Source organism: Pseudovibrio sp. Ad13 (genome assembly GCF_001623225.1).
Lineage (GTDB): Bacteria > Pseudomonadota > Alphaproteobacteria > Rhizobiales > Stappiaceae > Pseudovibrio.
Genome location: NZ_LMCC01000013.1, coordinates 461374 through 576716, shown reverse-complemented (window position 1 = coordinate 576716; position 115343 = coordinate 461374). Strand labels below are relative to the sequence as shown.

The 115343-nt window shown below is 50.9% G+C and carries 104 protein-coding genes, 2 tRNA genes and 1 pseudogene (2 of these 107 only partly in view); 25 read left to right on the top strand and 82 right to left on the bottom strand.

Going from position 1 to position 115343, the window contains the following annotated elements; all coding sequences use genetic code 11:
- Both PsAD13_RS16365 and PsAD13_RS16360 read right to left on the bottom strand, forming a co-directional pair.
- On the bottom strand, positions 1 to 632 hold the 5' portion of the coding sequence (locus PsAD13_RS16365) for a MaoC family dehydratase (RefSeq protein ID WP_063318843.1). It extends 412 nt beyond the left edge of the window; only the first 632 of its 1044 coding nucleotides appear in the window; its start codon is at positions 630 to 632; the stop codon falls past the left edge of the window.
- 81 nt (positions 633 to 713) lie between these two features.
- On the bottom strand, positions 714 to 1913 hold the full coding sequence (locus tag PsAD13_RS16360) for an acetyl-CoA hydrolase/transferase C-terminal domain-containing protein (protein ID WP_208986684.1): 1200 nt from the start codon (positions 1911 to 1913) through the stop codon (positions 714 to 716).
- Between the two features lie 72 nt (positions 1914 to 1985).
- Between PsAD13_RS16360 and PsAD13_RS16355 the strand changes: the two genes are divergently transcribed.
- Both PsAD13_RS16355 and PsAD13_RS16350 read left to right on the top strand, forming a co-directional pair.
- Positions 1986 to 2831, top strand: coding sequence for a CoA ester lyase (locus PsAD13_RS16355; RefSeq protein ID WP_208986682.1), 846 nt, complete (start codon positions 1986 to 1988; stop codon positions 2829 to 2831).
- 534 nt (positions 2832 to 3365) lie between these two features.
- Positions 3366 to 4382 (top strand): zinc-dependent alcohol dehydrogenase, encoded by a 1017-nt coding sequence (locus tag PsAD13_RS16350; RefSeq protein WP_057461165.1) that lies wholly within the window; start codon positions 3366 to 3368, stop codon positions 4380 to 4382.
- 93 nt (positions 4383 to 4475) lie between these two features.
- On the opposite strand, the gene PsAD13_RS16345 is transcribed toward PsAD13_RS16350, so the two are convergent.
- Complete coding sequence (locus PsAD13_RS16345) at positions 4476 to 4940, bottom strand: MarR family transcriptional regulator (protein WP_057461164.1); 465 nt, start codon at positions 4938 to 4940, stop codon at positions 4476 to 4478.
- 163 nt (positions 4941 to 5103) lie between these two features.
- Here PsAD13_RS16345 and PsAD13_RS16340 point away from each other — a divergent pair, with 163 nt between their 5' ends.
- Entirely contained in the window at positions 5104 to 5943 is an 840-nt protein-coding gene (locus PsAD13_RS16340) for an SDR family NAD(P)-dependent oxidoreductase (RefSeq protein ID WP_084404737.1), read from the top strand.
- A gap of 170 nt (positions 5944 to 6113) precedes the next feature.
- On the opposite strand, the gene wecB is transcribed toward PsAD13_RS16340, so the two are convergent.
- From wecB to PsAD13_RS16210, 26 genes are all read right to left on the bottom strand, one after another.
- On the bottom strand, positions 6114 to 7259 hold the full coding sequence (gene wecB / locus PsAD13_RS16335) for a UDP-N-acetylglucosamine 2-epimerase (non-hydrolyzing) (RefSeq protein ID WP_063292295.1): 1146 nt from the start codon (positions 7257 to 7259) through the stop codon (positions 6114 to 6116).
- A 23-nt stretch (positions 7260 to 7282) separates the two neighbouring features.
- Complete coding sequence (locus PsAD13_RS16330; RefSeq protein ID WP_208986680.1) at positions 7283 to 8368, bottom strand: DUF4434 domain-containing protein; 1086 nt, start codon at positions 8366 to 8368, stop codon at positions 7283 to 7285.
- Positions 8319 to 12011: a tetratricopeptide repeat protein gene (locus PsAD13_RS16325; protein WP_084404735.1), complete on the bottom strand. Its 3693-nt coding sequence runs from the start codon at positions 12009 to 12011 to the stop codon at positions 8319 to 8321. Before PsAD13_RS16325 ends, PsAD13_RS16330 begins: the two co-directional genes overlap by 50 nt.
- Complete coding sequence (locus PsAD13_RS16320) at positions 12008 to 13477, bottom strand: glycosyltransferase (protein ID WP_063318840.1); 1470 nt, start codon at positions 13475 to 13477, stop codon at positions 12008 to 12010. The genes PsAD13_RS16325 and PsAD13_RS16320 overlap by 4 nt, the downstream gene beginning before the upstream one ends.
- Before the next feature lie 174 nt (positions 13478 to 13651).
- Positions 13652 to 14791 carry a CaiB/BaiF CoA-transferase family protein gene (locus PsAD13_RS16315; protein ID WP_063318932.1) on the bottom strand — a complete coding sequence of 380 codons (1140 nt, stop codon included), beginning with the start codon at positions 14789 to 14791 and terminating at the stop codon, positions 13652 to 13654.
- A 425-nt stretch (positions 14792 to 15216) separates the two neighbouring features.
- The gene (locus PsAD13_RS16310; RefSeq protein WP_063318839.1) at positions 15217 to 16029 is read right to left on the bottom strand and encodes an alpha/beta hydrolase; all 813 of its coding nucleotides are present in this window, start codon (positions 16027 to 16029) and stop codon (positions 15217 to 15219) included.
- Position 16030: 1 nt separating this feature from the next.
- Positions 16031 to 16450 carry a RidA family protein gene (locus PsAD13_RS16305; protein ID WP_063318838.1) on the bottom strand — a complete coding sequence of 140 codons (420 nt, stop codon included), beginning with the start codon at positions 16448 to 16450 and terminating at the stop codon, positions 16031 to 16033.
- Positions 16447 to 16869 (bottom strand): thioesterase family protein, encoded by a 423-nt coding sequence (locus PsAD13_RS16300; protein ID WP_082827146.1) that lies wholly within the window; start codon positions 16867 to 16869, stop codon positions 16447 to 16449. Before PsAD13_RS16300 ends, PsAD13_RS16305 begins: the two co-directional genes overlap by 4 nt.
- Positions 16859 to 17542 carry an ABC transporter ATP-binding protein gene (locus PsAD13_RS16295; RefSeq protein ID WP_063318837.1) on the bottom strand — a complete coding sequence of 228 codons (684 nt, stop codon included), beginning with the start codon at positions 17540 to 17542 and terminating at the stop codon, positions 16859 to 16861. The genes PsAD13_RS16300 and PsAD13_RS16295 overlap by 11 nt, the downstream gene beginning before the upstream one ends.
- A complete protein-coding gene (locus PsAD13_RS16290; RefSeq protein WP_063318836.1) occupies positions 17542 to 18291 on the bottom strand; it encodes an ATP-binding cassette domain-containing protein in 750 nt (249 codons plus the stop codon). The genes PsAD13_RS16295 and PsAD13_RS16290 overlap by 1 nt, the downstream gene beginning before the upstream one ends.
- Positions 18284 to 19309 (bottom strand): branched-chain amino acid ABC transporter permease, encoded by a 1026-nt coding sequence (locus PsAD13_RS16285; RefSeq protein ID WP_063318835.1) that lies wholly within the window; start codon positions 19307 to 19309, stop codon positions 18284 to 18286. The genes PsAD13_RS16290 and PsAD13_RS16285 overlap by 8 nt, the downstream gene beginning before the upstream one ends.
- The gene (locus PsAD13_RS16280; protein ID WP_057463887.1) at positions 19296 to 20216 is read right to left on the bottom strand and encodes a branched-chain amino acid ABC transporter permease; all 921 of its coding nucleotides are present in this window, start codon (positions 20214 to 20216) and stop codon (positions 19296 to 19298) included. The genes PsAD13_RS16285 and PsAD13_RS16280 overlap by 14 nt, the downstream gene beginning before the upstream one ends.
- A 107-nt stretch (positions 20217 to 20323) precedes the next feature.
- Complete coding sequence (locus PsAD13_RS16275) at positions 20324 to 21463, bottom strand: ABC transporter substrate-binding protein (protein WP_063318834.1); 1140 nt, start codon at positions 21461 to 21463, stop codon at positions 20324 to 20326.
- Complete coding sequence (locus PsAD13_RS16270; RefSeq protein WP_193757806.1) at positions 21460 to 23106, bottom strand: AMP-binding protein; 1647 nt, start codon at positions 23104 to 23106, stop codon at positions 21460 to 21462. The genes PsAD13_RS16275 and PsAD13_RS16270 overlap by 4 nt, the downstream gene beginning before the upstream one ends.
- Positions 23048 to 24259 carry an acyl-CoA dehydrogenase family protein gene (locus tag PsAD13_RS16265; protein ID WP_063318833.1) on the bottom strand — a complete coding sequence of 404 codons (1212 nt, stop codon included), beginning with the start codon at positions 24257 to 24259 and terminating at the stop codon, positions 23048 to 23050. Before PsAD13_RS16265 ends, PsAD13_RS16270 begins: the two co-directional genes overlap by 59 nt.
- Positions 24260 to 25081, bottom strand: coding sequence for an enoyl-CoA hydratase family protein (locus PsAD13_RS16260; RefSeq protein ID WP_084404734.1), 822 nt, complete (start codon positions 25079 to 25081; stop codon positions 24260 to 24262).
- Positions 25081 to 25563, bottom strand: coding sequence for a MarR family transcriptional regulator (locus PsAD13_RS16255; protein ID WP_063318832.1), 483 nt, complete (start codon positions 25561 to 25563; stop codon positions 25081 to 25083). The genes PsAD13_RS16260 and PsAD13_RS16255 overlap by 1 nt, the downstream gene beginning before the upstream one ends.
- A complete protein-coding gene (locus PsAD13_RS16250) occupies positions 25560 to 26312 on the bottom strand; it encodes an SDR family NAD(P)-dependent oxidoreductase (protein WP_063318930.1) in 753 nt (250 codons plus the stop codon). Before PsAD13_RS16250 ends, PsAD13_RS16255 begins: the two co-directional genes overlap by 4 nt.
- A gap of 11 nt (positions 26313 to 26323) precedes the next feature.
- On the bottom strand, positions 26324 to 28621 hold the full coding sequence (locus tag PsAD13_RS16245) for a bifunctional salicylyl-CoA 5-hydroxylase/oxidoreductase (RefSeq protein WP_063318831.1): 2298 nt from the start codon (positions 28619 to 28621) through the stop codon (positions 26324 to 26326).
- A 294-nt stretch (positions 28622 to 28915) separates the two neighbouring features.
- Positions 28916 to 29734: an MBL fold metallo-hydrolase gene (locus tag PsAD13_RS16240; protein WP_063318830.1), complete on the bottom strand. Its 819-nt coding sequence runs from the start codon at positions 29732 to 29734 to the stop codon at positions 28916 to 28918.
- Positions 29735 to 29783: 49 nt separating this feature from the next.
- Complete coding sequence (locus tag PsAD13_RS16235; protein WP_063303957.1) at positions 29784 to 30566, bottom strand: TatD family hydrolase; 783 nt, start codon at positions 30564 to 30566, stop codon at positions 29784 to 29786.
- 147 nt (positions 30567 to 30713) lie between these two features.
- Positions 30714 to 32267 (bottom strand): methionine--tRNA ligase, encoded by a 1554-nt coding sequence (gene metG / locus PsAD13_RS16230; RefSeq protein WP_063292283.1) that lies wholly within the window; start codon positions 32265 to 32267, stop codon positions 30714 to 30716.
- A gap of 74 nt (positions 32268 to 32341) precedes the next feature.
- A complete protein-coding gene (locus PsAD13_RS16225; RefSeq protein ID WP_063318829.1) occupies positions 32342 to 33403 on the bottom strand; it encodes a DNA polymerase III subunit delta' in 1062 nt (353 codons plus the stop codon).
- Positions 33404 to 33423: 20 nt separating this feature from the next.
- Complete coding sequence (gene tmk / locus PsAD13_RS16220) at positions 33424 to 34089, bottom strand: dTMP kinase (protein ID WP_063302037.1); 666 nt, start codon at positions 34087 to 34089, stop codon at positions 33424 to 33426.
- A gap of 52 nt (positions 34090 to 34141) precedes the next feature.
- The gene (locus PsAD13_RS16215; protein WP_063297040.1) at positions 34142 to 35260 is read right to left on the bottom strand and encodes a D-alanyl-D-alanine carboxypeptidase family protein; all 1119 of its coding nucleotides are present in this window, start codon (positions 35258 to 35260) and stop codon (positions 34142 to 34144) included.
- 208 nt (positions 35261 to 35468) lie between these two features.
- The gene (locus tag PsAD13_RS16210) at positions 35469 to 36614 is read right to left on the bottom strand and encodes a septal ring lytic transglycosylase RlpA family protein (RefSeq protein ID WP_063318828.1); all 1146 of its coding nucleotides are present in this window, start codon (positions 36612 to 36614) and stop codon (positions 35469 to 35471) included.
- A 306-nt stretch (positions 36615 to 36920) separates the two neighbouring features.
- On the opposite strand from PsAD13_RS16210, the gene PsAD13_RS16205 reads away from it, so the two are divergent.
- Both PsAD13_RS16205 and PsAD13_RS16200 read left to right on the top strand, forming a co-directional pair.
- Positions 36921 to 37010: transfer RNA gene (locus PsAD13_RS16205), tRNA-Ser, on the top strand.
- 247 nt (positions 37011 to 37257) lie between these two features.
- On the top strand, positions 37258 to 37587 hold the full coding sequence (locus PsAD13_RS16200; RefSeq protein WP_063318827.1) for a hypothetical protein: 330 nt from the start codon (positions 37258 to 37260) through the stop codon (positions 37585 to 37587).
- A gap of 86 nt (positions 37588 to 37673) precedes the next feature.
- Here PsAD13_RS16200 and speB read toward each other — a convergent pair whose 3' ends face one another.
- The 4 genes from speB to speA are packed head-to-tail and all read right to left on the bottom strand — an operon-like array spanning position 37674 to position 42846.
- A complete protein-coding gene (gene speB / locus PsAD13_RS16195; protein WP_063318826.1) occupies positions 37674 to 38534 on the bottom strand; it encodes an agmatinase in 861 nt (286 codons plus the stop codon).
- A 9-nt stretch (positions 38535 to 38543) separates the two neighbouring features.
- Positions 38544 to 39752 (bottom strand): carboxynorspermidine decarboxylase, encoded by a 1209-nt coding sequence (nspC, locus tag PsAD13_RS16190; protein ID WP_208986674.1) that lies wholly within the window; start codon positions 39750 to 39752, stop codon positions 38544 to 38546.
- Positions 39724 to 40935: a saccharopine dehydrogenase family protein gene (locus PsAD13_RS16185; RefSeq protein ID WP_063318824.1), complete on the bottom strand. Its 1212-nt coding sequence runs from the start codon at positions 40933 to 40935 to the stop codon at positions 39724 to 39726. Before PsAD13_RS16185 ends, nspC begins: the two co-directional genes overlap by 29 nt.
- A 21-nt stretch (positions 40936 to 40956) precedes the next feature.
- Positions 40957 to 42846: a biosynthetic arginine decarboxylase gene (gene speA / locus PsAD13_RS16180; protein WP_082831109.1), complete on the bottom strand. Its 1890-nt coding sequence runs from the start codon at positions 42844 to 42846 to the stop codon at positions 40957 to 40959.
- A gap of 340 nt (positions 42847 to 43186) precedes the next feature.
- Here speA and PsAD13_RS16175 point away from each other — a divergent pair, with 340 nt between their 5' ends.
- Positions 43187 to 43606: a helix-turn-helix transcriptional regulator gene (locus PsAD13_RS16175; RefSeq protein ID WP_063303951.1), complete on the top strand. Its 420-nt coding sequence runs from the start codon at positions 43187 to 43189 to the stop codon at positions 43604 to 43606.
- A gap of 676 nt (positions 43607 to 44282) precedes the next feature.
- A complete protein-coding gene (locus PsAD13_RS16170) occupies positions 44283 to 44579 on the top strand; it encodes a hypothetical protein (protein WP_153040001.1) in 297 nt (98 codons plus the stop codon).
- 89 nt (positions 44580 to 44668) lie between these two features.
- On the opposite strand, the gene PsAD13_RS16165 is transcribed toward PsAD13_RS16170, so the two are convergent.
- The 6 genes from PsAD13_RS16165 to PsAD13_RS16140 are packed head-to-tail and all read right to left on the bottom strand — an operon-like array spanning position 44669 to position 52382.
- On the bottom strand, positions 44669 to 45196 hold the full coding sequence (locus PsAD13_RS16165; RefSeq protein ID WP_063318823.1) for a nitrous oxide reductase accessory protein NosL: 528 nt from the start codon (positions 45194 to 45196) through the stop codon (positions 44669 to 44671).
- Positions 45193 to 46023 (bottom strand): ABC transporter permease subunit, encoded by an 831-nt coding sequence (locus tag PsAD13_RS16160; RefSeq protein ID WP_063318822.1) that lies wholly within the window; start codon positions 46021 to 46023, stop codon positions 45193 to 45195. The genes PsAD13_RS16165 and PsAD13_RS16160 overlap by 4 nt, the downstream gene beginning before the upstream one ends.
- A 3-nt stretch (positions 46024 to 46026) precedes the next feature.
- Complete coding sequence (locus tag PsAD13_RS16155) at positions 46027 to 46947, bottom strand: ABC transporter ATP-binding protein (RefSeq protein ID WP_063318821.1); 921 nt, start codon at positions 46945 to 46947, stop codon at positions 46027 to 46029.
- The gene (locus PsAD13_RS16150; RefSeq protein ID WP_063318820.1) at positions 46944 to 48218 is read right to left on the bottom strand and encodes a nitrous oxide reductase family maturation protein NosD; all 1275 of its coding nucleotides are present in this window, start codon (positions 48216 to 48218) and stop codon (positions 46944 to 46946) included. Before PsAD13_RS16150 ends, PsAD13_RS16155 begins: the two co-directional genes overlap by 4 nt.
- A 13-nt stretch (positions 48219 to 48231) precedes the next feature.
- Complete coding sequence (gene nosZ / locus PsAD13_RS16145; RefSeq protein ID WP_063297017.1) at positions 48232 to 50139, bottom strand: TAT-dependent nitrous-oxide reductase; 1908 nt, start codon at positions 50137 to 50139, stop codon at positions 48232 to 48234.
- Between the two features lie 35 nt (positions 50140 to 50174).
- Positions 50175 to 52382 carry a NosR/NirI family protein gene (locus tag PsAD13_RS16140; RefSeq protein ID WP_063318819.1) on the bottom strand — a complete coding sequence of 736 codons (2208 nt, stop codon included), beginning with the start codon at positions 52380 to 52382 and terminating at the stop codon, positions 50175 to 50177.
- 575 nt (positions 52383 to 52957) lie between these two features.
- On the opposite strand from PsAD13_RS16140, the gene PsAD13_RS16135 reads away from it, so the two are divergent.
- Positions 52958 to 53033: transfer RNA gene (locus PsAD13_RS16135), tRNA-Lys, on the top strand.
- Between the two features lie 382 nt (positions 53034 to 53415).
- Here the strand turns inward: PsAD13_RS16135 and PsAD13_RS16130 are convergent.
- Entirely contained in the window at positions 53416 to 53679 is a 264-nt protein-coding gene (locus PsAD13_RS16130; protein WP_063318929.1) for a hypothetical protein, read from the bottom strand.
- A gap of 693 nt (positions 53680 to 54372) precedes the next feature.
- Between PsAD13_RS16130 and PsAD13_RS28375 the strand changes: the two are divergent.
- Positions 54373 to 55383: pseudogene (locus tag PsAD13_RS28375) on the top strand (IS3 family transposase); the annotation flags it as partial.
- A gap of 944 nt (positions 55384 to 56327) precedes the next feature.
- On the opposite strand, the gene PsAD13_RS16120 reads toward PsAD13_RS28375, so the two are convergent.
- The 8 genes from PsAD13_RS16120 to PsAD13_RS16085 all read right to left on the bottom strand — a co-directional run bounded on the left by PsAD13_RS16120 (position 56328) and on the right by PsAD13_RS16085 (position 65208).
- The gene (locus PsAD13_RS16120; protein WP_063318818.1) at positions 56328 to 57101 is read right to left on the bottom strand and encodes a hypothetical protein; all 774 of its coding nucleotides are present in this window, start codon (positions 57099 to 57101) and stop codon (positions 56328 to 56330) included.
- A 122-nt stretch (positions 57102 to 57223) separates the two neighbouring features.
- Positions 57224 to 58144, bottom strand: a complete 921-nt coding sequence (locus PsAD13_RS16115) for an RDD family protein (protein ID WP_063318817.1) — start codon at positions 58142 to 58144, stop codon at positions 57224 to 57226.
- The gene (locus PsAD13_RS16110; RefSeq protein ID WP_063318816.1) at positions 58141 to 59139 is read right to left on the bottom strand and encodes a stage II sporulation protein M; all 999 of its coding nucleotides are present in this window, start codon (positions 59137 to 59139) and stop codon (positions 58141 to 58143) included. Before PsAD13_RS16110 ends, PsAD13_RS16115 begins: the two co-directional genes overlap by 4 nt.
- Positions 59139 to 60380: a DUF58 domain-containing protein gene (locus tag PsAD13_RS16105; RefSeq protein WP_193777061.1), complete on the bottom strand. Its 1242-nt coding sequence runs from the start codon at positions 60378 to 60380 to the stop codon at positions 59139 to 59141. The genes PsAD13_RS16110 and PsAD13_RS16105 overlap by 1 nt, the downstream gene beginning before the upstream one ends.
- Positions 60381 to 60433: 53 nt before the next feature.
- Positions 60434 to 61390 (bottom strand): MoxR family ATPase, encoded by a 957-nt coding sequence (locus PsAD13_RS16100; RefSeq protein ID WP_063318814.1) that lies wholly within the window; start codon positions 61388 to 61390, stop codon positions 60434 to 60436.
- Positions 61380 to 62705, bottom strand: a complete 1326-nt coding sequence (locus PsAD13_RS16095; protein ID WP_063318813.1) for a hypothetical protein — start codon at positions 62703 to 62705, stop codon at positions 61380 to 61382. The genes PsAD13_RS16100 and PsAD13_RS16095 overlap by 11 nt, the downstream gene beginning before the upstream one ends.
- Positions 62702 to 63340 carry a DUF4129 domain-containing protein gene (locus PsAD13_RS16090; protein ID WP_208986673.1) on the bottom strand — a complete coding sequence of 213 codons (639 nt, stop codon included), beginning with the start codon at positions 63338 to 63340 and terminating at the stop codon, positions 62702 to 62704. Before PsAD13_RS16090 ends, PsAD13_RS16095 begins: the two co-directional genes overlap by 4 nt.
- 1133 nt (positions 63341 to 64473) lie before the next feature.
- A complete protein-coding gene (locus PsAD13_RS16085) occupies positions 64474 to 65208 on the bottom strand; it encodes a LysR family transcriptional regulator (RefSeq protein WP_208986671.1) in 735 nt (244 codons plus the stop codon).
- Positions 65209 to 65312: 104 nt separating this feature from the next.
- Between PsAD13_RS16085 and PsAD13_RS16080 the strand changes: the two genes are divergently transcribed.
- From PsAD13_RS16080 to PsAD13_RS16055, 7 genes are all read left to right on the top strand, one after another.
- The gene (locus PsAD13_RS16080) at positions 65313 to 66146 is read left to right on the top strand and encodes a haloalkane dehalogenase (RefSeq protein WP_063318812.1); all 834 of its coding nucleotides are present in this window, start codon (positions 65313 to 65315) and stop codon (positions 66144 to 66146) included.
- 61 nt (positions 66147 to 66207) lie between these two features.
- On the top strand, positions 66208 to 66537 hold the full coding sequence (locus PsAD13_RS16075) for a hypothetical protein (RefSeq protein WP_153040906.1): 330 nt from the start codon (positions 66208 to 66210) through the stop codon (positions 66535 to 66537).
- A 42-nt stretch (positions 66538 to 66579) separates the two neighbouring features.
- A complete protein-coding gene (locus PsAD13_RS16070; RefSeq protein ID WP_153040905.1) occupies positions 66580 to 66933 on the top strand; it encodes a hypothetical protein in 354 nt (117 codons plus the stop codon).
- 26 nt (positions 66934 to 66959) lie between these two features.
- A complete protein-coding gene (locus tag PsAD13_RS16065; protein WP_063318809.1) occupies positions 66960 to 67424 on the top strand; it encodes an SDR family oxidoreductase in 465 nt (154 codons plus the stop codon).
- The gene (locus PsAD13_RS27630; protein ID WP_153040904.1) at positions 67385 to 67597 is read left to right on the top strand and encodes a hypothetical protein; all 213 of its coding nucleotides are present in this window, start codon (positions 67385 to 67387) and stop codon (positions 67595 to 67597) included. The genes PsAD13_RS16065 and PsAD13_RS27630 overlap by 40 nt, the downstream gene beginning before the upstream one ends.
- Positions 67594 to 68073, top strand: a complete 480-nt coding sequence (locus PsAD13_RS16060; protein WP_063318808.1) for an alpha/beta fold hydrolase — start codon at positions 67594 to 67596, stop codon at positions 68071 to 68073. Before PsAD13_RS27630 ends, PsAD13_RS16060 begins: the two co-directional genes overlap by 4 nt.
- Complete coding sequence (locus PsAD13_RS16055) at positions 68070 to 68612, top strand: hypothetical protein (protein WP_063318807.1); 543 nt, start codon at positions 68070 to 68072, stop codon at positions 68610 to 68612. Before PsAD13_RS16060 ends, PsAD13_RS16055 begins: the two co-directional genes overlap by 4 nt.
- A 607-nt stretch (positions 68613 to 69219) precedes the next feature.
- Here PsAD13_RS16055 and PsAD13_RS16050 read toward each other — a convergent pair.
- Both PsAD13_RS16050 and PsAD13_RS16045 read right to left on the bottom strand, forming a co-directional pair.
- Positions 69220 to 71985 carry an autotransporter domain-containing protein gene (locus PsAD13_RS16050; RefSeq protein ID WP_153040903.1) on the bottom strand — a complete coding sequence of 922 codons (2766 nt, stop codon included), beginning with the start codon at positions 71983 to 71985 and terminating at the stop codon, positions 69220 to 69222.
- A gap of 140 nt (positions 71986 to 72125) precedes the next feature.
- The gene (locus PsAD13_RS16045; protein WP_063318805.1) at positions 72126 to 72605 is read right to left on the bottom strand and encodes a hypothetical protein; all 480 of its coding nucleotides are present in this window, start codon (positions 72603 to 72605) and stop codon (positions 72126 to 72128) included.
- A 593-nt stretch (positions 72606 to 73198) separates the two neighbouring features.
- Here PsAD13_RS16045 and PsAD13_RS27625 point away from each other — a divergent pair.
- The 3 genes from PsAD13_RS27625 to PsAD13_RS27945 all read left to right on the top strand — a co-directional run bounded on the left by PsAD13_RS27625 (position 73199) and on the right by PsAD13_RS27945 (position 75350).
- A complete protein-coding gene (locus PsAD13_RS27625) occupies positions 73199 to 73555 on the top strand; it encodes a hypothetical protein (protein ID WP_153040902.1) in 357 nt (118 codons plus the stop codon).
- 146 nt (positions 73556 to 73701) lie between these two features.
- On the top strand, positions 73702 to 74478 hold the full coding sequence (locus PsAD13_RS27950; protein WP_063318804.1) for a GMC family oxidoreductase: 777 nt from the start codon (positions 73702 to 73704) through the stop codon (positions 74476 to 74478).
- 14 nt (positions 74479 to 74492) lie between these two features.
- Positions 74493 to 75350: a GMC oxidoreductase gene (locus PsAD13_RS27945; RefSeq protein WP_206599775.1), complete on the top strand. Its 858-nt coding sequence runs from the start codon at positions 74493 to 74495 to the stop codon at positions 75348 to 75350.
- Between the two features lie 336 nt (positions 75351 to 75686).
- Here PsAD13_RS27945 and PsAD13_RS16030 read toward each other — a convergent pair whose 3' ends face one another.
- From PsAD13_RS16030 to PsAD13_RS15975, 12 genes are all read right to left on the bottom strand, one after another.
- A complete protein-coding gene (locus PsAD13_RS16030; RefSeq protein ID WP_063318802.1) occupies positions 75687 to 76985 on the bottom strand; it encodes a hypothetical protein in 1299 nt (432 codons plus the stop codon).
- A 1-nt stretch (position 76986) separates the two neighbouring features.
- Complete coding sequence (locus tag PsAD13_RS16025; protein WP_063292492.1) at positions 76987 to 77544, bottom strand: hypothetical protein; 558 nt, start codon at positions 77542 to 77544, stop codon at positions 76987 to 76989.
- A 10-nt stretch (positions 77545 to 77554) separates the two neighbouring features.
- Complete coding sequence (locus PsAD13_RS16020; protein WP_063307588.1) at positions 77555 to 78946, bottom strand: FAD-dependent oxidoreductase; 1392 nt, start codon at positions 78944 to 78946, stop codon at positions 77555 to 77557.
- Positions 78930 to 79748 (bottom strand): FTR1 family protein, encoded by an 819-nt coding sequence (locus tag PsAD13_RS16015; protein ID WP_063292490.1) that lies wholly within the window; start codon positions 79746 to 79748, stop codon positions 78930 to 78932. The genes PsAD13_RS16020 and PsAD13_RS16015 overlap by 17 nt, the downstream gene beginning before the upstream one ends.
- Positions 79748 to 83158 carry a multiheme c-type cytochrome gene (locus PsAD13_RS16010; protein ID WP_084404732.1) on the bottom strand — a complete coding sequence of 1137 codons (3411 nt, stop codon included), beginning with the start codon at positions 83156 to 83158 and terminating at the stop codon, positions 79748 to 79750. The genes PsAD13_RS16015 and PsAD13_RS16010 overlap by 1 nt, the downstream gene beginning before the upstream one ends.
- Positions 83159 to 83300: 142 nt before the next feature.
- Positions 83301 to 85334, bottom strand: coding sequence for a hypothetical protein (locus PsAD13_RS16005; protein WP_063318801.1), 2034 nt, complete (start codon positions 85332 to 85334; stop codon positions 83301 to 83303).
- Between the two features lie 316 nt (positions 85335 to 85650).
- Positions 85651 to 86409 carry an ATP-binding cassette domain-containing protein gene (locus tag PsAD13_RS16000; RefSeq protein WP_063318800.1) on the bottom strand — a complete coding sequence of 253 codons (759 nt, stop codon included), beginning with the start codon at positions 86407 to 86409 and terminating at the stop codon, positions 85651 to 85653.
- A complete protein-coding gene (locus tag PsAD13_RS15995; protein ID WP_063318799.1) occupies positions 86406 to 87365 on the bottom strand; it encodes an iron chelate uptake ABC transporter family permease subunit in 960 nt (319 codons plus the stop codon). The genes PsAD13_RS16000 and PsAD13_RS15995 overlap by 4 nt, the downstream gene beginning before the upstream one ends.
- A complete protein-coding gene (locus PsAD13_RS15990; protein WP_063318798.1) occupies positions 87340 to 88293 on the bottom strand; it encodes an iron chelate uptake ABC transporter family permease subunit in 954 nt (317 codons plus the stop codon). The genes PsAD13_RS15995 and PsAD13_RS15990 overlap by 26 nt, the downstream gene beginning before the upstream one ends.
- A gap of 59 nt (positions 88294 to 88352) precedes the next feature.
- Positions 88353 to 89261, bottom strand: a complete 909-nt coding sequence (locus tag PsAD13_RS15985; protein WP_063318797.1) for a siderophore ABC transporter substrate-binding protein — start codon at positions 89259 to 89261, stop codon at positions 88353 to 88355.
- 156 nt (positions 89262 to 89417) lie between these two features.
- Positions 89418 to 90974, bottom strand: coding sequence for an alpha/beta hydrolase-fold protein (locus tag PsAD13_RS15980; protein ID WP_208986669.1), 1557 nt, complete (start codon positions 90972 to 90974; stop codon positions 89418 to 89420).
- Between the two features lie 108 nt (positions 90975 to 91082).
- Positions 91083 to 93119: a TonB-dependent receptor gene (locus tag PsAD13_RS15975; protein WP_063318795.1), complete on the bottom strand. Its 2037-nt coding sequence runs from the start codon at positions 93117 to 93119 to the stop codon at positions 91083 to 91085.
- A gap of 263 nt (positions 93120 to 93382) precedes the next feature.
- On the opposite strand from PsAD13_RS15975, the gene PsAD13_RS15970 reads away from it, so the two are divergent.
- From PsAD13_RS15970 to PsAD13_RS15960, 3 genes are all read left to right on the top strand, one after another.
- A complete protein-coding gene (locus PsAD13_RS15970) occupies positions 93383 to 94243 on the top strand; it encodes an AraC family transcriptional regulator (RefSeq protein WP_208986667.1) in 861 nt (286 codons plus the stop codon).
- A gap of 145 nt (positions 94244 to 94388) precedes the next feature.
- Positions 94389 to 94883: a ferritin gene (locus PsAD13_RS15965; protein ID WP_057465144.1), complete on the top strand. Its 495-nt coding sequence runs from the start codon at positions 94389 to 94391 to the stop codon at positions 94881 to 94883.
- 308 nt (positions 94884 to 95191) lie between these two features.
- Positions 95192 to 97132: a TonB-dependent receptor gene (locus tag PsAD13_RS15960; RefSeq protein WP_063318794.1), complete on the top strand. Its 1941-nt coding sequence runs from the start codon at positions 95192 to 95194 to the stop codon at positions 97130 to 97132.
- A 33-nt stretch (positions 97133 to 97165) separates the two neighbouring features.
- Here the strand turns inward: PsAD13_RS15960 and PsAD13_RS15955 are convergent, their stop codons facing one another.
- From PsAD13_RS15955 to PsAD13_RS15945, 3 genes are all read right to left on the bottom strand, one after another.
- On the bottom strand, positions 97166 to 97624 hold the full coding sequence (locus tag PsAD13_RS15955; protein ID WP_063318793.1) for a MarR family transcriptional regulator: 459 nt from the start codon (positions 97622 to 97624) through the stop codon (positions 97166 to 97168).
- A gap of 108 nt (positions 97625 to 97732) precedes the next feature.
- Positions 97733 to 98494 carry a hypothetical protein gene (locus PsAD13_RS15950; RefSeq protein ID WP_063318792.1) on the bottom strand — a complete coding sequence of 254 codons (762 nt, stop codon included), beginning with the start codon at positions 98492 to 98494 and terminating at the stop codon, positions 97733 to 97735.
- Complete coding sequence (locus PsAD13_RS15945; RefSeq protein ID WP_244275174.1) at positions 98491 to 99087, bottom strand: RNA polymerase sigma factor; 597 nt, start codon at positions 99085 to 99087, stop codon at positions 98491 to 98493. The genes PsAD13_RS15950 and PsAD13_RS15945 overlap by 4 nt, the downstream gene beginning before the upstream one ends.
- A gap of 25 nt (positions 99088 to 99112) precedes the next feature.
- Between PsAD13_RS15945 and PsAD13_RS15940 the strand changes: the two genes are divergently transcribed.
- Positions 99113 to 100054 carry a cytochrome c family protein gene (locus tag PsAD13_RS15940; protein WP_063318791.1) on the top strand — a complete coding sequence of 314 codons (942 nt, stop codon included), beginning with the start codon at positions 99113 to 99115 and terminating at the stop codon, positions 100052 to 100054.
- A 56-nt stretch (positions 100055 to 100110) separates the two neighbouring features.
- Here the strand turns inward: PsAD13_RS15940 and PsAD13_RS15935 are convergent, their stop codons facing one another.
- From PsAD13_RS15935 to bioB, 5 genes are read right to left on the bottom strand one after another with little or no spacing between them, the layout of a single operon-like run.
- Positions 100111 to 101103, bottom strand: coding sequence for a beta-ketoacyl-ACP synthase III (locus tag PsAD13_RS15935; RefSeq protein WP_063318790.1), 993 nt, complete (start codon positions 101101 to 101103; stop codon positions 100111 to 100113).
- Positions 101090 to 102349 carry an adenosylmethionine--8-amino-7-oxononanoate transaminase gene (locus tag PsAD13_RS15930; RefSeq protein WP_063318789.1) on the bottom strand — a complete coding sequence of 420 codons (1260 nt, stop codon included), beginning with the start codon at positions 102347 to 102349 and terminating at the stop codon, positions 101090 to 101092. The genes PsAD13_RS15935 and PsAD13_RS15930 overlap by 14 nt, the downstream gene beginning before the upstream one ends.
- Positions 102349 to 102987 (bottom strand): dethiobiotin synthase, encoded by a 639-nt coding sequence (bioD, locus tag PsAD13_RS15925; protein ID WP_063318788.1) that lies wholly within the window; start codon positions 102985 to 102987, stop codon positions 102349 to 102351. The genes PsAD13_RS15930 and bioD overlap by 1 nt, the downstream gene beginning before the upstream one ends.
- Positions 102984 to 104123, bottom strand: coding sequence for an 8-amino-7-oxononanoate synthase (locus PsAD13_RS15920; RefSeq protein WP_063318787.1), 1140 nt, complete (start codon positions 104121 to 104123; stop codon positions 102984 to 102986). The genes bioD and PsAD13_RS15920 overlap by 4 nt, the downstream gene beginning before the upstream one ends.
- Positions 104107 to 105099: a biotin synthase BioB gene (bioB, locus tag PsAD13_RS15915; protein WP_063318925.1), complete on the bottom strand. Its 993-nt coding sequence runs from the start codon at positions 105097 to 105099 to the stop codon at positions 104107 to 104109. Before bioB ends, PsAD13_RS15920 begins: the two co-directional genes overlap by 17 nt.
- A gap of 975 nt (positions 105100 to 106074) precedes the next feature.
- On the opposite strand from bioB, the gene PsAD13_RS27830 reads away from it, so the two are divergent.
- Complete coding sequence (locus tag PsAD13_RS27830) at positions 106075 to 106233, top strand: hypothetical protein (protein ID WP_193777059.1); 159 nt, start codon at positions 106075 to 106077, stop codon at positions 106231 to 106233.
- 40 nt (positions 106234 to 106273) lie between these two features.
- Here the strand turns inward: PsAD13_RS27830 and PsAD13_RS15910 are convergent, their stop codons facing one another.
- From PsAD13_RS15910 to PsAD13_RS15880, 7 genes are all read right to left on the bottom strand, one after another.
- Complete coding sequence (locus PsAD13_RS15910; protein ID WP_063318786.1) at positions 106274 to 106510, bottom strand: hypothetical protein; 237 nt, start codon at positions 106508 to 106510, stop codon at positions 106274 to 106276.
- A gap of 195 nt (positions 106511 to 106705) precedes the next feature.
- Positions 106706 to 107140: a hypothetical protein gene (locus tag PsAD13_RS15905; protein WP_063318785.1), complete on the bottom strand. Its 435-nt coding sequence runs from the start codon at positions 107138 to 107140 to the stop codon at positions 106706 to 106708.
- The gene (locus PsAD13_RS15900; protein WP_063307397.1) at positions 107137 to 107607 is read right to left on the bottom strand and encodes a lysozyme; all 471 of its coding nucleotides are present in this window, start codon (positions 107605 to 107607) and stop codon (positions 107137 to 107139) included. Before PsAD13_RS15900 ends, PsAD13_RS15905 begins: the two co-directional genes overlap by 4 nt.
- Before the next feature lie 48 nt (positions 107608 to 107655).
- Positions 107656 to 108759 carry a hypothetical protein gene (locus PsAD13_RS15895; RefSeq protein WP_063318784.1) on the bottom strand — a complete coding sequence of 368 codons (1104 nt, stop codon included), beginning with the start codon at positions 108757 to 108759 and terminating at the stop codon, positions 107656 to 107658.
- A gap of 3 nt (positions 108760 to 108762) precedes the next feature.
- Positions 108763 to 108987: a tail protein X gene (locus PsAD13_RS15890; protein WP_063318783.1), complete on the bottom strand. Its 225-nt coding sequence runs from the start codon at positions 108985 to 108987 to the stop codon at positions 108763 to 108765.
- Positions 108988 to 108996: 9 nt separating this feature from the next.
- Positions 108997 to 109404, bottom strand: a complete 408-nt coding sequence (locus tag PsAD13_RS15885; RefSeq protein WP_193777058.1) for a phage tail protein — start codon at positions 109402 to 109404, stop codon at positions 108997 to 108999.
- Positions 109405 to 109430: 26 nt separating this feature from the next.
- On the bottom strand, positions 109431 to 111710 hold the full coding sequence (locus PsAD13_RS15880) for a phage tail tape measure protein (RefSeq protein WP_063318782.1): 2280 nt from the start codon (positions 111708 to 111710) through the stop codon (positions 109431 to 109433).
- Between PsAD13_RS15880 and PsAD13_RS27825 the strand changes: the two genes are divergently transcribed.
- Positions 111709 to 111867 (top strand): hypothetical protein, encoded by a 159-nt coding sequence (locus PsAD13_RS27825; RefSeq protein WP_193777057.1) that lies wholly within the window; start codon positions 111709 to 111711, stop codon positions 111865 to 111867. The two genes, PsAD13_RS15880 and PsAD13_RS27825, sit on opposite strands and share 2 nt — an antisense overlap.
- 7 nt (positions 111868 to 111874) lie before the next feature.
- Here the strand turns inward: PsAD13_RS27825 and PsAD13_RS15875 are convergent, their stop codons facing one another.
- The 5 genes from PsAD13_RS15875 to PsAD13_RS15855 all read right to left on the bottom strand — a co-directional run.
- The gene (locus PsAD13_RS15875) at positions 111875 to 112186 is read right to left on the bottom strand and encodes a phage tail assembly protein (protein ID WP_063318781.1); all 312 of its coding nucleotides are present in this window, start codon (positions 112184 to 112186) and stop codon (positions 111875 to 111877) included.
- Positions 112187 to 112261: 75 nt separating this feature from the next.
- Complete coding sequence (locus PsAD13_RS15870; protein WP_063292092.1) at positions 112262 to 112771, bottom strand: phage major tail tube protein; 510 nt, start codon at positions 112769 to 112771, stop codon at positions 112262 to 112264.
- A gap of 23 nt (positions 112772 to 112794) precedes the next feature.
- Positions 112795 to 114027 (bottom strand): hypothetical protein, encoded by a 1233-nt coding sequence (locus tag PsAD13_RS15865; RefSeq protein WP_063318780.1) that lies wholly within the window; start codon positions 114025 to 114027, stop codon positions 112795 to 112797.
- Between the two features lie 77 nt (positions 114028 to 114104).
- Positions 114105 to 114602, bottom strand: a complete 498-nt coding sequence (locus PsAD13_RS15860; protein WP_063318779.1) for a hypothetical protein — start codon at positions 114600 to 114602, stop codon at positions 114105 to 114107.
- A 1-nt stretch (position 114603) separates the two neighbouring features.
- Positions 114604 to 115343 carry the 3' end of a hypothetical protein gene (locus PsAD13_RS15855; protein ID WP_153040901.1) on the bottom strand. It continues 955 nt past the right edge of the window, so the window shows 740 of its 1695 coding nt (coding positions 956-1695); its start codon lies off the right edge, out of view — the gene reads right to left on this strand; its stop codon occupies positions 114604 to 114606.

Genomic DNA, 115343 nt, shown 5'->3' with positions numbered 1-115343 from the left:
ATGTCCGGGCTGTGCTCGAAGACCTGACCTGTTGCGAACCCCTCAAAGTAGATGCCTGTTGTTTCCTGTAGGGACCCATCCTCACGTTGATAATAGGCCAAAAACCAAGGATTACTGCTGGAGTTGGGAAGGTTGCCCCAAACCGGATGCTTGCCTTTTTTGAAGATGCTGACGGTGTATGTGAGGTTGGCGACCTCAACGCCTTCCTGATTGGTGCAGGAGGTTTTTACAGTGACGTGGCCGGTTTTGTCTTCAGCCTCTGCTACTGCGATGATTTGGCTACAGCAGTAGAGCGTGTCGCCGCCGAAGATGGGCGCAGTCATGGAGATGTTCTTAAACGCTGTGATGCGGTCTTTTCTGGCAAAGGTCTTCCAGCTCATGCCGAAGATCTTTTGCAGTGTCAGCGTGGAGACGACGAGAGGTTTCCTGAACTCTGTCTGCGCTGCGTAATGGGCATCATAATGCAGCATTGCGGCATTGAAGGTGTCCAACGCTTCCTCTGCATTTTCCTGCTGAGAAACCGTCATGCCGGGACGATGGTGAAAGATCTGGCCCACGGAGAACTCTTCGAAGTTGAGGCCGTAAATCTCCAGAAAGCGATTTTCTGAGATTTGAGCGTAGGCTGAATACATGATGGGCTCCTTTCAGCCTAGTAGATGGTCAGGTTTTTGGCTTCTTCGCGCAGCTCATCGCGAAATTGCGGGGCGGCGAGCTCAATGAGGGCGTGGGCGCGCTCTGAGGTGGACATGCCAAACAGGTTGGTGCAGCCATACTCCGTGGCCACATAGCTGCCCACCGCTGCCTGAAATCTGACGCCAGTTGATGGATTCTGAGGCGACTTGGCCGAACAGGTCAATCTCCACGAAGGAGTTTACGGAGACCACCCGGTCATTTTGGGCGATGATGTGCGGATTGTTGACGTAGTGCGCTGGATGACAGGCCATGGTGGGGTTGTTGTCGAGATAGGCGTAATAGTCGGGATTGGAGAACAGAGCGATGTTAAAAACGGTGTGCCCGACATTGAGCTGTTTATACCGGTTGGATACGTTACCGGCTTGTATCAACTCGAACAGCGTATCACCCAGCATTTCTGTGTGAATGCCAAGATCAGATTTTGTCTTCAGGCGTTTGCCAACTTCATTCGGGACGCCGCCAATGCCGAGCTGAATGCAAGCGTGATCTGGCACAAGTTCAGCAACAAACTCACCAATCTTATGGTCCTCAGGACTTGTCGGTTTCTTTGACAGGACCATAAGGTCGCTGTTGTGCTCAATAAGGGCTGAGACCTGAGAGATATGTATGAGCCCAGACCCAAAGGTGCGCGGCATGTTTTGATTGACTTCAACGATAATCTGCCCAGCCTCAAACGCGAGGGGGATGGACATGCTACCATCTACACCAAAGCTGAAATAGCCGTGCTCGTCCATGGGAGAGACCTGAAACAAGTGCACATTGGGCTTGCCATGACGGGAGAAAACACCTTGGGCATACAGGCTAAAATGCTCTGGGAGATAATGCGGAATGATCAGATCCGGATGGGTCTGCCTTAACTCCTTGGCGTGATCAGCAAGTTGACGAAAACTTCCTCCTAAAAAAGGGCAGAGCAGCTTGATCTGTTTGAGGACATCGACATTTGAAAACTGATCGACAATCTCTTTGCGTGAGCGGAGCAGGTAAACATCTGGTGTGCTGCTGAAGTATCCGGCAGCAGCAGCCTCGCAAAAGGCTTGGGTTAGGCGAGGAGGGGTTCCGCAATAACACCCGAAGGTGATCAGCTTTGTGTCTCTTGCAAGCGTTTTTATCGCCTCATCTGCGCTTATCAGTTTTTGTTGATACAGCTGATCAAAGTGGTCTGCAGGCATGCGGTTATGTCCGGGGTCCATCGTCAAAGAGGTCAGCTTGATCCTATCCATTTTCAGGAAATTAATTGTTACTGATCTACATTCTGCCTCTACGGCATCAATGGATTAAGTTGGAGTTCCGGTGTGAAGAGCCTGTTATTCTTACCTGCAGATAAAGCCCATCTTTTCCCGAAGGCGACAGCATCGGGAGCAGGGTGTGTGGTGCTTGACCTTGAAGACGGTGTTTCTGAAAAGCAAAAGCCAGCAGCTAGAGATCTGCTGCGCGGCCTTCAAGATGAGATCCGCGAGCATGAGGCCTGTGAAATTGGCATTCGCATCTCATCTTTGAGCACGCCAAGCGGGTTGGAGGATGTGCTGTGCCTGCTGGAACTGGCGCATTTGCCAGACTGGATTTTTCTACCCAAATGTGAAAGCCCGCGAGACCTGGAGCAACTGGATCATCTCCTTCACGCACATCCTGGCAAAGAGATGGTACGGATTTGCGCATTGTTGGAAACGCCAGCCGGACTGTCTAACGCAGAAGCGATTGCCTCAACTCATGCACCGCTTCATGCCCTGGCTTTTGGGTATGCGGACTATACGGCAGAGACAGGCGGCACTATGGGCTGGAACAGTCTTGTATGGCCACGTGGACAGCTTCTGAATGCAGCCGTTCAGAACCATCTTTGGGCGATTGATGGCGTGTATTTAGACTTCAATGACCCTGAAGGGCTTGAAGATGAAGCCCGCAATGCGCGAGATATGGGGTATAACGGCAAGTTCGCCATTCATCCTTCTCAAGTCAGCGTTGTCAATTCGTGCTTTGAACCCAGTGATGAGGAAGTTCAGTGGGCCTTGAATGTGCTTGAAAAGCAAAAGGATACAGCAGGACAAGGCGCGTTTGTTGTTGATGGCAAGATGGTCGATGCGCCTGTGATTTTGCGTGCAAGGCGTTTGCTTGGCCTGAGTGATGGTGATGATCATCCATAGTATGAACTGGCTGTTAGATGATTAAGTATTTGAATGATACAATACTTATAGTTGCTATATTTAGATCGAATAATAGCAAGTAATTCCATAATCTACCTTATGCATACATTTGATTTATACTTGGTATTGTTGGGTGGAGGCAAGTGTTTTGTGGTGTTGCATGGAGTAGGGGGAGAGTGTCTGGTCTCCGCTCGACTCATGACGATGAAATGATCTCAGGTGAACTCGCCTAAAAGCTACGTAGTTAGCCTAAGTTGATGAATTTGTTTCACTTTACGGAAATGTATGTCCTTGAATACACCTGATTGTCGTCCGCGGGTTTTGTATTAAAGAACAAGCCTTTTTAACTTTGAGTGACTGGCGAGAAACGTTGTTAACCGCGCTTGCATCCTTGAAATATCATCTCTTTTATACTTGGCAGGAGGTTTGTTAGGCTCGGGTTGAATGCTGGTGCTGCATACCTGCATTTGCAAAATTTAGCTTTCCCTGTATGCATCTGGGCCGCTGCGGCCCGAACAGGTCAAGGAGCCCGTCATGTCTATGATGAGAGCGGCCGTTGTGCGCGAGTTTGGTGCACCGTTGGACGTGTGTGAAGTTGAAAAGCCTACAGTAAATGATGACAGTGTTCTGGTGAAAATTGAGGCCACTGGCGTGTGCCACACTGACCTTCACGCTGTTGAAGGTGACTGGCCAGTCAAGCCGACACCAGCCTTTATTCCGGGCCATGAAGGCGTGGGAATTGTGGTTGAGAAAGGCCGGAATGTCACTTCGGTGAAAGAGGGGGATCGCGTTGGAATTCCTTGGCTTCACACTGCTTGCCGCTGCTGTCGTCACTGTGTTGATGGCTGGGAAACTTTATGTGAAAGCCAGCAAAACACGGGTTACAGCGTCAATGGCAGCTTTGCAGAATATGCTTTGGCAGACCCGAATTTCGTCGCTCATTTGCCGAAGGAACTTGAATTTGCACCAGCAGCACCAATCCTGTGCGCAGGTGTAACCGTTTACAAGGGGCTGAAGGAAACGGAGACAAAACCGGGACAAACGGTTGTGATTTCCGGTATTGGCGGTTTGGGGCATCTGGCTGTTCAGTACGCCAAGGCCATGGGCTTGCATGTGATTGCGGTTGATATTGCAGAGGACAAACTGGAGCTTGCAAGATCACTTGGCGCGGATATGACGCTGAATGCCTTCAAGTGCGATCCGGTGGCTGAAGTGCAAGCTGGCGGTGGTGCTGAGGGCGTGTTGGTCACAGCAGTGGCTGGCAAGAGCTTCCAGCAAGGTGTTGGCATGTTGGCTCGCGGCGGCACTATGAGCCTTGTTGGTTTACCTCCTGAGGACTTTCCACTCAACATCTTTGATATGGTGCTCAATCGCAAAACATTACGTGGTTCCATTGTGGGCACGCGAAATGATCTGCGGGAGTCATTAGAGTTTGCTGGTGAAGGCCAGGTGGCGGCGCATTACACTACAGAGCCGCTCGACAACGTCAATGACATCTTCGATCGTATGCGTAACGGCAAGATTGACGGCCGTATTGTGATGGACTTTTAAGGCCTGAGAAGACGAATGAATGCCGCAGAATCTTTTTCGTATCTGCGGCATTTGCTTGTCTAAGCGGACCTGATAAGGCCGTTAGCACCTCGCTCATAACAGGTCGGGATGCGCACCAAGCTTCTCCAGTAGGCGGCTCATCTGGGCACATTCTTCTTCAGAATACACTTTGCTCAAAAGCGGATAGGCGACGTTCGCCATGGCACTGAGAGCGGTTGCGAGTTTGCTTTCACCTTCCTCTGTGATGTTGATCAGGATAACCCGTTTATCCTCTTGCGAGCGATGCCGCGTGACGAGGCCTTGCTTCTCCAGCCGGCCGATGATCTTTGTTGCGCCACCTTCGGTGAACATCAGAGCACTGGAAATATCACTCATCCGCACTTCGCCTCCTGATTGCTGGACGCGTCCAAGAAGCTCTTTTTCTGACAAGGTCAGATCACACGCCTCAGTCACTGCCGTTTGTAGCTTCTGTCGAAGGCGAGCGGCTTGCTGCAACAGCAGATGTGCTGTCTGAATGGTTGCCTTTTGGGATTCTGGGGCGAAATCAAACTGAGTCATCACGTATCCGAGGTGTTACAGATAATACTTGACTGGATTAATATTCTAGTCAAATATTATGGTCAATCAATCTTGACCGACTGTAAACAAGGATAAAAAAGTGTCCATAGACCTCACCCCATATAGACCCTCCAAAACCAGTGTTTTCCGCCTTTTACGGTGTATGTTTCGTCAGGGGGCGAGAACGCGTATGTGTCCTCCCGGACCAAGACTTGACGGGAAAACTGCCTTGATAACAGGTGGATCAGCGGGTGTGGGCGAGTATGTTTCCCGCGGATTGATTGCGCGGGGCGCCAAGGTTGTGTCTCTGTCCCGCGGCATCTCTCAGGGTAAGAGAAGGGGCTCAGACCTCCAGCAAGTTAAGTGTGATCTATCATGCTTGCAGTCTGTGGCGGATGCAGTTGGTAAGGTGGGGAACCAGAAAATTGATATATTGATCTGCAACTCGGGTGTTATATTGCATGATCACAAAATGGCCTCGGACGATATTGAAATGACCTTTGCAGTCAATGTCTTAGGTCATCATTTGCTGTATCGACTCCTGATGGAGCAAGGCAAGTTTGCGGAGGATGCACGTATTGTGATGACATCGGGAGACGCCTATATCATGGCTCAAACCTGTGATGTGAACCCGCTAAACTACTCAAGCAACAGGGTTTATGGTGGTAGCAAACTGGGTAATTTATGGCAGATGCGGGAGCTCACGAAACGCTATCCGGCTCTCAAGAGCTATGCTGTTCATCCCGGGGTTATTTTGAGTGGTTTTGGTGGGTTTGCTGAGCAAGGCGGGCTTAGAAGCTGGTTGGCCAAAAGACTGCTGATATCGGAAGAACTTGGGGCACAGGCTGCTCTTATTGCAGCTACGCAAGACGTTCCCAGCGGAACTTATTGGCACAACGTCTGGGGCCTTATGGATTTGCCTGATGGAGATGTCAGTATGGATTATCAAAAATCAGCGGCTCTTTGGGATCAACTCGAACAGCTCACTGAAGCTTACTTTTGATTGCCTAAAGTTCGTGTGCCATGCCTGAGAACTGCATCATGACAATATCGCAGACCTGGAGAGCGGACATTTTAGAGGTGCGAAGGATAAAGATACCTTCGCACGGGCCGTATATATAAAATACGCATAAGGTAGATTATGGAACTTTAATGACAAAGACCAGAATGAAGCTAGTCTGCTGAGTTTATGTGGCTTTCTACGGCCGTCGCGATGCGTTGTGATGCATGGCCATCGCCGAACGGGTTTTGGCGGTCGATCTTTGTGTGTTTGCATTTCAAGATACGAGCGGCTTCATCCGTGATGGTTTGCTCGCATGTGCCGACGAGTTTTGCAAGACCGCTGGTCAATGCTTCCGGTCGCTCTGTGGTCTTGCGCAGGATCAGCAGCGGTGTTCCGAACTCCGGTGCTTCTTCCTGTATGCCGCCGCTGTCGGTCAGGATCAGGTCGGCGTCACGTTCCAGTGCGATGAGCGCTTCATAAGACAATGGCGTGACCAGATGGATGCGCTGTGTATTTTTGAGCTCGGACTCGATCATGTCTTTGACGACCGGATTTGGGTGGACTGGCAAAATGACTTGCAGATCCTCATGGGCTTTTGTGATGCGTTTAATGGCCTGGCAGATGCGGCGCATGGGATCGCCCCAATTTTCGCGTCTATGTGTGGTCACCAGCACCAATCGCTTTTGCGGCCCCAGAACATCTTTCAGTTCGTCGAGCTCGCGTGCCGGTTTGATCTTCTGTGCCAGATGTCGAACGGCGTCGACCACCGTGTTTCCTGTGGTGAGGATTTTCTCGTTGCTCAGGCCTTCACGCAGCAAGTTGTCTTTGGCGATGGATGTTGGTGCGAACAGCCTATGGCACAGTTGGTCTGCCAATCGTCGGTTGGCTTCTTCGGGAAATGGATCCCGCAGCTCACCACTGCGCAGTCCGGCTTCCACGTGGCCGACTGGAATGGCGCTGTAAAAACTGGCCAGTGCGCCGACGAAGCCTGTTGTGGTGTCGCCGTGGACCAATGCGTATTTGGGATGATGCACGGCAATGTATGCGTTTATGCCTTTGAGCAGTTCGCCGGCCTGATCGGCCAGTCTGTGACTGGTGCTGGATACGTCGAGCCAGTTGATCTGGTGAATGTCGAAGGATTCAAGTGCGTTAGATGCGATTTCGCGGTGCTGGCCTGTCATCAGTACATGGGCGTGTAGACCTGGGCAGTTTGCGATTGCAGAGATGACCGGCGCCATTTTGATGGCTTCGGGACGAGTGCCGATGATGCACAGCACTTTGTCCGGGCCTCCTCCGATGATCTCTGGTTCTTTCATCTTATGCGCTACGGTCCTTGTGATTATTCGGCAGCTTCTGCATTCGCCAATGTGCTTGCGCCGCAGACATGAGCGTTCTGTGTAAGGAACTCTTTGATCTCGCGACTGTGTTTGTTGTCGAATTTCAGAATATGGCTGGACAATGAGAACAAGGCCAACGGCTGTGCGGGCGAAAATCTTGCGTTCTTCAGACGGCTTTTCATGGTGCCGAGCGTGGTTGGAATTGTGCTGAAATCTGCTGTTCTCGGATCGATCTCGAAGATTTCCACCACCGGAATAACCGTATGATCTTGTGTGCTGAAGGCGGCGCTGATGGCGCGTTGCAGGTTGCGGCTGGAATAAGGTTCCATAAGCTTGGCCCCTAGCCCGTCCTGCAACAACAAAATGTCCATGGACGATTTTGCCATGAGCTTGTTCCATTGTGTGGCCAGTTTTCGCGGAATGGTCTTCAAATCGGTATATCCAGAGATGGCAACAGGCCCCGGGAGGATGCGGTTCAAGATTGCGCGGGTTTGTTTGGTGTATCCGGTGACGAGTTGTTTGAGCTTGCTATCCAACAGCAGATTGCCATCAATTTCATCTGGTATATACCAGCCTGCAAAAACCTCAGTGGGATGAGTGGTGTAGCTGATCTGCGCCCTTATCGCGGTGGCGAGTTTTTCGGTTTCCGCTAAGCGATTGTCCAGATAGGCTTGGCCATCTTTTTGCAGCTTCTCCATGAATGTTGGATCATACCGCAGGCCGAACCAGAGTTTGGCTCCGGCCTCATCTGCGCCCATGATTGCAGCTTCGAGCCAGAGTGGTAGCTTGATTTCATCCTGAAGATCGCTGCCCCACATGGTCCACTGCAGGATGACCTCTTCAATGCCAAGTCTTTGATGTGCAAGGAGTTCGCTGCGCCATAATCTAGGATTAGGAAAATATTCATCACCCCATGGCTGGATGAAGCTCATGCGTATAGGAATACATTCCTTAGCTCCGGAATCCTGCCGCGCATAGGCTTTAAAGATCATCATGAATGTGATGAGAGCGAGGCAGAACACCCCAAGAACGAAGAGTTTAGAAGTTTGCTTGAAGCCCGAGAAGCACTCGGCTGGTCTCACTGTCATCTGTGTTTAATACTTCGTGTCCTACACGCCCGAACACTTCCAGCTGAAGCAGGTCACCATAGGCTTCGGTGTACCACCCTCTCCACTTCAAAGATGCTCCCAGCCCTGCCTCAATCGCCACAGCGCTGGTTTGGGAGTTCCAGTTTCCGCTCCCTATGGAATACGCAAAGGGCGACAAAATCAGGTTAGGATCGAGCCTAAAAGTGTAACCAAGTCGGCCATCTCCATAGAATAGAATGGTTTTTTCCTTTTCGAAGAAACGACCACCTTCCAGATACAGGCTGATGTAGGGTTCTTTGTCGATAGGCTCACCGGAGTAAAAATCGTAGAGCGGGAGGAAGTCGTTTCCGCGGGTGAAGGACCAAAGCACCCTCCCCAACCAGTTGTCTTCTGTGATGCTGCCGCCTTTGAAGAACCGCTCCAGACCGATTTTCAGGTTTTGCGTCATGAAAGGCTTAAAGCGCAGGCCGACGATGGTCTGGTAGGTGTCAGGGTCCGGGCGGAAGCTGTAGCGTTGGTTGAGCCACTGGGCGCGGGCGATGATCTCAAACACGCGGCCATTCTGGTAGCCGATGACCGGAGGTCGCCATGCCACTTCCAGTGAGCCGAACGGGCTGCTGGATGGGATGCCAAGGATGGCGCCTGCAAACTCCTCCTCATCCTGCCGTGACGGGCTGGCTCCATCGAAGAACAGGAAGCTGATTGGGATTTCCAGAATGCGGAGCTGGCGCTGGAAGCGCTCCAGCTTGTCCTGTTCATAAATGTCGCGCTGATGCTGGTGCAGCACATCAATCCGCTTGCGAAACAGTTCAGCGGCCTTCTTGTTTTTAAAGGCTGCCAGATAGGTATAGGCCAGATCTTCCTGCAGGTTCGCCTGATCTGGTTTTTCCTCCAGTGAGGTTTCAAAGCGGGTGACTGCCAGATCATTGTCGCCCTGAGCACGGGCAAGGTATCCTCCCAAAGCGAGTGTTGCCGGGTTTTTAAGGTCGGCTGGCGGCAGGTTTTCGTATTCAGCCTCTGCTTCCTCTAGTTGACCCAACTGGAACAGAACCTGAACTACGGAAAAGCGAATGTCCGGTGTTGAGGCGATGGACCGTGCCTTGCGCAGGTCCACCAGAGCGCTTGCCAGTGCTTCAGGTGATTGATTGCCCTGATGGAGCGTGAGTTGGGCCCGGGCGGCGTAGTAGCCGGCCATTTGTTCTTGAGAGAGCTTTGAGACATCCAGTTTGGCAAGGAGGTGTGCTGCCTCATCATAGTCCATCTGGCGCAGGTTGAGGTAGAGCAGCGCCATACCAGCGCTCTGATCGTCATGTTCTTCAAAAGATTCCAGAAACCAGTCTTCCGCAACCTCATACTCTCCCAGCTCCTGATAGAGGAAGCCAAGCTGGCTTGCTGTGGCGAGGTTTGGGCTGAGTTCATACGCTTGCTGTAGTTCCTCTCTGGCTTTCTCTTTGTCTCCCAGCCGCAGGTAGAGGCTGGCAAGTGTCAGATGCTTGTCGGCGTTCATGGGCTGGGCCTGAAGCTCCTGTTGCGCGCATGTCAGGGCCTCAAGATTGCGATCAAGCACGCGGTAGGCCTCGCACCGGATCGCCATGATTGCGTCTGTGTTTTGGGTCTGGTCCAGTTGTTGCAACAACATGAGAGCTCTTTTGGGGTGATTGAGCTCCAGTGCAAGATAAGCGGCTTCCAAACGGGTTTCAGCGGTTGGGGCCAGTCGCAGTGACTGGCGGTACATTTTCACGGCTTCCTGAAGTTGCCCCTCTGTTTTCAGGAGGCGCGCCAGTGCAAGGAAAGCCATGGCAAACCTGTTTTTGTTTTCGTCTGACAGGTGTGCTGTGTTGGTGTAGCTGAAAACGTAGTTCAGCCACATGCGTGTCGTGATGCCTTCTGCGGTGCTTTCCTTGAGCATGAGATATGCTGGCAGAACGAGTGTCGGGTCCGGTTGCAGCTTCCAGTCCGCGATCAGATACTCAAGCGTGCTGGTCCAGTCTTCATTGGTTGCAGAAACAGCTGCCAGATCAAACAGAAGACGTGCAAAGGCTTTCTTGTCGTTTTCGTTAAAGGCACCGTCTGCACGGGCTCTTTGAGCGCGTGCAAGAGCATCCTGAAGAACAGCAGAAGCGATGCGGTGCTTGTTGGAGAGCAGGGCGACCTGTCCTCTTTTTGCTGTGATGCGCCAGTTGGGCATCAACGTTTCAGCTTCTTTGAGAACCTGATTGGCGAGATCCAGATCCCCTGCCCGCCGCGCCAGATCTGAAAGGGTTTGCAACAGCTCTACCCAGGCTTCCGGAGATTTCTGCTGGTCTGTGAACTGGGTGATGGCGCGCAGTTCCACCAGCGCGTTGATGGCTTGTGTTTCCCAGCCGTTGTTAAGAGCGAGCATACTGAGTTGCAGGCCGTATTCCGGGCTGCGGGTGAGTTTGATCAGCAGTCGGCCTGCGGTGACCGCTCTGGCATCATCTCCTGCGCGAATGGCGATGTCTGCCAGTGCCAGATAGTAGTTGGCGGCTTCTTCCGGGCCAGAGGCTTTGGTGTCGAGGATCCTGCCATCCGCTGTCAGGAGCGCCATTTCAGCCTCAGCACTGGAGCCTTTTTTCACCAGAGCGTAAGCCAGCTGAACGCGCGTGGACAGTCCCAGTTGATCAATGCGTCCGGGGTTGAGGAAGGTCAGTAACTCATCAAGGTGACCAGAGTTCAGAGCACTGGCGGCCAGAGCTCTGGCGAATGTGCGTTGTTCCAAAGCGGAGGATTGGCGGCCAGTAAACAGTCCATTCATTTCGCCGCGCAGCAGCAAGCGGTAGGCTTCTTCGTCTTTGCCTTGCTCAAGAAGCAGGAAGGCGTCATTCAGGATGGCTGTGCGTTGGGTTCTTGGGGCGTTGTCCAGTTTGGAAAGTTCGTCCCACTCGCTGCGGGCTTCTTCCAGTTGATTGAAGTTGCGCAGAAGGTCGGCCCGTATGAGCCTTTGCCTTGGGGTGGCAGCGCCCAGCTCTCGCAGAATGTTCAGTGCCTGGAGAGCTTCTTTTGTTTTGCCGAGTTTGATGGCTGCTTCTGCGGCGCCTGCAAGAGCTTCTTCCCGGTTGCTCGGCAGTAATTTGCCAGTCTCTATCGCCAGCCGGAAATCATCAAAGGCTTCCGCATACTCGCCCGTGAGCATTTGCAGGTGGCCAAGCGAAAGATAGCCGCGGCTGAAGGCGGGGGCTTGAGATTGGAGGATTTCTAATTGGTCAATTGCTGCGATTGGGCGATTGAGGCCGATGAGCAGCTGGATTTTTTGCCAACGGGCCACAAGATGATTGGGGTCTTGCTTGAGCAGCTCATCCAGCTCTTTCAGGGCAGCTTCGTTCCGTCCTTTTGCCAGCAAACGGTATGCCAGATCCAGCAAGGGATAGGAGCGATAATCGCGCCACGTGCTTTGCAGGAGGGATTGGCTGTCCTGCCGGTCCTTCAGCAAGCTGATGTAGTACTCGTCTTTTTGCTGGAGGGTGTAAGGCGCAGGGCTGACTGGCTCTGAAGGCGGCACTGGATTTTGTGATTGTGTTGGGATGGATAAGCCAAGCGCAAACATGATGACCCACAGCAGATAGAATGCCGAGTTTCGGTTGGCATTCCCGCGTGTATTGTGGGGCGTTTGGGGCCGAGTCATGATTGCGCTTCCTGCTCTACAGGAATTGCCAGTTCCAGACTTTCTTCATCTGGATAATCATGGGCGGTCTTGTCCCAACCGATAACTTCGCCAGTGCCCAGATGCCGGATCCATGTTTTGATGGCTCGCATCATGGCGATGTAATTGATGATGATGGATACGAAGTAGCGCAGGGTTACAGGTGCCAATGCGCGCAGGCCATAATGGTAGCCTGTCCAGATATGGCGCTGGATAAGGCGGTGGGCGAGCAGCAGCACGTTGAACCAGATCACATACCAGAATGGGCTGTCTTCTGGCAGAAGCGGTGGCAAATGGTAGGCATCTGGTGCCAGCTTCTCATAGAGGCGAAGGCCCCAGTAGAAGAAAAGCGAGATGTACCCAATGATGATGGCATGGCTGAAGAACACCATCTTCCTGTCGCGCCAATAAAAATATTTATCAGCGAGCCCTCCTTTCCACCCCAGTTGTGCCCAGCCCTGAAACGCGATGCCGATGGTCCAGCGGGTTTTCTGGCGTACGCTTTGCCAGAAGCCGGAGGGAAACAACTCCTGCGTGACTGCAAAGTCCGTGTGCTCGCTCTTCCTTGCCGGGTGGATCCAGAGCAGGCGGTGGGTGAGCCCCTTCCCTGTGAGCCGCATGGCGAGGTCATAGTCTTCCGTCAAGGAGCTGATGTTGAAGATTTCCGGTATGCCGTTCTCATCTGTGCCAGAAATGGATTTGGCTGTCTCGATGGTTTTCTTGGAATAGCAGGTACCAACGCCAGCACCCGGAACTGTTCCGGTCAGGAAGCCCCTGACGAGAACTTCCTTGGAATGGAACTCGGCGAATTCGTCCATGTAGTGGCCTGCTGTCAGGTCCCGGCGTCTACGGGGTAACGAGAGCACAGGCAACTGCACCACATCGGCAAGTTCAAGACTGGCGTTGAAGATGTGCAGAGCGTTTGGGTTGAGGATGTCTTCTGCGTCCTGCATGACGATGCCGGCAAAGGAGATGTTCTGCTCTTGTTCGAATGTCTCTATTTCGGCAAGGATGGTGTTGACGCAGTCGGCTTTGCAGGTTGGGCCATCATTGTTGGTGATGACGACGCGCAGGTTGTCATGTTCGGCTGCCAGACGGTTTGCAGCCTTCTGTGTGGCGTCATCATTGGGGTAGACGCCAATGAAGATCCAATAGGACGGATAGTCCAGCCTGCGCATGATGCCTGTGACGGCGGGATAGAGGATTGCGGCTTCATCCCACGCGGGCAACATGATGGCCAGCGGTCTGGGTGGGACGTGCCCTGTTTCTTCAAACAGGCGTTCTTCGGTTCTGCCCACCAATGGGCCGCGATACCAGGCGATAAAGGTGTAATAGAGGGTGTCAACGAACAGGTCATCTGCGCCAGATACAGCAAAGACGTATGAGGCGACGAGAAAGAGGCCCTGCGTAACAAGAAACAATAATACAAATGCATCTGTTACCAGCATACTCTGGTGCACTCCTTCGCAGTAACCTGATTAAAGTTACCCTAGGAGATTCGAGAGGATGTCCTCAGTCATGGGATGTGCTCAGAGGATTGGGCTGAGGCAGTTATGACGTGGGAGGGAGTGCTGAGGCCCCCTCCGTTTACAGTTTGTTTCGCATCGTTAATTGTCGCAGATTCAGGCCAAAGTTTTGCTCTTTTGCATATCAACGATATCAGCTTCAGAGAAACCAAGCTGCTGTAAAACCTGTGCAGTATCGTCTCCGGTTCTTCCTGCTGGTTCAGGTGTTTGCGGAACTGTGCGGCTAAAGCGCGGTGCGGGTGCTGCCTGGGTGACGCCGTTGAGCCGGATGCGGTTGCTGCGTTCGGTGTTGAGAGAGGCTGCGTTTGCCTCCTCAATGGAGAGCACAGGGGCAACGCAAGCGTCGGTTCCTGCAAAGACGCCGGTCCAGTGGTCCAGCGTATTCGCCTCGATGGCAGTGCCGATTTGCTCTTCCAGCTGAGGCCACTCTTTCATGTTCATCTGGATCTTGGAAAGCTCTTGCGGGAGGTCCAGCCCTTTCAGCAGCAGAGCGAAGAACTGAGGCTCCAGAGAACCGACGGACAGATAGCGGCCATCTGAGGTTTCATAGCAGCGATAGAACGGAGCGCCACCGTCCAGCAGGTTCGTTTGGCGTTTGTCCTGCCAAAGCCCGCGACCCAGCAAGGAGTAGATCAGGCCCATCATGGCTGGCACGCCATCGACCATGGCCGCATCGATTACCTGCCCTTTGCCGCTTCTGGTGCGCTCAAACAGTGCTGACAAGACACCCAGCAGCAGGAACATGGACCCACCGCCGTAGTCTGCCGCCATGTTGAGTGGTGGGACTGGTGGGCGGCCTTCTTCACCAATGGCATGGAGCATGCCGGTCATGGCGAGGTAATTGAGGTCATGCCCGGCGGCATGGGCCAGTGGCCCGTCCTGCCCCCAGCCTGTCATACGGCCATAGATCAGGCCCGGGTTCTTGGCGAGGCATTCGTCCGGCCCAAGGCCAAGGCGCTCCATTACGCCGGGGCGGAAGCCTTCGATCAGGATGTCGGCTTTTTCAACGAGGGAGAAGAAGACTTTGACTGCCTCTTCGCTCTTCATGTTGAGTGCGATGGACTTCTTGCCTCTGCGGTTGACGTCCTTGTCGATCCGCTCGCCGGTGCGGCGATCAACGACGATGACATCGGCTCCCAGATCTGCAAGCAATTGTCCGGCCATGGGCGCTGGGCCAAGGCCTGCCATCTCCACTACCTGAAGTCCTGAAAGTGGTCCCGCTTTTGCTGCTGTCACATATGCCTCCCCAGTCAGCCAAGTCCTGCGCATGCGGACATTTTAGAAAGTGCCCGTTTCCAGAGTTGATGCCTTGCAGAGCTGGCTCGTCAGATTAGATTACCTGAAAGCCGCGCTGGGCGGATAACTCCGGTCTGCGTTGTTGGGTCAACCTTAGAGCGGCTGATGGTGGTTCCACAACTCTCCATTTGGTGAATAGCCTATCCAATAGGTTAAGATGGATGGAGAGTGCGAGGAGATTTTCAATCTGATGCGCTGGGCTGTGTCGTTTGCTGTGATAGGTGCTTTCTGATGAAATGAATTCATCAACGCAGTTACATAGCAACTTAAAGTAACGCATGAATCACTTAAACCACGCAAAATTACACATAAGAACGCAAAGTCGCGCGGTTTATATAATATCTATATATTTCAGCAGGTTGTGATTATGTATTCAACATAGTTGTGAGGAGTAAGCTGTCTGGCTGTTCCAGCGCCTCTACCACGGTAAAATGGTTTTTGCCGGGGTCCTCATAGGCAGTGACCTGAGTTTCAAAACCACCCCACATTGCGCAGTGGGCTGCATTTTGCCGCCGAAACTCTGCCAGCTCCTCAGCTCCAACCCAGCCTGTAAAGCGTAGATTATCAAGAGGTTCGTGCAGCACCGGACTTTCTGCCAGCGCCTCCGCTTCGTCGATATGCAGAGTGTCGTTCATTGCTGTCCTGCGGATTGGCCGCAGATCATAGACCCCACTGATGCCGAGGATGTGCTTGATCCGACCAGTGATACTATCTGGTATCATCCGGTTTTTGCAGCCCAACCTCGCTACCAAGTGTCCACCAGCAGAATGACCGGTCAGGTGAATCGATCCTTCAACTCGTTCAGCTACAACTTCAAGAGCTTGCTGCATCTGATTGGTAATGCTAGCTATTTTCGCATCCGGGCAGAGGTCGTAAGAAGGCACGGCAACGGTGTACCCCATCTCGACGGCCCCCTTCGCCAAGTGGCTGAAGGCGGATTTATCGAAGGCCTTCCAGTACCCGCCATGAACGATCATGACGAGCCCTTTGGACGCCTCAGCGCCTTGCGGGAAGAACAGGTCGAGCTTCTCTCTCTCCCCGCTTCCGTAGGCTACGTCCAGTTGGTTTTTTGAGGTCTCGCGAAACGCTTTGGAACGCTCAACCCATTGATTAAACAGCTCTTGTGCGTTTGATACTGCACCGGAGTTATGATAGGCCGCGTCCCAATCCCGCATCATGTTATCCCGCTCTTGGCAGTACTGCCGTTGCTTCAATTTCCACTTTGGCCTGATCTTCTACCAGATCAGCCACCTGGATCATGGTCATGGATGGAAAATGACGGCCAAACACAGAGCGATACGCCTCGCCAACTTCGCGCAGGCGAGCGGTGTAGTCTTTCTTGTCGACCACATACCACGTCAGGCGCACCACATGCTCTGGCTTCGCGCCAGCTGTGGCTAGAATATCGCTAATGTTCTCAAGCGTTTGCTTGATCTGATCAATGAGATCATCGCTCTCGAAGACCTGCTGGCCGTTCCAGCCGATTTGACCTCCCAGAAAGATGGGTGTGCCTTCTGCCATAATGCCATTGGCGTATCCAGAAGCAGGCTTCCAACCTTCCGGCTGGAGAAATTTGAACAGTGCTTGTTGTGTTGTCATGAAGGTCCCTCTTCCTTCAGGAAAAATTCCATTTGTTTCTTAATGGCTTGCGGCCAACTCGCTGGCTTCTTGTCCTCGCCTTTGACGTAGACAATGACCGAGCGGCTTGTGAGACGAAGCTCGTCCTCGCATGTCACCGTAAACTCCAGATGGACGCTGGAGCGTCCCAGCTTTGTGACCTGAAGCGTGAATAAGAGTTCGTCACCAAGCTTGCTCGGCTTTTTGAACTCTGTTTCGATCTTGGCTGTGGGGACTGCATCCCCTTGATTTATATGAATTTCTACGAACGACGTGCCGAGCGATTGCTCGAACCACTCTTCGGTGACCTGATTGATCATCTCGAAATAGCGGGGATAAAAGACAATTCCAGCGGGGTCGCAGTGCTGGAAAATCACTTTGATCGTGCGTTCAAAGACCAAGGTATCTGTCCTTCATTTCCTCGGTGAGTGTATCCGGGCGCCCTGCCCAGACTGACTCGCCTTTTTCCAGAATGACGGCCTGATCAGCCAACGGAAGGAGCTCCTTCAGCGTCTTGTCGACGATGAGAATGGACAATCCTTCCTTCTTCAACCTGGCGATCGCCTGCCAGATCTCCCCGCGCACCACAGGTGCCAGACCTTCCGTTGCTTCATCAAGGATCAGCAATTTCGGGTTTGTCATCAAGGCTCTGGAGATGGCGAGCATTTGCTGCTCTCCGCCAGACAGCGTGTTTGCACTCTGGCTTTTCCTCTCCTGAAGGCGTGGAAACAAGTCATAGACGCGGTTCAGCGTCCACTCGCCTTTGCGTGCAGCTGCGGTCAGGTTTTCCAGAACCGACAGGTTCGGGAAGCAGCGGCGACCTTCCGGGACCAGTCCCAGACCAAGGCGTGCGGCTTTGTGGCTGGACAGGCGGTTCAGGCTTTGATCGCGAAACTCAATGGTACCTTTGGTTGGCGTAACCATCTGACAAATAGAGCTGATTGTGGTTGATTTGCCCATGCCATTGCGGCCAAGCATCGCGACCATTTCGCCTTCATTGACGGAGAGGTTCACACCGAAAAGCGCTTGTGCAGCGCCGTAATGGGCTTCCAAGCCTTTGACTTCTAACAGCATCAGGCTTCCTCTCCAAGATAAGCTTCTCTGACAAGCGCACTGGCGCGGATATCATCGACCGAGCCTGACAGAATGGCTGCACCGCCCACCAGAACCGTGATGCGATCTGCCAGACGGAACACAGCGTCCATGTCGTGCTCAATGAGCAGGATCGGGATTTCCGGGCGAATTTCTTCAAGGAATTCAGTGAGCTGAATAGATCCCGTCGGGCCGAGACCAGCCATGGGTCCATCAAGCAAAAGAGCTTTGGGTGCGAGCGCCAAAGCGCAGGCGACTTCCACCTGACGGCGCTCACCGTGAGAGAGTTCCGAGACCGCGATATCTTCGCGGCCACCGAGACCGACTTTTCTGAGCCAGTTTCCGGCTGTTTCACGCAGTTCTTCGTCGGACTTGGTTTGCTTCCAGAAGCGGAAGCTGGAGCCCTGACTGGCTTGTACGGAGAGCATGACATTGCGACGGGCGCTGACGTCCATGGCCAGCGAAGAGACCTGGAAACTGCGGCCCAGTCCTTTGCGAGACCGGCTGGCGACTGTCTCTGAAGTTACGTCTTCACTATCCAGAATGATGCTGCCGCTGTCAGGTGTGATCCAGCCTGCAATCTGACCGATGAGCGTTGATTTACCAGCCCCGTTTGGTCCGATAAGCGCATGAATCTCATTAGGTTTCAGGTCCAAAGATACGTTTTTTGTCGCTTGCAGAGCCCCAAAGGATTTGTGCAGGCCTTTGACTTCAAGAACCGGTTTAGTCATGGCGTGCTCTCCCTGCAATCATGCCCATGACGCCACCTCGGGCGAACAGAACGACCCCGAGCAAGGCCAGACCAAGCAGCAGTTGCCAGTGCTCTGTCCATTCGCCGATATAGGTTTCGAGCAGTACGAACAGGGCTGCGCCGATAACAGGGCCGTAGAGACGCCCGACGCCGCCAAGGATGACGAACACCATAATCTCTCCGGAACGGTGCCAGGAGAGCATTGAAGGGCCTACAAAGCCGTTCAGCTCGGCAAACAACGCTCCAGCCAAACCGGTGATCATCGCGGAGATGACAAAGCCTGTGAGCTTGATCGGGAATGGATCAATGCCAGAGGTTGCCAGCCGTGTCTCATTCATACGGGCGGTGCCAAGAGCTGCACCGAAACGGGAGCCAGACAAGCGTGCTGAGACGAAGATGGAACCGAGCAGCAGGACAAAACAGACAAGGAAGAACGTCAAAGCGCTCTCTGCATCTACCATTGGAAGTTCGTTGCGCAGGTAAATTGAAAGGCCATCTTCACCGCCGTATGTCGGCCAGGAAATGGCGAAGTAGTAGATCATCTGGGCAAATGCCAGTGTGATCATGATGAAGTAGACGCCTTCGGTTCTCAACGAGATTGCGCCAATTGCTAAGGCTGCGATGCCGCAAATGACCATTGCGACAATCCAGATGATAAGCATCTGGTTGGTGCCGGAGATTGCAAAAGGCATGGCCATGAAGAGGGTTTCTTCAAAGCTGTGAAAGGCTGCAATGCCAGTGGTGTAGCCGCCAATACCGAAGAAGGCTGCATGGCCGAAACTGACCATTCCGCCCTGTCCGATGGCAAAGTTGAGGCCAACACCAGCAATAGCGAAGATGGTGATCAGGCTTGCCAGATTGACGTAGTAGTCTTCTCCGATAGAAGACGCCCAGAGCGGCAGAGCCAGCAGGATTGCCATAACTGCGATGTTGACGACGGTCTCGCGGTTCAGCTTTGGCATATTGATGGATTTTGGAGCTGTATCAGTTCGTTGCATTGAAAAGCCCCTTTGGTTTGACTGCCAGAATGCCTGCCATCATCAGATAGATAAGCATGGATGACAGAGCTGCCCCGATGCTGTTTGCACTGGCATTTTCCATGAAGAACTTCAGGATGACGGGCAGGAAAATACGTCCCAGAGTATCCACGAGGCCAATCAGGATGGAGCCGATGAGAGCGCCTTTGATTGAGCCAATGCCGCCAATCACAATGACCACGAAGGCCAGAATGAGCACAGGTTCTCCCATGCCGACCTGTACGGAGCGCAATGCGCCGACCAGAGCACCCGACAGACCTGCGATCGCGGCGCCCAATGCGAAAACGATGGTGTAAAGCGTTTTGATATCAACACCTAAGGCAGCGATCATCTCGCGGTCACTTTCACCGGCGCGGATCCGCATGCCAAGGCGCGTTTTGGAAATAAGCAGGTAGAGAAGCAGGGCAACAGCCAGTGCTGCCAGTATGATAAACAGGCGATAGACCGGATAAGCTTCTACGCCGGGCAACGCCATGGTGCCCCCCAGAGCTGCTGGGATGTTGAGGTAAAGTGGCATGGAGCCGAAGACCATGCGGGTACCTTCAGAAAAGATTAGAATGAGAGCAAAGGTTGCCAGTACCTGATCGAGGTGATCGCGGTCATAAAGCCTGCGAATGACAAGCATTTCGATGAGTGCACCAGCTGCCGCCGCTCCAAGGACACCACCACCAAGACCAAGCCAGAAAGAGCCGGTCTGCTGAGTGATCCAAGCGCAACAAAAGGCACCGACCATGTAAAGCGAGCCATGAGCGAGGTTGATCAGACCCATAACGCCGAAGACCAGCGTGAGGCCAGCTGCCATCAGAAACAAAGTGAGACCGAATTGCAGCCCGTTCAATACCTGCTCAAAAATCAAAGCTGCCGTCATTTATGATATTCCCGAGGCTTCTTTTTCATTGTCACATCAGTATAGGGGATCAGCGGAGAAGGGTTAGGGTTTCCCCGCTGATTAACTTTTTACTTCAACGCGTTGGCTTATTTCATCCGGCATTTGGATGCGTATGCATCCTGATGGCCTTTGATTGCGACACCGACAATTTTGTTGGTGATCTGGCCGTCTTCTTTCACCACTTCGCGAACATAAATGTCCTGAATTGGGTGGTTGTTGTTGCCGAATTTGAAGTCGCCGCGCACAGAAGCAAAATCAGCTTCTTTCAGCGCTGCACGGAAGTCATCCTTGTCGCTGACATCTGCCTTCTCCATTGCGGAGAGGATCAGATTTGCAGCGTCATAGCCCTGAGATGCGTACAGGGAAGGCAGGCGGCCATAAGCTTCTTTGAAGCCTTTGACGAACTTTGCGTTCACCTCGCTCTCAATGTCCTTACCCCACTGGGAAGAGTTTGCCACGCCGAGTGCAGCGTCACCAATCGCAGGCAGAATGTCCTGTGAGAAAGAGAAAGCCGGCCCCATGACAGGCACATCAACGCCGGACTGCGCGTACTGCTTCATGAACGCAATGCCCATGCCACCTGGCAGGAAGAAGAACACGCTGTCAGCGCCAGACGCACGGATTTGTGCGATTTCTGCAGCGTAGTCATCCTGACCGAGCTTGGTGAAGAGTTCACCTGTCAGCTCGCCTTGGTACATCCGCTTGAAGCCTTTCAGAGCGTCGGTACCAGCTGGGTAGTTTGGCGCCAGAATGAAGGTCTTCTTGTAGCCTGCTTTGTTGGCGTGAGATCCCATTGCCTCATGCAGGTTGTCGTTCTGCCAGGCCACGTTGAAGTAGTTCTCGTGGCAAGCTTTACCAGCCAGCGCAGATGGGCCTGCATTTGGGCTGATGTAGAGCGTGCCTTTGCGGGTTGCCGCAGGAACCACAGCCATTGCCAGGTTGGACCAGATGATACCTGTGAGGATATCAACCTTGTCTTTTTGAATGAATTTGTCTGCCAGTTTTTTGGCGACGTCCGGCTTGCGGGCGTCGTCTTCTACCAGCAGCTTTACATCGGATGCGCCTGCCTGTTTGAGTGCGAGCTCAAAACCATCGCGGACGTCGATACCGAGGGTGGAACCACCACCTGACAAGGTGGTGATCATGCCAATTTTAACTTCGGCTTGCGCCACGCCGGCTGTACAACACAGAAGGGCGGCTACTCCGGCTGAAACGAGTTTTTTCATATAAGTTCCCCTGATTTATCCTCGACCAGCTGTTCCTTCAGGCGGAATCTTTGAATTTTACCGGTCGCGGTTTTTGGTAGAGAATCTACCAGTTTAAGTGAACGAGGGTATTTATAAGGCGCTATAGTAGATTTTACATAGTCCTGAAGACGTTTGATTACATCTGCATCTTGTGGGTGGTCCTCCACCAGCACCACATGAGCTTCAACAATCTGTCCCCGGTCCTCATCTGGCACGCCTATAACCGCACACTCAGACACTTCCGGGCTGCTTAGCAGAGCAGCCTCAACTTCAGGCCCGGCGACGTTGTAACCGGACGTGATGATCATATCGTCTGCGCGGGCTGCGAAGTGGAAATACCCTTTTTCATCCTGATAAAAGGCATCACCTGTCAAATTCCAGCCGTCACGAACATATTTCTGCTGGCGGTCATCTTGCATATACCGACAACCGGTTGGTCCTCTTACGGCAAGTTTGCCAACTGTGCCGCGTGGAACCTCCTGCATGTTTTCATCAACCACTTTTGCGGAATATCCTTTGATCTCCCGGCCAGTGGTTGCTGGCATGGCATCTTCCAAATGGTTGGAAATAAAGATGTGCAACATTTCTGTTGCGCCAATCCCATCCAGCATCGGAATCCCGGTTTTTGCTTTCCATTGCTCAAACACTGGTGCTGGCAATGTTTCTCCCGCTGAGACTGCGATGCGCAGTGAGGACAGGTCTGCCCCCTCTTCCATTGCCGCCATCATGGCGCGGTAAGCCGTTGGTGCTGTGAACGAGATCGTTGCCTTGTAAGTCTCAATGATCTCAATAAGCTGTTTGGGTCCCGCCGTTTCCAGCAGAGTAGCGGTTGCGCCGAACCGAAGCGGGAAAATTGCCAAGCCGCCGAGGCCAAATGTAAAGGCCAGTGGCGGACTACCAACAAACACGTCCGATGGCTGGATGTTCAGCACTTCCTTTGCGTAGGCATCTGCGATGATCAGCAGATCGCGGTGGAAGTGCATGGTTGCCTTCGGCTGTCCGGTGGTGCCAGATGTGAAACCCAGCAGGCAGACGTCGTCTCTGCCCGTTTGAACGGCCTCAAACTGGACGGGCTTTGACAGTGCGACCTTATCCATCTCACCGGCAAAGTTGGCCGTGCCATCGAAGCTCACGATTTTGCTCAGATGGTCGTTCTGCTCAAGGCAACGCTCCATCTCTTCCATAAGGCGAAGATCACACATGGCCAGTTTGATTTCGGCCTTGTCGACGATCTGGCTTAACTCGCCAGCCCGCAGCATTGGCATGGTGTTGACCACCACAGCGCCTGCTTTTGTGGCAGCCAGCCAACAGGCGACCATAGCCGGGTTGTTTGCTGAGCGGATAAGAATGCGGTCGCCCGGTTCTACTCCGTAATCCTCCTGCAGAGCTCGAGCGATGCGGTTCGTCCAGTCCGCAAGCTCCTTGTAAGTACGTTTTCTGCCATTGCCGATGAGAGCAATGTTGTCACCAAAGCCGCGTTCAACCATCTTGTCGGTCAACTCTACTGCGGCGTTGATGTAGTCTGGGTACTCAAACCCCTCCAGCTGGAAAACTGGCTGCTGATCAATTGGTGGCAGCCTGTCCCTTGTGAAGGTGTCCTTGTGCGCGCTTGGTCCCAGCATTTCTCCCCTCCTGAGAAAGCAATTGCCTTGCTACTATTATTTTCTGAACATCGGATGCGCCTTCGTAAATGCGAAGAGCTCTGATTTCACGGTAAAGTTTTTCGACAGTATTGCCTGAACGGACGCCCTCGCCCCCGTGGATTTGTACCGCCTTATCAATGATTTGTTGGGCCTGATCGGTTGCGAATTGCTTTGCCATGGCAGCCTCGCGAGATACTCGTGCTGCCCCCATGTCTTTCGTCCATGCAGCGCGGTAGATCAGGAGTGCAGAGGCATCAATGTCGATTGCCATTTCCGCCAGATGGCCCTGCACCATCTGCATATCGGCTAGTACGCCATCTCCCAGTTTGCGGGTTGTTGCGCGTGCTACGGCTTCTTCCAATGCACGGCGGGCAAAGCCCAGTGCGGCAGCGCCGACGGTGCAGCGGAAGACATCCAGAACCGACATTGAGATCTTAAAGCCTTCTCCGGCTCCCCCAATGCGGTTTGCTGCTGGAATGCGCAGTTGTTTGAAGCCCAACCGTGCCAGAGGATGAGGTGCCATCACATCCAGCCGTTCTTCAACGGTTAAGCCCGGTGTATCCGCCGGTACTATGAAGGCGCTGATGCCTTTGGCCGTCGGTGCTTCGCCCGTCCTTGCGAAGACAACGTAAAGGCCTGCAATGCCGCCGTTGGAGATCCAGGTCTTTTCGCCATTGAGCACATAGTCATCGCCGTCGCGGATGGCGGAAAGTTCAATGTTTGCAACGTCTGAACCGGAGTCTGGTTCTGTTAGTGCAAACGCAGAGAGTGTCTGGCCTGCTCTGGTTTTGTTGAGCCACAGCTGTTGTTCTGGCGTGCCAAACAGGCTGATGGCGCCTGTTCCCAGACCCTGCATGGCGAAGGCGAAGTCCCCCAGACCGTCGTGACGGGCCAGTGTTTCGCGCATGATGCACAGGCTACGGACATCCAGCGGTTTGGGATCTGCCGGATCAACAGCAGTGAGCTTCAGGAAACCAGCAGAACCAAGATCATTAACGAGCTTGATACAGGCAGCATCCGTGTCAGAGTGGTCAGCTGGAAGGTTTTCGCAGCACCAGTTTTCTATGGCTTCGGCCAGCTCTCGGTGTTTTTCTTCAAAGAACGGCCATGTGAGGAAGGTGGTGTCAGCCATTTATGCCCCCTCAAAGACCGGTTTTTCTTTTGCAACAAAAGCTTTGTAGGCGGTTTCGAAGTCTTTGGTCTGCATACAGATGGCCTGCGCCTGTGCTTCAGCTTCAATCGCCTGATCCAGACCCATGTTCCATTCCTGATTGAGCTGGGTCTTGGTGATGCCGTGAGCGAAATTTGGCCCTGCCGTGATGCGCTGCGCCATGCGAATAGCATCGGCCTCTAGTGCTTCTGTGGTGGACATGGAGTTGAAGTAGCCCCAAGTGTAGCCCTCTTCAGCGCTCATGGACCGACCTGTGTAGAGCAGCTCTGCAGCACGTCCCTGACCGATAATGCGCGGAAGAATGGCACACGCGCCCATGTCACAGCCTGCAAGACCGACGCGGGTGAACAGGAACGCTGTTTTGGCGTCTGGTGTGCCAATGCGCAGGTCTGATGCCATGGCCATGATTGCCCCAGCACCAACGCTGATGCCGTCTACAGCTGAAATGATTGGCTTGGTACAGTTGATCATGGCTTTGACCAGATCGCCCGTCATACGCGTGAACTTCAGCAGGTCTTTCATGTCCATTGTGACAAGCGGACCGATGATGTCGTGGACGTCTCCACCTGAGCAGTAGTTGCCTTCGTTTGAGGCGATCACAACGGCATTAACGTCATCTGCATAGACGAGATCGCGGAATGTATCGCGCAGCTCGGCATAGCTTTCAAAGGTCAGCGGGTTTTTACGGTCCGGGCGGTCCAGTTGGATGACTGCGACATCACCTTCCATGCGCCAAATGAAGTGCTTTGGCTGCAAATTCGCCATTTTGTAGGTTGTCAGCATTATCGGTCCTCCCCCTCCCAATCGCTTGCAAATACCTTCAGTGTTTCAGCAAGGGTTTCTGCTTCATCGGGAGAAAAGTGAGAGAGCAGCTCATTGATCCACTCGCGGTGGCTTGCTGCCATCTGCTCAAAATTCTCGCGGCCTTCTTTGGTAAGCAGAACCACAGATGTTCTCCGGTCTCCGTCTCTCAAGGTGCGCTGAACCAGTCCGTCCGTGGTCAGGCGATCTATGAGGCCGGTGACGTTGCCGTTGGATACCATCAGGTATTTGGAGAGCTGGGACATGAGCATGCCCTCTGGCTCCCGGTAAAGTGCTGCCATCACGTCAAAGCGTGGCAGGGTCACATTGTAGGTTGTCCGCAGCCGCTCTCTCAGTTCGCCTTCAATCGCACGGGAGGCGCGGAGCAGTCTCAACCAGAGGCGAACGCGGGACTTGTCGTCGGTTGCTCGGTCAGCATTGAGCATTTCCTGTGAGGCAGTCATTGGGTTTCGCCTCCTGATACTGAAATAGCTTGCCCTGTCACAGAGCGGGCGCCATCTCCGATGAGCCATGCCACTGTGGCGGCGACTTCGTCCGGTTGGATGAAGCGTTGCTGTGGGTTGTCCTTGTAAAGAGCAGCCCGTGCCTGCTCTTCGTTCATTCCGGTTTTTTGCATGATGTTTTCGATCGAGCGTTGCAGCATTGGGGTCTCTGTGAAGCCTGGACACACAGCATTGACCGTAAATGACTTGCTGGCAAGTTCGAGTGCCAGTGATCTGACCATACCGACGACACCATGTTTGGCTGCGGCGTAGTGAGAGACATAGGAATACCCGCGCAAACCTGCTGTAGATGCAATTGCGATCAAACGCCCATACTCTTGCCCTTTCAGGCAATCCAGTCCTTTTTGGAAGGTCAGGAATGTACCTGTCAGGTTGATGTCGAGCATGCGCTGAAAGTCTTCCCGTTCGATCTTTCCAAAAGGTGCAGATTCTGCAGCACCCGCATTGGCAATCACGATGTTGACTGGTCCGCTTGCTTCAGCTGCCTTTTCAAACATCTGCCCAACGGACACTTCATCGGTAACGTCTGCTGTAACAGCGCTGATGCGGCTGTTGGCACTTGCGACCAGATCAAGCGGCTCGCGTCTGCGCCCAGCAATGGTGACGTTGATGCCAGCCCCCGCGAGGTGGCGGGCTATTTCAGCCCCAACGCCTGTCCCGCCACCTGTTATGAGTGCATGCTTTTCCAAACCGTTCTTCCTCACACGCGAACTTTCATGGTCTCGGCGCGCTCTGCCAGACGGTACAGCTGGTCACGGCCAGCATGGTATGGTTCTGGCCAGTACACACCTTTGTCGCCCAGTTCAGCAGCTGCGTGCAGTGTCCAGTACGGATCGGACAGATGCGGACGAGCAAGACATACAAGATCTGCGCGACCAGCCATCAGGATTGAGTTCACATGATCTGGCTCATAGATGTTGCCGACAGCCATGGTTTTCATACCGGCGTCGTTGCGGATATGGTCTGAGAACGGCACCTGGAACATACGGCCATAAACTGGTTGTGCGCGAGTGCTGGTCTGACCTGCGGAGACATCGCAGATATCAACGTCAGCTGCGTCCAACATGCGGGCGATCTCAACGGCTTCTTCTGGTGTGAGGCCCTCGTCTTCCACCCAGTCCGTTGCAGAGATACGTACGGACATTGGTTTGTCCTGAGGCCATGCTTCGCGTACTGCTTCGATGACCTCCTGCGGGTATCTCATGCGGTTTTCAAGCGATCCACCATACTCGTCTTCACGCTTGTTGGTGAGTGGAGAGATGAAGGAGGACAGAAGATAACCGTGGGCGCAGTGGACTTCGACCATGTCAAAACCAGATGCGTCTGCCATCTTGGCTGCATTCACGAACTCTGCCTTGACGCAGTCCATGTCTGCCCGGTCCATTTGCTTTGGCATCTGGTTGCGTTCAGACCAAGCGATTGGAGAGGCAGCAAGAAGCGGCCAATTGCCGTCGTTCAGCGGCGCGTCCATCTCTTCCCAACCAACTTGCGTTGAACCTTTTGGTCCGGCATGACCAAGCTGACAGCAGATCTTTGCGTTGCTGTGTTCATGCACAAAATTGGTGATGCGCTTCCATGCAGTTTGATGCTCTGGTGCGTAAAGGCCCGGGCAACCTGGTGTGATGCGGCCATCAGCGCTGACACAGGTCATCTCAACAACAACCATCCCTGCTCCACCTTTGGCGCGTTCTCCATAGTGGGCCAGATGCCAGTCGGAGACTGTTCCATCTTCTGCTTTGTACTGGGCCATAGGAGAGACAACCACGCGGTTGTTCAGCTCCATCTCGCGAAGTTTGAACGGTGCGAACATTGGTGGGCGTGGAGCATTGTCGGTGTCTGACACTCCGGCTTGATTTTGGAACCAGCCTTCTGCAGTTCCCAGCCACTCAGCATCGCGCTCACGCAGGTTCTCATGGGAGATGCGCTGGGAGCGTGTCAGGAGTGAATAATTGAACTGAACTGGATCGAGAAGCAGGTAGCGTTCGACGTTTTCAAACCATTCCAGTGAGTTACGGGCAGCGGACTGGAGCTTCAGAACTTCCAAGCGGCGCTCGTCCTCATATTTTTGGAAGGCGCTTTGAATGGAGTTTTCGCTGTGCAGGTAATCTGCCAGTGCAATGGCGCTTTCCATAGCAAGCTTGGAGCCTGATCCGATAGAAAAGTGTGCAGTTGCAGAGGCATCGCCCATGAGAACGAGGTTTTCATGGGACCATTTCTCACACAGCACGCGTGGGAAGTTGATCCATGCAGAACCACGGACGTGGTTTGCGTTGGTCATCAGCTCATTGCCGCCAAGATGCTTTTCGAAGATCTTCTCACAAGTCCGGCAAGATTCAGCCTGGCTCATGTCGGCAAAGCCAAATGCTTCGTATGTCTCTTCCGTACATTCCACGATGAACGTCGCGGTGTCATCATCGAACTGATAGGCGTGTGCCCAGATCCAGCCATGCTCTGTTTCTTCGAAAATGAAGGTGAAGGCGTCATCGAATTTCTGGTGGGTGCCGAGCCAGACGAACTTGCATTTGCGGGTGTCGATGTCTGGCTTGAAATACTCGGCAAACTCGGTGCGGCTGGTGGAGTTCAGACCATCTGCAGCAACAACGAGGTCGTAATCACCCATGAACTCTTTAGCGCTGGTGTAATTGCGCTCAAATTCCATGTTTACGCCAAGCTCTTTTGCCCGGTCTTGTAGCAGCAGAAGCAACTGCTTGCGGCCAATGCCGCAGAAGCCGTGACCGCTGGAGACGTGGCAGGTATCTCGGTAGTGGACTGCGATGTCATCCCAGTAAGCAAAATGTGCGCGGATGGCCTCAGCGCTTTTTTCGTCGTTGACCTTGAAGTTGTCCAGTGTCTCATCTGAAAGAACAACACCCCAACCGAAGGTGTCGTCAAACTTATTTCGCTCGATGACTGTGACCTCATGCTGAGGATCTCGCAGCTTCATGCTGATTGCGAAATAAAGACCTGCCGGGCCGCCTCCAAGACATGCGACTTTCATTGCTCTCTCCCCCTTAGGCTGCAAGTGCCTAATTCCAACTTGAGATAAGCGTGACAGGTTTTTTAAATTATTTCAAACGTAAAATATCTAAGTATAAAATATACAAAAAGCGTCCTATTATCAGTCTAACATGCTGTATTTTATATGTTTATTTTTGGTTTGTAGCGAGCTGCCTTATATCGGCAGGGAAATATATTTATCTCGCACGCGTCACTGATATATCTATATCAGCATGAAATGTGGAGGTCTGGCAAGCATTGATTCTGTGTAGGTATCATAAAAAATGCGACGGCTTCAGACCGTCGCATGTGCTGGAAATTTGATTTCCTGACCATCAAAGGCAGGTGAAACACCCTCTGGAAGGTCTGTCCGCAAGTGCTGATAATCCAGATCGCAATGCAAATTGGTGAGGATGCTCTTGGCAGGTTTCATCCTCTCAATCCACTCCAATGCATCATTTACGCAGAAGTGGCTTTGATGTGGCTTCTGACGCAGTGCGTCCACAATCCATGTATCCAGTCCCTTCAATGCATGAAAGCTGCTTTCCGGGATGTCGTTGACATCAGGGGTGTATGCCAGATCCTGAAAGCGAAAGCCCAGTGCATCAATGTCGCCATGATGGACAAGAAATGGTAGCGCAGTGATCGGCCCCCCTGCACCATCGATGGTGACCGGAGTGCCATTCGTCAGGCGGTTTTCGCTCAGGATTGGCGGATAGCCGGAACCTGGCGGCGTAACAAAGCAGTAGTCGAAGGCAGACCGGACGCGCTTTGAGGTGAACTCATCCATGAAAACGGGCACTTTGGCACGCTGCATGAGTGCGAAGAAGCGCAAGTCGTCTATGCCATGCAAGTGATCTGCGTGGGCATGGGTATAAAGTACTGCGTCCACATGTGTGACACCGGCTGCCAACATCTGCTCACGCAAGTCCGGGCCGGTATCCACAATTATGGTCGTCGTGCCATTTTCAGAGAACCGCTGAACCAGCAGAGCACATCTACGGCGGCGGTTTTTAGGTTCATTGGGATCACATTCGCCCCAATCTCCGCCAATCCTTGGTACGCCGGTAGATGAGCCGCAGCCCAGAATAGTGACCTTAAAATTGCTGGTCATCGGTCCTCTCAAAATACAATGGCAACACGATCCGCGTCAGTTTAGTCAATCAAGCAGGCTGTGGCACCTTGGAAAACAAGCGCAGAAAATTCTGTGTGGTGGCCTTGGCCATTACATCTTCTGAGACGCCCAGTGCTTCAGCTAGAACTTTGTTGGTGTGCGCTACATAGGCAGGCTCGTTGCGCTTGCCTCGCCATGGCTGCGGCGCAAGATACGGGGCATCTGTTTCAACAAGAAGGCGATCCATTGGAAGTTCTGCTGCGATCTCGCGCAGTTCGGTGGAGCGTTTAAAGGTCAAAATGCCGGAGAAGGAGATATAAAGGCCGAGTTCCAAACCCTTCATTGCCAACTCTTTGCCAGAGGAAAAGCAATGAAGAAGTGCTGGGAAGCAGCCAGCCTTCATCTCTTCTTCCAAAATGCGCATCATGTCTTCATCGGCATCGCGGCTATGTATCACCAGCGGCAGCTGGGTTTCGCGCGCTGCTGCAATATGCGTGCGCAGGACTTTTTCCTGATCTTCTGGAGATGCATTGTCGTAAAAATAATCTAGTCCTGCTTCTCCGATTGCCACCACTTTGGGATGCTTAGCAATCTCCACCAGTTCTTCCGTGGTGACGTCGGTTTCCTCACCCGCTTGGTGCGGATGGGTTCCGACGGAGCAATATACGCTGTCATAGGCCTCAGCGATTTCTTTAATCTGCTCGAACTTGCGGACGCGAGTACAGATGGTGACCATCAGCTTGACGCCAGACTCGTGGGCGCGCTCGATGATCTGGTCGCGTTCTTCTGCGAAATCCGGAAAATCCAGATGACAATGACTATCAACTAACATGGTCACAGCAAAAGCGCCTCCAGCGCGATTCTGTCAATAGGTCCGGTAGACCTCTTGTTTTATCTCAGCAGAAAATGCGAGTGCATTTCCCTCATAAAAAAGGGAGGCATACGCGCCTCCCCTTTAAGCTACATAATCTCTTGCGCTTTATTCTGCAGTTTCCGGCTCAACATAGCGTGGGAACACGCCTTGTGGCTTCGGCAGATCACGACCACCTTGCAAGCGACCAGCTTCACCTAGCAGTGCGAAGGAGCGCTCGTCTTCATTCAGCACCAGTAGGTCCAGTAGTTTAGATGCAGAGCCTGGCATCACTGGTTGTGCGAGAATGCCAACCTGACGGATGATCTCTGCGGTGGTATAAAGAACTGTGCTCATGCGCTCGGGGTCTGTCTTCTTCAACGCCCAAGGCTCCTGAGAGGCAAAGTAGCGGTTTGCTTCACCAACGGTTGACCAGATGCACGCCAGTGCATGGTGGATTTCCTGCTTTGCCATGAAGCCGCGGCATTTTTCCAGCATCTCATCAGCTTGTTGCAAGATCGCCTTGTCGTCAGCAGAGAATTCGCCTGGAACCGGCAGTTTGCCTTCGCAGTTCTTGAAGATCATGGAGAGCGAGCGCTGAGCCAGGTTGCCGATGTCATTGGCGAGGTCAGCGTTGATGCGGTTTACCATTGCTTCGTGGTTGTAGTTGCCATCCTGACCGAATGGCACTTCACGCAGGAAGAAGTAGCGAATTTGGTCGAGGCCGTAGGTTTCTACCAGATCACGCGGTGCGATGACGTTGCCCAGAGACTTGGACATCTTCTCACCGGAGTTGAACAGGAAACCATGGGCAAATACGCGCTCTGGCAGTGGAACACCAGCGGACATGAGGAATGCAGGCCAGTACACCGCGTGGAAGCGGATGATGTCTTTGCCGATGATATGTGCGTTGGCAGGCCAGAACTTGGCCATGTCGCCGTCCATATCAGGATAACCAAGCGCAGTGATGTAGTTGGTCAGAGCGTCGACCCAAACGTACATAACGTGCTTTTCATCGCCCGGGACCGGGATGCCCCAGTCAAAGGTGGTGCGGGAGATGGACAGGTCTTTCAGGCCACCTTTTACGAAGCTCATGACTTCGTTACGGCGTGCATTTGGACCAATAAAGTCAGGGTTCTTCTCATACAGCTCGATCAGCTTGTCTTCATAAGCTGAGAGACGGAAGAAGTAGCTTTCTTCTTCGACCCACTCGACAGGCGTGCCTTGAGGACCATAACGAACACCGTCTTCGCGAACTTCGGTCTCGCCTTCCTGATAGTAGGCTTCGTCGCGTACAGAGTACCAACCGGCGTAGCTGTCTTTGTAGATATCGCCAGCATCTGCCATTTTCTGCCAGATTGCCTGACAGGATTTATAGTGACGCTCTTCGTTGGTCTGAATGAAATCGTCATTAGAGCAGCCCAGCATCTCCACCATTTCGCGGAAAAGCTTGGAGTTCTTATCTGCAAGATCTGAAGGTGACATGCCTTCCTTGACGGCGGTCTGAAGCATCTTCTGACCGTGTACGTCGGTACCCGTCAGGAAGTGTACTTCTCGGCCATCCAGTTTCTGGAAGCGGGCCAGCACGTCAGTTGCAATTGCCTCGTAGGCATGGCCGATATGCGGCTCACCATTTGGGTAGGAAATTGCTGTTGTAATATAGAAAGGCGATTTTTCTGTCATATCCTAAAGCGATCTTTTGATCCGGGATCTAAATCTGGAAAGTTCTTTGGGTTTGTGGCCCAAAAAGACGTAGGTCAGCTCGTGCTTGCTTTCCGCAGGTCAACGAGGAAAGACAACACAACTTGCTTGCGATCAAGGTTTAAAGCTTCTGCTGTTGAGGCAGCGCGGCCCACCTTTTCCCACAAGTCAGCCCACCTGACAAGCGCATCCGGCTTTGTGCTTGCATCTTTACGCAGTTGATTGCTCAAGAACGTGCGGGTCAGCTCCAAAAATGTGTTCCACGCGTCTTCTGCACCACGTCCCGAAACTTTATCTGCAAAGCTGTGCGCACGGATCATATCCAGATTGGCGATTGTCTCAACCAAGCCGGTAAACTCCTGCGCGATTTGCAACGCTCCGCCGTTTGCTGTCAATGCGGCCTGACGCAGGCTGCCATCAGCGAGTGTGTGCAGAGCCTGTGTGTTGCCGGATGGAGCGCAGCCCATGTCAGTCAGCGCTTGCTCAATCGTCTGCTCTTCCAGTTTGCGCATGGACAGTTTGCGGCATCTGGAGCGAATTGTTGGCAAAAGACGTCCGGGATTGTGTGAAAGCAGGATAAAGAGCGACTGCTTTGGTGGTTCTTCAAGAATCTTAAGCAGAGCGTTGGCTGCGGACTGGTTCATGTCGTCAGCAGAATCAACAAGGCATATGCGCCAGTTTCCGCCTGCGGCCGTTGATCCAAAGAAGCCTGTGGTCTTACGAACTTCATCAACAGGAAGGTCCCGCTTGAAACGCTTTCCTTTCAAGTCCCATGGGCGCCGCAGATGCAGGAGGTCTGCATGAGAACCTGCGGCAATCATTTGAGAGCTATGGCTTTCTGGTGGAACGTATAGGCTGTTTGCAGCCATCACCGGCGTAGAAAAGCGGTCCGGGTGCTCCAGTATGAAGCGTGCGAAACGAAATGCCAGTGTGGCTTTGCCGATGCCTTTCGGACCGCCAAGGATCCATGCATGATGAAACCGCTGCGATCTGTAGGCATCAAGCAGTTCGGTTTCTGCAAGTTCGTGGCCGTATAGGTTGGATTGCTCGCGTGGAAGCGGAAGGCCTTCGACCTCGTCGAACTCAGGGACTTCTTCGATTATGGAAGCTTTCGCCATACTCACTTTTCCCTGATTGCTTACGGACGGGCCGTATCTTGTTTGATCTGCTCTTCAAAACGGCTTTGGACAGCTTGCCAGATATCTTCAGTCACTTTGTCCTGAGACTGGTCACCATCAATCACAGTGATGCGGTCCGGCTCTTTTCGGGCCATCTCCAGAAACATTTCTTGTCTGCGACGGTGCGTTTCCAAGGTATCTGTTTCAAAGCGATCCGGGCCATCAAATTCGACAGGAGCGGTACGCTTTGAGACGCGGGCCAAGCCGACTTCAGGCGTCACGTTGATCAGCAAGGTCATGTCTGGATTATGACCTGCGATTGCGACCTGTTGCAAGGCTTCTACGGTTTGCGGAGGAACACCGGATTCGCCCTGATAGACGCGTGAGGAATCGGCAAACCGGTCGCACAGGACCCATTTATCGTCATCTAATGCCGGTTTGATCAGTGTGTCGATATGGTCTGCTCGGGCAGCTGCAAAAAGAACTGCCTCAGCCGTTACACCATAATCTTTTGCAGCGCCGGACAGCAGGACTTCGCGAACGAGTTCAGCGCCTTGAGAGCCGCCCGGTTCACGTGTGGTGATTGCTTCAATGCCTCTGGCCGCGAGTTTGTCGCGTAAGCGCTGAATTTGAGTAGACTTACCGGCGCCTTCGCCGCCCTCAAAACTGATAAAAATACCCGACAACGTCGAACAGGCCTCCAAGACCTACGGAGTTCAATAGTTCTGAAATCCGGTGCTAGAACAACTGGTAGAAGAACTCGCCTAGCGCGTCCCAAGCACGGCCTTGCAGGTCTCCCATGGCTACATCCTCTCCTGTAACCAGTGTTGCCCGATAAATCACGTCATTTTTGGAAAGAACCTGCAGTTCTCCAACTTCCATTCCCTCTTTAATCGGTGCGGGTATGGGGCCATTGTAAACAACGCGCAGTTGGTATTTGTCTTTTTCGTTGGGATTGATAAGCGTTGCGACGGCATCATTTGTCTTCAGGGAGACTGTTGTTCTTTTGCCGCCATACACTTGTGCATCGCTGACAAGATCGCCTTTGCGGTAAAACTGTTCGAGCTTAAGGCCGGAAAAAGATGGCAGCAATAGAGTTTTCATGTCCTGAACACGGTCTTGCATTGTCGGTGAGGCTGCAATAGCGGCTACATAGCGACGACCGTTGCTGTCGAGTGTTCCAAGTGCTGCAAAACCTTCTCTCTCAGAGAAGCCAGCTCCGAACCCGTCCAGTCCTTCAATATCCCGAATGAGGGGGTTTTTATTGCGCTGTGTGATCTTGTTCCACGTAAAGCGGTCCATGGAAAACACAGAATGTAGTTCAGGCTCATGTTCCAAGACATACGCCGCTAAGATTGTCAGGTCTTCCAGTGTCGTTTTGTGGCTCTCCTCAGGGAAGCCGGTCGGATTGGTGAAATTAGAATTTTCCATTCCAATGGACTTGGCGAGCTTGTTCATCTCCCGCGCAAAGTTGGCTTCACTGCCGGCCAGGCCTTCTGCCAGAATGATTGCGGCATCGTTCGCGCTTTGAACGATGAGGCCATACATTAGATCATTCACGGGGACAGAGGAGTTCAGGCGTGCAAACATGGTGGTAACGCGTGCGGGTGCTCCGCCTGTCCGCCATGCATGTTCACTGACCTTGAATGTGGTTTGCGGTGTGATGTCACCGGCATGCAGTGCCTGCTGCACTGTTACGGCGGTCATGAGCTTGGTCAGGTTAGCTGGCGCAAGCAGAACCTGAGAGTTTTTAGAGAAGATCAATGACTTGTTGGAGAAGTCGTAAAGCGTCGCAGCTTTGGCTTTTATCTCAACAGCATGAGCTGTTGGAGATGCGACTAGAGCGCAGAGCACCATTGCCGCTATCGCTGAAAATCTCCAGCAATCAGGAGATAGCCAGCGCTTAAAGTTGCTTCGAGATTTATGCTGTTTGCACTTCTGCCACCCAACCTGCACGCCTGCGTCTCCCTGAATGTTTTTAGAGAGGCTATGCTACGCCCCATCCCCTAAAACAAACACTAACGCAGGTCAGCAGACTGGGTAAAGCCGTTTAAAACTAAATGACTTAGTGTTTTTGGCCAGTACGAGATTGCAGTAAGTTCTTCAAACCAGTTCCACCTGAAAATGATTTAAATGCCTCATGCGCATTGTTGAGCCTTTGCTGTGACGTATAGGAGGAAACTGCATTTCCGCTCTGAAACGTTGGTGCACTGCCACTTGTTGGTGTTTTGTAAACACCTGAACTTGGTGGTGGAAGGAGTGAGCTGCCAAAGGATGTAGAAACTGGCTGTGCTGCAATCGCAGGTTTGGGCGCATTCGGGTTTGCGTTTGTCGCAAGGGCGCTGTTGATGCGGTTCTTGAAACTGGATATGGATGCGACTTGTGTCGTGCTCAAGTTACGTTCGTAGACCACTGCAGGATCGAGCTGGTTGGAATTGAACGCCAACACATTTAGCGCCGCATAAATTGGAGTGTCGTATGGCCTGCTTTTTGGCATTGGAGCCGGGCCGGAAATGCGTTTCACAGGATTTGCAAAGGCAAACATGGTCTGAGGTGCAGAGTTACCGCCGTTCCAGTTTCCGCCATTGCCAGAATAAGATGCCAGTAGCTTCTTCTCATCCTGTCCGTGAAGAGGTGCGCGGCTAACGTATTCAACACGAACCTTTGCAACGCCGCTGGATTTGGTGCCCAACATTCCTGCAACGCGCTCAGACAGATCAATCACGCGATTATCGTGGAATGGTCCACGGTCATTCACACGCACAATCATGGAGCGGCCATTTTGCAGATTTGTCACCTTAGCATAACTTGGCAGAGGCATTGTTGGATGTGCCGCTGTCAGCGCATTGCGATCAAAGATTTCGCCGTTTGCTGTTTTGCGGCCATGGAAGGTTGGACCATACCATGATGCCTTACCGGTTTTCTTGTAGTTATCGTCCCTTTTGGGATAATACCACTTGCCAGCCACTTTATACGGTTTGCCGACAACAGCGCGCCCGCCTCCTTTGGGAACTGGCTTAGTGCCTTTCACCACACGAGGACTTGCAGCCACGCCGTACTTCTTTTCACTGAACTTCACTTTGTCTGTGCCGCCGCCACAGGCTGCAATACCTGCGCACAAGGCAACTACAGATATGCTAGTCGCTACACGTTTGATCGTTTCGGGAGCTGGTGCTTTCACCGAATAGCCCCAATTCAGTAAAGAAGTCATACCGTTGTTACTCACTACATGTTCGGCACTGACGGATTTCAGTCTGGTTGAGCAAAAACACCCGAGCTCACTACAAACTGAACCAATATTAAAAAGATAGCCGATAAACCTTAACTGAATCCGATCAAAATGTCTCCACAAGAAAGAGAGATTCTTACCAAGGCTAACTTCCTTAGGGGAAATAGCGGTTTTGGTGGGACTGTTTGATTCCGCTGTGAAAAAAGTAAATTCAGGCTGTGGAACAAGTTTTTCGCCGGCTTGACTTTGGAGGCCGCATGAACCAAATAGAGCCCACACCACACAGCCGGAGAGGTGGCAGAGTGGTTGAATGCACTGGTCTTGAAAACCAGCGGGCGTGGAAGCGTCTCGTGGGTTCGAATCCCACCCTCTCCGCCATCTATCTTTATGATAGATAAGCAAAAAGAGCCCACCTTTATGGTGGGTTTTTTGTTGTCCAGAATCTGAGAATTGGCTTCTGGATCAGACTATTTCCCATGGAACCTGCCCGATTTCACTCTCCATACGGCTTGTTACAGGCCGTGCTTACGCTCTGAGTGACTAAAGAACACATCTGCGAGATCTGCTGAATGGACAGCTGAATACAGCGACGCCAGACTGTTATTTTCTCTATGGGGATTTTTACATGAAGCGATTGATTCTAGCTGGTGCCTTCACCTGCTTGTTTGTGTTGCCTGCTGCTGCGCAGACGGCTGAGGAGAGGATCAAAGAAATTTTTCTCGTTGATACTATGGATAATTTTTGTGATATCGGCATCAATCACCAGCGGACACTGGATTACATTCGAGACAATAAGCTCAAAGCGACACCGCATTATATTGTGCTGGTTCAGGAAAGTATTCGACTTGCTGGAGAAGTGCAGCACACTCTGGAAGATGCAGAGGAAGATGCGAACGGGGTTGTGTGTATCCAACTGAGTGAGCGGGCAAAAGAACTGGGCCTGGTGGCCAAGTGATCTGGAACTCCCATGTATAATTTCATAGAAAAAGAGCTGTAATTTTGTAATCGCAGATCTTTGTGTATTTTGAGTAAGTTGTATTTTTAGCCCTGGCGGATCATTGCTGCAGCCATCAGGCGATAGGTGATCTGAGCTGCTGTGAAGTCCCATGCAGCATTTCCATCTGGTGCCAGTTCAACCACGTCAAGACCAACGCATTTGCGGCCCTTTAGTGCATGCTCTACCAGATGCAGGGATTGGTAATATCCAAGACCTCCAGGCACAGGCGTGCCGGTTGCTGGCATTTGAGAGGGATCGAGGCCATCTACATCATAGGAGATGTAGATGTGTTCCGGGAAATCCTTAGGCAGATCGACAGCATGCAATCCTTTGGTGACCAACTCTTCTGCATCGATAAAGAAAACTTTGTTGTCTTTCCGGCTGTCTATTTCCTGCTGGCAGAGTGCGCGTACGCCGAATTGTGCGAGGGAATTCCCCTCTTCTACCAGGAGGTTCATGACAGAAGCGTGGGAGTGCTTTTCGCCTTGATAGGCGATGCGTAGATCTGCGTGAGCATCAACCTGTACAATGCCAACCGGTTTGCCGAGCGCACGGGCAACGCCTGAGACCGCGCCGTAAGACAGTGAGTGTTCGCCGCCCAGTGTGACTGGAATTTTACCGGCTTTAACGGCTTCTTCCGTACGCTGAGCAAGGCGCTCCATGACGTCTGGCAGAGGGCCATCACAGTCGATTGGTGCTTGCGTTGCAATGCCGGAAGCGCATGGCTCAACGCCATTGCAGCCACGTTCCAGTTCATTGCTTGCCTCAATGATAGCTTCGGGGCCTTTGATGGTACCCGAGCCATAAGAGACGGTGCGTTCCAGTGGGACCGGGATAATTGTGAAGAGAGCGTCTTCTGCTTTGCGTTCTGCTTCAGTCAGCTCACTGTCAAGAAAAACAGACATTTCGTACCTTTAGGAAAGACGGGTCAGGAAGTCGTTGTAGTAGAACTCACGGATGATCTTGAGTTCGTCACTTTCAGAGTTCCAGAGCGCGATTGCTGGCAGGGGAACACCGTTGAAGGTGTTGGTTTTCACCATGGAGTAATGGGCCTGATCGAGGAATGCAAAGCGATCACCAACATTCAGTGGTTCTGCCCGTGTGTAATCGCCGATCACGTCACCTGCGAGGCAGGATGGGCCACCGAGGCGGTATGTGTGCCCCTCCTCCACTTCATCCAGCATGGCCGGGCGATATGGAGCTTCAATCACATCCGGCATATGGCAGGTTGCGGAAATGTCGACAATTGCTAGATTCATGGTGTTTTGGGGTAGATCCAGCACTTCACCTACCAGAATGCCCGCATCCAGAGCAACTGCTTCGCCGGGTTCCAGATAAACTTCCAGCCCTGTTGTTGCGCGCACATCCTTGACGAAGGCAATCAGTGCTTCACGGTCGTAATCTTCACGCGTGATGTGGTGACCACCGCCGAAGTTGATCCATTTCAGCTGACTGAAATACGGCGCAAGCTTATCTTTTACTGCTTCCCATGTGCGCTGGAGTGGTTCAAATTCCTGCTCACACAACGTGTGCATATGGATGCCATCGACGCCGTCCAATATCTCTGCATTTAACTGCGAGATTGGAAAGCCCAAGCGCGAGCATGGGGCGCATGGGTCGTATTTCGCAACCTCGCCTTCAGAGTGCTCAGGATTGATGCGCAGGCCCACATCGACTTTGTGTCTGGCAGCGCGCACGTTTGGCAGAAAGCGATCTTTTTGAGCAGGTGAGTTGAAGATCATATGGTCGGTGTAGCCAATAATCTCATCAATCTCGCTTGCTTTATAACCAGCGCAGAACGTTGCAACTTCTCCGCCGTATTGTTCGCGGGCAAGGCGTGCTTCATAAAGGCCTGAGGCGCAGGTGCCTTCCAGATATTCGCGTACCACAGGGGCCAGTGCGAACATGGAAAAGGCTTTCAGCGCGGAAAGAACGTGCGCGCCAGAGCGATCAGCCACGTCCTTAAGCACAGAGAGGTTGCGGCGGACCGCAACCTCATCAACGACGAAACAGGGGCTTGGGACCCGGGAGAGATCAAATGTTCTGAACGCTCCCGCATCGCCAGCCTGCGTCTGCATCATGTCAGCCATCAGCTTAGAACTGAACCGGGCCGTCGAGCTCATGCACCTGCCAGGGCAGGCCGTGCTCGTTCAGCATATCCATGAAGTTATCCGGGTCCAGCTGCTCCATGTTCCAAACACCCGGCTCGTTCCAGTTCCCTTTCAGGATCTGTGCCGCACCAATCATTGCAGGTACGCCAGTGGTGTAGGAAACAGCTTGCGAGCCAACCTCTGCATAACACTCTTCGTGGTCACAGATGTTGTAGATGTAATAGGTTTTCTCGCCGGAGCCGTCTTTCGCCTGACCGGTTGCAATGTCACCAATGCAGGTCTTGCCTTTGGTCAGCTCGCCCAGATCACTTGGGTCCGGCAGAACGGACTTCAGGAATTGCAGCGGGATGATTTCTGTGCCCTCATGCATGACTGGCTCAATTGAGGTCATGCCAATACCTTCAAGCACGCGGACGTGGTTGATGTAAGCATCGCCGAACGTCATCCAGAAACGCGCACGTTCAATCTCGGAAAAGTGCGTTTTCATGCTCTCCAGTTCCTCATGATACATGAGGTACATGTTTTTCTCGCCAACGCCTGGGAAGTCGAAAGCAACTTTGTGGGTCATCGCAGGTGAACTGACCCAGTCGCCTTGTTCCCAATGGCGTGCATCTGCTGTTACTTCACGGATGTTGATTTCTGGGTTGAAGTTGGTTGCAAATGCCTTGCCGTTGTCGCCGCCGTTACAATCAAGAACGTCAATCTGGCGGATGGTGTCAAGCTTGTGCTTTTTCAGCCATGTTGCAAAAACGGAAGTAACCCCCGGATCGAAACCAGAGCCGAGGATCGCAGTTAGGCCAGCCTCTTTGAAGCGCTCCAGATAGGCCCACTGCCAGTGGTATTCGAACTTTGCTTCGTCTTCCGGCTCGTAGTTTGCGGTGTCCAGATAGTTGATGCCAGCTTCCAGACAGGCATCCATCAGCTTCAGGTCCTGATACGGCAGTGCCAGGTTCACCAGCAGCTCTGCGCCGCTCTCTTTGATGAGGGCAACAACTGCTGCAACGTCCATCGCGTCAACTTCAGCTGTCTTGATCGTAACGCCGGTCTTTGCCTTCACGCTTGTTGCAATGTCATCGCATTTAAACTTGCGACGAGATGCCAGCGTGACCTCAGAAAAGATATCCGAATTCATTGCCATTTTGTGTACGGCTGCGGAGGAAACACCGCCTGCGCCGATTACCAGAGTCTTACTCATGCCTATTCCCCGGTCCTTGGATTATTCGTAGTAAGTGTAGCCGTTGATGCTGTCGCGGTAAGCGGCAACCAACGTGCGTCGATCAGCGTTCTTCAGTGTGCCAGCGGAGACCGCCTCATCGATAAGCTTGCGGAAAGCGTCTACGCAATCGCGTGGATCATATTCCACATAGGAAAGAACCTGCGAGATTGTATCACCTTCAACTTCCTGAAGCAGATCAAATCCGCCATCAGCGCGCAGGTCAATGGTTGCCACATTGGTATCGCCAAACAGGTTGTGCAGATCACCCAGCGTTTCCTGATAGGCACCAACAAAGAAAACGCCAAGATAGTATGGCTTGCCTTCTTCGAGCGTATGGACCGGCAAAGATGGTGAGATGCCGTCCGCCAAAATGAACTTGTCTACTTTACCATCACTGTCACAGGTGATGTCAGAAAGAACAGCACGGCGATCCGGTGCTTCATTCAGGCGTTGTAGTGGCACAATCGGATGAAGCTGATCGATGGCCCAAACGTCTGGCAGGGACTGGAACAAAGAGAAGTTGCAGTGGTAGATATCCGCCACCTTCTCAAGCTGCTCGTCGATCTCGGGAGCAACGCCTGTCGGCGGCGCCAGCTCTTTAATCTTGGACATCAAATGCAGGTAAATGCGCTCGGAACGACCCATCTGGCGCAGGTCGATATACCCCCGGCGGAAGAGCGCACGCAGCTCATTGCGGTAGAATGAGGCGTCGTTCAAACATTCCTGAAGCCGTTCTGCGCTAAGATACCCCTCAACAGCTGCAAGATCAGCAACCATGTGGTGATCGTCTTTTTTAGGCTCAGGTGCAGTAGGCGCATCAAACAGCGTTGCTTCAAGGACATTGAAGAGCAGCATTGAAGAGGTCGCGACAACGGCACGACCACTTTCAGTGATCAATGTGGGGTGCGTGAGTTCTGCCTCATCCATTGCATAAGCAACGGTCTCCACCACATTGGCGCAGTATTCCTCAACCGAGTAGTTGGTCGAGTTTTCAATCGCCTTCTTCTCACCGGTGTAATCAACCCCAAGGCCACCACCGAGATCAAGATGGGTGAGCTCGGCCCCTTCCCTTGTCAGCTCGACAAAGTAACGACAGGCTTCACCAACTGCACGGCGTACGTCATTAACATCAGGAACCTGCGAGCCAAGATGAGAGTGCTGCAACTTCAGGCAGTGCAAGAGTTTCGCATCGCGCAGTTTGTCAATCACTGAGACCAGCTGATCAGTGTTCATGCCAAATGTGGAGCGATCGCCAGAGCTTTCTTCCCACTTGCCGCCAATCTGGTTCGTCAGTTTAACGCGCACACCGAGCAAAGGCTCCTCACCCAGCTCCTCAACCACACTGATAACGGTATCGAGTTCTTTCGGGCTTTCCAGCACGATGATAGTGTTGAAACCCAGTTTGCGGGAAAGAATTGCAAGACGAATGAACTCTTCGTCTTTAACACCGTTACAAACAATGAGAGCTTCTTTAGGCAAGCGGTGCGCAAGCGCAATAACAAGCTCAGGCTTGGAGCCTGCTTCAAGACCGTAGGAGTATGGACGGCCAAATTCAACGATACGATCGATAACCTGCGCCTGCTGGTTGACCTTGATCGGGAAAACACCGCGATATTTGCCTTTATAGCCGACGCGATTGATTGCATCTGCCATGGAATTGTTGATGTGAGCGATTTCGTTTTGCAGGAACGAACTTACGCGCAGCAAAAGTGGAGAATGGATACCACGTTGTTCAAGGTCGTGAACGATCTCCGGCAGACTCACCTTGGGAGCGTCCGGCATCAAAGGATTACTAAGTGCTATATCGCCGTTTGGCAGCACAGAGAGAAGATCTTTACCCCAGCGTCCCATACCATAGACGGCATGGGCAGTACCTTGATTATTTGGCAACCATTTATCCCCTTCCAGAATTAATTTCGCCCCATTTACTCATGGTCTACCCATCTGACAAGCCCAATATTGGTGTTCTAAACATCAGAGGTGGGAGAACAGGTGCACAAGTCACTTTTTGCTGAAACTAAAACTACAATCTAAAATTTTGGTGGGAGTGCTGTTTCAGCAATTTTAAAGAGGAGGAAGATTGGCTAAAGACAATGCAGTAGGCAGCTCCCCTAATTTCTTGCGGATATCTCATTTGCTTATTTATTTGCGACCAATCTAGTCATAGATTAATTGCACTAACTGGAATACTTCTCCACGGGACTATGTTTTTAGCGACTGCAGAGCAACCATGACTTGGCAACAGCGGCTTCAAAAACTAAGAAAACAGAATGATCTGACGGTCAAAGATTTAGCTCGACGTGCAAACGTTGGTTATGACAATCTTTATAAGATCGAAAAAGGTTTAATAGATAATCCGCGTGGTGATACTCTGGGGAAATTGGCACTAGCACTCGGTGTCAACGAACAGTTTCTTCGTTTCGGAATTCACGGTGTTAATGATGTCGACTTTATAGAAGACACTGAGATTCTAAGTGAGATGGAAGGGCATGTGAAGCAGACTGATCTGGATTTAATCGATCAGGCGTGGACCCAGGCATTAGAAATCGAAGCACAGGTGTATGGCTCGGGTAGCAAAGGACCTATGAATTTCGTTTCCATGATGTTTGCTCGTATTTATCACGAGATGCTGAAACGAAATGAGCAATAAGACGCATTTACTTGCGGCCTTGCCGACACTTTGGCGCTGTTGTTAGAAGTTCAAAGTCTTTTTCCAAACAACTTGTTATATCACGCTCTAAATTGAATATCGTGTCAATCTCTTTTCGACAATGTCGTTTCGAGTTCACTTCCTTCAGTTTAATCTTCTCAGTGAATGTGAGTGCTTCACAGTTATTGTTGGGGGAATTTACCTAATTTCTATCTGCCGACATGAAGTTATTCTATCCAATTTTTGACCTAGTGAATTTGACTTAATAATTGTGCATACGTCATGAATGTGTCTTTTCGATCTCATGTATTATTTAATTAAAGTGTTGTATCTTAAAGGTTAAATTGCTTTTTTTTCGTACCTCTGTTTTTCGTCTTTTTAATGTGCATTGCTCAGGTTATTTAAAACTTGAGTTTATTTACCTTTCCAGCTGTTGAAATCTACGATATGGATTTATTATCCAATTCAACTCTAATTTGTGCTCCTTTCCTGATTATGTGAAAGGCGCATAAGGATTGGACATAATCAGATGTTTGTCTGAACTGGTATTTTTACATTTGCTTTTAGTTCTCTAGTTGAAAGAACTCTTATGCCCATCGACTTAAATCGCGCTGAACATTCAAACGAAGTAGATAGTCAACATTCGACTGCGCGGCATGATATTTTTGAGGATCTCTTGAAAACGGCGAGTAAGCATGCTGCAGATGGGAATCCTGAAGTTGATTTTTTGAACTTGCTGACTGCGGATATGTCTTTTGGGGAGCCTGAACTTGGTTCAATCGTTAAGCATAGAAGCACTGAAGAAGTTGGGTTTATTTGCGGTGAAACCACACTCATTTGCGGGCATCGTGCACTCAAATTCAGACCTTTTGACAGCTCCCCAACGGAAAGTGTGACGTGTGATCCTGATGAGCTGATTGTGGTTGGAGATCCGGATCTGAGGGTTGGCTATCCGCAACGTTGCAAGTACTGAAACAACTTGCCATTCAGTGAAACTGGTTTCGACGCAAAAAAACGCTCCATTTCTGGAGCGTTTTGTATTTTTAGATTTTATAGTCTGGGCTAATTGCTTGACACATCACTGAGTTCGAATTCAACTGGTTTGAGCACGTATTCATCAGGAATTTCTGTCAGCTTCACAACCTTACCGCCGTTTTCAGAAGAAAACTTTTCAGCACCTACTTGTGTGCCAAATGGAATTGCCTCAGGTGCCCCCATGCCACCGTTCTGCGTGCTTTCGATAACGAAGTATGCTGCATCGGCATCAACCCAGTTGTTATTGCCTGGCTGCTCCCAGCTCTCTGCATTGTCCATATCGTTCACGTAGATTGCGACGTAGTCTTTGGACTCTTCAGGTAGACGTGTGAAAGCAACAGCATCGCGCACTTGTGAGAACCAGAGCGGGAATGGGCTTCCTGCCAGATGAATCTGCGCTTTGGGGCCTTCATGGTCGAGAACCGTCATCTGGCAGTAGAAGCCAGCAGCTTCGACGTTAAGTTCCATGGCTACTGGTTTGATGACTTCTTCTTTCTCCTGACACGCTGCCAGAAGCAATGTGACGCCTGCGACTGCAAATAGTTTCTTCATCATGGGGAAACCCTCTTAAGCAGTAGGATTGCACCAGACATCGCAGCACCCGCAAACACAAAGATGGATGCAAGAGCAGCGATTGGTGGGAATGGAAGGCTTTCAGCAACACCCGCCATACCGCCAACCATGGCGTTGGCATCGAGCGCTGAAAGGTTGAACAGGCGGAAGGCATCTGCGGGGTTTGCCAGTAAAGCGAATGGGAAAACGCTGGAGGCAAAAAAGCCTTCGCTATCCGCAACCAGAGCGCCGAGCAGGGCCAGATCGTAAAGAACGATCAACACCAGCCAAATTCCGATTGCCATTGCAGCTGCTGTTGTTACCTGGCGCACAAGTGAGCTGACGATGTATCCAAGAGACAAGAATGCAAGGCCGAGGATAGCTGAGGTTGCGATCAATCGTGCAAAGTCTATAAAACCACTGGTGTCACCGCCGCCAGTGGCTGCCAACATCATTGCGGTTGATCCGTAGCCAAGTGTGAGGGCTAGCAACAAAACGCAGATATGACCGACAGCCTTGCCAATGAGGAACTCGCTTCGTGTCATTGGTGAGGAGAATATCAGTAACAAGGTGCCGCGTTCGATTTCACCTGCAACAGCATCAAAGGCGAGCAGCAGTGCAATCAGTGGAACCAGATAGACAGACAGGCTGGATAGAGAGGCCACAGTGATTGTCATACGGCTTACATCGAGCGTGCCTGCAGGAGCTGAGCCGAGTAAGGCCAGTGCCATTGAGAATGCACTCAGGATCACAACAGAAAGCAGGATCCAGCGGTTTCGTAAGCCGATCCGGAACTCCTGTTGAGCTACAGTGAGGATACGTTGAAACATATCTTAGGCCTCCCCTGCATTATCTTCTAGATCTGCTTTTTCAGAGAAGTGCTTATACACATCATCCAATGTTGGTAGATGGACATCAATGTCTTCGATCATCGCGCCAAGGCTGGTGACCGCAGCAATTCTTGCGATCTTGTCTTCGTGTGCGCACATGATCTCTACCGAGCGGCAATTAACCGGAGTACCACCCAAGCGGTTTGCCAGTTGCTCTGCTGGTTCTTCTTTCGACTTCACCTTGAGGCGGATCGGCAATCTTGCTGCGGTCCGCAAATGGTCGAGCGTATCGTTCGCCACCAATTTGCCTTTGGACATGATCAAGATGCGATCAGTACGTGCTTCCATTTCCGTTAAGGCATGAGACGACAGCAATACTGTTGCTCCATTTCCTGAGATCTCAGTCACCAGATCATAGAAATTCTGCCGAGAAATAGGGTCCAGGCCACTTGTTGGCTCATCAAGTAGGACAAGTTTCGGTGTTCCGATCAATGCTTGTGCCAGGCCCAAGCGTTGACGCATGCCTTTTGAGTATGTCCCAACGCGGCGGCGTCCTGCTTCTGCAAGTCCAACGCGTTCGAGCAAACCAATGGCTTTCTTTGCATTTTCGCCTTTTAGTCGTGCGTAGTATTTGAGAACTTCGACACCTGTCAATGTTCTTTGAAAGGCAACAGATTCAGGCAGGAACGCGGTGGATGCGCGTGCTTTGTCACTGCCGGGCTCTGCGCCCAAAACTTCAATCCGTCCATCCGTTGGGGTTAGAAAACCAAGTGACATCTTAAAGAATGTCGTTTTTCCTGCCCCATTGTGTCCGAGGAGCGCAACCCTCTCTGCGCTTCCCAGTTCAAAGGAAAGATCTTTTACAGCATCCCGTCCATCGAAGGTCATGCGGACGTTTTCAGCTCGAAGAACTGTATTATTCATCTTCTTGCTCCTACCTTCGGCTTTGCTAACTCTGGCGCATGCATCAGCGGTTTTTTGTCCACGATTCCGCCTGGCAAAAGCGCCGGAAACTGAGACTGTGTCCAACTGAGGAGTTGAACAGCAGGACTTCCGGTAAGCAGTTTTGCAGCGGGTTGCGTCCAGAGAATTTGATCGACCATGTCGTTTGGCCGGTAGGCGGTATCGGCTACTCCGTCTCCGTTCATGTCAAAGGCTGAATGATCGCTCCAGAAGTTTCCACGACCTTCGTAGGTCCACTCAAGATGACGTGTGCCCACGTATTTGACCTGAGTTTTATTTCCGATGAAAGCATTGTTGGAAAACTTATTTTTAGCGGAACCAGCTGTGAAATGAACTCCAATCTCACAACGCTCGAACGTGTTTCCGTCGACTTTGTTTTTGTTAGCGTTGTACATAAACAAACATTTTTCAGGCGATGCTTTCACATGGTTTCCGGTGATTACGGCATTGTTTGCATAGTTCAGCATCAAGCCGTGGTCGCGGTCCCCATCAGAAATGTTGTTTGTGATGGTGAGCTTGTCGGAAAACATAAGAGCGTAGCCAATGTGATTGTCTACTGAGACGTTGTTGGAGATAGTTCCTTTGTTGCCATACATATAATGCACAGCAAAGCGTGTGTTTTCGAAATAATTATTTCTCAGAGTATCGTTTGGACTGGTGTTTACGAAGATACCGTCACGGCCATATTTGATGGTGTTAAATTCCACGACAAGTCGTGGTGAGTTCCAGACATATATGCCGTTTCCGCGCTCGTTGGGGCGCAGATCGCGACGTCCTTCAATCAGGTTATCGGCAACGTAAGCATCATCTGGGCCGTGTGCATCCACACCCACCAGATTGTTGAGGAACTTATTCCCTGTAATTCGGGCACGATCTGCTTTTTTTGTCAGCTTCACGCCTGAATCGATTGTTTGGTTGGAAAGACCTGAACCGGTAATGACCAGTCCATCGACGACCACATCTGGTGCTTCGACAGTTATTACTGAGCCTTTGCCATTGCCTTTAAGCTCTGCGCCTGGCTCTCCTTCAAGCACCAAAGACCGATCAATGATGATCGGTCCCTGATGAATTCCAGCAGAAAGGCGCAAAACGTCTCCCTCCTGCGCCTTTTCTAAGGCGCGGGCTAAGGCATCAGGCTGTGCAGGAACAGGGATTTCAGCGGCGTGAGCAGAAACGCTCACGCCAATCAAAGCCGTCGCTCCCAGCAATGTTTGCCAGTACAACCTTGTCATGCCCGCTGCTCCCTTATGCGTCGCGAGGCTCAACGAACATACGGCCGCGCATTTCCATGTGCAGTGCGTGACAGAACCACTGGCAGTAGAACCAGTGAACACCTGGACGCTCAGCAATGAAGGTCACAGAAGCAGTTGCCTGAGGAGCAACTTCCATTGCTACACCGTAGTTGGAGATACAGAAGCCATGTGTCAGATCGTCAATGTCATCAATGTTGGTGACGTAAACGGTGACTTCATCGCCCTGCTTCACGGTGAATTTCTCAAGAGAGAAAGTCGGAGCTGCAGAGTGCATGTAAACGCGAACTTTGTTGCCATCGCGAATTACGTGTTCTGCTTCTTCCAGATCAACACCGTCTGCTTTTGCCTGTGCAACTGCATCAGCGAATGTTGGGTCGTTACGATCCCAAACAGATGCTGGGTTCACGAGAGAACGGTGAACGATGATGACGTCATGTGGCTCAGCGAATGTTGGGCCGTCATGAACGATCTTCATTTCGTCGCCAGAAATATCGATCAGCTGCTCGTTTTCAGGCTTCAAAGGACCAACGTTCAAGAAGCGGTCTTTGGAGAACTTGTTCAGGGAAACAAGCCACTTACCGTCAGCGTCCAGGGTTTCACCCATGGAAGTGTGGTTGTGGCCTGGCTGATAAGCGACATCAATCTTAGAATGGATTGGGTCGATTTCTTCACCAGCGTACTGACGGATGGCTTTGTCGATGTCCCATTTAACCATCTGGCTGTCGAGGAACAGTGTGGTGTATGCGAAACCGCGGTTATCGAATGCTGTGTGGAGAGGGCCAAGGCCCAGCTCAGGTTCTGCAACAACTGCGGAACGTGGATCTGCACCGTCAAACACTGCATCCAGCTTGTCCACGTCGATAACAGAAACTGTTGGAGACAGTTTACCAGCGATCATAACGTGTTTTTTGTCTGGGCAAGTGTTACAGCCGTGTGGGCTGTTCGGCACTGGAACGTATGCGGTGTACTTGGAGCCTTTACGGCCATCAAGAACAGGCACGCCATTCAGCATTTCGTAGTCGCCGTTTTTGACGCCTTCTTCAATGCGTTTGATGTTGAAGACAACACAGTGGTCCATTTCGGACGCAGTCATCTCTGCCAGGTTGGTACCCATTTCTGAGTTGTAGCTGGTTGAGAATGCGTATTTGCCCTGATAGTCCGCATCACAGTTATCCAGGTTACCGGATACAATCACCTGCCATGCGACTTCCATGGTATCGCCGTCAATCGCGGTGAATATGCAGGTATATTCTTCAGGCTTATCAAGGATTTTACCATCGTTTACGAGTGGAGCTTCGTGCTCACCGTTTGCGAAGACATAACCTGTGCGAGGCCATTTTTGAGGACGTAGACCATGGATGTCGTGCGCGTTTGGCACTTCGATGATCTTGTCTGCTTTCATCACGTCAAGACGAATACGTGCAACGCGAGTATTTGCCTTATCGTTCATGAACAGGTAGCGGCCGTCATATTTGCCGTCGGTGAAGGACATATGTGGGTGGTGAAGGTCACCGTTGTCATATGTGTCCATATTATGAGCTGCAAGGAACTCTTTGGTTTCTGGCAACAGGTTTTCTGTCAGAATTTTTTTGGATTCGTTGGTCTGGCCCCAACCGGTTGCAGAACAGCGGTTGAACACAGGAACGCGCATCAGTTCACGCATGGATGGGATGCCCAGAATGCGCAGCTCGCCTGCCTGTCCAGAAGACCAGAAGCCGTAGTATTCGTCCAGGTCGCCCGGAGCAACGTGGAAGTCGTTACCTTCAGCTGCCTGTGCAGCAGTGATGCCACCAGTAGCGCCAGCAACTGCCACTGCGCCCAGACCCGCAACAGCGGCTGTTTTAGCAGTACCACCGAGCAATGCGCGGCGTGACAGACCTGTCTCTTTTCTATCAGTCATGAAAGTCTCCCTTGATACTTTCTAGTAGATTTGGCCTAAGCCGGTTGTTTGACGGAAGTGCCCTTTTCCGTCTTTGAAATACCCGTCTGCGCTTCGAACTTCTTGCGCTTGGCAAGCTTCTTAATGCAGACCGGACATTTGTCGTCGCTCTGATACAGAACCTGACAGTGCAGGCAGTTCAGGCATTCGTTTGGATTGATGTTGCCCTCTGGGTGGATCGCTCCAACCATGCAGTCCTTCTCGCAACGTGCGCATGGATTACCGCACTCTTTGTAGCGCTTCAGCCAGTCGAACATGCGTAGGCGTGCTGGAATGGCGAGCGCTGCACCAAGTGGACAGAGGTAACGGCAGTAGAACCGCTCGATAAACAGGCCCGCGGTCAAGAGTGCCACAGCGAACAGGACAAATGGCCATCCGCGCTGGAACTTTAAAATGATTGCGGTCTTGAATGGTTCAACCTCTGCATAATGCTCAGCAACTGCCAAGGAGTAGAGTGACAAGCCAAACAGAGCGAGGAAGATCATGTACTTCACGGCCCAGAGGCGTTCATGCAATCCCCAAGGCAGTGAGATCTGAGGAACTTTGAAGAACTTCGCGATCCGATTGGTTAGCTCCTGAAGTGCACCAAACGGGCAGAGCCAGCCGCAATATGCGCCACGCCCCCAGAAGATGAGTGCTGCTGCAACAGCAAACCACAGCAGGAACACGAGTGGATCCATCAGGAATGCGGTCCAGCTGAATTCTGTCGTCAGCGCTGAGAAGAGTGCCAGAACGTTCACAACAGAGAGCTGCGCGTTTTCCATCCAGCCCAACCAGACCAAAACGAAGGTTAGGAAGCCAATCCGGAACCAGAAGGTAAACTTCTCTGATTTGGCAACCTGCATCTGGAAGAAGAAAACGCCTGTCAGGATTGTAAGAGCAATGCCTAGTATTGCGATATCAACCTGGCGATCATTCCAAATGCGCTGCCAAAGCTCTACACGCCCTTCTTCTGCAGGAGCGGCAACTGCGCCTTCTCCATTTCCTGCATCTGCTGCGGCAACTGGTGTATCCTCTACCTTCTTCAGGTATTGCTGCGGCAACTGATAGCCCAGATCAAATGTCAGGAAGGTTTTCTCAATCGCACCAATTGTACGGTGTACGAGAAGCTGCAGCCGGAATGGTTTACTTGGATCGAAACCGGAGTCTGCAGGAATGGTGAACATGTCCAGTTCTTTAAACGTTGGCGCATCACCTGCGGCCACAACGCCGAGACGTTTGTGTTGACGGTCTCTGAAGCGGACTGAAATGTCATCCTGGATCAGCTGAATACGATCAAAGATGCCACCACGTACGTAGCCTGTGCCTTTGAAAGAATAACGACCACGACCGAGGACCACGATTGCGTGCTCACCTTCTTTCAGACGATTTTTCAGATTGGCATACTCTGCGTCTCCCAGGATCGTACGACCTACAGTTGGGACGTCAGCAAGCGCCATAAACATATCGACGTAAGAGTCGGTTTCTGGTCCCTTCTCTGGACGTTTGATGGCTTTAGGATTGCCCTGCTCTACAAATGCGGCGTTGACCTGGCCCACATCGAGCGTCAGACGACGGATAGAACCATCACCAGTCATTGTCATCCAGTCAGAAACCTCTGCTTTGTCTGGATCGATGACAAATTTTGGACCAGTGTCAGCAGCAGCGCCTTTCAGGCCGCCAAGTCCGAGGGTGCGCGCCACTTTCAGGCTTGCTCTCACGACGGAATCATCAATCACCATAATGGTGACGGTCGCGCCGGAAATAATATCCAGCTCGTGAGCAGACCCGCCCTGCTCTGCTTCTTTCTTGATATCGAGACCAGCATAATTCTCGGTGATCTTTTTGATCTCGCTATCAGGGATACCGATCAGAACGATTGGTTCTGCGTGCTTTACCAGCTGAACGCTTGTGAGCATGCCTTCAGGATTGATACCAACCAACGTATCAATAGGCTTGCCAGAATATCCTGTTGTGGAAACGAGATCGGTGGTTAGGAAGACCCAACCTAAAACGTCATCTCCGGCCATTGCTGGTAACACTGCGATGTCCTCGTGCAGCGCGCCATACCTGTCGGCTTTAGGAAAGAACTTTGTGACCTCAACTTTTTTGGCAAAGTCGAGAACACGATTTGAAGAGTCCGACGCAGCTATCGCGTAGTTCGACGCACTGAGAAAGAACGTAAATATTAGAAGGAAGACAGTGCGCAACCTGAGAGCTCGCATTTCCGAGAAACCTTATCTCGCATGAAAAATATACATTAAGTAGGTGCGCTTATTCGGAGGTGAGTTCTTTGCGGCAGATCAAAAAGCAAACTCCGCTAATCGATCAAAACACGCATCTCCACAGTATTTAGATATTTCACAACTTTTGATTGATTTTGCACGATGATGCTCTGGGTTGCGGAATTTTATATTGTCGTAACTTATTGCTTTCGTTCGCATTTAATTGAATAGTCAGCATCGGTGGTGGACACTTAAAACTCATGAATTGCCGTGGAAATACCTAGTCTAATGAGCTTTAGATTGTAGTTTTACGGAGAAAACGAGACAATTTGCCCTATGAGGGAAAGTCTGATGATAACTCCCACTCTTAACTTTGAGCGCTCGTACGCGTGAGGCGTATTCTTTGCTGAAGGCACTTAAGTGTAGCCGCCTTCTCTTCATGATTAAGAGAGGCGTAAGATGCATACTTGATTCAAATTCAATGCACTGTGTGGAAAATCGAAAAAAGCGCTTGCGCTAAGCCCCTGCAATCCTTAGAAGACCCCTCACAGGCAGCGACCTAACGGTCACGCCGAGAGCCCGTAGCTCAGCTGGTAGAGCAACTGACTTTTAATCAGTAGGTCCACGGTTCGAACCCGTGCGGGCTCACCATTTAACCTCATGGTATATAAAGAGGTTTAGCAAAGCTCCTCCCGGGAGCTTTTTGCATTTAGGCTTGGTACCAGCACTATGTAAGCAAATGAGAGCGTTTGAAAGCGCAATTTCACCTCTCTTAGCTCCTACAAATGCCCTTTCAAATTAATTCTGGAAAAGCTGTTAATGTCGTCACTGGTCGTCAGTACGCAGGCTTCCCATAAAATTAGAGCGCTGAAAAGCCGTCAGAGAACTGTTGCTTGTCGTCAGAGCGCAATTTTAGTGCTTTTGAAAAAGGGCATATCTGCTTCAAGCGAACATCAAAAAAGGCCTGAGAAGCATCACGCTTCCCAAGCCAGAATATTCCGTGAGAGGCAATGCCTCTCTTCATTCCGTATTTTTAGTCTTTGGAGACTTCCAGCGTGCAAGGTTCGAGCAGCTCGGAAATTTTCTCGCGACTTCCCTGCACATCTTCAATGTGATTGCGAACAGTATCAAATAGCGTCAGCAACGCTTCATATTCCTGCGTGTGCTCCATGCGTTCGCTCAGAACCACACTCATGTAATAAACTAGATTTTTGAGATGGTTGGCTGTGAGGTGAAGCTGATCCACTTCATTGCGAAGGGATGTATGGGCACATTTCTCTTTACCAGTATCAGTCATTACGAAGCCCTCTTCGTTGGCTTGTTGAACAAACCACTCGACAGAAAGCATTCGACAACCCACTGGCGAGCGGGAGGTTCGAAACCTGACGAAGACAGGCGGGTTTATTCCCCCGCAAAGGGTATTTTATTCACCGCCCTCCCGCCCATAAGCGAGAGTTTGCGTTTGGAGAGCTAACTCCAGACACAAAAAAAACCGCCAATAAACGGATGCGGTAACTGCTTCGTAGAGGTTTCGACGCCTCAAGATGAGCATGCGATGATTGGCGCAAGGTGTTAATGCAATGAAACTGAATTCCTCCACAAACCCATAAGTTTAGCGGGACTAAAAAGGGAGAACAACAACAAGAAGATCAACATCAAGCCCTCGCGAAAACCACATAGGCGCTTGTGCCGTGGTCCCGAACTACCCGCAGGCAAGGAAAAGTCTGAGAAGGACCCGCGATACCTTGAGAAGGAAGGCGTTAGATCACATCTAGATAAATCAGTCGCTTTAACCTCATCGCCTTCTTCAGCACTTGGATCCGCTTCGGCCTCAACAGCGGAGAGGCTCGCTTTACCGCATTGCCAAAAGCACTCACCTTTGCTGATCAGAAACGTGAGCCTTTCCCACAGAAGTGTTCCACGTTTCTGATTAGGAAAATGAAGGATCAGATATGGGAAGCTAGAAGCCAAAGCCAGAGGAGTTTGAGTTAAACCGCGACAGGTTAAAGTCTTTAAAGGGCAAGGGATGCTGCACTTTGATGCGATCAGACAGATCGGTGTGACTGAGTAAACTTATTATCGCTGCAAGAAGAAGTATGGCGGAATGGGCACGGATAGCTCAATGAACTAAAACGGCTCTAGAAAGTAAATGAGTATTTGCGCCGCATTGTCTCTGATTTGACACTGGACAAATTGATCCTCACCGAGGCTGCCAAGGGAAACTTCTAAACCCGCCCCATCTTCGGGCCTGCATCAATCATGTTCGCAGCCAAATGAAGGTTTCCGAGCGATGTATTTGCCGCGTCCTTGGTCAGCACCAACCCACGCAGCCGTTGTTCACTGAGTGGGCGAGCGAATGAGGATCGTCTGGTAGTAGATATGATTGAGTTTGCCTGCCAATGTGGTCGGTACGGGTACCGGTGCATTATAGCTCTGCTCTGAGATGCAGGATGGCAAGTGAATGATAAGCGTGTCGAACGCCTCTGGCGACAGGAAGGGCTAAAGGTTCTGATGAAGCAGCCCAAGAAAGGAAGGCTCTGCCTCAATAACAGATCTTGCGTCCGACTGCACCCGGCGTATCGCAATCATGTATGGCCCTATGACTTTGTACATCATCGCACCGATGATGGCAGGGCTTTCAGAACATTGAATATACTGGATGAGTACAGTCGGGAGTGTCTTGCCATCCGTGGGAAGTGCAAGCTTAATTCGAGTGAGGTTATCGACGTGTTGACGGATCTATTCATCCTGGGCCGCGCACCTGCCCAAATTTGTTCTGGCAACAGCCCGGAGTTTGTTGCCAAGGCCGCAAGGAAATGGATAGAGTTTTTTTGAGGGGCAAACTGCCTACATCGAAGCCGGGTTTGCCTTCGGAAAATTGATATTGCGAAAGTTTCAATGGGTGAATGCAACACGAACTACTGAATGCGGAAGTCTTCTACTCGCTGCGTGAGGCCCAAATAATCATTTGAAAGTTGGAGGAAACACTACAACTTTCAAATGATCCTATAGTGCTCTGGGTTGCCGCCCACCGGTACCGGAGACCAACTATGCATTATCTTTTAATTTAGGCTACTCAGCTTCACTCACTTTATCCTGACAAAACAGCAATCTCCTGAAAGCATCTTTGAAGTAAAGCTCTTAAACAAGCAGCAAATCACACTCTGAAACCTCTCCCATTAGATCCCCTAACCTCATGATCACGGACATTCAATGTAGACTATCGCAAACCGGGAGTGATGCTGCTGATAAGAATTATTGTCTAGCTACGCATGACGTGAATGAGAGTTTAACTTCTGCAACGACCTTAGCTGTCACTGGTAGATTATTAGCTGAGGTTGAGACAGGCACAGCTGAAGGTTTCGCGGTAGCCCTTACGAGCGATTTAGACTGACTCAATCGACCATTTGCAGACATTAGACCTAGATCTAGGCGCTTCCAGCTAGTCCATAACCTCAATCATAGGTTGATCTTAATCGACATACTGTTGGTGGTGTGTTTGCACCGGGCGATGTGCTTTTGCAGGTGGTGCCAAAGACAGTGATCTGATGATTGAGGCCCATGTTCCACCAACGAATGTAGATCAGTTCACAACTCCGGAGCTGAACGCTCGCGTGTTGCCCGGTTCTCAAGAATTAACCCGCGATCAGGTCATAAGATAGGTTTACTACACTGTCCGCCTCTAGATCCTGAAGAGAAAACTGCCCAAACCGGATGGCAAATAACTGGTTCCTGGCATGTCTGCCCAAGATTTCATCTAGACCGGTCAGCGCACCGAGTTTTCTTGTTTCATCAAGCCCTACTCTCTATCAGCTCTGTGAACTACACTCTATTTTGCTCAGACTGCCGCGAAGCGGAAAAGAGGGCGGTTTTATCCTCCCTCGCTTTTCAGAGACTGTTGGCATACAGCTGTGTTTCATTTGCGGAGCCCGTCTGATTTGTGCGTTACTCGAAAATCAGCGCGATCTGATCTACAGTCACGCCTTCTTTGATCTCACGCAGTCTTGCATAGATCAGTGCAACGGAAACGCCACTCAGGCCGGCCCCGAGAGTCGAAGGGATTAGATAAGCAAGCATTGCTACGAACTGTCCCGAGCCAACAGTAAGGTCTGCAGCAAAGCCCGCAACGTATTGAAAAATGCCGATAAAAATACCGATCAAAATCAGTAGGCCAAGGATCGGCCAGCGGTATTCTTTGGTTAGTTCTGAACTTCTCCCAAGGCCACCGAAACCGACTCGTTCGATTACAACCGCCGGGGCGATCATAGAAAATACGGCATACACCCAAAGGCCGGGAATTATCAGCGCGATCATTGCAACTCCCGCCAATACGCCAGCAATCAGGGACAGAATGGCAATCGGAATAGCAGCCCGGATGGCCGGTGTGACATAGCGGCCAAGCTGGATCCTCCGCCCAAGCTTTGCATCATAAGCCAGTTGGACAAGCAGTGCGGTCGTCAAGCTGTAGAAAGAGATTTGCAGCACTATCGCCATTCCCCAAGCCCCAAAACCGAATGATGTGCTGAATTCGGGATCGGCGGTGCCCAACGCTACATCAAGCCCAACCAGTGCGCTACTGGCGAGCAGGCTCAGCATACTGGGCACCAGCGCCATAAGGGCGATCGAGATAAGGTTTCTAAAAAAAATTGAGAAGCTCTCGCCGATGATGGCGCCGACGCCAAGAGACATACGGCTACCGATATCTGTTGTACTGGTCATGGTTATCCTTTAGCCTTGATTCATTATCTAACGTTAGGGTACTTTGTCTCTATAGATACACCCATTGAGTGTGTCGTACTATTTTAAAAACTAAAAAGGGCAGCATATATAATGTTGTTGCCTTAGAGTAAAATGTCTTCTTTGGCATAATATTTATCGTTACGCCGCTCACCAAACAGCTGACGCTGTTCCAAATGCGCGCGTTGTGCATTGTAAAATGCTCTCAAAAACTCCAGTCTCTTTGCTGTGGGCACCTTGTCAGCATAATCAATTTTGTGCCGAATCTTCTCGACCACTGCTTCAATGGTAGCCCCTTGTCTATGATTGCTCCCCGATCCCGTTGCTATCCCTTGTGCACGTAATAGGCTTTCGAGGGTTTGCAGTTCATAAGTACCGTAGTGTTCGAGCTGATGCATAAGAAAGACGAACTCTTCCTTTTTAGGCAGCTGCGTTACAGATTGATCGGCTAGGTCTATCAGCAGCACAGGCACCGGCAGGTGGATGACATGGGTGCCCGCTATCAAGTCACCTAACCTTTGACGATACCGATTGCAGAGCGGAACCATAAAACCGGCGGCGATCCAGCAAAGGGCCAAGCCTGAAGTCAGCGGGGAAGCCTTATCAATCGACAGCAGTAGAGTAATAGGCAGGAAAATCTCAGCTTCCTTCATAAGGTTGCGCATCACCAATGAATGAGTGCTAAGCGATGTTCCATCGTGCGATACAACCTTGATCTTCATCAGGCGTTTGCCGAGAGTCTGGCCGTTCCAGGCAAGTTCGGACATAACGTAGTAAGGTACCCGTATGATGAAGAACATCAGGCTGCCGATTGCTATGAGCGTTTCTGGTGAACTAAACCCAAGAGAAGCAACAAGGATTAGCAAGCAGAGTGCGGCAATCAAAGTAAGAATAACATCCGTGATCTGCGCAGCCAACCGCACTCCCAGCCCTGCTACTTTTAGTTTCAGAGGCACGCCCTCTGGCGGCACCAACTCTCCAACTGGCGGTCTAGCCTTAGCGTTCTTCTGCCATCTCAGCTTCATAGTCGCGCCTTTCCACCCAATCCGAACCAGGCGAGCCAGCAAAGGCCTATTCCCCAGCCGAGTGCATAGCGTGTGGCTGTATGTTGAACGAGCTGACGGCCAAAACCCTCCAGAAGAGCAGCTGCGATCAACATAATGGCAGCGACCAGTGCCAGTTTCGTCGCGTCCCGTCCTGCGTGGTGCAACGATTGACTGCGGGTCTTATCGCCGGGAAACAGTACCGCTGCACCTAATTGCAATCCGCCGCCGCAAGCAATGCAGATCGCAGAGATTTCGGTGACCCCATGTATAGACAGCCAGCCGCCCAGATCGATGCCCAACCCGCGCTCTGTATGCAGCGCATAAAAGGCACCCAGAACCAAACCATTGTAGAATGTCAGAAGGATTGCCGGGGCGCAGAGGAAAACCCCAAGCCCAAATATAAAAATGGCAATACGAGTGTTGTGTGAGAACAATGTAGTTGCAAGAGCGCCCAGACCTGAAGCGGATGGGTTTTCCTCATAAATCACCCGGCGCAGTTCATCAGCAGTCGAAGACGGGCCACGACCGCCAGCAAGCTCTGCCGGCATGAACACATGATACCAGCCCGGGTTTTCCAGAAAGAGCATATAGCCGACCAACACACCTAGCCCCATGCATAGAAAACCTATCGCGATGAACAGCCATGACCGGCGCATCGCCTGCGGGGCACCTTGCAGGAAAAACTTGCGGAACAGCCCGCCCAGTCGTTCCTGCGGGGCGTAAACTGACAGGTAGGCCCGCGCTGTGAGGGCTTCAAGATAGTTCAGAAGCGCCTGATCCAGCGAGATTTCCCGGGCAATGGCCAGTGAAGTTGTGGCTTGCCGGTAAAGTGCAGCAAGATCACGCGCCTCGGTGAAATCCATCCGCTGCAGTCCGTCGCGCTCCGCCCGGGCCACAAGAACTTCAAGCTGGTGCCAGTCGGCTTCGCGCTCTTTGCGAAACCTGGTCGAACGGATGAGATCGGTTTTGGACATCAGATCATCTCCCGTGCCTTGATTTCAAGATAGGTCGAGATCAGCTGGCTGGTGATGGTCTCCGGTGTTGCATCCAGCACTGTAATGCCCAGTCGGGTCAGCCGTTCCAGCACCAGCCGGCGCTCGTTGATTGCTTGGTTTGCTGCCACCAAAGCCGCAACTCCATCAAGGTCTTCAGGTGCTGTCTCTATGAGGGTAACAGCCTCAGGATCGCGGATAGCAACAAAGATCAGCAGATGTCGCTTGGACAGAATAGTCAGGTTTTCAACCAACAATTCAGCTGAAGTGGTATCGATGAAATCTGTGAATACAATGATCAGGCTGCGTTTTGGTGTGCGCCCATTCAATTCGGACAAGGCAAGCGTATGATTGGTTTCGTGCCTGGAATAGGCCTGTTCGCCGCTCCAGCTGCGCAACCGGACAAAAGCCTGACGGCCTTGTGTTGGAGCAATGAAGGAGTGCGGGCGAAGGTCATAGGCGTAGTAACCGACCTGATCACCACCTATGGCTGCTGCCCACGCAACTGCCAGTGCTGAGCTCATGGCATGGTCGATTTTCGGTAAGCCGCCAATCTCCTCACTCATGAGGTAGCCAGTGTCCAGCGCCAGTATCACGTGGTGATTGCGTTCAGCGCGTAACTCCCGGGCCACCAGTGACCGGCGTTTGGCTGACCGTTTCCAGTCGATGGACTTAACATCCATACCTTGGACAAAATCCCGAAGCTGATGGAATTCCGCCCCTTCCCCAATGGCTCGGTTTTCCTTGACACCATAGAGGGCCGATTGCACCGTTGTAGCGATCTCTCCCGACTGCACCAGCCGGATATTGGGGACGACCCGTATTTCCAGAGCGAATTCAAGGCGTGGTACAAACTCAAACAGTTTTAGTTGCGATGTCCAGCATAACCAGATGTGTTCAAAAGACCAGACACCGCGCCGGACACCGCGGCACGCAACCTCTGCAATACCAGTGCCATCGGCTTGTTGCGTAAAACTGATCTCAGCAACGCCGCTCAGGCCCTTGGGCCAGGCCAGTTGTGCTCGCAGACCAGCAGGCATCCGGGGGATCTCCAGCTTCAGGTTCTGGCTTTCACCGATAAAAATCTCCTTAGCCATATTGTAGCTGAGCTGCTTCCTGCGTGTGAATGACAGCAGCAGATCAGCTGCCGCAAGAAATGCAAGCAGTCCCCAGGGTGCCAGCGCGATCCCGCGCTGACCATCAGCAAAGACGATGCTCAGCATCGAAACCACGAGTGCAATGCAGGTGGCAAACAGAAGTCGGGGGGACGGACGGATCAGCGGGGGACCTCAATCTGGTTGAGAATGTTTTCGAGTACCATCGCGGAACTGCGACCTTCGATCTCAGCTGACGGGCCCAGCACTACACGATGGCGCAGCGCCGGGACGAACAGTCGCTTGACGTCATCGGGGATGGCAAAATCGCGACCGCTCAACCCCGCGATCGCCCGTGTCGCCGCCGCGAGTGCATCAGCAGCACGGGTCGACGCTCCAAAAGCAATCTCCGAGCTTTCCCGGGTCGCACGGACCAGACGCAGAATGTAGGCTAAGATGTCGTCGTCCAGAGTGATCCTGTCAATCAGCGCCCGGCTGTCGGCCAGCGCCTGGGCGTCCAGAGTTTTTGTCAGGCCTCTGGTTTCTAACCCAGATTCTATCGGTGCCTCTGCGTGCTGGCGCAAAATGGCCATTTCAACGTTCTCCGGCGGGAAATCGATCACCAATTTAAATAGGAAGCGGTCTAGTTGCGCTTCGGGCAATGGATAGGTGCCTTGTTGCTCAATTGGATTTTGAGTAGCGACGACAATGAACTCGCGCCCCAGAGTATAGTCAGCGCCATCAATACTGACGGTACGCTCGTTCATCGCCTGCAATAGAGCTGCCTGAGTTTTTGGGGGAGCTCGGTTGATTTCATCCGCCAACAGAACCTGAGTGAAGACTGGGCCTGGGGTCAGGACAAACTCATTGGTCTGGAAATTGAAGATCGAAGTGCCCAAAACGTCGCCAGGCATCAGATCTGGCGTGAATTGGATGCGTCCGAACTCTAGATCCATGGCGGCGGCAAAACTGCGGGCGAGCAAAGTCTTAGCAGTACCTGGTGGGCCTTCCAGCAGCACATGGCCGCGTGCAAATAACGCGATCAGAAGCATAGTGACTACTTCTTCTTGCCCCAGAACGGTCTTACCAATCTCGGAACGCAGAGCATCGGACCGGTTTTGCAAAGTTTCAAGTGTCATGGATTATTTGTTCCAATAGCGCTTCAAGTTCATCAATATGGTGGATCGCCTCCGCTGGAGATATTCGAGCTGGAAGGCTTCGAATTGCTGTAAGGACGCTTTCCAGCGCGGTGGCATGCTCGGGATTACGGCGCTTGACATATGCAAGAAATGCTCCCGACTCAGCATACTGACGAGAAGAGACCGCACCGTAGAGCACAGCTGCGATGGTGGCCAGCCGGGCCTGAGCATAGTCGCCGATCAAGGCTCCGTCCTGATCGCAAAGCCGCATTAGTCTGGCTCGCGCTTGAAAGGCTTGTGCTTTTCGGCTGGTACAGGCTGCAGGCACATGACGTACAGGGCCATAGCGCAACCAGGAACGCCAGAGGAAGAGCAGTAATGTTAAAAAACAACCCAGCCAGAGCGTGAGAAACGGCGGTTCGAAAAACCGAATGAGATCTGCCCAGGTTCGCTCGCGTTGCACACCACGCTTCGGATCAGTTATCCACGTGTCACGGCTGTAGTCGATCATCACATTACGGTCCTTGGCATACTCTTGCAGATAATCGAGTGCAATCGCGGAGTTATCTGCAAGCCGCAATCCATGATTGCTCAGCAGATCAGGATCGGACAAAACAAACAGCTGTTTACCGCTCGCTCTGTTTTCGCCTTGAGACATAGTGCAATCAGCCAGCACCATTGCTTCGGTTGACCCGATTACCGGCTTACAGCCGGGGCTTGTGAACATCTGCGCAGCATAAAACTGTGCGGAAAATTCTTGTCCGCCACCTGTGGTATAGCTAAAGTCGCTAAGAGGGACGCTGGCATTAACTATTTTTGCGTCACTCTGTCCGGTTATATCTTGAAGCAGTTCTTCCACAGCAAAGCGCTTGCTCAACAAGACTGGATGCGCGACCCCAGCAAGGCGCATTCCACTGCGCCATTTGGGCAGGATGACAAGCGATGGCACCAGGCGGATCTTCCGCTTAATTACCGCCAAATCCAGATCGTATTCATCCTGCTGATATAGCAGCTCGGTCTTAGTGAGAGGTTGGCTGCGACTTCTGTCCAACACTGTGTCGTATAGCGGCATCACCAGCAACCCGACAGAGTTCTGATCAACCTGCCAGCCACCGAGGAAGCTCTGTGTGCTGACGCCTTTGGATGTAAGCCAGATCTGCAGTCCGTCGAACCCGGAGGGGGAGGCTCTCAAAGCCTGCTGGCGCTGCGAGACTGCATAGAGCACAACAAAAAGCAGCAATGTCCCAAAGACAATAATTGCAAGCGTTTCAAGCCGCAGTCTACTCTGCTTCGTGCTTGGTTCTGAAAGGCTCATGCGCACACCTCGAACTGCAGCAGCGGACGTATATCTTCGACGTGCGACTGGAATTCCTCTTCGCTTACATCCCGACCGCCGAAATGTACCCGTTCGCTGGCATGAACGAGGTCGCGTAAGGCACTCATATAGCGATGTTCTCCCGGCAGATGCTTGAGCGCTTCACGCGCTGTCCAGCTGCGCTGTAACAATACTCCATCTGCCGAAACTGCTGCTATCAGAGCCGCTTGAGTTAGCTGAATGAGAGCTTCACGCCGGTCTTGAAGACGTAGAATACTGACCAGACTGCTTGGCCCTGCATCAGGTAAAGTTCCGCAACTGCGGTTTGCCCTGTTATGAGAGCGCGCGGCGTTGCCAGCATTCTGGCTCAGTGAAACTGAAATACTGCCGCCGTAACGAGCAAACACATATATAATTGCAAGCAGCACTGCGGCAGAAATCAAAAAAGCGTTAATATCGACACTGCCTGGTGACCATTCCCCGTCCTGATCGGATTGTGCTGGCAGCGCCTCTGGCTCTTGTCCGATCTCCATCGGTGGCAGAGGGCTCGATGGATCAAAATATACAACATCTGAATCTATGCCGCGGAACTTGATTGCCTGCAGATACGCCTCACCGCTCTCTCCAATTTCCATTGCTGTCTCGGAAGATTGCTGCGCAGAACTCCAATGAGGCATTGTGATGAAGCATGCAACTAAGCACAGTCTAATAAAGCAGATCATATTAATATCAATAATGAAACAAATTTCGCGATCAAATAAAATGCGACTGAATAGAGATTCCATACAGATTGTAGTGATCAGTGTCAAAGACCTTTCGCAGATTTACCTTTTAAGCGATCAACTGAGGTTCAAACAGCCGACGCTAAGCGTTATTTTGGGTTAAAAGGCACTGAAAATATAGTATTTTCATCTGCAAAATCCTTTTAAAAGATTGAACTGTAGTCTTTAAGTGAGGACGCTAAAAGCCTTCCTTAAAAGCGCTGTTCCGGCATGAAACCCCAATAAGTGGTTCATTAACGACGTCTCAATTCAACGGAAGATGAGTATAGGCTTAGTGTTACTTTGAGCAGACCTAGCATACTTGTTGTTGGAGTGCCTTTTGGCAGTGAGGGCAATTATTTCGTAGGTGGCTTAGATGCTGTGCGTCAATTAATCTGTTTGGCCAGCCGGCCAGCAATAATGAAGCATGCGGAATAGTGCGCCTGCTCTGCGAAGTAGAAAAACCTTTGAGTAATCACAAGAAAGAAAAGCTATTCAATTACCGTGAGTCTCACATAAAGGTTGGGACTGTACGTTCTGCAAACATCGCTACTAGCAAAACAAGGGTTGATTGCAATAACAGGCCACACGCGACTCCCATAAAAAGCAACAGCAAGCTTTTAAGCAATCCAGTTCAACTGCTGATGGAACCGCCCCAATGACCGCTTCTGGCCCAAACTTCTTGACATTCCAAGCATATAGCAGCTGACCAAGAGCCGACATCCGTCTGTTTTCGGAGCAACCCCATCTAGATAAAAACGTCAACGAAGGATTGATCTTAATCTGTTTGGCATTAGAGGCCACAAGGCAGCTTTGTTGAACACACGAAGAGTTGTTATCTGCTATGGGCCAAATACTTCAAAATGCTTCTTGATGTCTGAGTTAGACATTGGGCTTTGTGTCTTGAAAGTATGTCTAAATCATCCGGCCAACTGGCCCTAAGGTTTGGTTGGCTCGTTTTGTTAGGCACAAAGGGAGAGACAGTTCTCCGAGCGTTGGCAAGACAATCAGGTCACCTCGTGCAATCTCCTTCTCGACCATGTGATCCGGCAGGCGGCCCCATCCCAAGCCGGAGGTGTTTTTGTGCTCATATCCGTCACATACCACTTAAGGGTCTCATCCAATATGCTGGTGTTTGGGGTTTTCTCGTCGCTGGATTTAATAATCACCTGCGGGTAACGGGAGAGATCAGATTTTGTCAGTTTTTCAGGATCAGAGCCAACCAACGTACCTGCGATAACCAGTGGGAACGACATGGTCCCGATTGGACGGTAGTCGATGAAAGGGCTACGGGATGGTGCTGCAAAAATGGCAATGTCGACCTTCTCCGCCATAAGCTGCCGTTTTCCAGAAGCTGTCTCTACTTCTAAATGGATTGTAGTCGAGGGGAAGGATTGCTTTAGATCCTTCAAAAGGTCAGTTATTCGAGCGACCGGAAAGTTACTGCTAACACTAAGGCGCAGCTCGGTTTCGCTTTCACCTTTCAGGTCTCTTACGAACTCTTCAAACTGCTGAGCATGGGCCAATAATGGACGAATTTGAGTGAGTAGTGCGCGCCCATCTGGTGTTAGTTCTGGGCGATACTTGGATCGATCAAAAATCTGTACTTGATAAAACTCTTCTGCCTGTTTGACGGAGTAAGACACCGCTGAACGAGCCTTGTTTAGCCGCTCACTGGCAAGTTGAAAGCTTCCTGTGTCAGCAATAGCTGCAACAACAAGAAGATGATCTAGATTGGTCATGGTCAAATTATCTGACCATTATGAGTGAAAAGCTATTCTTTTTTTGATGGAGAGGACGAGTTATCCAGTTTCCAGAGGCGAAGCGTTTCTGGAGAGGATCAGATATGTGCGACGAAAGTAATTCAGCAGACTTTCACTTTACGTCCCGAAGGGTCGACGTACTGGGAAACTCCATCCATTACATTGAAGAAGGAGCTGGAGATCCGGTGCTTTTCATTCACGGGAACCCAACCTCCTCTTACATCTGGCGCAATATAATCCCGCATGTCAGCCCATACGCCCGCGCCATCGCAGTCGACCTCATCGGGTTTGGCAAGTCTGCAAAACCTGACATCGCCTATGGCTTTGACGACAGCTACGCGCATATTGAAGGTTTCATAGAAGCGCTAGGGTTAACCAACGTCACGTTGGTTGTTCAAGATTGGGGGTCAGGTCTGGGCTTTCATTACGCCAACCTTCATCGAGAACGCATAAAGGGCATTGTGTTTATGGAGGCTATGCATCGCGAAATCGACTTTGATGCCATGGCAAAAGGCGAAAAAGCACTCATGCGCATGATCCGCTCTCGGTTTACCAGCTGGTTGCTTTTTGGAGTCATGAACAGTTTCGTCAAACGCATGCTTCCAGATTGGGTAAAGCGGGATTTGAGTAAAAAAAAGATGGCAGCATATCTGGCTCCATTTCCTACCGTTAAGAGCCGGAAACCCATCTATGTCTTCCCACGTGATGTCCCTGTTCAAGGCAAGCCGGTACACATTTCCAATGCAGTGGCAAACTATTCCAAATGGTTGACTGAAACGCCGATCCCCAAGCTGTTTTTCCATGCAGATCCGGGAGTTCTGATCCGCAAGACTGATGTGGCGTGGATTGAGCAGAATTTCCCAAACCTAACCAGTGTGGATCTGGGAAAGGGCCTGCACTTCTTGCAGGAAGATTAACCTCATGAGATCGGCAAGGCACTGGCAGATTGGTATCAAGCACTTAACGAAGGAGAGTACTATGCCCTATGAGTTTCCAGAGGTGCAGCCACACGGGAAAATTCGTGAGGTGTTTCCGGATGTGTTCCACGTAACGGGTAGTGTTGAAATGGTACCGGGCATGCGCATCAGTCGCGCAATGACAATCTTGCGAGATGGTCAAACTCTCACCCTTGTCAGTCCTATTCGTCTAAATGACGAAGAAACCCAAGTCCTTGATGGTCTTGGGCGGGTAGAGAACATCGTCAAGCTTGGTGGTTATCATTTAGGAGTGCAGAACGGTCTGGACGAGCCTTACTATGTGGATAGGTACGGTGCAAAATTTTGGGCACTGGAGGGTATGGAGCATTAAGGTGGGCTTACGCCTGACCGGTTCTTACGGGTTGGCGGGGAGATGCCAGCTCATTCGCACAGTTTGTTCGTCTACGACAGTTCTAGGTTGCCTGAGGTCATGTTTTTTCTGGACCGTGAAGGTGGCAATCTGATTACCGCAGATAGCTTACAGAACTGGACTCAACCAGACGAGTTTTTCACTGAAATGGCCGTCGATTGGATGGCACAGTCCGGTTTTTTCAAACCTGCGAATATCGGGCCTGAATGGCGCCGGTTCTGCCAGCCGGATGCACAGGATTTCGTCATGGTTGCAGAGCTGGAGTTCCAACATTTGCTGCCGTCCCATGGAACACCACTTTTATACACCGCAAAGCAGAGCCTGATGACTGGTTTTGCTGAATTACTTGGGCGTTAAGCCTCTGTATTACCAGGAGTAATACCATGAAAATTCTTATAATTGGAGCGTCCGGTATGATCGGGCGAGCAGTTTCTGACGCCTTGAAGAACCAGCATGAGGTGATCACTGCCTCGCGGACTACTGGAGATATCAAGGTAGACATGTCCAATCCAGCATCCCTTCGGGAGTTGTTTCCTCAGGTAGAGACGTTGGATGCGATTATCTGTGCTGCAGGTAACGGTACGATGGCACCAGTGGCTACCATGAGCGATGACGACTTTAATCGTACCTTGGACAGTCAACTGAAGGGGCAGATGAATGTGTTGCGGTTGGGTCGCACGGTAGTAAAGGCGGGAGGGTCTATAACGCTGACATCTGGCGTGGAATCTCAAAAGACTATTCCTACTACCAGCGTGATTTCTGCGGTCTGTGCGGGTATCGAGGCATTCGTGCGGGTATCGAGGCATTCGTGCGGGTTGCTGCTTCTGAAGAAAGTAGCCTTCGCTTAAATGTGGTTTCTTCCATCTTTGTCAAGGAAAGCATGGAGCTGTTCGGCATGCCAACAGATGGTGGCCTGTCAGCTAAAAATACCGCTAAAGCATACCTGGCTGCGCTAGCCGGCGATATGCATGGCCAGACCCTGGCGATACCGGTTTATGCCGAGATGGAGAGTTTCCTATGAGCAATTTTCAGCACCCCAAATACGGCGAAGTCCTGCGTACACCAGATAGCTCTTTCGAGAACTTATCCGATTATCCATTTCAGCCCAACTACATGGACGTGAGTGGCTTGCGAATGCATTACATTGACGAGGGGCGCGGTAACGGGGAAACCATCTTCTTGTTACATGGCCAGCCATCGTGGAGCTACCTTTATCGCCATATGATCCCGCAGCTGGTAGCTGCTGGGTACCGTGTTATCGCACCTGACTTGATTGGATTTGGCAAGTCAGACAAGCCAGCTGTCGCCAGTTCGTATTCCTATCAGGCACAGGTAGACTGGATGAGTGAGTTTGTTGAGAAACTTGGGCTTAATGGTGCCCATGCTTTTATGCAGGATTGGGGCGGCATGATTGGGCTGCGAGCAATGGCACAAAAGCCATCCTGGATATCTCGTTTGATAGTTGCCAACACCGCACTGGCTGACTGGCTGATGTGAAAGGCCCAGCAGCTTTCTTCCTACCAAAGATCTTAAAGACCCTGAAGTTTCTCGCTGGTAAGGCTTCGCTGGAAGCTCTTGCCCGTAAGCCATCCTATGGGAATTGGGCTTCCTACTTCCATTGGGCAGAAGCCATTGAGATTGGCGAGATAATGCAAATTTTGACAACACGCCATCTAAGAGAAGAAGAAAAGGCTGCATATGATGCACCATTTCCCGAAAATCGTTATCACGTAGCAACACGCGTCATGCCCCAGATTGTGGCAACTCAGCTACTAGAGGCACGTCACGCATGGGATGAATTGCGCAAGAGCACTACTCCTGTGTTGACGCTATTTAGCGATAAAGATCCGTTCTTGGCTGGGCAGGAAATTGATAAGCAGTTACAAAGCCTTCCGGGTGCTCAAGGACAGCCTCATCAGACCATAGAACATGCCTCCCACTTCTTGCAAGAGGACGAGGGAGACGAGTTGGTCACAAGAGTATTGGCTTGGTCATTACCAAACCAACTAACTAAGCAGTCAGAACCGTCTGTTTAGGCAGCTTACGAAACCTTTAACCAACATGATTTCTGAAGGCTTACACCTTAAGAGAAGAAGTGCCCAGATTAACCAGACCGAGTTTTCAACCAGTCGAATGAGAAGCTGCTCGGACCAATCGGTTATCGAAAATGAAATAGCTCGGAAAGTAAACAATGGCTACTTCTTCTCCGTTCAAAAAATGTGGGTGACCGAGAATTTGAAGAGTAATTAAGTCACTCTGATATCCCCTTGATTGAAACAACTGAATATCAGCCCGAACTCAGCTAAAAGGTCCAGCGAAGATCTTCGAAATATCCGCAATGGAAGAGGCCTCAACCCTCGATAGAACCGCTGAAGGACCGCTGTTGGCCCTGTTTGCATAGATATGCGAGCGTATGTAGCGGTGTGACCATAGCTGCCATTCGCTTAATGTCGGAGCAGACTTTACGTAGCTGATGTCGACTTAGGGTTGGCTTTAATCTGCTTGGCGCTGAGGGCCATATACGGGCATTCGGGTGTTTCAATTTTTGGCTGTACTGCTCTACTAAAATACCACCCGAAGGGCTGCCTTATTTGGCTAAGGCAGGTTTGGTTAAATCGCTCTCAATATCTGATTGACATCACACTAGAACTTCCAATCCAAGCGCGCATTCACGCCATGATTGTGAGTAGAAGCAGCATATTGGCCAGCATAGTGAAGTCCGAGTTGCGTATCCTGCCCAAAGCCTATGGAAACACCTGCTTCTAACAACGCTTGATCTTGTGCCAAGGGGGAGCCAATAACGGCGAAGCTATCACTACCCTGGACAAAGGATTGTTCAAGTTTGACGCCGTCTGTTGAAGCGTGCTGCCAAGCGACAAGGCCATAAGTTGAAATTGAAGTTTCATTCAGACTGAAACTTGTCTGTCCGCGTAACCCCAGTGTCGCAAAATAAATTGTACTGCTCTGACTTTCGGCTTTCAGAGCCGCAACCTGTCCACTCTCAGTGAAGCCATCAGAGAAAACATTGACAACGGCTGTACCCATGAATGGTTGTAGCTTGGTGGCTTCAAACTCGATACCATAACCAACCTCAGCGAAACCTTGAAAGGCATTTATATTCTGTCTGGATGACAGCTTATCGCTTAGTTGGCCGTTGTTAACATTAAGCTTACGGGTTACAGCTGCTTGATTCCAAGTATTGATAAGACCTGCACTCACGCTTAGCTTGTCCCAAGCGTAGTCCCCATAACCACCGAGGGTGTAACTGTCCACCTCTGCAGATGTGTTAAGATCACCCACTTTAGTGAAGGAACTTCCAAATCCAGCTAAGGCGCCAATCTGCAAATCCGAGGAAACATAACTATCAACACCGATGAGCAGTCCGCCTCCAACTGTAGTCGCTCCCGAGACTTCAACAGTTCCGTCTTGATTGCCCCAATGGCCATAGCCTTGCGACCAGAAGCTGTAGCCTGCGTGCGTGGCATTTTGAGTGCCTCCTGTGGCGAGGGCAGATTTGGAAGCTTGCGTACGTGCAGAGATTGCCTGACGAAATATAAGCGTGTCCTCTAACAATGCATTGCGGATACTTGCACTACCTTCGCCAGAAAATTGTTCAAACAACTCACGAGCGGTTGCCTCATCTGAAACGTTCATAACCACAGACCTGAAAAGGTCGGTGTCTTTCCTGATGCTTGCGAGCGCTTTCGCAGTAGCTCGTTGGTTTTTCGTGATCGCTTGCTCTTCGAAATCGATGTCATTACGGACCAGAGATAATTCGATATCGTTGCCATCTCCGCTCGTATAATCGAGGGCCGTGTCCATGAAGAGTAGATCATCCATTACCGCCATAAACTCGTGATTGGCAGCATGCACATCACCTGCAAGATCTACAACTATCATCGGTTCAATGGGGTCAAACGACCAGCCAGATGCTACTTGTGGAGAAAACAGAAGGCTGAGGGTTGTCTGACTGAAGTCAGCAGTCCCATTAACCTTCAGCTGGTCTGCGGTTACATCAAAACTATCTGCTACCGGGGTTGAAGCAACTTCAATCTCCAATGTACCCTTGCCCGAATAGTTCTGCTCAACTGTCAGATTGCCTATGGAGTTACCAGGACCAACTATCCCGCCGTTGTTAATGACACTGCCAGCAATTATGCCATGACCACCAAGGAAGCCGCCTGATCCAAGTTCAATATCAGAACCGATAGAGGCGCTCTTTTTATCACTACTTGTACCGACAATGAGCGTGCTGTCGATAACAGCTGCTCCACTTTGAATATTAAACTGGCCACTATCAAATGCGAGCAGACCTCCCTCAAGCCTTAACGTACCCACTATGCCTGAGTTATCTCCGGACAGATAGGTGTTCCCAGCGTACTGCTCAATATGTATATCATTTCCATTTAGATTAGCGCTAAATTCATACTGCTGATCTCCTATGATATTATGATTAAATATCAGGGCGCTGCTGCTGCTTTCGAAAAAAATATCTTGGATGTTTATGTAACCCGGCGCAACGGCGGCCTCACCGGCAGCCGCACCTACGATAAGCTTACCGCTTGTTGAAATGCCATGACCATTAGTAGAACCAAGTGAGATAAAGGGTGCGTTCACACTCGCTCCGTTAGAGACTGACAAGAGACCATTATACACACTCATAGAAGTTGGGTGCTGTGAGGGGTCATAATCTGGGAAACGCACGCCGACGTTCAGAGCCGATCCTTCTCCATCTACGCTGACGCCCCCAATGCTTTTTGTCACTACATTGGTAATTTCATGATGGTAGGCACGTTCCCCAATAAAGACAAAATTGCCTACATCCACCTGCCCCCCCGCAGTAATGTTGAGGTTGCCTTTACCCGCCTCATAAGTGGGAGTATTACTGGCTACATCTAAACTGTAGTAAGATATTAATCGGCTCGCTTTGTTTGTTTCATTATTTTTACCAGAAACATTTATGGTACCCTCGCTCTTTGGCCCGTATGCGACATTGGTGGTCCTGGACACAACAGTCCCGCCTTCTGTTACGTTCAACTCACCTTTGCTCGGACTGTTTACTGCCAAAGGCATCCCGACAATAGTAGACAGATTATACCAGTCTCCAGTGACGTTAGTTGTTGCAGTGTCATGGGAAGATGAGGTGACTGTACCTATCTCACCAAAAATGGCACCTTCGATATTCAGAACACCGCCGAACACATTTATGGAGTGTACATTTTCAGGATTATGATTTGTAATGTCAAAAGTGCTGGGATCAAAATTGCTGCCTGATAACGTTGAGACACCAGAAGCTGCTAGTATCGTACCCTGACCACTAAAGCCGGCCTGGAGTTCATAGTCTTCATTAACGTGGTTCAGAACAAGCGTACTAGATGGTGCTTCGAAAACTATTTTATCAGTGTCCAATCTACCCGCAGCAACTGGCTGTGATAGAAGCACATCACCAGTTACAGGATCTTCGATGAACCCTCCACCGATAATAAGATCAGCACTTTGATTTTTATGGTATTTATTATTGTAACTTCCAAGATAAATCTCTTTAGCTCTTACAGTACCTCCATCAGAAACTTGGAGAACTCCGCTGCCTCCGTACTCGCCAATGGAGATGAAATCCTCAGTTCCCAGATCGAACCATCTCCAGAAACTCTGACAGAACCTAGTCCTCCAGAAACGTCACCAATGTAGTTCATTAAACTAGTAACCCTACCACCATCTTCGATCAATAACGAACCATTCCCCTCACGGCCGATGAAGAGAACTCCGGTATCCTCCCAGGTTGCTCCATCCCCCGAAACAGTGATTGCACCCTCTGAACCTCGAAAATGTCCGAGAACACTACTGGTAGTCTTGAGATGACCTCCATCTTGAACGGTGACATAACCATTACTTACTGATCCGACCACCAAGCCGTCAGTCCCCAGATCCCAAGGGCTTGGTCGTGTTGGGGTGAGACCTCCTACAATCTCATGAACGCCATGATCGATAATCATTGCACCACCAGCAAATGCAGAAGGGATGATTAGCATTGTGCCAGTTAATGCCGTTCCCATGCAAAGTGACTTTGTCAGATCGCTCAAATTCATTTTAATATCCAGAATCTCTAAAACGCAGCATTTTTAATATGGATGCCGCAAACAGATGTAACGCTCTGTCTAAACGAGTACTCAAAGAGTATTCTGAAATGAAGTGGGTGATAAAAACGAAGAAAAGATGATTAAAATCAAGCTTCAAACATGAGAGCAAGTCATCAGATCGTTGTGCTGCAGGATTGACACGTATGAGAAAAAACGAGCTGCAGACAACTGCCAATGGGTGGAGTTATTTTCTGCATATTATCAACATATATTTTTAAAAACGATCAAATTCTTGTAGCCACGCCTCTTTAAATATTGACATTCAACCGTTCTAAATTCTGGTAAGTGAGCTTTTTTCCGAAATGTCTACCAGTATTTTTAATTGCAAAATTTTCTATTATAACCAGAACGAGTGGCCGTATGTTCATATACTAAGCATACAAGCGCATTTTACCTCAATTGAGGCAATAGTGCTTTGCCAGCTCCGTACTTGTTTGTGCTCGTATTCAATTGAACCCAAATAACCGGATTCGAACGAGGTAATCGTGTCAGAGAGCGATAAAACGTCAACACATTACTTTTCACTTCGCCGCAGGGATGCTCTTAAACTTGTTACAAGCTTTTTAGCTTGTTGTGCGTTGCCAGGGGCAGCCCTTTCGCAACACCAAATAAATGCACATGACCGTTCAACACTTGCATCTTTCTTAAATGCCATTATTCCAGCTGACGAATTTGGCCCCTCAGCAACAGACCTTGATCTACATTACGAATTTCTAATAATCGCAGAAAGTAACTCTAAGTTTCGTGAAATAATGGTAAGTACTTGTAAGTGGCTAGGTGATCTCAAGCCAATGCCCTTTCTGAGTTTGCGTTCTGCACAGCAGCAACAGCTATTACATTAGTTAGCCCAAAGTGACCAACTACTCCCGCATGTGATTTTTTATGGTGTTGCACGAAACCTTGCGTATTACTTTTATTATGCAAATCCGCAGACCCGTGTTCACCTATCCATGAATGAAGCACCGCAACCGAGAGGCTATCCGCCGCCATGGACTTAAAGCAATCTTATGATGCAATCGTCATTGGTGCCGGTGGCGGGGCTGCTGCTTGGCGACTTGCACACCACGGCAAAACAGTGCTTCTGCTGGATGCTGGCCCTAGATTTAATCCGACTGCTGACTACAAACTTATGCAACCCGATTGGGAGCGCCATAACTTTCCAAACAAAACAGGGAGTCGTGGGCAGGTATCCTTTGGGGATCTTGGACGCGTATCAGAGCAAAACAAACATCTTTTCAGTTGGAACACGGTAAAAGGCCGCCTCTCTGCCGGGAACACTCGCCGGCCACTTGGCTCCGGTTATGAACATGTACAGGGTATTGGAGGGAGTACACTACATTTTGTCGGTGAGGCACATAGATTGAACGCTCGTTCTTTTAATTTGGCTCGTGACTTTGGAGTTGGTGCTGATTGGCCTCTCACTTATGATGAGTTGGAGCCTTATTACGTCATTGCGGAAAAGGTACTTGGCGTAGCAGGTTCAGAAAACCAGAAGGAGTGTTGGAGGTCTTCAGCCTTCCCGTTACCTGCCCATCCTTTTAGCCCAGCTGCAACAAGGCTAGTGGAGGCAGGAGCTAAACTTGGCATGCGCTGGCAGGCCAATAGTCGAGCGGCTCTTTCAACCCCTTATGAGAACCGGCCACAATGTAACTATTGCGGAAGTTGTAGCAGAGGATGTCCTCTCGGTGACAAAGGGTCTTCTGATGTCACATTCATTCGGCAAGCAGAGCAAAGCAAAGCAATTGTGTTACCATTAAGCCAATGAGCTGCGTCATTCACATGGAGGCAGATGATACAGGACACATCAAAACAATACGTTTTGCAAACAACGGCAAATATGAAGTAATTGAAGCAGGCTTAGTGGTGCTTGCTGCAGGTGCAGTCCAAACACCTCGTTTGTTGCTTCATTCGCAGCTTGCTAACTCTTCTGGTCAGGTTGGCAAAAACTTTATGGAACTCATTGCCTGGTCTGCTGCAGGGTTTGCAGTCGACATCGCAAACACGCATATGGGCTTGCCTGCTGATGCTATCTGCTGGGACTTTAATGCTCCTGATGCAATTCGTGATGTTATAGGTGGTTGCCGTTTTACCTCTTCTGTACAGGATCTGGGTTTAACTGGGCCGATAGCCTATATGCAGCATCTTATCTCAGGGCATAGCCACGAGGCTAAAGCACAACTGCACAAGTACTTCGGAAAAGCCGTTGCAGTTTCTGCAATTGGTGAGAGTCTGCCCAATAGCGAAACTTTCATAGACCTTCATCCAAGTGAGACTGATCAAAATGGCATTCCAATACCACGCATCCATGCTAAGTTAGGAGAGAATGAAATAAAGCGGTTAAATTTCATGGCAAGTACGTGTCGTAGGCTGATCGCAAAGGCGGGTGTCAAACAACTGCGGTTGGAGCAAGGGACTTATGACTTCTTTTCTTCGACACATGTCTTTGGCACTTGTCGCATGGGGAGTGATCCGCTCAATTCTGTGGTGGATCAAAGTGGGCGTAGCCACGACCACCCCAACATGCTGATTACAGACGCTAGCATTTTTCCAAGTTCCGGTGGAGGTGAAGCCCCTTCACTTACCATTCAGGCGTTGGCAATTCGGTCTGTCGACCAGTATTATCATAATCACGAGTAACGTTGTGCGCAAAGAGCAACTTGGCATTGTGAGAGCTGGCCTATGTTTTTCAGCCAGTTGAGTTAAGTGGATTTTACTCCTGAAACTGGCGTTATGCTGTGAACAGGAGAACACTATGATAATCAGATCGAGGCTTATTTTTCCCGCAATCTCAGCAAATTTGGAGAAAAAAGCATTTTGCAGCATCTAATGAACTCAAAAAGAACTGTAAACTAAATCGCACACGATCGTGACTTTGCTAACACTAGTTATTTTTTTCACGTTTGTTCACGATCAAATTTATCCAAACATTACTGCGAACAGAATTAACAAGACAAAGTTGAACTGGCTAAAACATCAACGGCACCGCGTCTGTAAACTATAAGCCTTCTCGCCGGGCACTCTTGCTGCAAACATCGTTTCTGAGTTGCACCACACATTGCTCATGGCCCCAGACCCGACCAACCTCCAGATTGTTTCACTCTTTTGGCTTTTTAAAGAAACTTCCACACTGTCAGAAAAGAACGCATCATGAATCTTATGTTGTGGCAATGAGGCTCGAAGAAAGAAAACGCCTCTATTTGTAACAAGAGTTCCGACTGGCTGTTGACCTAGAAAGTCTGTTGCTTGTTTGAGAGGTGAGTTGGTTCCAGATTTGAATAGGAATTGCGGCCAGATGCCAAGCTGCAAAGTGATTACAAAAACCAAAGCAGGTTTTGCCCACCAGTCAGCAAAACACACCAACCAAATAACTAGCAAAATTGCAGGTAGGAGCACGTGGCGGAGGTTTTCGGGGTTTTGGGCAAGTAGTGTCCAGAGTACGGCAGCTGCTGCTGCTATCAGCAAGGCTGTGAGTTTGGGGCGGGTTATGAAAGCAAGGGCAGCTATGAGGAGAAGAGAGAGCAAGCTTGCAAGAGCAATGGGTTCTTTTTCAAAGGCATCCAACCAGCCTTCACGTTCGAAGGTTTGCTCAAACGACGTGTTACCCCAGACGGTGAAATGACCTTCGGTGAACCGCAGCGCTTCAATCAGGTAAGCCTCGCCTTCTAGCAGGAACACCCCTCCGAAGAATAAGAGCAGCGTGCTGGCACTTGCGATAAAAAGTTTTGTGCGAGCCTCTTTTTTCAAATACCACTCAGTGATTAAGGCCAGAGCAACTGGAACAATGAAAGATGGCCGGCAGGCTAGGGCAAACCCTGCAAAGCACCCTGCCCTGATGTGTTTGCCTCTACCCATAAAAGCCAAGGCTGCAAGAAAGAATGCAATACCTGTTGCATCACTCATCATACTTAATGCGACAAGCGGAAGGAAAGGCTGCGTTAAAACTGCGAAGAAGGCCAGCAGCACACCTCTATGAGATGCTCCCCAGGCTTGGGTAGTCCATGCTGCAAAAGGAGGTAAAGACAGTGCAGAAAATAGGCTCAGGTAGAAGACTGCTTGCTTCGCACTCAAGCCGATCAAAACAAGCAGTTTGCTCAGCACTATAAATCCCGGATACCCCGGAAAATGTGGCCTGAACTCAAGTACACTGAAGCGAACTGTGCCATTAACAAAGAAATAGGCGTCATCACTTGGGATGCTTGGTGTGTGGCGGAGCAACCAAATGGACAAAGTCACGTAGCAAAAGAGAGCTGCGCCCCAGCCAAGTCGCAACATACTAGTTTGCCAACGCCTTTAAGACGTCCTCAACAGCAGCATTGTAAGCGGCAGGATCTGCCTCTCGTTTACCAACTCCAAACACGCCAGGATTCCCAATGGCTTCAAGTGCTTGGCGAAGGCTTTCATCTACAGCTTGACGTCGCTTGCCTGGTAACTCCCCCGCCATGGCATCGAAGAAGCGTTTTGATTTGACAACAAGAACTTTAGCGGTCTGATAGTCTTTCAAGTTTTCGGAACCTGCTTGCAAACGACGGGTAATCTCCGCAACAAAAACGCGATTGATAGCAACTGCGATTGTCGCTGTATCTTGAGAGGCTAAGGCGTTTTCAAATGCTTCAGACAGCCCACTGTCATAATCAGTCGTCAAATAGGCAAGTTTCTCTGAGATCTCGTTGGCAGCTAACTTCGCTGCTTCAAAGTCCCCGGCGTTCACAGCTTTATAGATGGCTTCCCGCGCATCAATCAGAGGCTCCTTGCCAGCAGCAGCATAAGAGTAAGCATGCGCCTGACCAGTAATAAGCAAAGACATAAGCAATGCATAAAATATTCTCACCACGACTGGTCTCCTAAGCCACACTTTCCGTTTCAATAACGGTTCTTTCACTACGATGCTCATAGATGGTAGAGCGCTGATCCTTTTCGCTAATCAACGCATCAGCAGCCATCTGCCCCATCTCCATAGAGGTGTCTGTGAAGATGTAGCGGAAGGTACCTTGCCGCCCACACTGGATCAGATTTTGAAACTGATTGAGGTGGGCAATTGCGTTAGCACGGTTCTTCTCATATCCCACTGTCATCAGCGGATAGGCCTGCCGCTGATAAGTAGAGAAGTATTCACCTGTGGCTGCTGCGCTATTGATGCCAAGCTTATTCAAGACACCACACGCTTGAGCAAACATCTGCTGGTTGTCCATCTCCCACAGTTCGCTCCCCGGGTCGCATGGGATCTCTAACATTGCAGAGGTGTGCCCCTTGGGAGCCATGAACGGTGAGCGTCGTTTTGGCTCCTGCAATCGCGTTGCTATTATGTCGGGATCTGACAGATACTGCCATGTGCAGTCTGAGAGGTTGTCCATTTCAAGAGGCATATTAAAGAACCGCAATCCTCTGAATGCTAACGCACTCTCGCCACCTGTCATGTTAACCATGTAAGGCAAGGAGAGCGTGGAGAGCACAGCATCTGCTGGATAGGAAGAGCCCCCTGCTTTCACGGCACTAATTTTATTTGCTGCGTAGTCAAAGCCATCGACAGCTGCATCAAAGATAATCTCGCCGCCAAGCGCTTCAACCTTTTGGGCCATGCGTTCAAAAATGGCACCAAATCCATACTTAGGGTAGCGATAGCTTCTGGCATAGGTGCGAGGGGTGTCGTTCCCGATTGGCAAAAGTCGTTTGGCAACATCTTTCAAGTCCAACAGACTTATGCGTTGACCAGCCCAGTCTGCGGACAGGTCGACCGGATCCATACCCCAGAGTTTAGCTGTGTATCCTTCAAAGAAGTTTTTATAGAGCGTCTTACCGAACCGACTGGTGATCCATGTTGCGAAGTTATCGTCCATGGGCTTACCGAATGGCAAAAGTGCCAAGTCTTTTACCGCACCAACCAATAATGAGGCTGGCGCCGTTTTCAGGATGTTGCCCATGGCTAATGGATAATCGTAGGTACGATCCTGAAAGCGAATGACGCTTTTGCGTTGGCTGGTCAACAGGTCATCGCCAACCAGCTCTTCAACCAGTTTTAGCAATTGCGCGTTGTGAGTGATAAAGCGGTGGCCGCCGTAGTCAAAGCGATAGGTCCCATGGCGACCTTCAAACGTTGTTGTGCCGCTTTGGCCCCCTTCTTTTGAAGCCTTTTCAAGCACGGTGACCTGAATACCAGCTTCCAGCAAGCGGATTGCTGCTGTCAGACCAGCAGGCCCCGCCCCCAACACCAAAACATGTTCAGGCTTTTTGAGCATAGCCGCGGCTCCAGAAACTCAGGAATAGTCCAAGATAAAGTACCCAGCTCGTAAACTGGATCAGCGTTGGCGACGCGTTGTACCCAAACAGCGCCCGCATGAAAGTGCCAAAGGTGCCCTGATCATCCAAAATAAACGAGATGTTGAAGATCTGCTCCATCAAAATCGGAACAACATCAATCGCCTGCAGCATATTGATGGCAGACGAGAACAATCCGGCTGCGATGATAATGATCAGCAAGCTGGTGTATTTGAAGAACGGAGCAATCGGAACTTCGCGGGTGCCACGCATCATAATCCAAACCAGCAGGATGGATGCAACAAGACCGATAGTTGCCCCAATCAGACCGTTCTCCAATGTCACGCCCTGCCCTGAATACATGAGAGCAGAGAAAAACAATACGGTCTCAAACCCTTCTCGCAGCACCGCAATGAACGCAAGAAACACCATGCCCCACAGGTTGCCCGAGGAGATGTGGAATTCCAGTTTCTTTTTTACATGGTCGACCTGTGCCTTGGCCTGTTTATGCATCCAGATCGCCATGTAGCTCAGCACCAGCGTGGCGAAAAGTAGAATGAAGATCATCAGCAGGTGCTGATAGTGTTGATTGGAAAACTGGTCAATCACCACCTGGAAAACAAAGGCCAACGCCAGTGATACGATCAATCCAAGTACAACACCAAGATAGACGTATTTATTGAAATGCCGCACGCCAAGTTTGTGCATGTAAGACAGGATGATGCCAACCAACAGAAAGGCTTCCAGCCCTTCGCGAAATGTGATCAGAAAACTGGCAAACATTATGGCCGCTCCAGTGTTTGAGTAAGTTCAGCCATAACAACAGCTTCTGGATTTGGTAGATCTGGGTAGGATTGGCGTACTGCATCGGTCACCCACTGCGGATAGATGCGGAACATCATCTTTACTTCCACGCTGAGCGGATAAGTAGCTTCTTTTGGCAATGCGAAGGCTTCATCCCGGTAACCATTCGCTGGGATCTTGGTATCTTTCAGCATTTTTTCATAACGCCAGAAGAGCAGGCCGACGGGCTTGCCATCCTTGTCGCCAAAGACCTTCTGGAACATACGAGCATCGGTTGGTACGACGCCCTTACCATCCATCTTGCCATCTTCCAGAACAACCTTGCCACTTGCGTCTTTCACGGTCACATCCAGCCAAAGCTGACGAAAGTCAGCAACGCCGGTTGGTAAGGCATGCCCTGCTCCAACATTTTTAACACGAACGATCAGTTTTCCGTTTTCGTCGATGTAGCTTTCCAACTCAGCAGCAGTTCGCAAAAGCTCAATGCTCATGTCTGAGAGCTTCTTATTGCGCAGGCCGACAAGATGGTGGTTGGCACCCGTGAACTGATGTGTCACCACATTCTCTTTCACCTTGCCCTCATCTGTAGAAATGCCCGGGACATTCTCACCGATTTTCTGCACGTCTGCCATCATGTGACAACTAATACAAGTGCGGTTCTTGGAGGGATCTGCTGGATTGTTGTAGGAGGATTTTTCCCACTCACCGTAGGTGTTCACAATCACACTACCTGTGCCTGGAGCCACCTCATTATGGCAGGTGCTACACAGAGCAGAATCCTTGTAAAATGGCTGAGAGTACGACTTGGCATGCACTTCGGGCTTGGCGTTGATCTGACGGTTACCCACCCAGTGCAGCAGTGCGTTGTCGTTGTCTTCAAAGATATACTTTTCTCTATCTTTCACATTGACGGTAAAGCTGGCGTTGGTGCCTGCCGTCTGCCCCATGGCTGCTTCAATACGAGTGATACGATGGCAGAATAAGCAGCCCGTGCCCTCATCTGAATCCGGTACGCCCGTCTCAAGGGCTTCAAAGAGGCTGGCGCCGCCTTTCTCAAACATATGTCCTTCTTGCGGAACCGCCTTTGGCTCGGTGAACTGTTCTTGCGGCTCATGACAGCCAAGACACCATTTGCCAAAGTCCTTACCTTCCGTCTGTTCTGCAACGGATTTCACGACCATGAAGTATGGGTTAGATTCTCCCATCAGACGGTGGTTTGAATCTGCCCATTGCTCAAACATGTCAGAATGGCAGGACGCACAGGCGGCTGAGTTCACCCAATCTTTCTCATGTAGAATCTTACGATCATCATCAAGGCGTATCCAACTTGCATTCAGCGGTAAGTTTCCACGTGACGTGATGAAAGCTTGCAGAGCCTCCATATCGCGTTTGACCGGTTCTGACGGTTCATCCGGATTGATCTGCAAGGCTCCATCACGGTCATCATGGCCCATACCACCTTGCGTCTTCTGCATGATGCGCAAGTAGTCACCAACGAAGTTACCGGAGATCATATTGTTTAAATTGTCGTGGCCAATTGTGGCGCGGTCAAACTTCTTGGTTGGTGTGGATCGATAAAGATAGCCATTGGTGAAGTTGAAGCCATCCACGTGGCAACTCTGACAGCTCATCCAAAAGTCACCAGTGGTCGGCGTTAGTTTTGAATCATCTGTGTTGCCGCTGTTGAAAAGGGTCTTACCTCTGCGTAGCTTGGCCTCAACCGGATCGCTCTGCACCAGTGGCACTGGAGCTTGCTCACTCAGAGTGACGCGCGCAAACGGGCCGTCCCCACCTCTCTTCAGCGCTACAAGATCAAGCGTCATCGCGTTTTGTACGAAGATGTCCTGCCCCGAAACAACCAACCCGCGCGGATTGTTGCCCGGAATGTGGCGAAAGATCTGCATGACTTTTGCCCCACCTTGGTTCAGTTTGCCCTTGCGGCGCGCTCTGCGCTTCTTCTTGCTGGTCAGGGCTGTTCTGCGGGTCAGATCAAAGACCATCAAGTCTTCGCTGCCAGACAATGTCACGTAGACCTTTTTACCGTCCTGGGAGAATGCAGCATCATGAGGGTTTGAAACAATGCGGGTGCGATTGTTGGTATCGATAATATTGATTTGCTTGAAGAGGTGCTTGCGGCGCTCAGCAACTTCTTTCTCTTGCCCTTGTTCAAGGCTCAACAATGAGACACTCGGAAACACGGTGGATTGAAACTGGAAAGGACGATCAAAGTTCCAAAGAACGTGTGGCAACCAGGCCTCGCTCTCATCCGGGCTTACTGCAATATCATCGAGAATGCGCGGGACACCCTGCGAAACAGCTTCGTCGTTGTCCTGAGTTTCAACCAAACTGATCGTCTTCAGAAATGTAAGCTTACCCCCTGAGGTATCCCAAATGGAGACCTTGCCAACCATGGCATGCGTTACGATCAGACGACCATCACTGAGCAAAGCAAGACCACGCGGGGTCTCTTCGCTGTCGATTTCCTGAGTGATGCCTTGTCTCGGATCAACTGCAATGATCTTGTGCGCTTCAAACAATGAAACCCAGAACAGGTTGTTGATCTTGTCATAGATAATGCCAAATGGACGATAGTCAGTCTTGAACTCAGAGAGAACTTTGCTTGTGTTCAGATCAATGAAAACCACACGGTCACCCGTGTAGTCCGTTACACCTGCAATATGCTGTTTTTCATCCAACGCGATGCGGCGTAACTCACCACCGATCTTGATCTCTTGCAGCACTTTGCTAGAGCTGCGGTCAACAACAGTGACACTGCCTGCATCAAAGTTTGCTGAGATGAGTTTTGTGCCCTCACTACTGAGAACAAGGGAGCTACTTTCAACGGCAGCATAGGCTGGCATCATGAGTGCGACCAGCGCTAGAAGAAACGGGAAGATCCAAGCTGCAACCTTAACCATCGAATAGCGCTTGGCATGGTGAAACACCAATAACGAAACCGGCAGTGCTGGAACCAGATGGAGCCAATATGCGACCTGCCCCATCATGTTGCCGCGATTGCCAAAAAACGCGAGATAAATGCCACTGAGAACCAACAGTACCAGGGCAATCTCAATCATCTGGCCTGTTCTACGAAGAAACGGGCGTCCGTTCTTCTTGATCAGGTCACGATGAGAAAACCAGAATGGAAGAACAAACAATGGAAAGAGGATAAGGGAGACAATGAAATGGATGGCAAGTGAAGGTTGGATGAGCTGCCAAGGAAGGCCAACAACATCCCACAGCATCAACCCACTGATAGTGAGGAAGTAAAGCACAAATTCAGCATGTTTGCTCTTGTAACCGAGACGCTTCCAGAACAATTCTATTGCGCTGGGTTGTGCTGGCTTAGGTCCATTGACTGGTACGCTATTCTTGCTTGCATCATCCATGACTGCGGATCGATTCTTCGTCAGATTATTATGATTGTTGTCTCTATAGTCAAATGCGAATGCTTCGCATTTGACTTAGGTTAACAGGCAGAAGAAGCCGGGATGTTTTACACCCCGGCTGTTTCAAATCGCGGTAAACTACTTATTTTACAGCAAAAACTTTGACCTTACCGGCCATCACCATAGCTGTGCCAGCTTGCACAATCTGCGGAACACCATCTGCATCCGTGTCCAGATCTTCACTACCAGCTACAACGTTTTCGCCACTGTCTCCCAGCCATTCAGCAAGCTGCATGCCCTCGTTCACATTGCGACCGTTAATGACAGTGCGGAACCAGCCTTCATAGCGTTGCGTCAGGCTTGCCAGGTCCAATAGAGGTTCATTCTCCCCTTCACTGTTGCGCAGAATAAGCATTGCACTACGCAGTCCAGCACTGATTGCAGCAGCGGTGTATGGTGTGTGCTCAGTTGGTTGGCCTGGCACAGAAGCGTATGTGCCAATCGTCTTGTCATACATCTTCGCTTCAATGGTCAGGAACAGCTTACGTGCTGCTTCTTTGTAGCTCTCATCCTTTGTTGCAAGGAATGCCGAGGTTAACCCATGAACAACAGCGAACTGCGTACCCAGGCTTTGCTCCGTGCTCGCGCCTTTACCAGTCTCAAACCCATCAACTGCAAGGCCATTTTCAGAGATCAAATTCTTCAGAATAAAATCTGCCTGCGCTTTAATCAATTCGAGCGCCCGCTTGCCGCGTGCAGTTTCTAGGCTCTCACCCGCATCAGCGGAGGCATAACCAACGGCCAGTGCATCCTGAGAACGCTGAAAAATGTTCAGGGCCTGAAGAGCATATGCCGCATCATAAGTGGTAACTTTGGAGCCCTGCTTGCCATCATAACGATCAACCAGAGTGCCCGCTTCTTTGTTGAAGTGCAGCGCATCAAGGTTTTTGAAAGTAGCGTTTGTGAGAACACTTGCAGCGGAGAAGACATCATCAGAAGCAATGTCATTCACCAGGTCATTGTCTTTGTTCAGGTCAGCAGCTGCAGCAAATGGTGCACCGTCAAACACGGCGATAAAAGCCGGGTTCTGGTTTGTGTTTGCAGTACGTTGGTCGCTATATGCGTAAATCTCAGAAAGCGGCCACAACATCAACCATGTGTCACGCAGAGTGGATGCTCCGTCGATGACTTTCAAAGACCCAATGGCTTTCACGGTGTTCTCGGTCTTTTCAGTCACAGCGACCTTGCGCGGGAACCAGATTGGGCCCTGTGCTGGATCATAAGACGCGGTCAGCTTTGCGCCAAGCATCTTACCGTCATAACCAAACTGATCACGTAGTGTTATCATACGGTCATTGAGCATTTCAGTTAGAATAACGCCGTTAAAGCCATCTGCCGTGGATACTCCGAGCGCGTGTACGCCATCCTGATCCATGACAGAACTTTCAGCCTCAACTTCCAGATCCTCTGCTATTGTGTGCATACCGCCGAGGAAATCCTGTGCCCACATGACATCCTTCAGCATGATGCCTGCCGCAGCTCCGGGATTGAAAGACTTGTCCATGCCTTCCTCTTTCCAGGAGAGCGAAGCATAATCGCGGAAGTACGCTGGAATATCGATTTTTACTGTTTTAGATTTTCCGTGAGCGGTCAGAATATCCGCCTCATCGCTGGAGACGACAGAACTGTCAATTGCCTGACCAAATTCAGGAAGCGCTGAGATGTATGGGAAGGTGATCGGGTACATGTTGAGCGGAATTTCTTCCACTGGGAAGGCAACAGATCCGGCCAGTTCAATCACGCGTTTGCCAAGGCTTTCAAGTGAACCGTCACGTGCTTTGTTTAGTGGACCGTTTACGATATGTGGGCCCATCTTAGACTGATAATTGACCGCATACATAGCCTCCTCAGAGTATTCATAACTCTCAATGCCGGCTGCATAATCAAAAGCGGTTGGCTGATTGACGAGATTTGGGTCCAGAACATCCAGATCCAGCCCCAGACCTTCCGCTAAAGGTTCGCCAGAAAGCTCAAACTCTGTGTAAGCCAGGAAACCACCCGCTGGATCAAAGATTTTGTCTAAAACCTCGACTTTAACTTCAGTAGAACCTGCAAGAGCTGTAGAGCTGATTGCCACTGCTGATACGAATGATAGAAGTGCTGTTTTATTCAACATGCTTAAACTCGGAATCTCTTTTGAGGGGATAGCCCAACATGAGCAAACTTCCCCTATCCCCCTCCAATGCAATAGGATCACCAGGGCAAAACTGGCGCCTTCTCGCAATTGAGAATGATTTGCAATCCGAGAAATAGAAAACAGAACACCTTTCGCAAATGACAAAAGTCAAATATGATTTGAATATTCATGTTTTATAATTATTCAAAAAATCAAAGAGTTATATGGAATAGTGACTACGCTGCATATTCTAACTATTTGCACATTTCACCATTCTCAAAGCCGAAACAATTCGTTAAGTCCTAAAGAGCACTGCCTATAAATGATGTAAGGCCACGAGTTGTCCCTGGTGTTGGGTTACTTTGATTTCCATTGAGTAGAGGGTCTGCAGTGCTTTTGTTTCCAGAACATCCTGCGGTGTTCCGTGGATGGCGAGAGCCCCGTCTTTCAGGGCGATGATTTCATTTGCGTAGGCTCCGGCGTAGTTGATGTCGTGGAGGACGATGACAAAAGAGCGTTTGCCTGTGTCTGCTATCTCGCGCAGGCGCTTCATGAGGCTGCGGGCGTAGTACATATCAAGATTGTTAAGAGGTTCATCCAGTAGGAGGTACTTTGTCTCCTGACAAAATGCCATTGCGACCAGTGCTCGTTGTTTTTGGCCGCCGGAGACTTCATCAATGAACCGGTCAGACATAGTTTGCAGATCAAAATAATCCAGAGCTTCATCTACCGCTCTATGATCTTTGGCTGTGGGGCGACCTTTGTGGTGCGGGTAGCGGCCAAATCCAACAAGATCCCGCAGAGACATACGACTGCTGAGTGCATTATCTTGTCTTAAGATAGCAAGGGTCTTTGCAAGTTCTCTGGTGGGTGTTTGAGACACTGATTGGCCATCAAACGAGATGGAACCTGTCTGGAGTGGCTGCAAGCGGGCCATGAGGGACAAGAGCGTGGACTTCCCTGCCCCGTTTGGCCCAATCAAGGCTGTGATTCCGCTTTCTTTTATGGAAAGCGAGATGTTTTGAAGGATTTTGCTCTTTCCGTAACTATGAGAAACACCATTAATTTCAATCATCTCATTTTTCCTCGAAAGAGAAGCAGCAGGAAGAGAAGGCCGCCGAAGAATTCTACGGTAACGCTCAGGGTAGACTGGCTCTTCAAAATGCGTTCAAAGACCGTCTGGCCGCTGACGAGAATGAGTGCAGCGATCAGGATAGAGGCCGGCAGCAAAATACTGTGACGGTGGGTGTTCATGATAAAATGGGCAAGACTAGTCACCAACAAGCCAAAGAAAGCGACAGGACCGACCAAAGCTGTTGAGACAGAAACCAGAGTGGCGACGAGGATCAGAACAGCGAAGCTTGCCCGCTCATAGTTTACGCCTAAATTGATCGCATTGCTGCGTCCCAGTGCGATAACATCGAGGCTGTATCTAAGCCGCCAAATGATAAGGCAACATGCTGAAACGAGCAGGATGCTGAGGCCGAGCAAGTCTTTGTCTACGCTGGAAAATTGAGCAAAACTTGCACCTTGCAAAATGGCGAAGTCGTTTGGATCGATAATCCTTTGCAGGAACCCTGTCAGACTTCGAAACAATACCCCGAAAATGATACCCACCAGAACCATACGATGAAGGTCCTGCCTGCCTTTTCCCATCACTGTTGAGAAGAGCAATACGGCTGCAAGCAACATAACACCTACTTCTGCGAGAAACTTGATTTGTCCATCAAGAGCGACGTAGGTGAACCCTCCGAGCATAAACACCAGCAGCGTTTGAACCAGCAAGTACAAAGCATCAAAACCCATGATGGAGGGCGTTAAGATGCGGTTCCCGCTGATGGTTTGGAACAGAAGTGTTGCAACAGAAATTGAGACTGACACCAGCAAAAGTGCGAGTAGTTTTGTTCCCCGGAAAACAAGCAGGAAACTCCAGCTGCCTTTAGCGCCAAGAGTCATGAAAGCGATGCAAGCAAGTGCCAGCAAAACGCTCAGGATAATGAGCTTTTTAGCGTGCATGAGCTGGTCTCGCATACAACAGATAGAGGAAAACGAAAGACCCGATGACGCCGAGTACCGTACCAACGGGTATCTCATAGGGGAAATGCACCAGACGTCCGATAAGATCGCATGCAAGCACCAGAAGCGCGCCGAGCACTGCGACCCACGGCAAGCTGGCCCGCAGGTTATCCCCCATCAACCGGCGGGCGATATTTGGCACGACCAGACCTACAAACGGGATCATGCCCACTGTGACAACAACCAAAGACGTTGAAAGTGCCAATATAAACAGGCCGACAATCACGACTTGCTTGTAATTGAGGCCCAGATTGATGCTGGCATCTTTGCCCATGCCAATGATGGTGAACTGATCAGCCACAACATAGGTGAGGATTGCCAGTACGCCACAAAGCCACAAGAGCTCATAGCGGCCACGTAAGATGCCGGAGAACTCTCCGCTCATCCATGTCCCCTGAAACTGCAGCATTTCTGTTTGAAAAGCGATGAAGATGGTCAAGGCTTCCACGATGCCGCTGAAGATCAAGCCAACGAGTGGCACGAGCAATGGAGATGTTACGGGCAATCTGGAGATCATCGCCAGGAAGACAGCCATGCCGATCATCGCTGTTATGGACGCGACAATCATCTTCACAATCAATGGGCTACCCGGATAAAGCAGTGTCACAAGCAAAATGCCCAGTGCTGCACTTTGAGCTGTGCCAACGCTGGAAGGCTCCACAAAGCTGTTTCGGGCAAGTATTTGCATGACAGCACCTGAAACAGCAAGGGATGCGCCTGTCAAAACAACTGCCAATGTGCGTGGGATTCTACTGATAAAAAAGAGGTCAATGTTCTGAGGGGTTTGCCACCAGTCAGAGATGGAGATCTCTTTGACACCAACGAATAAGCTGAAGCAGGAAAGCGCGAACAGAGCGACGATAGCAACGCCGATGTTTTTCATGGGACACCAAGGAAATGGCTAGAGCTGAGCAGCACGTGCCCAGCTCTTGGCGAGAACTATTATTTATTGAAGGCTTCGATCAGCTGATTGAAGATGCGCGTGGTTGCCTGATAACCACCTTGCGCGATGTAAGTTGCAGCCGGATCAAGATAGATCACCTGCCCCTTCTTCCATGCTGTCGTGCTGGCTACCAGTTCATTGTCCAGAACCTGACGGGCGTTTTCAGCATCACTACCGATCGCAGTTGCGCGATCCATCACAAGAAGCCAGTCAGGATTGGCCTTTTGAATATACTCGAAAGACACCGCTTCTCCATGAGACGCGACGGCAACCTCAGCCATTGCCGGTTCAATTTTCAGTTCATCATGGAACCAACCGAACCGTGAGCCCGGGCCGAATACAGAGACTTTGGGGCCATTGGTGAGAACAAACAGCGCCTTGCCCTTGTCTTTAACTGAAGCTTTCACTTGTTCTAGCAACCTGTTGTAATTGCTAGTAAGTTGCGCAGCTTCCTTTTGCTTGTTAAAGATCTTTCCGTAGGCTTCCAGATGCGCGAGCAGCGTTGCTGAAACCTCTGAAGAACTTGGTGTCATATCGATGGTTGGCGCGAGTTCAGACAATGGCTTTGCCTGTTTACTGGAACGGCCTCCAACGATGATCAGTTCAGGTTCAAGCGCATTGATTGCCTCGAAATCTGGCTCAAACAGAGTTCCGATGACGTCTGCCTCAGACTGAACGCCATCAAGGTAATCGACATACATTTTGTTGACGACGCCTGCTGGTTGAACACCAAGTGCATTCAGGTTGTCGACCGCTCCGATGTCAAACACAATCAGATTTTTGGGCTCAACAACGACGCTGGCTTTGCCATTTGCGGTGTTGATTTCGACCTGATCAGAAAGGGCTGGAGAAGTTGCGAGGGCGAGGCAAGCGAAAGCGGCAACCGATCTCGTTACACGATGAAACATTTCTAACTCCGTTGGATAGATGTCTCATGGCTTGGCATCAGAGCCTGGCTGTTGAGCTTTGTTTCTATCTAAAATCAAAAAATGAGGATGTCCAATAATACCTGAAGTTTACACTTAGATTTTTATGCAATTGCATCTAAACGGGATTTCAACCCGTCATGGAGCGCTCTTCCCGATCAAAGAAATAAGGCCATCACTGAGAATGGTTTGCCATGAGAATAAGTCGTGACCTGAAGCATAGGCTGCCAGCTTCACCTCATAATTCCTGGCAATCAAAACATCTCTAAGATGCTGATTAGACTGAAGTATCCCTCGATCTCGGCCACCTACACTCTTTTCAAAGAGCCCCGCGCTGAGAAAAAACCGGATATCTTGACGGGGAGTATTTGCAATGAGGTTCGCGACGTAATTCTCGTCATTCTCCTCTGAGTACCAGTAGGATCCGGAGATGGAGAGAACTTTTCCAAAGTGTTGCGGATAGCGCAGAGCGATGGTGCTGGACGCAAGGCCACCAAAGCTGGAGCCTGCCAAAATGGTTCTTTCTGGTGTCGCGGATATGCCAAGCTCTGCCTCTGCAAATGGCAATAGTTCTTCCGCCACAAACGCAGCGAACCGAGCGTTGTTAGGAAGCTCCTGAGTTCGTGTTTTTGAATCTATATGAGATATAAATACGGCTGCTAATGGCGGAATTGCGCCGTCTGCGACCATGTTATCCAGAATGTCCGGAGCCGGGATACGGCCATTATAGTGCTCTGCGTCAAACATAATGAGCAGCGAAGCGGTTGCTTTTGATGTTTCATAGCCGGCGGAACGGTATAGCCAGATATCGCGTTTGTTCCCAAGGCCTTTGCTCTCAATCTTGGAATGTGTGACCTGACCTTTTGCGGCAGTCTGATTGCCGAGAAAATGGCCAGGTTCAGCTGCTGGCAAAAGCACCGTAGAGTGTTGATTGTAAGGATCGATTGCGTCTGCTGGCCAAGGGTGCTTGTTGAGCGGGTCTGCTGCCAGAGTTGCCAGAATCGCTCTCCGTCGTTCCATCCAAGTGCCTGAAATCACCGGCACATCAACAGCAAGTTGATAGGAAAGCCGCGTGGTGTTGGGAACGACAAATGATTTGAACCAGACGTCACTGCCTGCAAGCTGCTCAAGCTCTTCATGATTGCTTGTTGGGGCACCAAGGAGGCGGACACCAGTTCTGGCGCCTCTGGCAAGAAATGTCAGGACACTCTTGTTGTTCCCGTTGTCTTCAATGAGCGGCGTGCCTTTTTGTTCAATCTCAGTCCAGAAGACATCTGTTGAGTTGCCTGATTTTAGGTGACTTGCAAGGTTGGCAATACGCGGGCTAAGGTATTCATTTTGTTCTATATTCTGATGCTCAGTACCAACTTGTTTGATGATAGACAGCGTGTAGTGCCCGGTTTCAATTGCAGAGACTTTAAGATTGATTGGTGTATCCTCTACGACGAGCAAGAATGGTGAACGGCCAGCGTTTGAAGAAGCAAACCTGCGGATATGAGCACCAGTCAATCGGTTGATACTGTCCAGGTTAAACCGGCCAGAGTTCACTTGCCAGCCAAGCTCGATATAGTCGCCGGTTTCCGCCTGCAGCTCAAAGACTTCCTCCCGGCCTTGCTGAAGAAACCGTGTTTCAGTCGTACTTTCCGTTTTTGAAAGGTCGAGTGCTGACCCTGAAGACACAGTTTGAGACATCATAAAAACCACTAAGCTGATTATCGTTTTCTTAAATGAAAACATAGTGATACACCTCTACGCATTGAAGGTGAGCGTGGGCCCACCTCCTTGCTCCTTCATTATTGGAAATCAGAAACGAGTGGTGCCTGAGATGAAGTAGCGGCGACCGTCAACATTGAATTCATCCCAATCCGTTTTCAGGATTTGATTGTCAGCAATGTTTAGAACGCCAGCGCGCAACGTGAAGTTTTCATTGACGTCATAGCGACCTGTGAAATCAGCTGTGATGTAACCGTCTACTTTGCGGGCAAATGCCATGTCACCGTTGGCGGGAACCGAGGTGTATTGTTCGCCTACGTAGTTGGCAGATAACGCGAAACTGAATTTTTCACTGAAATTGTAATCCAGTTTAACGTTTGCAGTATGCTCTGGCTGGAAGGCAAGCGGTGCATCGTTGGCGCTTGTGTTTTTTGCATCCAGATAGGTGTAGTTGGCAGAGACAGTCAGCTCATCTGTTGGACGCAAGGTCAGGTTGGCTTCTATCCCCATTGTGCGAGCTTCTTCAATGTTTTCAAACTTGAAGATCGGTTTGCCATCTGCAGTGAGACCAACATAGTTGGAATAGGTCTGAGCAACAGCAACATCAGCTGTTCTGGCAGGTGGAAACTGGATCATGTCTTTGATAGTATTATGGAAACCGGTTAGCCCTGCACTCCATTTTGCTTCGTCATATTTGAAGCCAACCTCAAAACTGCTGCCCAGTTCCGGGTTCAAATCTTCAGCACCTTCTAAGAAACAATCCCCTCCGCATGAGACCTGTTTCCAGTTGGGGGACATTTGCAGCAAGGTTGGGGCTTTGAAGGATGAGGACCAGCCGCCTTTGAATGTCAGGGCTTGTGTGAGGTGATAAACACCGTAAACGCGGGGGCTGGCGTTCCAGCCGAATTTTTCGTGTTTGTCCAGACGGCCTCCGAGTGTGACCTCAAAATCCTCTGTGATTTCAAGACGGTCTTCAATGAAGGCTGCGGCTTGCCAGAGGGAACTGTCTGATCCGCCCTCGCCTACAAGCACATACTTGTCTTCGAGGGATTGATGTTGGTAAGTCGCGCCGACGGTGATGAAGTTCGGGACCAGAAGATCTGCGTCAAAGCTGACTTTGCCATCGCCATTGAAGTTATAGGCTGTGTTCGGCATGTCTTCGCCAGCGGCGTTTCCGTGGCCGTAGGAGTTGTCGATACGGTCACCAAAGACACGCAGCTCAGTCTCACCAAACTCGTAGGAGCCGTGATGAGTTATGCCCGCTGAGTATCTGTCCAATGTTGTCTTATCGTGTGCGCGCTTGCTGTAACCTGCGTTGAAATCAACGGAATTTTCTTGGTTTACATCCCAGGTCACAGTCGTATCAACGTGCTTGTTATCACTCTTGGCAAAGCCTGCATTGGCGCGCCCGCTTGCGCTGTCGGGGTTCAGAGTGCTTGAATCTTTGCGGCGAAAATCCCAGCTGCCGTAGGTTCGCATGAAGAGTTTGTCTTTGAGGATTGGACCAGAAAGATTGAAACCCGTACGGCCATAATCACCGGATTTGCGGTTTTCCTGAAGGGTATATTCGTTGGTAAGTGAGCCGTGCCACTCTTCAGTTTCCTTCTTGGTGATGATGTTGACAACACCACCGATGGCATCTGACCCGTAGAGTGAGGACATAGGACCGCGAACGATTTCAATACGTTCGACGGCTTCCAGTGGAACCCAGCCGGAATCGTAGTCATTTCCGCGGAAGGCGTTTGGAGCGGAGGTGACGCGTTTTCCATCTATCAGGAACAATGTGTAATTCTCGTTCAGTCCGCGGATTTGCACTTTGCTTTGATTACCAGCTCTGTTGAACGTGAGACCTTCTACACTTTCCAGAAGGGAACGAACGTCGCGAGCCCCCTGATTTTCCAAGTCTTCTGCGGTGATAACGGAGATACTTGCAGGTGCGTTCTTGTAGGTCACTTCAGAAGCTGAGGCTGTGACGACCACTTCATCCAGCAGTTTATTCTCCTGAGCGGACGCCGCTGATGCGCAAGTCAGCGCGGTTGAAACCAATAAGAGGTTTAGTGCGTTCATTTGCGTTTTTTGCGTGAAACGGGCGTTCTTAAGTGCTCTATCAACGTCGCGGCTAGACATCGAAACATTCTCCAATCGTATCCGCACGACAGCACAGCCCCATGAGCGCTCGCAGTGTGTGGCGAGCACTTTGGGCACCTCTTTACTGAGATGTTCGTGAGCTGGAAGGTCGCGCTGGACTTACTTCATTTATACGAAGTTTTAAACTTGACTTCAAAACTCATAATATATTTATGAGGGGGCGTTCGTCGATTGGAAATGCATTGGCGTGTGCGCCAAAAACATATCCATTCGCGCCAGTGAAAAGTCAGGGAGCACTTTCTGTGCAGATTGAGCAGCAGATCCGAGTCAAAGTCCTGGATGAGACAATGGGCCATCATGAAAATGAAAGTTTGGTGGAGCTTTCACCTATTTTCCAGATTTTCATTTATCTGGAAGGTCAGCAGCAGTTTTACATTGATGATGTTTATTTTGATCTGGATGCCGGGGATCGCGAAACACCCAAGCCTCAGGCTCTGCTGTTCAACCTGCGAAAACCTGCCAATTTGCGCCTGAAGCCGAGTGAGGCCGGGCACTCGCTGCGCAAGGTTGGCATTGCAGCTCAACCGGACTGGTACGGTGCAATTGGGTTTCAGGCCTCTGCTCTTTCTGCGGAAGTGCGGAGTTTTATGAATGGCCACCTGAATTACTTCATCTGGCAGCCGGATGAACGCATGGTAGATTGCGCTGCGCGGATTTTGGCTATGACCAATGATGGGGCTGATGAAATCGGTGGCCTTCAATGTCAAGCTGAGGCGTTAAGCCTGATGTCTCAGAGCTGTGCTCACTTGCAAGGGGCCGTCCAGGCCGAGAAGCGGGAAGCGGACAGTCAGTTACGGATCAAAGGATTGAAGGTGCGGGAATTTCTGCTGGAGCATCTGGAGGAAGACCTTTCCATTGAGCGGATCTCTAAAGAAACGGGCCTTAGTAAACGAAGCATTCAGCGTCACTTTAAGGAAAAGTACAATCTGACAGTCTCGGATTTTATTCGTAAACAGCGTTTGGAGAAGGCGCGGCAAGCCATCAACAAAGGCGGCATTACTGTTTCTGAAGCTGCCTATATGGCGGGATATAACAGCCCGTCCAGCTTTAGCAGTGCCTTTAAGCGGATCTATGGATCAGCGCCCAAGACCTGGCGAACATAGGGCCTGAGCTCGCAAAATGGTCATTTGTGAAACTGCTAATCACTTGCAATTGCTAAGATAATTCTTCTCAAATTGACTTTGGTCAAAGCGAATAGTTTGTAGCTCTTCAAATCTGTCTCCACAAAATTACTGATTGGAGAATCCGATGAAGCTCAACACCAAAGTCGCAGAAGCTCTTAACCAGCAAATCAATGCTGAGCTGAGTGCCTCTTACGTTTATCTTGCTGTGGCTGCCTACTTTGATTCCATTGAGCTGCCAGGTTTTGCAAAGTGGTTCCGTCTTCATTCAAAAGAAGAGACTGACCATGCAATGCGCATTTATGACTTCATCGTGAAACGGGACTCCCGCGTTACTCTGGAAGGCATATCTGCTCCTACTGTTGAATTTGATTCAGCACAGGAAGCTATTGAGCTGGCCATGAAGATGGAAGTGAAGGTCACGTCGCAAATCCATGCTCTGTTTGATCTCGCCCATGATGAAAAGGAGTATGGGACGCAGAACATGCTGCACTGGTTCCTGGAAGAGCAGATTGAAGAAGAAGATCTGTTCCGCCGTGTTCTGGACCAGGTGAAAGCTGCTGGTGATGATCGTTGGCACCTGCTGACACTTGATGATCAGATGGGCCAGCGTCAAGCTTAAATCTCTTGTTATTGTAAAGCCCCCGCTATGCTTTTAGCGGGGGCTTTTTTTGGTTTTGTGCCCGGTGATCTTTGAACACTCCCTGTCAAATTCAGCAGATACACACAGATCAGATTTTGATAAAAATTACATAACGTATTGCATTTTATGGCGATTTCTTTTCATAGGTCATGTCGCAAACGTTTATGCATATAGATGCACTTGCATCTATAATTGCGCTCCCATATACCCTCGCGCATAAACATGAGTAATTATCTCATATTTGATTCGCCGTAGGTAATACGGCCAATATGTGGGTGGGGATCCTAATGAAGAAACTTCGGTGGCGCTTGCTTGTTTCCGTTTGTGTTTTAAACGGTGCTTATTTTTCTACCGGGGCTGCAGCGCAGGATAGTGTGGATGCCAGCGAGGAGCTGGACCCTGTTGTTGTTTACAGTTTCAACAATGATCGCTTTGCAGTGGCTGCTGACAGAAACACCTCAATCTACGTTTCAACTCAAGCGATTGAAGCCGCAGAGATGGGTAATCTTCGTGATGTGTTTGCTGAGAATGCCTCAGTAACGGTTGGCGGCGGCATCCCAATTGCCCAGAAGATCTTCGTCAATGGTGTGGATGCTCTCAACCTGAACATGACTATTGAAGGCGCGATGCAGAACAACCGTGCGTTCCACCATGTAACAGCCAATGCCATTGATCCAGCGTTGTTGCGTGCGGTGCGTGTGGATGCGGGTGTTGCAGCTGCAGATTCCGGCCCGAACGCTCTGGGCGGTTCCATCGCCTTTCAGCTGATTGATGCATTGGACCTGCTGGAAGATGGCGAGACCATGGGCGGCAAAGCAACACTGAGCTTTGATACAAACGGCAATACATTCTCCCAAGCTTTGACTGGCTTTGCCGAGCATAACGGCTTTGATATTCTGGCCTTCGCTAAAAACGCCAAGGGACAGGATTACACCTCTGGCGGCGATTGGGAAATCCCGGGAACCGGAGCAAACTTGCAGACCGGCCTTCTCAAAGCCGGTTACACATCTGAGACCGGACATCGGTTTGAGGTTTCGGGCATGATGCTGAAGGATAAAGAAGAGCGGCCTTATCGTGCTAACTTTGGTGCTTTCAAAGGCAGTTCACCGACCCGCATTTACGATACGATGCGGAAGAGCTTCTCATTCCGCTATGAGCATTTGGAGCCTACGGACCTTTATGATCCAGAGATCGTGCTTGGCTTCAGTGAAAGCAATATTGACGTGCCTGTGCCATATGGAAGTAACGGGACTTCCAATACCTTGAACGGCAAAGTTGCAAACACTTTCCGGTTAACTGAGGATATTGGCTTCACTACCGGATTTGATTTTTACAGGAAGACCGCAAACTACGATGACCCAACCTCTGACTTGGAAGAGGTTGCTCATAACTTCGGCAGTTTCGGACAGGTACGTTGGACACCATCGTCAGCGTTGAAACTGTCCGCGGGCTTACGCCTTGATCATCAGCGTTTTGAAGGTCTTGGAGATTTCGATACTTCTGTCACTGGTCTGAGCGGTAACAGCTCGGCATCCTATGAGGTCTTGGAAGGCCTCAAACTTAAAGCCGGTTATGCTACTGTTTTTGGTGGGATTGCGCTTGAGGACAATTATACCTTCAGCTCCTCATGGGATTACTCCGATATCAAGCCATCTCGTTCTCACAACGTGACTGCTGGGCTCGAGTTTGAACGTTCCGGCTTTTTGCTCTCCGGTGAAATCTTCAGAACTGACATTAGCGATGCTCGCTCGCGCGACGCTAATGTGGATGTTCTTACCGAAGGATTCAACTTGGCTGCGGGCTATAAGTGGACCTCAGGTTCGGCAAAAATCACCTATTCCAACACGCGTGTGGAAGTTAACGGTGATGCCGCCGATTCCTATGTTGCTCAGGACTTTGCTGCCCCACTGGGACAAGTCATAGCCTTCAACGTTTCCCATGAATTGGAAGACTACGGTCTGATAATCGGTGGAGATGTGCAAGGAGCATTTGATTATAGCACCGGATCCGGAGATTCAGATCGAACACTGGAAGGCTATGCCGTTGTCGGGTTGTTTGCGGAATATGAACCAGAGCAGATTGATGGTTTGAAACTTCGTGTTGAAGCGAACAACATTTTTGATGATGACTACTCAGACCGGGGAACCTATGGGGGCGATTACAACGTTATTGGCACTCTGAAGGAACCGGGGCGTTCCTTTAGCCTTACGGCAAACTATCGGTTCTAGGAAACGAGAGGGTCGCTGTTTAGCGGCCCTTTTTTATTCGTAGAGCTTGGTCAGTAGTTTGAAGAGTTCAAACGCCTCTTTCTTGGTGAGACGTTCTCCGACTTCCTGCTGGATGATTTTGAAGTAATGCGGCCAGATTTCCTCGTGGGCATGGGCCGCTTGAGGTGTCAGGAAAATCAGCTGCGCGCGTCCGTCCTCTTTATCTGGACGACGCTCAATCAGCCCCTTCTTTTCCATACGGGCGATGTGCCGTGACATGCTGAACTGCGCCATGTGCAGATGGTCTTGCAAGTCAGAGGCCTTTGCCCCCTGCTCTCCCACACGTTCAACCTCCAGCAGAATTTCATACCAGACCGGGTTATCAATGCCATGCGTTCGCAAACTGCGCTCAAAGCGTGGGTAAAGATAGCGGTGGGCCCGCATCAGGTGAAACCAGACACGGCTTGCCAGCTTATCTTCAGTCTCCGTTTCAATCTCGTCGTATGTTTTCATCAACGCAAAGTCCCAGTCAGCAATCCGAAAGACCTAGCATACTGATCCCCCCTGCGGCGCTCACTCTGACAGATACTGACAGAAAGATTTGCGAAAGGCTCTCCTTGCCTACAAAACGCGAGAGTGGATTTGCTCGGCGACGATGTCGATGCGGCTTTGGTTTTGGCCTCCAATAACGAGGTAACGATAGCCGTTGCCGGTCCAGTCTGCGGAGGCCATGCCTTTGAGGCTGGTGGATTGCATGATAGTTCCGGCGGCATCTGTGTCTTTGAGGATGCAGAATGCAACCGGGGCACCGTTGGGGTCTGCAAAGACTATCTGGATGAGCGGTGCGCCTTCATGGCCCAGAACCTGGGTTCGCAGTAGTTTCAAGCCTTCCAGATCATTGAGGTCTGAAAGGTTCAGCTGCTGGCCTACGGCGGTTGAGGCTTCAGCCAGCTCTTGTTTCAGCTCATCCTCGGACCTGTTCAGGGATGCGATTGTCTCTTTAACGTAAAGCGCCTGATAGCTTGCGACTTCCTGCCGCCAGTCAATTGCGTCATCTGTCCAGTACATGAGGCCTGTTCCGATGGCCAAGCCAATCACAAGCGTTGCTGCGCGGGTGCCCCATGTGCGGACAACAGATGGTGCGGCTGCATGATCGTTTGCAGGGGTTTGCTGTGCGAAGATCTTGTCTTCCAGCTGTTTGAGGTGATCTGTGTCAGGGATCTCTGCAAAGCCTTGTTGAACGACTGGGAGCAGGCCTTCAAGTGCCAGCAGGCGTTGTTCCAGGATCGGATCGCTCTCCAGATCCGCTTCTATTTGCTGCGCGGTTTCAGGGTCCAGAGAGCCTGCCAGATAAGACCGTAGGTGTTCGTCGGTGTACGTCATGCCAGCTCTCCCTTCTTCATCTGGTTGGCTTGTTCCTGCTTTAAAGGCGCAAGCGTTTTTCGGGCTGCAGATAAACGGCTCATGACCGTTCCAATAGGAATACCTAAAATTACGGCTGCTTCGCGATAGGTGAATTGCTCAACAAAGACAAGTTCCACCACAGAGCGCTGACCTTCTGGCAGTCGCATCACTTGTTTAAACACTTCAGCTGCGAAAATATTCGTTTCAGGTGATGGAGACGGATCAATCAGGCTGGATTCGATGGCGGTGTCGAGTTGGCCGGTTTTTCTCAGGTGCTGGCTGCGCATTTCGTTCAGCCAGATGGACCGGCAAATTGTCATGGTCCACGCGGCAAAGTTTGAACCTGCCTGAAACTGGCTTTCACGTTCCAATGCCCGCAGACATGTGGCCTGCACCAAATCGTCGGCCAGATCCTTCTGCCCTGCAAGCGAAAGTGCAAAGCGCCAGAGTCGAGGCATGAGGGTGATTAGGTCACTTTGAAAACGTTTCTGATATTTTTTTCCAAAATACATCGAATAAAAGCCAGCTGTCGTGTGTTTCTCAATTGATAGCAACCAAAAATCGTCAATCACATCAAATCACGAAGGCGACATACCTATGGTAAAAACCTTTTTCCGCACCTCCGCGATGCTTTTACTGTTGTCTGGCAGCGCCCTTGCACAAAACTGGACCGTGGACAGCGACAACTCACGACTTTCTTACGGGACCATCAAGAAAAACTCCGTGGGTGAGGTGAACAGCTTTGAGAAACTCTCGGGCTCTGTCTCGGAAGATGGCAAGCTGCAATTGAAGATCGATCTGGGGTCTGTTGAGACCAACATCAATATCCGCAATGAACGTATGCGCCAGATTGTGTTTCAAAGCATCGGGTCTGCTGATCTGACTGCACAGCTGGACGCTGCTGAGCTGAGCCAGCTTGCGGTTGGCGCAACCACTGTTGTTGATCTGGAAGCCACGCTCAATTTGCTGGGCACTGAGATCCCGGTGGAAACGGAAGTTTTTGTGGCGCGCATTTCCGACAGCAAAGTTTTGGCGACTACCAATGACATGGTGTTTTTGGGAACTGAGGAAGCGGGCGTGAACGCGGGTGTGGATCAGCTGAAAACACTTGCCAAGCTGAACGGAATTACACGGACGGTGCCGGTTACACTTCGCCTCGTGCTGACAACAGACGGGAAGCAGGCGGCAGCTGAATCGGTTGCGGTTCCAGCACCAGTTCAAGTGGCGTTTGCGGGTGATGTGAAGGCGGGCAAGAAGGTTTTTAAGAAGTGCAAAGCATGCCACAGCGTGAAGGAAGGGCAGAACAAAGTTGGTCCGAGCCTGCATGGTGTGATTGGCCGTCAGGCAGCTGCTGTTGAGGGCTTCAAATATTCCAAGGTTATGGCAAGTGCTGATGTGACGTGGGATACTGAATCTCTGACCGAGTTTCTCGCCAAGCCGAAGAAATTCTTGCCAAAAAACCGTATGGCATTTGCTGGTTTGAAGAAGCCAGCAGATATCGAGAACCTGCTGGCTTATCTGGACAGCGCATCAAAATAACTGCGGTTTGATGCGCACGCGCCCGCTCGTCTTTCCACCACGAGTGGGCGCTTTTGCTACATGCCGATCAACAAGGACCCGCTGACGAAGCCCGCGCCTATGGCAGACAATAGAATTTTGTCACCCGCCTTATAGTTTCGATTTTCCCGACACTTGGAGAGGCTGAATGGGATGGTGGCTGCTGAACTATTGCCGTATTCCCCCAGTGTCATCAGTGTCTTATCGGCGTTTATTCCAAGATTGGTTCCGACAGCCTGAATGATCCGGGAGTTGGCCTGGTGGGGCGCCCAGTGATCTACCTCTGACGGTTTGATGTCCGCCTGCCCCAGAATTTTCATTGCTGAGTCCGTGAGCGTGTTGACCGCTTTGGCGAAGACCGTCTGCCCGCCTTGCAGGCTCATCAGGTACTCATTGGGGTCCATATCCGGTCTGTACGGATTGCGACTGCCACCGCCGGGGATTTTGATGAGGTCGTAATAAGCGCCATCAGATGCCAGATCGGCAGCAAGGATGCCCTGCTCTTTATGTGCTGGTGGCAGAACCACAACGGCACCTGCAGCATCGGCGAATAACACGCGGCTGGCGCGTTCTGCCGGGTTGATGCGGCGGCTCAAGATATTGGCTGCGACGACGAGAACCGCAATGCCTTGCGCTTTGGCATAGGCATCGGCCATGGCCAGTGCGTAAAGGAACCCTGCGCAAGCTCCTGCCATATCGATGCCGCCGGAGTTTGGCAGGCCAAGTTTGTGCACCAGCAGAGGTGCTGAGGGCGGTAACAGGTGGTCAGGTGTGCTGGTTGCCAGCAGTGTCAGGCCGATTTTAGCCGGATCGATACCAGCGTCCTCAATCGCCATTTGAGCTGCTGGCAGTGCGATGTCTGTGAGAGCCTGATCAGAGGAGACATAGCGGCGCTCACGAATGCCGGTGCGGCGTTCGATCCAGCCCTCTTCCAGTCCCAGATCCTGTTCAATCTCCGCATTGAGCACGCGGCGTTCTGGTGCGTAATGGCCGAAGCCGATCAGCCCGCCACGGTCCTTAGAGGAGTTCATCAGCGGCCTCAGCTATCGCATCATAGATCTGGTCAATATCGCCCTGTGTGACGCAGTATGGCGGCATGGAATAGAGCGTGTTGCCCAGTGGGCGCAGCAGCAGGTTCTTTGACTTGAAGAACTCATAGAGGCGCGGGCCGACATCAGACAGATATCCGTGATCCTTCACGTTGATATCCATGGCCGCGATTGTGCCCGTCTGACGGATGTTGGTGAAACGATCATCGTCTTTGAAACGCGCAAGGCCAGCGGATTGCATTTGCATGAGCTTTGCTATGCGGTCATAGACCGGCTCATTCTCCCAGATCTCCAGATTGGCGACCGCAGCGGCGCAGGCGATTGGGTTTGCTGTATATGAGCTGGAATGGAAGAAGGTTTTGCTTCTGTCCATGGAATAATGCTCATCATAGATTGCCGAGGAGCACATGGTGACGGCAAGCGGCAAAGAACCACCTGTCAGACCTTTGGAATAGCACGCGATATCCGGCGTGATCTGAGCATGTTCACAGGCGAACATCTTGCCTGTACGGCCCCACCCCGTCATCACCTCATCAGCGATGAATAGTACATTGTGCTTCTTGCATATCTCATGGAGTGCCCGCAGTGTTTCAGCGGAATACATGAGCATGCCACCAGCACCCAGAACGAGTGGTTCTACGATAAACGCTGCAACATCACCTTGGGCGCAGAGCTTATCCAACTCATCTAGCGTGTTCTGCTCATTGCCAGCGGTTGGGAACGGCACTTTGGCCACATCAAACAGCAGCGGATTGTAAGGCTGGTTGAAAACGCCACGCTCGCCAACGGACATGGTGCCGATGGTGTCGCCGTGATAGCTGTTTTCCATAACGACAATGCGCTGGCGTTTTTCACCCAGATGATGCCAATAGCCGAGCGCCATCTTGAGCGCCACTTCCACACTGGTAGAACCGCTGTCTGAGAAGAAGACATAATCCAGTCCATCAGGCGTGCAACTCAGCAGCTGCTGCGCAAGTCGCTCTGCAGGCTCATGGGTGTGACCTGCAAAGATCACCTGATCCAGCTTTTCCGCCTGCTCCTTGATTGCGCCGATGACGTGCGGATGGCAGTGGCCGTGGGTTACGACCCACCAGGAAGCAATGGCATCAAGCAGTTTGTCGCCGTCATCCTTTGTCAGGTATGCGCCAGAACCGCCCGTAATCTTGGTCATTTCCGTCAGCACAGCGTGCTGGGTGAATGGATGCCAGATTGGTGAGTGCTTAGACATTATGCGTTCTCCCCGTTTTGCAGGCAGAAGTCTTCCAGACGGAAATTCTCTGCAAACGCTGTTCTTATTGTTTCTGGGGTGATTTGTTGCAGCAGTGGCAAGCGACCAAGCTTCTTGACGCCTGCGTACTCTGCGATCGTGCGTTCTGAATCTGCCACTTCCTCACCGATAAACACGATGCCGAGCAGGTTGCAGCCACGAGTACGCAGTGCTTCAATGGAAAGCAAGCTGTGGTTGATGGTGCCAAGGCCGGTGCGGGCGCACAACACAATCGGTGCCTGCCACTTTTTGAAGAGATCAATGTACAGCGTCTCACGCGTGAGCGGAACCATGAGGCCACCTGCCCCTTCAACGACCAGCGGTCCATCGACCTGAGGTAATGCCAGGCTCTCCGTATCGATCAGGACATCTTCTGCTTCCGCTGAGAAATGCGGAGAAGCGGGAACCTGCAAACAGTATGTCTCTGGCAGTGTTTTACAGCCTGTCAGACGCGTCACAGCTTGTGTGTCGGTTTCTTCTTCCAGTCCGGATTGAACGGGCTTCCAGTAGGTGGCAGCTAAAGCCTGCGTCAGCGCTGCAGAGAAAATTGTTTTGCCGATACCGGTGTCGGTGCCTGTAACTACGATTGGTTTTGTCATGAGCGAACCAGCCCCATTTCTTCTGCAAGCACTTCAAACATATTGGATACATCAGACTTGCTGGCGTGCAAGGTCAACGCAATGCGCAGGCGGGATGTGCCCCGTGGTACGGTTGGTGGGCGAATGCCGCGGATGTCATAGCCGCGTTCCTGCAGTGCTTTTGCAATCAGCATGGTGCGCTTGTCATCGCCAATGAGGAACGGAAGAATATGCGTTCCGCTGCCCTTTTGTCCGCACAAACGGCCCATCTCAGTATTTGCATGTTTTACAAGGTCAGCAAGCTGGTCACGCCGTTCCGGTTGATCCCGTACCAGTTTTAGCGATGCACGCACGATGGCTGCGACCAGAGGCGATGGCGCTGTTGCGTAGATGAACCCGCGCGCGCGGTTGATGAGATAGTCGATCAGAATAGCGGGTCCGCAAACAAGTGCGCCGGAGGCTCCAAGAGCTTTGCCGCAGGTATGGAGCGAAATGACGTTCTCCCGGCCTTCAAATTCCGCTGCCAGGCCTTTGCCGCCCTCACCCAGCACGCCTGTCGCGTGGGCTTCATCGACCAGTAAAAACGCATCGTAGGTATCAGCGAGTTCTATCAGGTCCGGGATCGGTGCCTGATCTCCGTCCATGCTGTAAAGGCTTTCGCAGGCGATCCAGATGCGCCCTGTTTCGCCTTGTTGGCGCCACTGGGCAATACGTGCCTGCGCATCCTCAACCTGATTATGTTTGAAGGCCATGGACTGGGCTGCACCCAACTTCATGCCGTCATGTGCACTGGCGTGAATGAGGTTGTCATGCAGGACAAGGTCGCCCTGCTGCGGCAGGGTTGAGAACAGCGCCATATTGGCGTTGTATCCCCCACCGAAGAAAAGGGATCGCTCTGTGTTGAACAGGTTTGCCGCTTCCAGCTCAAGCGCTTCATGCTCAGGATCATTGCCGCGCAAGAGGCGTGAGCCGCCTGCGCCGAGACCGACACCACGGGCAAGGGCGTTTTCTGCCGCTAAACGCAATTCTGGCGCTGTTGTCAGCGCCAGATAGTCATTGGACGAAAAATCGCAGCCATGCGCTTTGAGCAGAGAACGGGACCTGCCCCGTTCTGCCAGACGCTCGAGCGCTCCTTGGTGCTTATTCAGCAGGCTCATGCTCAGCCGCACAGCTTTTCAGTCCCATAGGGCGGATACCAAGGCGTTTGAACAAAGCTGCGTCCTTGGAGCCTTCCGGGTTGTCTGTGGTGAGCAGTGTTTCGCCTTTGAAGATGGAGTTTGCTCCAGCAAAGAAACACATTGCCTGCGTCTCATCAGACATTTCTGTCCGGCCTGCCGACAGGCGTACATGAGATTTCGGCATCATGATACGTGCAACGGCAATCAGACGAACAAAGTCAATCGGGTCAACCGGTTCGGCATCCTGAAGCGGCGTGCCTTCAATCGGGATAAGCATGTTGATCGGCACGCTGTCCGGATGCTCTTCCAGTGTTGCCAGAGAAACCAGCATGTCGAGGCGATCCATATCTTTTTCGCCCATGCCGACGATGCCGCCAGAACAGACTTTGATACCGGATTCCTTGACCAGATTCAGGGTATCGATACGATCAGAGAACTTGCGGGTTGTAATAACCTCGCTGTAGTAGCGCTCTGAAGTGTCGATGTTGTGATTGTAATAATCCAACCCAGCATCTTTGAGGCGCAGAATTTGCTCCGGCGTCAGCATGCCAAGCGTCATGCAGCTTTCCATGCCGAGCTCTTTGACGCCTTCCACCATCATTTCAATGGCGCGCATGTCGCGATCTTTAGGAGAGCGCCAGGCTGCGCCCATGCAATACCGGGTTGCGCCGCCTTCCTTCGCCTTTTTGGCTTCTTCCAGCACCATTTGGACTTCAAGAAGCTTTGAGGCGGACAGCTCGGTGTTGTTGCGAGCGGACTGGCTGCAATAAGCGCAATCTTCCGGGCAACCGCCTGTCTTGATGCTTAAGAGCTGGCTTTGCTGGACCTCATTGGGGTCAAAATGCTCGCGATGAACGCAGTGAGCTTTAAACAGCAGGTCATTAAACGGCAGGTTGTAAAGAGACTCAGCCTCTTCACGCGTCCAGTTCGTACGGATGTCAGATGATTTTTGCACGCAGTTCAACTCGTTGATTTCCCCTAGGGCGTGTTTTGCCGTCAATTACAGCAAAAATGTGGCGTGCACAATGATCTATTAGAGGAATTTATTAAAACTGCCACTGATTGAACACCTTATATCCCTTCAGTTTTGCTGGGATTTTGAGCATTTCAAAACTGAAGATTTTATTTGGCTATGTCACATTGGAATAAAAAGCTGCGCCACTCAAATGATGAGATAAATTTGCTCAAAAGGGGCGAGAATGCAGGAAACTACTAGTTTTAGAGGGAGCTGAGTTTTCGCTCAATGAATTGGGAGAGAAAAATGGCGATCCCTGCAGGATTCGAACCTGCGACCGTCGGCTTAGAAGGCTGGGTCTTTTTACGAAAAAACAATGAGATAGCTGCACAACTGCACCAATTACCCCCACGTGGCATCAATAGTTTACAACCGAAATGTAAAGCATAGGAATGGGTGTGGGGCGCTAAAAATTAGAAACGGAAGTGCTGTCAACCCCGTTCCTTAAATGTCAGATCATCCGCTGCCGGTTCTGTCTTAGTATGGCAGGTGACATACTGCTGCCCGAATCGTACTTCTAAAGACGATCAGGGATATCCCTCAGTAGAAATTACACATAGTTAGCAATTGACATACCCTAAGCGCTCCACCCTAAGGTGTAGATAATATTTTCTAGCAACTTTAGGTAATTATTTTTCAGTATATTTTAGACTTTATTGCTATTTTTGTCAGATTATCAAGAATCTCTAGGGCAGCGACTACTGCAAAAAACCACCCCCCATAAGAGCAACTTTGGTTTTCTTCCCGCAATCCTTTGAGAGTTCGTAACCGAAAACCCTGTTTTCAGTCAAAGACTTATAAAGTTCTAGCAAATCTAAGATTGTAAGCATATTCCCATTGCAGATGCCAATTTCTAAGCAAATAGTTTGCGCATCCGCCTCTCTGGAATACTGAAGAACTTTAAAAGGTAATAATATGTTATCCGTCGCTCTAGATTTTCTAGCACAACGCTGCGAAGTCACTACCGTTGGCGAACTAATTCATCTGCATGTGGCACTAACTCAAAAGGAAATGGAGCGTCTCGCGTTGTTTGGTGCAGCGCTTGATGACCTAGAGCCTGATGACTGGATCTAAGCAAGGAACTGGATAGCCCCGTTTTTGGGGCTATCATTTTCTATTCTCGCTTGTCGCCTGCCTCTTCCAGATCTTTCAGCTGGTGCAGTTTGATACGGGTGTCTAACCGCTTGTTCCGGGCATCAACCCAGCGGCCATAAGCCAACAAGATTGCTCCGATTAATACTGCGAGCAGTAAGGCGAACTGAAGTACCGGCTCAAGGTAGCTAGATGCATACCCCAGAGCCCCGTAGACACTCAATCCAGTGATTGACCCGAACTCTGTCTTCGGCATCATTTGGCAATACCTTTCAAGTTGTCCTGAATGCTTCCATAAAAGGACTGCCAGCCCTGTTCCTTTGCATGGCAGGCTATCAATGCAGCTCTATGCCTGATTGCATCCCGGCCTTGATCGCCGGTAATGCCAGGGTCTTTCGTTTCGACTGTTAGATCGGGTGGAGGATCAGGAGGCTTGAACAGCTCCCCAGAGTTTTTAATGAGCCTTCCGGAATTGAAGTGCTCGCATCCTGCTAAGATAAACGGGATCAGAAGGACAAGCGGTAATCTTGCCCCTCTCCAGCTCAAGTTCATAGTCCCTTACCTTTTCTTCAAGCGTGCTCATCTGCTGGATGCGATCCAACAGCTTTTCACTTGCTTGCTTTGAGATGACCTTGTGCGCTGTTGCTACGCGTGTGAGCGCGTTGTTATCTGCCTTCAGTTGGGCTACTTCCGCTTGTTTGTCATGATGAAGGGCGGAGAAGAACCAAACCGAGACGCAAAGCAGAGCCGTTGTTGCGAGAGTAGAAAGCCAGTTGGGTGTGCGAGGTTCAAATCTAGCCACAAAGGCCAGCAATGCGCCAACAAGCGGCCCATAAGCCAGCAAGGTTTCAATGCCTGTTGAGATAAACGAGGAGATGAGATCTATCATCCCTTCGCCCCTTGCATGCAAAGTTTGTATTCATCTTGCCTGCGATTAACGAGGCCCTGTACTTTCCGACCACCAGCCCTGTTGAACCAAGTGGCAGCCTGACAAGCTCCCGTCCAATTGCCTGCATTCAACCTGCGCCTTGCAGTCGATTTGCAAAATGCACCTGATCCGATGTTGTAAGACAGCGAAACCATTGCAAGATAGGTTTTGATTGGGATCTTTTCCGGGGTTGTCAGGCATTTACGCATCCCGGCTTCATGTTCTTTGAGGGATACATCAAGCATTGCATCACACTCGGCCTTGGTTGCTGTATCACCTAGCTTGACGCCTTTGGTTTCGCCGTAGCAAATCGTTGGCACACCGACTATGTCTTTGTAGGCTGTTGTTTTCAGACCTTCCCAAGCGCCCACAAATGCAACTATGAGGGCTGCAGAAGCGCCGACCAACCGGGTTTTGGTTGATTTCATGTCAGGGATCTCCAATAAAAAAAACCGCCTCTGAGGGCGGTTGGTTGGCTACTGTTGTGTCCCGGTTCTACCGTTTCGATTTAGACCGTCTCCCGTCAGGGCGGGTTTCTTGGTTGGGGTCGTTGTTTTTGCCCCTTCCCTTTTCCCTGCTCCGTCTTGGGGATCTTTCACGCTTAAGGTTGTAGTGGCTCCTCCACCCCTCGACGCCTTGTGTGTTCTGCTTTCTACCCGGTACTTGCCATCAATGCCCTGCTTGATGCCTTCAACGGTGCACAGAGCTTCTGCCTGCACCTCAGGCTCAAAGTTGATCGTGATCGACCCCGAAGCTTTCTCTCGCTTGCTTTGGCTCTCACGTGCCTTAAGAAGTTCTTTGGCTTGGTCTTCATCTTTGACCGTAGAGCGAATGGCATTTAATACCGGATCTTTTAGCGCAGGGTCTTCGATTTCCTCCTCTTTGTAGGGGCGTTTGATTTCAACCACCTTGCCTTTCTCCCGATCCACATAGCGGACAGAGCTTCCAGTGAAAGCCCTGCGCAGATCACGGGGTTTCAAGCGCCAAGTGATGATATTGCCGGGATAGGTGCACTTGATGATCGGGAGCTCGTTGTCAGCTCCCAACGGCAGTAAAACAGCCGTCTTATCTCTGATCTTGAATGCCCCGTTCAGCTCTTTCGCATAGCGCTGGCCGATTGAATGAAAGCTCTCTCCATTTGCCGACCAGTAGTCGCGAAAGATTTCTTTGAATGCCGGGTCTACCTTGATGTTAAATCCGGCTTTCTTGGCAGCGCCTTGCAGGAATTCTTCAAGTGTTGCTTCGTCTTTATGGAAGAAAAGCGGTTGCTTGACCGGTGAGCGTTCATCGAAGCCTTTCGCCTTGATTGAGAGCTTTTGCCCTCCAGAGCGGTTGCTTGAGGAAACGGGCTGGTCAGTCACCCCTTCAAAGACCTTCTTGCCTTCAAGGATTACGGATAGTCGGTGGCCAGCACTCGGCAATTTGATCTGCCCTGCACGATCATCAAGGCTAAGACTGCAACTGTCAGAGCTGATCCCGGCCTTATCCGTCGCTGAAATGTTCATGAGATAGGGGCGAAGATCCTGCGAGATGTCATTGCCATTCAAGATGACTTTCCAATCTACGGTCCATTCGTTCATGCGCTATCCAAACAAGTCTATTGTCGGCTCTGGTGTGATTGTGACTTCAGATGGCAGGTCTGGAATAAGCACTTTCCGGCCAGCTGCAAGAAAAGCTCCTTCGCCCGCTATGCCGGGGTTAAGGCTCAGGGCCTCGGTGATGAGATCCTGCCCCTTCCAGCCGTGCACGCGCACCAGCAGGAGGTCCAAGGTGATCCCTTCACCTGTAACGGTTACTGTGGTGGACATAGCCGCCCCTTAAAGCAGGTCGAAGACTGAAATCAGATCTGGAATGAGATCAGGTGAGACCGGGGTTTCATCCGGCAGCTGTTCAAGCCCAATCTGATAGGTGATCACAAAAGGAACACCGTCTCTTTCCAGCTCTTTGTGCGTTTGTTTTGAGGACTTGATAAAGTAGTTCCCCATTGGCTTGCCATCACCACGCAGCACCGGGAAGACTTCCCCAGTCCGTCGCATCTTGTCGGCAATCTCAAGTTCGACCAGCCCACCGATCCTGATAGGTAGCAGCTGCCCTGAGAGATTAAGGGTCTTGCCCCCATCTCCCATAAACTCACCGGGCTTCATCCCGCCCATAACGGGCTTTCTGGCCCAATCAGCCTTTGCCGAGATAGACACCTGATCCACGTTGAATGGGAAAGTATCCATCTGCAAAGCTCCAAGCATGTAAAGCATCAGCGCACCGCATATTCTCGGTCTGCATGAAGGCCGGACATCCGATCTTCGACCTGTTCAACAAACCCTTCGACCATGTCAGACGCACTGCTTGCCGCGTCTACATAGAAGGGGCCAAAATGATAATGAGTTTCGCCCGAAGATGAGCCTGAGCCGCCACCGCCGAGGATCTTTGCACTCTCTGAAGCGGTGTGGACGTATCCGGACTGGCTCGGGGTCACCAGTTCGGCACCATTCTCTCCCACTAGATAGTTACGGCCACCCACAAACTGCCCGCCCAATGCTCGGGCGCCTGAGATCTGCGGAACCTTCAGGGCAGAACCCGCAGAAGGTTTGGGGATCGGGACTGCAAGGATTTGGTTTGCCTTTGTTTGAAGTGCCTCTGCTACTTTAGCTTCAGCAATTCCATTCGCAGTCTGCGCAAGCTCGGCGTTGAGTGCTTTCAGTTGCTCAGCAATTTCCTCGCGGTCTGTCTGCAAGCCTCGTTTGGTTTGTCTCTCGCTTCGGCTATCGCCCAACTCTGCAATCTGGCTATCGATCAATGCCAGGTCTTGCTTTAGGGCCTCAACCAGAACATTGCCTTTCTCAACCGGCCCTTTGCGTACCCCAATGAGATCCTCAAGCCATTGGTTCATTGCCTCACCGCGAGCGGCCCCATCTTTGAACCTGTTCTGCGCATACTGGGCTCTATCCTTCCAACTCATGCCCCATGTATTGATTGAGTGCTCAAACTCGTTGAGGGCTAGACCTATAGCATTCAGGCTTGCTGCACCTTTCAATAGCTTGCTAGCCTTCATCCCTTTGATATTGGATTTCCCGCCTCCGTTATCATTGGCAGCAGCTGGCATTTTTCGGGATACCTGAGGAACACTAGTTTTCTTGACTGAAGAAGGCTTAGCACCTGCGGGGCCAGCGGTACTGCGGGTCTTACGGCTACGCCCCATTGAGATTCCGGCTAACTTGCCCGCTCTCTTAAGCATCTTGCCAACACCGAGCACCGTATCAATAAGGGTGGTCTTGAGTAGCTTTGCTGCGAACCTGAGGCCAGTCAGAGCAATGAGCACGCCTATGATCGCACTACCGTATTTAATAATATCCGATAGTATCTTGGGGTTTTCTTCAGCCCATTTAGTGAAGGCTTTTATGTGTGGCCCAATCGTGTCCATGAAGTCATTAAGCACCGGGAGCAATGAGCTGCCAATTGCAATCGATGCAGCTTCAATCTTGTTCTGGAACTTCTGCAACTGAGCCGCTGAGGTTCTCGAACGCTCCTCGAACTCCGCCTGAGACGACCCAAGAAACTGCGCCTTTGAGGCTACAGAGCCCAAAGCATTATCCAGAAGCGCTGCATTCTCAATCAGAGGTGCAATTGCGCGTGCTTCATCTCCAAACAGATCTGAGATGACCGAAGTTTGCAGTTCCTTTGGTAACTCTCTGATTTGCCCTATGACGGTTTTAAGCGTACCCACAGCGTCTTTCTGAAGGTTCTTGGATACCTTTACCGCATCCAGCCCCAAACGCTTGTAGGCTTTGTGCTGGCGCTTTGTTGACCCCTCGCCCCGTGCCAGTGCCTTACCTGCATTTCGGAAACTGGTGGCCGCGACATCGGCTTGTGCGCCTGATGCAATCATTGCCGAGCCAATGGCTGCTGTTTGCTCAGCGGTGAAGCCGTATTGTTTGCCTACAGACCCCACACGGCGCATAAAGTCGAGCAGATCGGGAGCAGAACTTGCGGAGGTGTTTGACAGGTGGTTGATTGCATCTGCCAGCTCTCCAGTCTCGCTCACGGTCAGCCCTAGGGCAGTTTTAATCTTCGCAAGGCTCTCGCCTGCTGTGCCGGCACTTACATCAAAAGCAACACCGACCTTTGCCGCCATCTCCGCAAACTGGGTTAGCTCATCCCCGGCCATACCGGCCTGACCTGCTGCAGCCACGATGTCAGCAATCTGGGAAGCTGTCATTGGCATGCGCGTTGACATGTCGATGATGTCTTTGCGCATCTTCTTGAAGCCCTCAGGGCTATCAAAATCAACGACCTTCTTCACGTCCGACATGGCGGACTCAAACTCCATGGCAGACTTTACAGGGGCAGCGATGGAGCGGGCCAGAATATAACCTGTCCCGACCGCACCGAGCATTTGCCCCTGCATTCGGTTTAGCTCTCGTCTGTTACGATCAGCAGAGGCCTGCATGCCCTTCATGGAGTTCGCAATTGCGCGCGCAGGACCGCTTGCCCGGTCTAGAACTGAAATGACCAGCTTGGAGGTTAAAACACCCATGACATTCTACCGATTTGGAGGGGGAGCATTTTCAGCCTTGAGCACACGTCCAAGGCTGGAGACTGTTTCTAAAAAGAAATCAATCTCCCAGTTCATGACCACACCAACTGGCGTGTGGAGCCTGCGCGATACCGCGACAATCAAGTCACGAGAATGAGGCGCGTCTACCCCGTCAGGTACTCGTCTCTCGCGTCGAGCTGCTTCAGGGTCAAGACACCCTGCTTTCCCATAAGGGGAGCGGCACCTCGCGTGACTTTCTCTAGGTCTTCAACATCAAGGCGTTCAATCACTTCCAGATCGACACCGGCAAGTGCTGCCAGTAGCGCGAAACCGGCTTGCTCTTCGTTCGAGTATTTCTCGCCAATGAGCGTGTCACCAGCACGCATGCGCCGGAAGGACAATGAGGTGATTTCACGCCCGTCATGTTCAAAAGGGTAATCCAGCTGAACCGTTGCTGTGGTTGCTTTCGTGGTCAATTGCCGTGTCCTTAAAGCAAAAGAGCCCCCAGCAAGGCTGAAGGCTCAGAGTGTTACGATGAGTGGTTTTGGGGCTTAGAGGCCAAGCGCGCGCTTACGTTCGCCATCTGTTGGATCAGGCCGCATTTCACGTTCCCAGAAATCCCAATAGAACAGCTCTTTGCCATCTAGGATGAGTTCAACGTGGGTGACTTCCTTGAATGCCAGGTTGCAACCTTGCAGATCATCTGCGCCCATTTCATCAGGTTCCCACTCCATAAGAGTGGCATAAATGAAGCCGCGGACAGGTAGCCAAAGGTTGCCCGGCATCTGGCGATAGTTGCCAGCAAAAACCCACTCTTCATGCTTACCCAATTTTTCAAGCAGCTTGTTATCAAGCCCTTTGTGTTCGGCTTTGGGCTCAAAAGCTTCAGTGCGCGGTTTACCGAAGTCTACGGCACCAATACCGCCACCGGGGTTGTGGTTGACCGTTGTGTATTTGAAGGCAGGCAGAACAAGCTTGCTCAGAATGTTTGCGCGGGATTCGTCCGGTTCACTGACCAAGCGCAGGTCAATGTCACCGTTAATCAGCATAGGGCGCTGCATGTGTGGTTCTCCAGTAAAGAGGATTAAACAACAGCGCGCAAACGCGCCAGAATGTCTTTGATCAAGCCTTCGGTTGCGGGGCGATAGCGGCGCAGCTCAAAATCAGCACGCTTGAAGGCGCTTGCAGTTTCCTGACCAATCTCAAGCTTGATGTGACCAAGCTCGATGGATTCAGGCTGGTTCTTATCTGCGGTGAACATCTCGGAGGCTGGCGTATAGCCAAGGATATGCTCGTTCTGCTTCAACCCACGCAGCTCACCGATAATTTCACGGACCCAGCTTTCAACCCGCTGCGCTGTCTGCTTCTTGCCCAGATGGCGCCGGGTGATCTTCATCAGCTGTGTGATGATGTAGTCAGAGCCGCGCAACTGATGCAGCTGCGGCCACATAGCGTCGGTCTGCGCCATGTCAGTACCAAGGAAAGTAAAGCCACCATCAGCAACCGCGCCATAAACGCCAATCTCACCTTCCGCAGCAATCGCCACATCAGCAGCGAGTAGGCGCTGGCCTTCCTTAGAGCCATCAAGGAAGTTGAAAGGGATTTTCCGAGATAGACCAGCAAGGCCAAAGATTGGCTCGTTGCAGATTGTCTCGAATGGCATGTTGCCATTGTTGGTATCTGCACGAACAATCAGGCCAGCGACACGGGATGCCATAGGGCGAGTAACAACCGCATCCCCTTCCCAGACACGCGCAGCCACACCAACCGGCATCAAGCGACCTGAAGCCATAGTTTCGCGTGCGTCAATGGCATTGTCTGCGCTGGTTGGGTCAACATCTACCGGAGCAACAGCAAGGATCTTGCCGATGTTCGCTTCTAAAGCTGCCACAACTGGACTGACTGTATCCAGATCAGGACGCCATGCAGTTGAACCAGCAACCACAATGCCAGGTGTTGCATTGACCGCAGTAGGGATCTCAGTAATCGAGTTGATGATAGCGGCAATTGCAGCAGCGCTGGCCTCAGGGGTCGCTCCCTTTTCTGCTCGAACAATGGTGACATCAGCAGAACGGTCAAGCTCGTTGAGCTGGTCCTGAATACCGCGAATATGATCCCGCAAAGGGCCGGTTCCGAGAGCTGCAACCGCGTCCTTGTCGCTGGACGAGATGCGCTTTGCTGTATCAATTGGAAACTCTGTGCCAGAAGCATCATCAGAGCTATCGATCACCACAACTTTGGATAGATCGCCTTCAGAAACCGGAAACGGATCATCCGATTTGTAAGAGAATTGCATGCCGATTGTGGGCGCGCTCATTGACATTTCTCCATGAAAAAACCCGCTCCGGTGTTACCGTGCGGGTGGGTTAAGTCTTGATTGTTTGGAAGGGCTGGTTAGCTCAGCTCTTCCATAGCCTCAGGTAGGGTCTTGGTCAGATCCCATAGGATGTCTTGTGACGGGTCCGGAACCGGGTCGAGCTGCTGGATTTGAGCGGAGCGGGTTACGATACCGGCACGGTACTTGATTGCTGCATGATAGAGCGCTTGCACCTTCTCGCGAGTATCAAGCACGAGCAACACGCCTTCAGCTGTGACAGCTTCGACTTTGGAAGCTTCAGGCAGTTCAGCATCAAACCCGTCCAGCATTTCACTCAAGCGACCAACCGACTCCAGATCTGTTTTGAACTGAGTGCCGTTGATCCGAGTTCCGGCTTCAATCCGCCGCTCAGCTTCTTCAGAAACATCAGTCGCCTCAAATGTGCGCGGAGGCTCTTCGTATAATCGCCAGTTCCCCTCGCCAAAGTTTTCCTCTAGCCACTTGGTATCACCATCAAAAACAATCGTGTTTTCGACTTCACCGGTGTCACTATTCAAAATGTCATAATCAGGCACATCAATACTCCCAAATCACAACGCCGCCTTTGCGTGCGGCACCTATTGCACCAGTACCCCAGAAACTAGCCGGGGGTGTCGGGACTCCGCCGTTTCCGTCTCTCCCGCGGGCTACTGTCGTTGTGAATGCTGCATCATGCCCAGATGCATTGCCGTTACCGCGAACACTCAAGGTGTGACCGTCATATTTAAATGTGCAGGTCTTCGTTTCATTGCTTCCGATAGAGACGGTTCCGGTGCTTGGACCGTCGCGCAGATCAAAGATCTTTACAACGGTAGCGCCCGCATATCCGGAGTCATTATTGTACGAAGGTTTTCCTGAAGCCGTCAGAAAGACCACGGCTGTTTTTGATTTAGAGTGCTTTGTCCATGTTCCGGTACTACGCGCAGTTACCTTCAAAGGACCGCCGCCGCCGAGCCCAGCTGCTTCCATTTTTGACGCCAGATTGCCTTCATCGATGACCTCTTTGCCATCAATCAAGGTTTTCCCGGTCAATCGGTTTTCCTGAACACCTTCTTGGACGATACCGACGCGTTTTTTGCCATCCCAGTTACCATCATAGTTTTGATAAAGCGCAACCGGGTCGTTTTCGATTGTCCCATCATCATAATCCATGTGGGTGTATATACCGCGCGCATCGCCCACTCTCGCGTTAGCATGGTTCGGGTTGATGCCAACATGCATACCTACGCAAACGCCTATCCGGCCCGAACCGTTGAAAAAGGAGTAACTCCTTGCTC

Coding starts and splice junctions, on each gene's coding strand:
- PsAD13_RS16360 (WP_208986684.1), bottom strand. CDS start 1,913: ATGGATAGGATCAAGCTGACCTCTTTGACGATGGACCCCGGACATAAC.
- PsAD13_RS16350 (WP_057461165.1), top strand. CDS start 3,366: ATGTCTATGATGAGAGCGGCCGTTGTGCGCGAGTTTGGTGCACCGTTG.
- PsAD13_RS16345 (WP_057461164.1), bottom strand. CDS start 4,940: ATGACTCAGTTTGATTTCGCCCCAGAATCCCAAAAGGCAACCATTCAG.
- PsAD13_RS16340 (WP_084404737.1), top strand. CDS start 5,104: ATGTTTCGTCAGGGGGCGAGAACGCGTATGTGTCCTCCCGGACCAAGA.
- wecB (WP_063292295.1), bottom strand. CDS start 7,259: ATGAAAGAACCAGAGATCATCGGAGGAGGCCCGGACAAAGTGCTGTGC.
- PsAD13_RS16330 (WP_208986680.1), bottom strand. CDS start 8,368: ATGACAGTGAGACCAGCCGAGTGCTTCTCGGGCTTCAAGCAAACTTCT.
- PsAD13_RS16325 (WP_084404735.1), bottom strand. CDS start 12,011: ATGACTCGGCCCCAAACGCCCCACAATACACGCGGGAATGCCAACCGA.
- PsAD13_RS16320 (WP_063318840.1), bottom strand. CDS start 13,477: ATGCTGGTAACAGATGCATTTGTATTATTGTTTCTTGTTACGCAGGGC.
- PsAD13_RS16310 (WP_063318839.1), bottom strand. CDS start 16,029: ATGATGCGGGATTGGGACGCGGCCTATCATAACTCCGGTGCAGTATCA.
- PsAD13_RS16305 (WP_063318838.1), bottom strand. CDS start 16,450: ATGACAACACAACAAGCACTGTTCAAATTTCTCCAGCCGGAAGGTTGG.
- PsAD13_RS16295 (WP_063318837.1), bottom strand. CDS start 17,542: ATGCTGTTAGAAGTCAAAGGCTTGGAAGCCCATTACGGCGCTGCACAA.
- PsAD13_RS16290 (WP_063318836.1), bottom strand. CDS start 18,291: ATGACTAAACCGGTTCTTGAAGTCAAAGGCCTGCACAAATCCTTTGGG.
- PsAD13_RS16285 (WP_063318835.1), bottom strand. CDS start 19,309: ATGCAACGAACTGATACAGCTCCAAAATCCATCAATATGCCAAAGCTG.
- PsAD13_RS16280 (WP_057463887.1), bottom strand. CDS start 20,216: ATGACGGCAGCTTTGATTTTTGAGCAGGTATTGAACGGGCTGCAATTC.
- PsAD13_RS16275 (WP_063318834.1), bottom strand. CDS start 21,463: ATGAAAAAACTCGTTTCAGCCGGAGTAGCCGCCCTTCTGTGTTGTACA.
- PsAD13_RS16270 (WP_193757806.1), bottom strand. CDS start 23,106: ATGCTGGGACCAAGCGCGCACAAGGACACCTTCACAAGGGACAGGCTG.
- PsAD13_RS16265 (WP_063318833.1), bottom strand. CDS start 24,259: ATGGCTGACACCACCTTCCTCACATGGCCGTTCTTTGAAGAAAAACAC.
- PsAD13_RS16260 (WP_084404734.1), bottom strand. CDS start 25,081: ATGCTGACAACCTACAAAATGGCGAATTTGCAGCCAAAGCACTTCATT.
- PsAD13_RS16255 (WP_063318832.1), bottom strand. CDS start 25,563: ATGACTGCCTCACAGGAAATGCTCAATGCTGACCGAGCAACCGACGAC.
- PsAD13_RS16245 (WP_063318831.1), bottom strand. CDS start 28,621: ATGAAAGTCGCATGTCTTGGAGGCGGCCCGGCAGGTCTTTATTTCGCA.
- PsAD13_RS16240 (WP_063318830.1), bottom strand. CDS start 29,734: ATGACCAGCAATTTTAAGGTCACTATTCTGGGCTGCGGCTCATCTACC.
- PsAD13_RS16235 (WP_063303957.1), bottom strand. CDS start 30,566: ATGTTAGTTGATAGTCATTGTCATCTGGATTTTCCGGATTTCGCAGAA.
- metG (WP_063292283.1), bottom strand. CDS start 32,267: ATGACAGAAAAATCGCCTTTCTATATTACAACAGCAATTTCCTACCCA.
- PsAD13_RS16225 (WP_063318829.1), bottom strand. CDS start 33,403: ATGGCGAAAGCTTCCATAATCGAAGAAGTCCCTGAGTTCGACGAGGTC.
- PsAD13_RS16215 (WP_063297040.1), bottom strand. CDS start 35,260: ATGGTGCTCTGCGCTCTAGTCGCATCTCCAACAGCTCATGCTGTTGAG.
- PsAD13_RS16210 (WP_063318828.1), bottom strand. CDS start 36,614: ATGACTTCTTTACTGAATTGGGGCTATTCGGTGAAAGCACCAGCTCCC.
- PsAD13_RS16200 (WP_063318827.1), top strand. CDS start 37,258: ATGAAGCGATTGATTCTAGCTGGTGCCTTCACCTGCTTGTTTGTGTTG.
- speB (WP_063318826.1), bottom strand. CDS start 38,534: ATGTCTGTTTTTCTTGACAGTGAGCTGACTGAAGCAGAACGCAAAGCA.
- nspC (WP_208986674.1), bottom strand. CDS start 39,752: ATGAGCTCGACGGCCCGGTTCAGTTCTAAGCTGATGGCTGACATGATG.
- PsAD13_RS16185 (WP_063318824.1), bottom strand. CDS start 40,935: ATGAGTAAGACTCTGGTAATCGGCGCAGGCGGTGTTTCCTCCGCAGCC.
- PsAD13_RS16175 (WP_063303951.1), top strand. CDS start 43,187: ATGACTTGGCAACAGCGGCTTCAAAAACTAAGAAAACAGAATGATCTG.
- PsAD13_RS16165 (WP_063318823.1), bottom strand. CDS start 45,196: ATGATGAAGAAACTATTTGCAGTCGCAGGCGTCACATTGCTTCTGGCA.
- PsAD13_RS16160 (WP_063318822.1), bottom strand. CDS start 46,023: ATGTTTCAACGTATCCTCACTGTAGCTCAACAGGAGTTCCGGATCGGC.
- PsAD13_RS16155 (WP_063318821.1), bottom strand. CDS start 46,947: ATGAATAATACAGTTCTTCGAGCTGAAAACGTCCGCATGACCTTCGAT.
- PsAD13_RS16150 (WP_063318820.1), bottom strand. CDS start 48,218: ATGACAAGGTTGTACTGGCAAACATTGCTGGGAGCGACGGCTTTGATT.
- nosZ (WP_063297017.1), bottom strand. CDS start 50,139: ATGACTGATAGAAAAGAGACAGGTCTGTCACGCCGCGCATTGCTCGGT.
- PsAD13_RS16140 (WP_063318819.1), bottom strand. CDS start 52,382: ATGCGAGCTCTCAGGTTGCGCACTGTCTTCCTTCTAATATTTACGTTC.
- PsAD13_RS16130 (WP_063318929.1), bottom strand. CDS start 53,679: ATGACTGATACTGGTAAAGAGAAATGTGCCCATACATCCCTTCGCAAT.
- PsAD13_RS16120 (WP_063318818.1), bottom strand. CDS start 57,101: ATGACCAGTACAACAGATATCGGTAGCCGTATGTCTCTTGGCGTCGGC.
- PsAD13_RS16115 (WP_063318817.1), bottom strand. CDS start 58,144: ATGAAGCTGAGATGGCAGAAGAACGCTAAGGCTAGACCGCCAGTTGGA.
- PsAD13_RS16110 (WP_063318816.1), bottom strand. CDS start 59,139: ATGTCCAAAACCGATCTCATCCGTTCGACCAGGTTTCGCAAAGAGCGC.
- PsAD13_RS16105 (WP_193777061.1), bottom strand. CDS start 60,380: ATGCTGAGCATCGTCTTTGCTGATGGTCAGCGCGGGATCGCGCTGGCA.
- PsAD13_RS16100 (WP_063318814.1), bottom strand. CDS start 61,390: ATGACACTTGAAACTTTGCAAAACCGGTCCGATGCTCTGCGTTCCGAG.
- PsAD13_RS16095 (WP_063318813.1), bottom strand. CDS start 62,705: ATGAGCCTTTCAGAACCAAGCACGAAGCAGAGTAGACTGCGGCTTGAA.
- PsAD13_RS16090 (WP_208986673.1), bottom strand. CDS start 63,340: ATGGAAATTGGAGAGAGCGGTGAGGCGTATCTGCAGGCAATCAAGTTC.
- PsAD13_RS16085 (WP_208986671.1), bottom strand. CDS start 65,208: ATGACCAATCTAGATCATCTTCTTGTTGTTGCAGCTATTGCTGACACA.
- PsAD13_RS16080 (WP_063318812.1), top strand. CDS start 65,313: ATGTGCGACGAAAGTAATTCAGCAGACTTTCACTTTACGTCCCGAAGG.
- PsAD13_RS16075 (WP_153040906.1), top strand. CDS start 66,208: ATGCCCTATGAGTTTCCAGAGGTGCAGCCACACGGGAAAATTCGTGAG.
- PsAD13_RS16070 (WP_153040905.1), top strand. CDS start 66,580: ATGCCAGCTCATTCGCACAGTTTGTTCGTCTACGACAGTTCTAGGTTG.
- PsAD13_RS16065 (WP_063318809.1), top strand. CDS start 66,960: ATGAAAATTCTTATAATTGGAGCGTCCGGTATGATCGGGCGAGCAGTT.
- PsAD13_RS16060 (WP_063318808.1), top strand. CDS start 67,594: ATGAGCAATTTTCAGCACCCCAAATACGGCGAAGTCCTGCGTACACCA.
- PsAD13_RS16045 (WP_063318805.1), bottom strand. CDS start 72,605: ATGCTAATCATCCCTTCTGCATTTGCTGGTGGTGCAATGATTATCGAT.
- PsAD13_RS27950 (WP_063318804.1), top strand. CDS start 73,702: ATGGACTTAAAGCAATCTTATGATGCAATCGTCATTGGTGCCGGTGGC.
- PsAD13_RS27945 (WP_206599775.1), top strand. CDS start 74,493: ATGGAGGCAGATGATACAGGACACATCAAAACAATACGTTTTGCAAAC.
- PsAD13_RS16030 (WP_063318802.1), bottom strand. CDS start 76,985: ATGTTGCGACTTGGCTGGGGCGCAGCTCTCTTTTGCTACGTGACTTTG.
- PsAD13_RS16020 (WP_063307588.1), bottom strand. CDS start 78,946: ATGCTCAAAAAGCCTGAACATGTTTTGGTGTTGGGGGCGGGGCCTGCT.
- PsAD13_RS16015 (WP_063292490.1), bottom strand. CDS start 79,748: ATGTTTGCCAGTTTTCTGATCACATTTCGCGAAGGGCTGGAAGCCTTT.
- PsAD13_RS16010 (WP_084404732.1), bottom strand. CDS start 83,158: ATGGATGATGCAAGCAAGAATAGCGTACCAGTCAATGGACCTAAGCCA.
- PsAD13_RS16005 (WP_063318801.1), bottom strand. CDS start 85,334: ATGTTGAATAAAACAGCACTTCTATCATTCGTATCAGCAGTGGCAATC.
- PsAD13_RS16000 (WP_063318800.1), bottom strand. CDS start 86,409: ATGATTGAAATTAATGGTGTTTCTCATAGTTACGGAAAGAGCAAAATC.
- PsAD13_RS15995 (WP_063318799.1), bottom strand. CDS start 87,365: ATGCGAGACCAGCTCATGCACGCTAAAAAGCTCATTATCCTGAGCGTT.
- PsAD13_RS15990 (WP_063318798.1), bottom strand. CDS start 88,293: ATGAAAAACATCGGCGTTGCTATCGTCGCTCTGTTCGCGCTTTCCTGC.
- PsAD13_RS15985 (WP_063318797.1), bottom strand. CDS start 89,261: ATGTTTCATCGTGTAACGAGATCGGTTGCCGCTTTCGCTTGCCTCGCC.
- PsAD13_RS15980 (WP_208986669.1), bottom strand. CDS start 90,974: ATGATGTCTCAAACTGTGTCTTCAGGGTCAGCACTCGACCTTTCAAAA.
- PsAD13_RS15975 (WP_063318795.1), bottom strand. CDS start 93,119: ATGTCTAGCCGCGACGTTGATAGAGCACTTAAGAACGCCCGTTTCACG.
- PsAD13_RS15965 (WP_057465144.1), top strand. CDS start 94,389: ATGAAGCTCAACACCAAAGTCGCAGAAGCTCTTAACCAGCAAATCAAT.
- PsAD13_RS15960 (WP_063318794.1), top strand. CDS start 95,192: ATGAAGAAACTTCGGTGGCGCTTGCTTGTTTCCGTTTGTGTTTTAAAC.
- PsAD13_RS15955 (WP_063318793.1), bottom strand. CDS start 97,624: ATGAAAACATACGACGAGATTGAAACGGAGACTGAAGATAAGCTGGCA.
- PsAD13_RS15950 (WP_063318792.1), bottom strand. CDS start 98,494: ATGACGTACACCGACGAACACCTACGGTCTTATCTGGCAGGCTCTCTG.
- PsAD13_RS15940 (WP_063318791.1), top strand. CDS start 99,113: ATGGTAAAAACCTTTTTCCGCACCTCCGCGATGCTTTTACTGTTGTCT.
- PsAD13_RS15935 (WP_063318790.1), bottom strand. CDS start 101,103: ATGAACTCCTCTAAGGACCGTGGCGGGCTGATCGGCTTCGGCCATTAC.
- PsAD13_RS15930 (WP_063318789.1), bottom strand. CDS start 102,349: ATGTCTAAGCACTCACCAATCTGGCATCCATTCACCCAGCACGCTGTG.
- bioD (WP_063318788.1), bottom strand. CDS start 102,987: ATGACAAAACCAATCGTAGTTACAGGCACCGACACCGGTATCGGCAAA.
- PsAD13_RS15920 (WP_063318787.1), bottom strand. CDS start 104,123: ATGAGCCTGCTGAATAAGCACCAAGGAGCGCTCGAGCGTCTGGCAGAA.
- PsAD13_RS27830 (WP_193777059.1), top strand. CDS start 106,075: ATGTTATCCGTCGCTCTAGATTTTCTAGCACAACGCTGCGAAGTCACT.
- PsAD13_RS15910 (WP_063318786.1), bottom strand. CDS start 106,510: ATGATGCCGAAGACAGAGTTCGGGTCAATCACTGGATTGAGTGTCTAC.
- PsAD13_RS15905 (WP_063318785.1), bottom strand. CDS start 107,140: ATGATAGATCTCATCTCCTCGTTTATCTCAACAGGCATTGAAACCTTG.
- PsAD13_RS15900 (WP_063307397.1), bottom strand. CDS start 107,607: ATGAAATCAACCAAAACCCGGTTGGTCGGCGCTTCTGCAGCCCTCATA.
- PsAD13_RS15895 (WP_063318784.1), bottom strand. CDS start 108,759: ATGAACGAATGGACCGTAGATTGGAAAGTCATCTTGAATGGCAATGAC.
- PsAD13_RS15890 (WP_063318783.1), bottom strand. CDS start 108,987: ATGTCCACCACAGTAACCGTTACAGGTGAAGGGATCACCTTGGACCTC.
- PsAD13_RS15885 (WP_193777058.1), bottom strand. CDS start 109,404: ATGGATACTTTCCCATTCAACGTGGATCAGGTGTCTATCTCGGCAAAG.
- PsAD13_RS27825 (WP_193777057.1), top strand. CDS start 111,709: ATGACATTCTACCGATTTGGAGGGGGAGCATTTTCAGCCTTGAGCACA.
- PsAD13_RS15880 (WP_063318782.1), bottom strand. CDS start 111,710: ATGGGTGTTTTAACCTCCAAGCTGGTCATTTCAGTTCTAGACCGGGCA.
- PsAD13_RS15870 (WP_063292092.1), bottom strand. CDS start 112,771: ATGCAGCGCCCTATGCTGATTAACGGTGACATTGACCTGCGCTTGGTC.
- PsAD13_RS15865 (WP_063318780.1), bottom strand. CDS start 114,027: ATGAGCGCGCCCACAATCGGCATGCAATTCTCTTACAAATCGGATGAT.